Consider the following 113,028-nt stretch of genomic DNA (forward strand, 5'->3'; position numbering starts at 1 on the left):
GCCCGAACGGATTGGAGTCGATCCCCGTGCCCGCCACCCACTGCCAGTTGACCGCGTTGCTGCCATAATCGGCGTCGAGCAGCGTGTCCCAGAACCAGCGCTCGCCGCGCCGCCAGTCGAGCAGCAGATGCTTGATGAGGAAGGACGCCGTGATCATCCGCACCCGGTTGTGCATGAAACCGGTCGCCCACAGTTCTCGCATGCCTGCGTCGACGATCGGATAGCCAGTCAGCCCTCTCGTCCAGGCGCGGTAATCGCGATCGGCCGCCACGCCCGTTCTCCACGGAAAGTCGTCATAGGCAGCGCGGCCACTGGCGGCGCCATAATCCGGCAGAATATCGATCACATTGGCGCAGAAGTCGCGCCATCCGAGCTGCCGCAACCAGGGCTCGGCATTCGACCGTGCCTGCCGCGAGGCGCTGTACCAGAGCGTCGCGGGCGAAATTTCGCCGAAATGAAGATGGGGAGAGAGTCGGGAGCTACCCTCCACCGACGGACGATTCCTGTCTTCGTCATAGTCTTCGATGAGAGGAAGGAAGGCGTCCAAGGCGCCACGCGCGCCGTCCTCGCCCGGCGTCCAGCGCCGGAAGCCGGCCGCCCAGTCGGGCTCGGTCGCCAACAGGCCCCAGTCATCGAGCCGATCGCCTGCCACCCTGCCCCCCGCCGTCGAGATCATGTCCGGCGCCTCGACCGGCCGGCGGGGCGGCATCTGCTCCTTCAGCGCGCGCCAGTAAGGCGTGAAGATGCGGTAGCGGCCATGCGTGGCGGTGAGCACCGCGCCGGGCGGAACAAGCCGCCCGCCATCGTAGAGCCGCAGGTCCGCCAGCGCCGCGAGCTGCTGCTCGGCAGCCTGCCACCAGGGTTCATAATGCCGCAGCGCATGAATGCGCGTGGCGCCGATCGCCTTAGCCATCGCACGCAACTCGGCGATGCTGCCCCCGCGCCGAAGGACGAGGCGACCGCCTTTCGCAGCGATATCACGCTCCAGCGCCTTCAGGCTGTGATGCAGCCACCAGCGCTGCGCTCCGCCCATCGCCCAGTGGCCCGGCAGTGCATCGTCGAGAACATAGACACCGGTCCAGCCACCCTCGGCCGACGCCGCGGCAACGGCAGCCTGGTCGGCAAGCCGCAGATCCTGGCGAAACCAGACGATCGATGCGGCGGTCAACGCCCCGTTTCGGCCGGCTTCGAGCTCTGCAGGCGGGCTGGATTGGCGAGATTTTGCAGCAGCGCCACGCGATCGGCATCGGACAATGCCCTCAGCAGTTCGAGCAGGCGATCATTCTGCTTGGCCCGCAGCTCGGTCTGAAGGGCTTCCTCACGACGCATCAGCGGCTCGAGCTTGTCGACGTCGACGGTAGCGCCGCTGAGAAACTGCGCCTTCTCCTGACGGATCGCGGCGAGGTCCATCTGGATCTGTGCCACGCGCGGGTCCTTCTCGCCCATGATCCGGGCGGCGATGGCATTGCCTTCCGGCGACAGAGGGACGCGCCGCACCCCCGTGGACAGCGCCAGCGGCGCGGCGGCGTTTCCGGCAGGCTTGGCGGCCGGCTTGGGCGGTGCGGCAATAGCCGCACCGGACAACACCGCCGTGACGATCACCAGCTTCATGGTCCGCGTCATGACTTATTTCTCCAATGTTCAGCCAAGCCCCATCAACGACAGCACTTCCTTGCGGCTCCGATCGTCCTCGCGGAACACCCCCATCATGCGGCTGGTGGTCATGCCGACGCCGGGGGTTCGAACCCCACGCGCGGTCATGCAGCTATGGCTGGCCTGGATCACCACCGCGACCCCGGCCGGTTCAAGATGCGTCCAGATGCAGTCCGCCACCTCGGCGGTCAGCCGCTCCTGGATCTGCAGCCGACGAGCGAAGCCATGAAGCACGCGGGCAAGCTTCGAAATGCCGACGACGCGGTTGCGCGGCAGATAGGCGATATGGGCGTGACCGATAATGGGCGCCATATGATGCTCGCAATGCGACTGGAACGGAATGTCTTTCAGCAGGACGATCTCGTCATAGCCGCCGACCTCTTCGAAGGTCCGGCTCAGGAACAGCGACGGATCCTCTTCATATCCTACGCAATATTCCTTCCAGGCACGCCCCACGCGCGCCGGGGTATCGCGCAGTCCCTCGCGATCGGGATCGTCGCCCGACCAGCGGATAAGGGTGCGGATCGCATCCTGCACCTCCTGCGGCACAGGCAGCTTCCCGGCGGTGGCGCCATCCGGCGCGCCGTCTTCTTTGTCGTCGAGTATCGACATCCCTTGACCTTATCCCATTCTTTTGGCGTTCGCCTAACGCATGGCTCCGCCCAATGTAAGCATCAGCGCGGCCACATTCTCCGGAATTCGGGCTCGCCATCGATGAACTGGTGCTTGAGCGCTCCCGCCAGGTGAAGAATCACAAGCGCGATCAGCATATAGCCGCCCACTTCGTGCATCGTTCCCAGCACATCGTGCAGATATTCCTTGCGCTCCGCCGGCAGCGCCATGATGAAGCCGATCCGCGGCCATTCGAACACCCCAAACAGCTTCATCGGGATTTCCGGTGCAGCCTTCCAAGCGCTGTCATGGGCCCATCCGGTGAGCGGCATCCACAACATCAGGACATAGAGACCAAGATGCGTCGCATGCGCTAGGCCTCGCTCCCACGGTGCCATGCTCTGTGAGAACAGCGGGGGCTTGTGACCCAACCGCCACAGGGTCCGCATCGCCACCAGGCCGAGGACGATGATCCCGATGGATTTGTGGGTATCAATCGCCAGGCGAATCCGATCGTCGGGCAGCTTCTCCGCGACGAGCCCGAGGACGATGTTGCCGATCATGAGCAATGCGATCAGCCAATGGGCTATGATGGCGGGCCTGGTGTAGTGCGGCGTCAGCGAAGGTTCATCGGTCAAGGCTAGGCTCTCCGGAGGCGGATCGTTGCGGTGCGTCAATTTTCCGATCATAGAGCCCGGGGCTCGGCTTTCCAGCCGGTTCTCCTATGGAATGCCCCTTTGGGATCCTACTTCGCATGAGTCCGACCTCCTCGCTCGAAGCGCGCTTCAATATGACATCGCCGCGATTGAACCGGCCGCCGCTCACCCTGGCAACAGTCCTGCTCCACGGCGGTGCTCTGCTGATGCTGGCGGTCCTTACGGCCCAGGCATGGGCGCAGGCCGGCATCCTGGCCTGGTCGGTCGGGCTGGCCTATCTCGCTTACGACACCGTATTGCTGGTCTTCGTCGGCGCAAAATCGCTGCCGCTCCGTCATTTGGCGGTGATCGAGCCTGCCCGCTGTGATCCGCCCACGCTGGCGGTGCTGGTGGCGGCGCATAACGAAGCCGCTGTCCTGAAGGCGACGGTGGAGGCGTTGCTCGCCCAAAAGGACCCGCCCGACATCATCCTGATCGCCGACGACGGTTCTACCGACGGCACAGCACTGACGATGGGCAGCGCCTTTGGCATGGAGATGCCGCCGCTGGGCGGCATGGCGTCCTCGCCGGTCGTGGCATCGCTCCGCTGGCTCCGCCTGCCCCATGGCGGCAAGGCGCGCGCGCTGAATGCCGCGCTGGAGTGCACCGACTGCGACGTGGTGCTGACCGTCGATGCCGACACGTTGCTGGCCGAGGACGCGATCGCGGCAATGCGCAGCGCCTTCCACCGCGAGCCGGCGCTGGTGGCCGCCACCGGGCTACTCCGGCCGATCTGCGACCGGACGATTGCGGGGCGGTTATTCCAGTGGTTCCAGACCTATGAATATGTCCGCAATTTCATCTCGCGCTTTGCCTGGATGCGGGTCGATGGGCTGCTGCTGATCTCGGGCGCGTTCGCGGGGTTCCGGCGGGACGGCGTGATTGCGGTGGGCGGATTCGATCCTGAATGCCTGGTCGAGGATTATGAACTGATCCACCGGCTGCATCGCTGGTCGATCGATCATCGCCTGGGCTGGAAGGTCCGCGTGCTCGGCGAGGCGCGCGCCTATACCGATGCGCCCGGCCACCTGGTCCCGTTCCTGCGCCAGCGCCGGCGTTGGTTCGGCGGCTTCCTGCAGACGCAATATTGGAACCGCGACATGGTCGGCAATCCGCGCTTCGGGCGGCTCGGCACGATGATGCTGCCGGTCAAGGCATTCGACACGGTGCAGCCGCTCTTCGGCCTCGTCGCCTTTGCGCTGCTAGCGGGGTTCGTCATCAGCGGCCGCAGCTTGGTCGTCGGCCCGATCCTGCTGGCTATGCTGGCCAAGGCGGCGATAGACTTCGCCTTCCACTGCTGGTCGATCATGCTCTACCGGCGCTGGTCGGGCGGGATGCTTCCGGAAGGCTGGGGCCGGGTGCTCGCGACATCGCTGGCCGAACCTTTCAGTTTCCAGCTGCTGCGCCATCTTGGCGCCGCCTGGGGCTGGATAGCCTTCCTGACCGGTCGCTCGACCTGGACCAGGGCACGGCGCGGCGGAATCCTGGCGCGGCAGGGCTGAACCGAAAGGAAGGATGCCATGAGCAACGATGATTATGTCTACGACGAAGCGACAGGCGAGTGGATCAGCGCAGGTGATGTGGCGGTGCCGGCGGCCGGCGGCGTAGAGGTGCGTGATTCGGTCGGCAACCTGCTGGTCGACGGGGATGCCGTGACGCTCATCAAGGATTTGAAGGTCAAGGGGGCCAACCAGACCCTGAAGCGCGGAACGCTGATCAAGTCGATCCGGCTGACCGGCGACGATCAGGAGATCGACTGCCGCTATGAGGGTATCAAGGGGCTGGTGCTGCGCGCGGAGTTTGTCAGGAAACGCTGAGATCCGGATGCGCGGTATCGATGCAAAGGCCTTGCCGCGGCCCTTGAGGCCAGAGCCTCAGGCGGCCGCAGCGCCCCGCTCGACGGATTCATGCTCCTCGGCGAGCGCCTGGACCAGCGGCTGGAGATTGCGATCGTAGCGCGCGAGCACGTCGGGCGCGCCGACCTGGGCGTGATGGGTGACGAAGGATTCTCCGGTCCACAGATGAAGCGCGACGCCCGGCGCTTCGGCAACGATCATCGGGCGCTCGTCGGGGGTCTCCGGATCGAGCGGCGCCATTTCGAGCGCGACCTGTGGGGCGGTCGATGGAGCGACCGCGAGCATGCGGCCGCGCCACTGCGTCGTGATCGAGCGATGGATATGACCCGCGATCATCAGAACATTCGGCCGGTCGCCGATCGCCTTGTCCAGCGTTACAACCCATGGCTCGGTAGGATGCGCGGTCATCCAGGGAATACCGGTCTCGATCGGTGGATGGTGCAGGACGATCAGCACCGGCTTGTCGGGAGCTTCGGCCAGTCGCGCCCGCAACCAAGCGGCGCGGCGGCGGCAGAAGGCACCGCCATGGTGGCCGGGATCGAGGGTGTCGAGCACGATGATCCGCACTTCGGGCTCGTCGATCACATATTGAACGAAGCCGTCCTCTGCCGGCAGGTCGGGGAAGACCTGTTTCAGCAGTCCACGGTCGTCATGATTGCCCACGCATAGGTGAACCGGGAAATCGCAGCTGTCGATCAGGCCTTTGAGACGCCGGTAACTGGCGAGGTCACCATGGTCGGTGAGGTCGCCGGTCAGGAACATGCGATCCGGTGGAACCGCCAGCCCCTTCACATAATCGATAGCCGAAGCGACGCGCCGAAAGTTGAGCTCATCGACGTTATCGAGATCGAAGCCGATATGCAGGTCGGTCAATTGCGCGATCAGCATAGCGAAGTTCCCATTACGCCGCCGGTTTCGATACCCGGCCCAACTCCAACGCCCAACATCTGATCATGGCCCCTGCACTATCGCTGTGATCTTCTCCACAGTGGGCGAGAAATAGCGGTAATCAAAGGTCAAATCCCGCCGCCTGCCCTTTCCATCGCCTTTTCGTCGATATGCTCGACCGCCTTGCCGCGGGCGCGGTTGTCGCGAACCATCAGCGGCGCGAATCCGGTGCGGTGATAATCGTGACACATCGCGCAGGATGACGGCACCGCCTTGTGGGCGTCCTGACCGCCGTGACATTCCTGGCACGTGGCGATCTTCGGCAGGTTCACGTCGGCAGCCCAGCGCGATGTCTTCACCGCGTGGCAGCTGGTGCAATTCTCCGTGTCATGCGCTGCGTGGTCGAACCAGCCCTTGGTCATATAGCGGCGGGTCAGCGACACCGGCGTCACCGCGAAGGGCGTGGTCGGATTGCCGGTGGCGCGGACCATATGGCAGTCGAAGCAGGCGCCTCCCTTCGAGAAGACCGCGCGGATCGCCTGCTCGGCATTGCCGATGTGCATCGCGCTGGTCTGCGCAAAGGCGGTTCGTTGTCCGGAGGAAGCGAAGTCGCCCGGCCGCCGTCGTTCCATGCCCTGGAATGCGCCGTTGCGGGGCGCTCCGGCTCGGTAGAAGGCGCGGATATCGGCTATCACCTGGGCGGGTTCGCCGTGGCGCAGGGTACGGATCGTGCCGCCGACTTGATCGAAGGCGAGCGAATGGCAGGCACCGCACGAATTCTCCATCTTCACGGCGGCAAAGGTGGTGCCGGTGGCATCGCGGGTGTGGCAATTCGCACATTCGAGCGGCGCGCCGTAGCCTTCACCCTTGCCGAGCGTCTTCGCCATCTGCGCGACGCCGTTGGTAGTCGACAGGTGTAGATCGTGCGGGAATTTGAGGCCGCTGTCCTCCTTGGGGTTCGCATCGAGCGAGACACGGCGGAACATCGGCACGCCGTCCGCGCCGGCGAAGCGGATCGTCGGCTCGAACTGCGGGTGATTGTCGCCGAAATCGGCGGCATTCTTGAGCGGCGTATCGATCCGCTTGCTCATGTCGCCATGGCAATTGGTGCAGAAACGCTCGTCCGTCACCGGCATCGCGGTCGTACCCTGATGCTCGGTGTGGCACTCGACGCAGCGGCCGGGCTGGATGCCGAATACGCCGCCGACCAGCTGCTTGGTGGCTCCGACGATGCCCAGCGAACCCCGGGCGTCCGCCAGTTTCTTCGGATCGGCGTGATCATGAACCTTGGTGTGGCAGGCCGCGCAGGCGGTGTCGCGCACGGCTTCCCCGGCCTTCACATGACAGGCTTGGCAATTATTCTCGAGGGTCTTGTGGACCTGCGACAGCTTGCCCGACGTCCACAGTTCGTCGGCGTGGAAGGCGACCTTGCGGGTCTGGTCGATCGGCTGGGTGTGGATCGATACCAGCGGCCAGACGAGGAAGATGCCGAGCACCAGGATCGCCAGCGCCCAGGCCAGCGGACGCTTGCCCGGTAGCACCGTAGCGAGCGAGAAGACATGCGCCTCCTCCTTGTCCTCGGACGCGTTGGAGATCGCACCGACGCGAGAGACGGTGACGATGACCGACCCTTTTTCCTCGCCCTCGCCCGGCTCGATCTCGAGCGAGTGGCTGCCGATGCGGACATCGGCGCCCTGCGCCGCGGAAAAGCGCTGGTGCTCGGTCGACTTGCCGTTGACCACCAGCGGCAGCCCTGCCGTCGCGACGACCTCGACATAGCCGCCTGCAACGATGCGGATTGCCGCATGGTTCAGGGTCACTGCCAGGTCAGGCAGGTGGATATCGCTCGAAGGGCTGCGGCCGACGCTCAGCTCGGCCTTGTCGAAGCTCTTGGGGCGAACGATGTCCCGCCCATCGGCGGTGCGCGCTACCGTGCGAACAATGAAGCTCATCTGCGCGTTCTCACCAGTAATAGAAGACGGCGACGACATGCACGAACAGTGCGGCGATCAGCGCGAAGGTCAGCGGTATATGGATGTAGAGCCAGACCTCGAGCAGCGCCTTCAGCCGCAAGTGCTTGCGGATGCGGGATAGCGAGGAGCGCCGGCGTTCGAGCAGCACCTCGACGTGATCGAGCGGATCGGCCTCGGCCTCTCCGCGCGACGGATGCGCGCGGACAGCCGCCAGCGCCGCACGGGTGCCGCACTTGCTGTAGCGGCCGGTCAGCCGTGCCACGAGGCCGCCGCCGAAAGGATCGTCGGCGAGCGCCATCTGGACGATCGCCGCGCCGTCTGCATCGAGCGGCTGCGCCGACTCGTTGAGCTGCCGGTCGAGCGTTCGCAGATTGTCGAGCATCTGGATCTGGGTCGTCTCGCCACGATTGGCGGATAGTGCCTGCGGCAGCGACGCATAGGCCGCGATGCCGAATACGCCGGAACCAATCACCAGCATCATAAGGACATAGGCGAGGGTGTGGATATTCCATCCGAAGTCGAACCCGGTGTGCAACGTCGCGACCACGATCAGCGACAGGCCGAGATAGACATGGGCGGATGTCCAGCTCTTCAGCGACCAGCGTCCCGGCGTGATCGCCCGCTTCCTTACGCCGAGCATCGTCAGCCACAGGATCAGCAAGATGCCTATGGTTCCAGTGGTATAGCCGTAGATCGTCCCACCATTGGGCTTGGGCTGCACGTCGTTGAAGGCGTATATCAGCACTGCGACACCGCACAGCGTCAGCGCGATCTTGAGCCACTTATAGCTCTGATAGCGCAGGAACCCTTCATGCTCGGAGGCGCGTTCGCGACCGGTGGTCGCCTGTCGAAGCGATTTGGTGGCCATCAGGCGTCGTCCCGCTGCAGCCGGGCGACCGTCAGAAATTCCTCAGGAGCAACGCGGATGGCCGCGCCGGTCGGACAGGCGCGCACGCAGCTCGGACCGCCCTCGATACCCGAGCACATATCGCATTTCACCGCGCGCTTGGCCTTTTCGACACCCGGCTCGGCATTGGCATAGGCCCAGTCATGACTGGGTTCGCCTGGCCCCGGCCCCTGCCCGAACAGGAACCACTTCCAAAGGCTCGGCTTCTTCGGCGGCTCCTTCTCCATGCGGATCACGCCATAGGGGCAGTTGCGCTGGCAGTTACCGCAGCCGATGCAGGTGTTGTCGATATAGACCTCGCCATCCTGGCCGCGGTGGATCGCGGTCGGCGGACAATCGGCCATGCAATGCGGATGCTCGCAATGGCGGCAGCTGGTCGGCACGTGGAGGTTCGCGAAGGTACGACCCGCCTCCCGGTCCAGCCGCGATATGCCGTCATGACTGTCCGCGCAGGCCTTCTCGCAATTGTCACAGCCGACGCAGAGATTCTCGTCGATCAGCAGCACGTCGGTGGCTTCGCCGACGCCGTTGTCGACCAGGAAGTTGGCGACCGACGAATACATGTCGACCACAGTCGCGAAGCTGTCCTTCTTGGCCTCGATGAACGAGGCGAGATCCTCGCGCTCGCCGATCGAAACCTTGGCCTTTGCGAAAAATTGGGGCTTGGCCTCAAGCAGGCGGAGGAAGGCCGCGCCATCGAGCTTGATCACCTCGGACTTGACCGCGGCGCGCACGGTCTGCTTGCGGACGCCATTGTCGAACAGCTCCAGCTCGCCGACATAATTGCCGGCAGGGATATAGGAGAGGAACACCGGCTTGCCGCCGATCGACTTCTCGACAACGACCGAGCCCGAGCGGATCACGAAGACGTCATTGCCTTCCTCGCCCTCGCGGAAGATCACCTCGCCGGCGCGCACCGCCTTGATCTCGGCGGTTTCCAGGACCTCGGCGAGATCGGCGGACTGCAGGCCGGACTGCCACATCTGGAGCAGCTGGCGCTCAGTCGAGATGCGGGTCACGGCGCGTTTCACACCGGGCACCGAAGCCATCAGCTTGAGGATCGCGTTGCGCGGAATCTCGACCACGATCGTGTCGGCGATCGAGCGGATCGTCGAACCGCGGCGGCGGCCCGACACCAGGCCGACCTCGCCAAAGATCGAGCCTTCGGGAATTACGATGCCGGTCGAACGGCCATCGGGCAACGGGATATCGACCGAGCCCTCGACGATGCAGAACAGCGACGATCCCGGCGCGTTCTTTTCGAAGATCGTCTGGTTCTTGCCATAGGCCCGCACATCGGAGTCGAGCATGAACTCGCGCATCTGCAGCGGCGACAGATCGTTTAGGATGGTGACGTTGGTGCGGATCAGCTCGAGCCACTCGTCGACCGACTTCTTCTTCGGGAGATTGACGAACTTGCCTTCCAGGATCGGCTCGTCGGCCGGCTTCAGGTCGAGATTGCCGTTGATGAACTCGACGATGTCATAGCCCTGGTTCATGCAGTGCTTGATCAGCGGATAGCCGGCCAGCGCACCGATCACGAAGATGCCGGGGTTGGTCGTCTCGAACTGGGGCGACAGCTTTGGGAAGGCCTCGCGGTCGGCGCTGGTGAACTCGATCCCGCATTCCTCGATGAACTTGCGCGGCGCCGCGGAGCCCATGCGAGCGATGACCCGGTCGCAGCGGATGCGCGCCTCACCGTCGCGGGTGTCGAGAATGATGTGGCCCGGCTCGATGCGGTTGGGCGACGTATCGGTGACGATGTTCATCCGGCCTTCGTCACGCGCCTGCATCAGCAGCTTGACGTTGGCGCTCTTCGCCCGGCTGAAATCCGCCGTGCGGTTGATGATCGTGACGATATTGCCCTGCGCCACGTCCTGCGCGAGGCCGAGCGCATTTTCGATGCCGGCATCGCCCGCGCCGACCACCATGATATGCTCGTCGACATATTCGCCGGGGTCGTCGAGCTGATATTGGAGCTGAAGATAGTTCTGGTCCGCGCCGGGCACCCGCAAAAGGTTGGGGTTGCCCTGGGTGCCGATCGCCAGAATGATGTTCTCGGCCTTGATCTCGGTCTTGTCGGTCAGGGTGATCGTGAAATCACCCTTGGCGCCGGTGATCGTCTTCACCTCGCTCTTGAGGCGGACATTCACCTTGGCGGCGGCGATCTGCTCATCCCAGAGGCCGAGGATCTTCTCGCGCTTGCCGGCATCGAAATCCACGTCCGAGCGCAGCACGAGCTGGCTCGGCGTCGCCATGACGTGCTTGCCCTTTTGATATTTGTAGATGGTATCGGAAAGATGGTCGGTCTTCTCGAGAAGGATGTGCGGGATGCCGAGCTGCGCGGCATGGGCTGCCGCGCTAAGCCCCGCCGGCCCCGAGCCAACGATGGCAATCCGGTAGGTATCCGCCACTGGTTCCCCCTGCCCCGTCATCATCACCGCCACGCCCGCGGCCTGTTTGTAACGGCGAAAACGCCTCGCCGGCCCCTAAGACCAATGAGATTTCGCCGTCTACCCCGAACCCACTCTACCAGCTTCGACGCGTTCCGCTAGACTTTCGTTACATTTGGAGATCAAAGCCTATTACGCTCAATTCCGGAGAGAAATGTGACGAAGGACGGTGCCGTAGACAAGGGGTTTTCACTGCCATTTGCGCGCATCGCGCTCGTGCTGGCAGCGCTGATCGCCATCGCCGCCATAGCCATCGCGGTCCTCCGCTCGCGCGGTGACACCGGCGCATCCGCGCCGCCCGCGGCGACGCAGCCGGTCGGCGACATCGCCTCGATGATCGGCGGGCTCGAGAAGAAGCTGCGCGACAATCCCGGCGATCCCAAGGGCTGGAACCTGCTCGGCCTCGCTTATTACAATGTCGGCCGCTACGCCGACAGCGTGCAGGCCTATGCGAAAGCGGCCGCCCTCGATCCCGACAAAGCCCAGACATGGTCGGCGCTCGGCGAGGTTCAGCTGCTCTCCGGCCCGGGCGGAATCACCCCCGAAGCAGAAGCTTCATTCCGCAAGGCCCTCGCGATCGACCCCGGCGATTTCCGCGCCCGCTATTTCATGGCGGTGAAGAAGAACGAGGGCGGCGATCACAAGGGCGCCGTCGACGACCTGATCGGCATATTGCGCGACAGCCCGCCCGATGCGCCATGGGCCCAGCCGGTGCGCGAGTTGATCTCCAGCATATCCACCAAGCACAAGATCGACATCTCCGGCCGCGTCCCGGCACCCGCCGCCCCTGCCCCTGCCGAGGACAGCGTCGTCACCGGCGGCATCCCTGGCCCGACCGCCACCGACCTGAAGGCGGCGACTGCGATGACGCCGTCGCAGCAGGACGAGATGGCGCGCGGCATGGTTGCCCGGCTCGCCGCCCGACTGGAGGCCAACCCGCGCGACGCCGACCGCTGGATCATGTTGATGCGATCGCGGATGCAGCTCAAGGATCCGGCCGGTGCCCAATCGGCGCTGGCCGGAGCGAAGGCCGCCTTCAAGGACGATGCCGCACAGCGCGCGCGGTTTGACGCGGCGGCGAAGGTGCTGGGCCTGCCCGAGCGCTGAGCTGGCGCGCCCTATCGCTGACTTCATGAAAGGTTCGGCTCTCTCGCACCCCATGCTCGGCGACTGATCGAAAGAATATCCATTACGCCGAAACTGGAAAGGGCCGCCCGGTGCCCGGACGGCCCTTTCAGCTTATCTGGCGCGCGGGATCAGGCGGCGTCGCCGCCAGCCTTTTCCTTGCTCTTCTTCGCGAAGACACGAACCGGGTCCTTGCGGCCTTCGACCACGTCCTTGTCGACGATGATCTCGTCCACGCCGTCCATCGACGGCAGGTCGAACATGGTGTCGAGCAGCAGCCCCTCGAGGATCGAGCGCAGGCCGCGCGCACCGGTCTTGCGGGTGATCGCCTTGCGGGCGACCGCGATCAGCGCGTCGTCGGTGAAACCAAGCTTCACGCCCTCCATCTCGAACAGCTTCTGATATTGTTTGACCAGCGCGTTCTTCGGCGTCGAGAGGATCTCGACCAAGGCGGGCTCGTCCAGGTCCATCAGGGTCGCGATCACCGGGAGACGGCCGACGAATTCGGGGATCAGGCCGAACTTCAGCAGATCCTCGGGCTCGCACTGCTGAAGCGTCTCGCCGGTGCGGCGCTCGTCGGGCGCCGCGACATAGGCGCCGAAGCCGATCGACTTGCCCTGCAGGCGATCACCGATGATCTTCTCGAGCCCGGCGAACGCCCCGCCGCAAATGAACAGGATATTGGTCGTGTCGACCTGCAGGAACTCCTGCTGCGGATGCTTGCGGCCGCCCTGTGGCGGCACCGAGGCGGTGGTGCCCTCCATCAGCTTGAGCAGCGCCTGCTGGACGCCCTCGCCCGATACGTCGCGGGTGATCGAGGGATTGTCGGCCTTGCGGCTGATCTTGTCGATCTCGTCGATATAGACGATGCCGCGCTGCGCCCGCTCGACATTATAGTCGGAGGCCTGGAGCAGCTTCAGGATGATGTTCTCGACATCCTCGCCGACGTAGCCGGCTTCGGTGAGCGTCGTCGCGTCGGCCATCGTGAAGGGCACGTCGAGCAGCCGCGCCATCGTCTGGGCGAGCAGCGTCTTGCCCGAGCCGGTCGGCCCGACCAGCAGGATGTTCGACTTCGCCAGCTCGACATCGGCACCCTTGGCGCCATGGTTGAGCCGCTTGTAATGGTTGTGGACCGCCACGGAGAGCACGCGCTTGGCCTTGGACTGGCCAATCACATATTGGTCGAGATGCTCGCAGATCTCATGCGGCGTCGGAACGCCGCCGTCCTTCTTGCTGACGAGCGCACCCTTGGTCTCTTCCCGGATGATATCGTTGCAGAGTTCGACGCACTCGTCGCAGATGAACACCGTCGGGCCAGCGATCAGTTTGCGGACCTCGTGCTGCGACTTGCCGCAAAACGAGCAGTACAGGGTGCTCTTCGAGTCGCCGCCGGTCAACTTGGTCATAAACTAGATCCTGACTCCACTGGGGATCGCCCATATCCTAAACATGTCCCCCCCGATCCCACAACCTTCTTAAGAAGCCATGAGCGATATCGGGGTCCCCCGGAATATGGGGAGGGCTCTGCGGCGAACAAGCCGCCCGCGGCCATAACGGGCGGCTGACCGATCAGGCTGCCATCGCCTCGTCAGCGGGGCTTGGCCGCTTGTCGAACACCTCGTCGATCAGCCCGAACGCCTTGGCTTCGTCGGCCTCGAGGAACTTGTCGCGATCCATCGCATGCTCGATCGCCTCGATCGGCTGCTTGGTGTATTTCGCGTAGAGCGAGTTGAGCCGGTGCCGCATCCGCAGGATCTCGCGGGCCTGGATCTCGATATCGGCGGCCATGCCCTGGGCACCGCCCGATGGCTGGTGGATCATGATCCGGCTGTTGGTCAGCGCCACGCGCATGCCGGGTTCGCCGGCAGCCAGCAGGAAGCTGCCCATCGAGGCTGCCTGGCCGATGCACACGGTGCCAACCCGGGGGCGGATATATTGCATCGTATCGTGGATCGCGAGACCCGCCGTCACGACGCCGCCCGGCGAGTTGATGTACATGAACACGTCCTTCTTCGGATTTTCCGATTCGAGGAACAGCAGCTGGGCAGTAATCAGCGAGGCCATGTGGTCCTCGACCTGGCCGGTCACGAAGATGATTCGCTCGCGAAGCAGGCGCGAATAGATGTCGAAGCTGCGCTCGCCGCGGTTCGACTGCTCGATCACCATAGGCACGAGAGCGCCCGTCTCCGGATTGAGGAATTGGCCGGTTTCAAACGGATTGTGCATGGGAGGTCTCGGTCCTTCGTGCTTTGCCTTGAGATGCCAACATCGGCCTTTGCCGCGGGGGTTTCAAGGGCCCATCGCGCGCATGGCCATCAGCCAGCGCTGCTTCGAAATTGTCTGGCGCGCGCTCCGTCGATCGGCAAGATGGTCCGATGGGGGATATGCATCGATGCTCAAGACGGCCGACATCCGCTCGCTAGCCTGCCGCGGCGGGCTCGGCGCGATCATCGCGCTGCCGATCGCGGCGCTTCTGTTCGCGCTCTTCTGTCTCGCCAACCTTCATGGCCTCGGCCGCGATCTTCCGGCAGCGGAGGCAAATGTGCGGGCCGCCTATGCGTCCGGGGTCCTGCAGGATGTCGACTGGCTGCCCGGCAACACGGACATCGGCCGGCACCAGTATAACGACTGCCTGATTCTCTATATGGCGCTCGACCAGCAGGCAGCGGCTGCGCAGCTCATGGCCAGCCCGATCAAGCCGGTGCAACGCGGCACCGAGACGATGTGCGGGGCGCTGCGCGCCTTTGCCGCAGGCGACAAGGAGGCGGGCCGGACCGGCCTCTGGTATCACCAATATATCCACGGCCACACTATGCTCGCGCGCTATCTGCTGCCGCTCATGCCGGTCGAGGCGATCCGCAACCTCTATCACAGCATCGAAACCCTGCTGGTGCTGGCAGGGATCATGATCACCACGCTCGCACTCGCCGGCAGGCGCCGGCCGACCGAAAGCCTGTTCTGGCTGATCCTGTTCCTTGCTTTCTCGCGGTGGTTCGGGCTCGAATCCTATGGCCAGTCATTGTCACACGCGCCATCGGACGCGATCATCCTGGGCTATCTGCTGTTCCTGGCGATGGCGGCGGCGCGTGGCGGGCTCGGCCGGTGGAGCGCGACCATCAGCGCAGCTGTGTTCGGAAGCCTCGTCGCGATCTTTGAGTTCCTCACCGGCGGAATCCCGCTCGGCCTCGCCATTGTGGTAGGCGGCCTGCCCTTTGCGCTGCGCGACGGTGATCCGCGGAAAGTGCTCGACCAGATCGTCGAAGCCGCCGCAGCCTTCTGCACCGCGATCATAGCCTGCCTTGCGCTGAAGATCCTGCTCGCCCTCTGGGTGTTCGGGATCGAGTCTTTCCGCGAAAGTGCGGCGCAACTCGGCGTGCGGATGGGCATGGGAGGCGATCAGCCCGATCTCGGGCCAATGCACATGGCGAAGTCCCTGGCCAAAGGTCTCAATTCGCTCGCGGCGGGCATGCATCTGATGGCCGGGGCGATCCTGCTGATAGCCGTGGTGATCGGCGCCTGGGGTGCGCGAACCTTGCTGCGGACACAGGATTCGGTGCTGCGCGCGCGGGCCCTGCACCTGCTGGTCTCGAACGGCGTAATCGTCGGCATGCTGATGCTGCTATGGCAGCACACGATCATCCACGCCTGGTTCATGGATCGGATCTTCGTCTGGACAATCGGCACGGGCTTCGCGCTGTTCGCCCTCGGCGTGACGGCTCGGGGCTCGCCCGCGACCTGATCGCGCCGCACTACGCCCAGCCGTAATTTGCGCGGAAGCCGGATGGCACGCAGGGGAGCTGGCTCGAGCGGAAAACAAAAGGGCCAGGCATTACTGCCCGGCCCTCTATATCCCGATGCAAACCGGCAGGTTACTCGGCGGCGGTCGCCTTTTTCTTGGCAGGCGCCTTCTTGGCAGGTGCCGGCGCAGCCTCGCCTTGGGCCGCAGCGGCCGCAGCCTTCTTCGTCGGCGCTTTCTTGGGCGCGGGTGCCTCGACGGGCTTCTCGGCTACCGCCTCTTCAGCCGCAGGCTTGGAAGCCTTCTTGGCCGCCGGCTTCTTGGCAGGCTTGGCCGGCGCATGATCATGGTCGTGATCGTGGTGGTCATGGCCACAGTCAGGACCATGGACATGCCCCTTGCCGATCGTGTCGTCATCGGCTTCGATCGCGGCTTCCAGCTCCTCGCGGGTCACTTCGCGGTCGCTGATCTCGGCCTTGCCGAACAGGAAGTCGACGACCTTGTCCTCGTACAGCGGCGCGCGAAGCTGGGCGGCAGCCATCGGGTCCTGCTGGACATATTGGATGAACCGCTCGCGATCCTTGGGGCCATATTGCTGCGCAGCCTGCATGATCAGACGCTGCATTTCCTGCTGGCCGACCTCGACGCCATTCTGCTGGCCGATCTCGGAGAGGAGCAGGCCCAGGCGCACGCGGCGCTCGGCGATCGCCTGATAATCGGCGCGATCATTCTCCATCTCGGCGCGGGCGGCCTCGGGATCCTCCTCATGGCCCGCCTCATGCTCGAGCTGTGCCCAGATCTGCTGGAACTCGGCCTCGACCATCGAAGGCGGGACCGGGAAATCATGGCTGGCAGCGAGCTGGTCGAGCAGCTTGCGCTTCATATGGGTGCGGGTGAGGCCGTTGAGCTCCTGTTCGATCTGGCCCTTGAGAAGTTCACGCAGCTGGTCGAGCCCCTGCAGGCCCAGCGACTTGGCGAACTCGTCGTCGACCGTCGCTTCGCGCGGCACGCGAACGTCGGTGACGGTGACTTCGAACACGGCGTCCTTGCCGGCCAGCGACGCCTCGCCATAATCCTTCGGGAAGGTGACGTTGAGGCTGCGCGCCTCGCCCTTCTTGACGCCTTCGAGCTGCTCTTCGAAGCCCGGGATCAGCCGGCCCGAGCCGAGCTCGACCGACATGCCCTCGCCGGTGCCGCCCTCGAACGGAACACCATCGACCGAGCCGGCGAAATCCATGACGACCAGGTCGCCTTCGACCGCCGGATGGCCTTCCATCGCGTCGTCATATTGTTTTTGCTGGCCGGCGATGCGCTTCAGCTGCTCGTCGATCACATCTTCCGCAGCCGGAACAGTGAGCCGCTCGAGCTTCAGGCCTTCGATCGAAGGCGCCGGAACGTCGGGCAGCACTTCGAGCTCGACCTTGAGCGCAACGTCCTTGCCGGGCTCATAACCTTCGTCGAGCTCGACCGAGGGCTGCATCGCGGGACGGAGCTTCTGTTCGGCGAGCAGCTGCTGGATGCCATCCTGCACGGTCTTGTTGAGAACGTCCTGCTCGATCGCCGGGCCGTGCATCTTCTTGACGAGGTTGGTCGGCACCTTGCCGGGGCGGAAGCCAGGCATCTTGATCTGGGGCGCGATCGACTTGATCTCCGCCTCGACTCGCTTGGCGACGTCGTTCGCCGGAATCGTCACGGAATAGGCGCGCTTCAGGCCCTCATTGAGCGTTTCGACAGTCTGCATGGGTCGTCACAACCTCTATCTCGAGAAAGCTTTTTCGGGTCCCGCCTCGCGCACTGGGAGCGAAGCTGGTGCGGGCGAAGGGACTCGAACCCCCACATCTTGCGATACCAGAACCTAAATCTGGCGCGTCTACCAGTTCCGCCACGCCCGCAAATAAGGACCGCCGGTCGGCGGGCTCTATAACAGCATCGGGATCGAGTACAACCCGCGCGATTCGCGTGCCGCGTTTGGGGAAAGCCTAAGAGGCGTATGTCAGCCTTGAACGGCTTTAGCGGGATTGTTCGTCGCCTGAAGATAGACGAACCACCCGGTTCCGGCCGCATCGCCCTTTGCAAGTTCCCCGGCCTTTTTCTGCTCCCGCCAGTCGTTGGCCAGCGTCTGCGCAGCAACAAGATCGTCCCCGGTCTGGCCCAGCATGTAGCGCAACAACGAGGGCCCCGCGATAAGCTGGTCGAGCGCTTGCCCGTCTCGGCTGATCGTCCCACCATTGCCTTCATAGCTATCCCAGCCCCGGCTCCTGCCCCACAGCTCCACCAGCCCCGCATAGCTTCGCGGCAAACGCGTGACGTCTCCCGCAGCATGGGCGATATGCTCCGCGCTCCATATGCCCACGGTATAGTTGGAGCCGTCCATCGTCTGGAGGTTCGCGCCTTCCAGGATGCGGCCGACGATCCTTTTGCGGTGCATGGCGACGAGCCAGTCGAGCACGGCACCGGCCTTGGCCGATCCCCTGCGCACGGCCGCGTTGAACCCCATCTTTTCGGCCGCCGCCAGGGCGCTGAGCCAATAGCCGATGCTGAATTCATGCTGGAACAGACTGGAATCATTGCTGCTCACAACGCCGAAATATTGGGCCGCGGCATAGGTCGCCAGGCGCAGGTCGGGTCGACCGTCACGCAGCAGGTTGGCCGGCGGGTTCAGGAAACCCGGGCTGCTGGCATAATAGCGGTCGTGAAACAGTTCGAAATCGAACAGCGTGAATTCGAGCACTTCGGCTCGGCTATAGAGCCGGGGCGATCCCGCGCTTGCGGTCTTCCAGGCGAGCGCCGCGTGTAGGAAAGCCCAGGCGCCTTCGCGGCTAGACCATAGGCTGAGCCACTGATCGCCGATGATGTCGTTCGAATAGAGCCGGTTCTGATCCCAGAAGCGGTGGCCGAGAAAGGCGAATTCGGGCGTGCGGAAGATCAGGCTTCCCCAGCCCGGGAACTGGTGGCCGTGGAGCTTGTCGATCTGGAACGTACCGAAATAGGGCGTCGAGGGTGTGTCTCCGGCGTAAGGCACGGTGACTTCGAGCGGCGCCGTGCCGCGCAGCCAGTTCGGGACGCGGCCGCCTTGCTGATACCAGCCCTGCGTCTCCGGCAGCGCAGCATTCCCCGGTCCATAATAATGGTTGCGCGCAGCGATCGACCGCCGGGCGTTGCCCTTGAACAGCGGCACATTGCGCCCCTTTTCGAAGCCATGCACCGGATCGGAGGCATAGCCGGTCAGATAGTCCAGCGAGATCGTCCGCCACGGCAGACCGTCGTGCGGGCGGACGCTGTCTGGCAGGCTCATATACCAGGCGACCGGCTCAGGGATGATCTGCCGATCGTCGCGCATCCCGCCGGTCCCCGTGACCGGCGAGCGGCCCTGCACGTTGAACGGCGTATATTGCAGCCAAAGCGCCGCATTGGCCGCCATCGAACTTGCCGAATAGAGCAGCGCCCCGAAAGGATCGCGGGTCCGGCCGGCGCTGCCGACCATCGTCCGATAGTCGCTCTGCTTCCATGGAATGACCCGAACATTGCCGAAGCCGTTGGCCTGGCCTTCATTGCCCTGCGCGCCGCTGAAGATGCGCAGGTCATAACCATTGACCGAATAGTCGATGTGGCAGCCGAACGGGATGCTCAGGTCGAAGAGCGGCACGGTGCGTCGTATAGCCGCCTGTTCATGGCTGCCGGGATCGCGGCTGCGCCAGATCACCGCCGAGCGCACCGTGCCATGCGGATACCAGCCATCCTCCTTGCTGATAATCGCGCAGCCGCGCGGATCATGCTGGCCCGCGAACAGGAACGGCTTGTCTGCGCCGTTGAGCGGGCCGCCATCGGGCGTCTCAACGGTCGCGAGCAGCCGGTCCTGAGGATCGTAGATCAGCCATTTGTGCGGCACCATATAGCTGTGCTTGCCGGCCGGATCGCCGAACGGATTGGCGGGCATCGTTGCCGTGTCCCAGTCATAGCCGAACTGGAACTGAACATAATCGCCGCAACGGATCGCATCGCAGCGATAGTCGATGCCATTGATATTGGGGACCGGCCCCTGTGGCAGGCACTCGATCCACGCCAGCTGCGCGGTGCCGAGCCATTCATCCTCGAACCGGCAATTCTGCGCCACGATCCGGGTCATGACCAGCGCACGGGGGTGTGCCACCCCCTGCCCGCTCGACCAGTCGACCAACACCGCCTTATAGGCCTGCCCCGGCGCCACATCGAGCGGCCCGACGGTGATATCGAGCGTTGACACCGCGCCATCGGGTGCTCGCCAGGCGAGGGTTTTCGCCGGCTGCGGCGCCACGACGCCGCGCGTGTCGATCACAAGGTCGCGCAGCACCGCGGCGTCCACCGGTCCGCTCGCCACCGGTGGGTAGCTATAGTCGATCACCGGCCGATCGAAACCGATCCGCAACTCGCGCACGCGGAGTCCGTCGATGGCCTGCCGAGTGTTGCCGAGTGCCGCGTTGACGGAGAAATCCATCTCCGGCGTCACGCGCAGCTTCATCTTCGTCCGGAACGGCCCGCCCGCCGGCTTGCCATCGATGCTGAAGGCGATCGTTCCGCCCGTGGCACCCGGGCTGTCGCGCCACTCGACTTCCAGAAGCTGCTCGACGCCCGGTTTGCGCATCACCGTGCTGAAGAAACCGCCCTCGGTCCGGTCGCCGCGACCGATCGCGCATTCGAGCTGATCGCTGCCATAGCGGGTCGAGAGCATGATGCTGCCAGCGCCCCACCCGACCATCTCGACGAGCAGCGCGCCATCGACATGCGGGGGAACGATTCCCCTGAAAGAACAGCGCAGCCGATGCGGGGTCTGCGTCGTCGCTGGATCGGTAGTCGTGCCGAAATCGATACCGAGCGGCCCGGACTGGAGAAAGCTGGCACGATCGAGCGCGACCATCCCCGCCGCGATGCCGGCGAGCCCTTCCACGCGGATCGGCACGGAGGCGGCGAAAGCGTCGCCGCTGCTCAGCACGGGAGCCGGGGTGAAAAAGTGCCAGCTCGCGCTTGCGGCCCGAAAACCCGGCGTGGCGGCGCGGCGCGCGGCCGTCAGGCCGGGCGGGACCGATAGCTGATGCGTACCCGGCTCGGCGACGATGTTAAGCGGGATGATAGTACCGGGATCGCCGTAGATCATGGCGGCTTATAGCGTGTAGCGAGCCGGAGGCGGAAGCGATCAGTTATACGCGACGGCCGTCACTCCGGCAGAGGCCGGAGTCTGGCTGTGATCGCGCGCGCTGCTCTCCAGAGATTCCGGCCTCCGCCGGAATCACAGCGGAGGGGTGGGTTAGCCCAGCGCCTTCTTCAGCAGGTCGTTGACCACGCCGGGATTGGCCTTGCCCGCCATCGCCTTCATCGTCTGGCCGACGAAGAAGCCGAACAGCTTGTCCTTGCCGCCGCGATAGTCCGCGACCTTGTCGGCATTGGCGGCCATCACCTCGGCGATCACCGCCTCGATCGCGCCGGTATCGCTGGTCTGCTTGAGGCCGCGCTCCTCGACGATCCTGCCAGGGTCCTCGCCCGTTTCCAGCATGATCTCGAACACCTGCTTGGCCAGCGTGCCAGACAGCGTGCCGTCGGCCACCAGGCCGAGCAGTTCGGCGCCCTGCCTCGGGCTGACCGGGCTTTGCTCGATCGACTTGCCGAGCCGGTTGAGCGCCCCGAAAAGATCGGAAATCAGCCAGTTCGACGCCGCGCGGCCGACATCGCCGGCAGGCTTCCCGGTCGCCTCGACCAGCGCCTCGAACCAGCGCGCGGTCTCGACATCGGCGGTGATCACCGCGGCGTTATAGGCCGGCAGGCCGAGCACGCCCTCGTAGCGCGCGCGCTTGGCATCGGGGAGTTCGGGCAGCTCGGCGGCACAGGCCGCGACATAGTCCTCGGTCAGTTCGAGCGGCAGCAGATCGGGATCGGGGAAATAGCGATAGTCGTGCGCGTCCTCCTTGGAGCGCATCGACCGCGTCTCGTTGCGATCGGGATCGTACAGGCGGGTTTCCTGGACGATCCGGCCGCCGGCTTCGAGCACGTCGACCTGGCGATTGGCCTCGCCCTCGATCGCCGCCATAACGAAGCGGATCGAATTGACGTTCTTGGTCTCGGTGCGGGTACCCAGATCGTCGCCGACCTTGCGCACCGAGACGTTGACGTCGGCGCGCATCGAGCCTTCTTCCATATTGCCGTCGCAGCTGCCGACATAGCGGAGGATAGATCTGAGCTTACGCAGGTAAGCCCCTGCTTCCGCGGGAGAACGCATGTCCGGCTTCGACACGATTTCCATCAGTGCCACGCCCGAGCGGTTGAGATCGACATAGGAGCGGGTCGGATGCTGGTCGTGCATCAGCTTGCCGGCATCCTGCTCGACATGGAGGCGTTCGATGCCGATCCGCTTTGGTTCGGTGATGCCAGATTTCTCGTCGGCATCGATGGTGATCGCGCCTTCGCCGACCAGCGGATGGTAGAGCTGCGAGATCTGGTAGCCCTGCGGCAGATCGGCGTAGAAATAATTCTTGCGGTCGAAGCGCGACCAGCGGTTGATCTCGGCGCCCAGCGCCATGCCGGTCTTGACCGCCTGGCGGATGCATTCCTCGTTCGGCACCGGCAGCATGCCGGGCATCGCCGCGTCGATCAGCGAGACATTGGCGTTGGGCTCGGCACCGAAAGTCGCCGAGGCGCCCGAGAACAGCTTGGCCTTGGAAACGATCTGCGCATGGACTTCGAGGCCGATCACGACCTCCCATTCGCCGGTTGCGCCCTGGATACGATAGCTGCTCATTTTGCCCACCAGTTCTGCGGCTTGGCGGTGAAACCCGCGCGCGCCTCGATCGCGAGGCCGGCATTGAGCACGCCCTGCTCGTCGAGCGGGCGGCCGATGATCTGCAGGCCGAGCGGCAGGCCCTTGGCGTCGAGGCCGGCAGGCACCGACATCGCAGGCAGGCCGGCAAGGCTCGCGGGCACGGTGAAGACGTCGTTCAGGTACATTTCGAGCGGATCGGCGCTTTTCTCGCCGAGCGCGAATGCGGCCGATGGCGCGGTCGGGGTCAGCAGCACGTCGACCTTCTCGAACGCCTGCTCGAAGTCCCGCGCGATCAGCGCCCGGACCTTCTGCGCCTTGGTATAATAGGCATCGTAAAAGCCTGCCGACAGCACATAGGTGCCGATCAGGATGCGACGCTTGACCTCGGGGCCGAAGCCCTTGGAACGGGTCGCGGCATACATATCCTGGAGATTGGCGCCATCCGGCAGGTCGCGCAGGCCGTAGCGGACACCGTCATAGCGGGCGAGGTTCGATGAAGCCTCCGCAGGCGCGATGATATAATAGGTCGGCAAGGCGTAGCGGGTATTCGGTAGCGACACCTCGACGATCTCGGCGCCGGCATCGCGCAGCCACTCGATGCCCTTCTGCCAGAGCGCATCGACCTCCGCAGGCATGTTATCGACCCGATATTCCCTGGGAATACCGACCTTCTTACCCTTGAGATCACTCGTTAAAGACTCTTCCCACTTCGGAACGGCGACATCGAGCGAGGTCGAGTCCTTCGGATCGAAACCCGACATCGCCTCGAGCAGGATCGCGCTGTCACGAACGTCCTGCGCCATCGCACCAGCCTGGTCGAGCGAGGACGCGAAGGCTATGATCCCGAAGCGCGAGCAGCGGCCATAGGTGGGCTTGATCCCCACGATACCGGTGAACGCCGCCGGCTGGCGGATCGAGCCGCCAGTGTCGGTGCCGGTAGCAGCGGGCACCAGCCGTGCCGCGATGGCCGAAGAAGAACCGCCCGACGAGCCGCCCGGCGCCATTGGCGCATTGCCGCCGTCGTTGCGCCGCCATGGCGAGACGACATTTCCGAACGCGCTGGTCTCGTTCGACGAACCCATCGCGAACTGGTCCATGTTGAGCTTGCCGAGCATGCCCGCTCCGGCCGCGAACAGCTTGGTGGTGACCGTCGACTCATAGGTCGGCGTGAAACCGCCGAGAATATTGCTCGCCGCCGTGGTCTGATAACCGGCCGTGCAGAACAGGTCCTTTATGCCGAGCGGCACGCCCGACAGCGGCAGCAATTCTCCCGCCGCGCGCGCCTTGTCGGCGGCTTCGGCCGCCGCGATCGCATGATCGGGCGTCTCGATGATGAACGCGTTGAGCGCCTTGCCGCCCGCGACAGCGTCGTTGAAGGCATCGGCCACTTCGCGCGCCGAGAAGTCGCCGGCGCGGAAGCCGTCGCGCAGGCCCCTGATGCCCAGATCGGTAATCGCGCTCATTATTCTATCACCTTGGGCACGGCGAAGAAGCCGTGTTCGGCCTGCGGCGCGTTGGCCAGCACCTTGTCGCGGATATTGCCGTCGGTGACGACATCGCTGCGCAGGCGCTGATGGTTGGGAATCACGGCTGCCAGCGGTTCGACACCATCGGTGTCGACCTCGCCCAGCTGTTCGATCCAGCCAAGGATATTGTTGAGCTCGGGCACCATCGCGTCGACATCGCCATCGGTAACGGCAATCCGGGCGAGGCTCGCGATCTTGCGGACGGTAGCGGCATCGACTGACATGGCGGGGCGGCTAGCATCCGACGCCGCCCGCTTCAAGGTCGACGTCATCTACTCCTGGCCATTGCACGCAAGGTCGATTGCCCGCTACGCACTTGCCTGCACGCATGTTCATGCTGCACTGCACAATCGGAGTTCATCGTGCTGGCTCGCCGTTTCCTCTATGTGATCGCGGGGTTGATCGTGCTTACCTTGGCCGCCGGAATCGGCTGGAACCTGTTCCAGGACCAGCTCATGCGCCTGGCCTTCGTGCCGGGCGGCAGGTTCGATGCCGCCGCGGCCGGGCCGGCGCCCCATTATGGCCAGGCGTCATCCTGGTTGTCGCGCCCCGACCTTCCCGACGATCCCGCACGCTGGCGGCCGGCCGGCGAGGCCGGTGGCGGCCCGACCGATGTCGCTGTGTTCTACGTTCCTCCGACGACCTATTTCACCAAGGCCAGCTGGAACGCGCCGCTCGACAATGCCGATTCGCGCAGATGGCTTCGCGTCTTCGGATCGAGCGAGGCGAGCGCCTTCAACCGGATCGGCGCGATCTGGGCACCGCGCTATCGCTCGGCCACGCTCGGGGCATTCCTGACCGACACAGCCGACAGCCAGAAGGCGCTCGATCTGGCCTATGGCGACGTGCTGCGTGCTTTCGACGCTTTCATGGCGCAGCTGCCGGCCGCTCGGCCGATCATCCTGGCCGGGCACAGCCAGGGCACCCTCCATCTCATGCGACTGATGCAGGAACGGGTCGCCGGCAGGCCGATCGCGCGCCGGATCGTCGCCGCCTACCTGATCGGCTGGCCGATCTCCATCGAGGCCGACGTCCCGGCGCTCGGGCTGTCCGCCTGCGAGGGCCCGCGCCAGACCGGCTGCGTCCTGTCCTGGCAGAGTTTCGCCGAACCCGCGGATCCACGGCTGATCCACGAAATTTTCAACCACTCCGCCGGCCTGACCGGCAGGCCGCGGCGCGGCACGCATATGCTGTGCGTCAATCCGCTCAGCGGCGCACCGGCGACAGCGGCCCTGCCCTCGGCCAATCTTGGTTCGCTGGTGCCGCGCGCCGATTTCCAGGGCGCCGACCTGCGCGCCGGTGCCGTCCCCGCACGGTGCGATCCATCCGGGCTGCTGCTTATCGGCGGGCCTCCCAAGGATTTCGACCGCTATGTCATGCCGGGCAACAATTATCATGTGTTCGACTATGCCCTGTTTTGGGGCAATATCCGCGCCGATGCGGAAGCGCGCACCAAGGCCTGGCTGACCAAATGATCTTCGCCTCATCGCTGGATTTTCGGGCCGCCCTTCCCGATCGCGGCCGGCTGGCCGGGCTCGACGTCGGCACGAAGACGATCGGCGTGGCGATATGCGATGCGGGATGGGTCATCGCCAGCCCGGCGGAGACCATCGCCCGCGCCAAGTTCAGCGTGGACGCCGCCAAATTGCGGGCGCTGCTGACCGCGCAGTCGATCAGGGGCGTCGTGGTCGGCCTGCCGCTCAATCTCGACGGCAGCGATTCGCCGCGCACCCAATCGGTGCGCGCCTTCGCCCGCAACATCGAGGGCTTCGGCCTTCCGATCCTGCTGTGGGACGAACGCTGGTCGACCCAGGCGGTGACCCGCACGCTGATCGACGCCGACGCGAGCCGCGCCCGCCGCGCCGAGCTGGTCGACAAGCTGGCCGCCGCCTATATCCTGCAGGGCGCGATCGACGGGATGATCTGATCCGCTTGAGCTTCCCGTCACACCCGTCTATGGCGCGGCTTTAATGCCTTTGCCCTTCCCGCACCGCCACCTGACCGGCATCTATGGGCTTCAGCCGCACGAGATCATGTTCCTGCTCGACGAAGCCGAGCAGTGGATCACGCTCAACCGCGCAACGACCAAGCATGATGACCGGCTGTCAGGCCTGACCCTGATCAACGCCTTCTTCGAGAATTCGACGCGAACATTGCTGTCGTTCGAGATCGCCGGCAAGCGGCTCGGCGCCGACGTCGTCAACATGAACGCGGCGCAATCGAGCGTGAAGAAGGGGGAGACGCTGATCGACACGGCGGTGACGCTCAACGCCATGCGCGCCGACATGATCGTTATCCGTCACCAGTCATCCGGCGCGGTGCAGTTGATCGCGGACAAGGTCGATTGCCCGGTCCTCAACGCTGGCGACGGCCGCCATGAACACCCGACCCAGGCGCTGCTCGACGCGCTGACTATTCGCCGCCGCAAGGGCCGCATCGCCGGGCTGTGCGTGGCGATCTGCGGCGATGTCCTGCACAGCCGCGTGGCCCGATCCAATATCCTGGCGCTGACCGCCCTGGGAGCGGAGGTGCGTGTCATCGCGCCGCCGACCCTGATGCCGGCGGCGATCGAGCGGCTCGGTGCGATCCCGTTCACGGACTTCGATGCCGGACTGGAGGGCGCCGACGTGGTGATGATGCTGCGCCTCCAGAACGAGCGGATGGACGGCGCCTATCTGCCTTCGCCGCGTGAATATCACGCGCTCTACGGTCTCACCCCGAGCCGCCTCGAGCGCGCCGCTCCCGATGCGCTGGTGATGCATCCGGGGCCGATGAATCGGGGCGTGGAGATCACCAGCAGCGTTGCGGATCATCCGGCCCGCTCGGCGATTACCGAACAGGTGGAGATGGGCGTTGCGGTGCGGATGGCCTGCCTGGACGTGCTGACCCGCGGCCGGCGCGGCGTCGAGGGCTGGGCGTGATCGCGCCGCTCGCCATCATCAACGCCACGCTGGTCGATCCGGGCGCGGGAACGGTTGCCCCGGGCGGCTTGCTGATCCGCGACCGCCATATCGCGGCGGTCGGCAGCTTCGACATCCCCACCGATATCGAAACGATCGATGCCCGCGGAGCGCATGTCACTCCGGGCTTGATCGATGTCGGAACCTTCGCGATCGACATGCCCGCCTTCACCGCCGGCGGCATCACCCGGGCGGTGCTGATGCCCGATCAATCGCCACCGCTCGACCATGAAGCGCTGGTCCAGCGCGCCGCCGCCTCGGGCAAGCCCGATGTGTGGATCCATCCGCTCGCCGCGGCGACCAAGGGGCTTGGCGGCCGTGAGCTTGCCGAGATCGGGCTGATGAAGGCCGGCGGGGCATGCGCCGTCGCCACCGGGCGCAGCTGGATCCGCGATTCGGGCGTGATGCTCCGGCTGCTGGCTTATGCCCGGGCGCTCGACCTGCTGGTGATCAGCCATGCCGAGGATGATGGCCTGACAGCCGGCGCCGTAGCGACCGAGGGCGAATATGCCACGCGGATGGGCCTGCCCGCCGCGCCCGCCGCCGCCGAGGCGATGGCGGTGGCGCGCGACATCATGCTTGTCGAGCAGACCGGTGCACGGCTGCATTTCCGCCAGCTGTCCACGGCCCGCGCCTTCGATCTGGTCCGCGCCGCCAAGCAGCGCGGGCTGCCGGTCAGCTGCGGGATCAGCCCCGCGCATCTGCTCCTGTCGGACATCGCCATCGGCGGCTTTCGCACCTTTGCCCGCCTGTCGCCGCCACTGCGCAGCGAGGATGACCGCCGCGCCGCACTGGCGGCGATCGCCGACGGCACGATCGACCTGATCTGCTCGAGCCATGATCCACAGGGGCCGGAAGCCAAGCGGCTCCCCTTCGCGGATGCCGAGGCGGGCATGTCGGGCGCGGAGACGCTGCTGACCCTGTCATTGACGCTGGTTCGCGATGGCGTCGTCGATCTGCCGCGACTGATCGCGCTGCTGTCCACCGCCCCCGCCCGGCTGCTCGGCCTTCCCGGCGGCACGCTGGCGATCGGCGGTGAGGCAGACCTGGTGCTGTTCGATCCCGACCGGCCCTGGCGGATCGATTCGGATCGGATGGCTTCGCGCGCGGGCAACACGCCGTTCGATGGGCTGCCCGTTCAGGGCAAGGTGTTGCAGACGATCAAGGGCGGTGTCGCGCTAGGCTGAGCAAGGCGAGGCTGGCGGCGTCAAGCGCTACCGGCAGTGCCGTTGCGCTGCGCCCATCGGATGGGCCTCTCGCCGGCCGAAGCCCGCACGAAACATGCTCCGCCGACGGCCTTGATGCTCATGCAGAGCCGGATCGCGTCGCTCCGCCTGGCAAAGCCGCTGACCGAGAGCCGATACAGCATCGCCCTGCCCTGGCGGAAGCCGGAGCCGGTCGGCACATGTGTCTTGAGGAACTGCGCTCGCCGGCCAAGGCCTGTCCAGGCGGCCTCGATCCGGCCCGCCGAGGTGAACGCCCCGAGCTGCACGGCCCAGCTTCCCCGGGGTGCCTTTTCCGCCGCGAGGCGCGCCGGTGGCGCGACCGATGTGGAGAGCTTCGCCTGAACAGGCCGAGGACCAACAGAGTGCGTGACCGGTTGTAGAGAGGCGGCCTGAGCCACGGCTGGCGAAAGCGGCGATGGAGTCGATTCGGCGGCAGTCGCGGGCGCGGCCTGTATCGTCGGGATGGCGCTCGCCGGTTCGGCCATTGCCGTCGCCGGCACGTCCGGAGCGTTCGGCGGCGTCGAGAGCGCCAGAGCGAGCGGCTGTCCGCTGTCCTCGGCCGGCATGACGCCGAGCAGAGCGCCAACCTGCATGGCCGGATCGGCCTTCAACTGCGTCACCCTGGCCCAGCGGCGAAGGCGTTCCGCCAGCCTGTCGGCAGGCACATCCTGTGCGGCGATGGTCGTCGCGTCGTTCCAGCGGCCCTCGATCGCGCAGGCGAAGGCGAGGTTCTGGCGGGTGCGGGCATCGGCACCAGGCATCCGCGCCGCGGCCAGCAGCCGCTCGCGGGCTTCGTCGGCATGGCCGAGCAGCGCCAGCGCGAGCCCGATCTCCGCTTCCGGAGCCAGGCCGTTCGCGGTTTCGAGGGATGCGAGCGCTGCTTCATTTCGGCCCAGCGCGATCTGCGCAAGAGCCCGGTTGACGGCGATGCGACCCAGCGACGGATCGAGCGTCAATGCATCGCGAAGTGCGGTTTCGGCGGAAGCGAAACGGCCGGCGCCGAGGTAGGCGCGCCCCAGGAAAGCCCGTGTTGCCGCATCGCGCGGCAGCATCAATGCCGCCGCCTCGGCATCGCGCACTGCCATCGTGGCATTGCCCTGGGCGAGCGCATCGCGAGCCGACGCGACGAGCAACGCCGCGCGCTGCTCTGCTGATGCGGGGCTCGGCCGGGCCGCTACGGCGGCCGGCGCAGCGCCCGCCATCATGCCCGCAAGGCCCAGCCAGACACACCCCGCGGTCACAAATCCTGCCCAACTCTGTCGCACAGCAAGGTCCCCATGTCGCGCAGATCGCGCGCTATCCTGCCGGGTTTGCCATGGCCCCCGCTAAGCTTTGGTTAACGACATCTGTTAATATCCGCCGGGAATTCGCTATCGCCGTAGGAAAGCGAACGCGCTATCAACCGGCAAATTCATGCCGATGTCTCGGGGGCGGTAGAGTATGAGAAGCTTGTTCGTCGGTTGCGCCGTGATTGCTACCGTCATCGCCTTGCCGGCTGCAGCGGAAACCAAGGCCGGCGTCGATGCGTGGCTGGCCGGCGACTATCCCAAGGCGGTCGCCGAATGGCGCGGGCCGGCCGCGGCCGGCGAGCCCGATGCACAGTTCAACCTCGGCCAGGCCTACAAGCTCGGGCGCGGCGTGCCGGCGGATGCTGCCGCGGCGCTCGGCTGGTATCGCAAGGCCGCTGCGGCGGGACATGAGCAAGCCCAGGCGACGCTCGGCCTCCAGCTGTTCCAGAGCGGCCAGCGCGAGGAAGCCATGATCTGGCTCAAGAAAGCCGCTGACCAGGGCGAAGCGCGGGCGCAATATGTCGTCGGCACGGCCTATTTCAACGGGGATTCACTGCCCAGGGACTGGGCGCGTGCTTATGCCTTGATGACCCGTGCCAAGGCATCCGGCATCGGCGCGGCCACAACGAGCCTGGCCCAGATGGATCAGCTCATACCCGAGCAGCAGCGTCTCGCCGGGCTCGCGCTGGCGCGCGAAATGGAGAGGACTGCGGCCCTGCGCGCAAGCGATGCCTCTGAACCGGGTGCGCCGCTGACCTTGCGGACCGAGCGCACGCCGCAACCGGTTGGCCAGGCCAGCCTCCCGCCGTCGACGCCGCCGTCTGCCGCCAGCCCCGCCGCGACGGCCGCCGCGCAAGCGTCCAGCCCGCCCTCGAAAGCGCCCGCGGCTGCACCCGCCGCGAAGATCACCGCGGCGACGGCCAAGCCCACAGCCAGGCCCGCCGCACCGATCGTCGCGGCAGCCGGCGGTGGATGGAAGGTCCAGCTTGGAGCCTTCTCGAGCCCCGACGGGGCACAGGGCGCCTGGTCGACGCTGTCGGCCAAGACGCCTGCCATCAGGGCGCTCCGTCCCAGCTACGTCGCTGCAGGCAATTTCACACGGCTGCAGGCGGGGCCGCTCGGTTCGCGCTCGGCTGCCGACCAGGCATGCGCCGCGATCAAGTCGGCGGGTTCGGCCTGTTTCGCGGTGGCGCCCTGATCGGCGGTCGACCTTAACGCTATCTTGGTGTTTCCGGGCGATAAAGCTCGCCGGAACAGTTGCGGATGGCGTGGATGACGGTGTGGCGGCGTATAGATCGGCCCGAGGCTATGGCGAGCCGCTGGCGGCGCAGGCAAGTCTGTGAGTTATTGGCCGAAGGACAGGCTCAGGCGGTCGCACTGCGGGACATATCCGGCACCGGCGCGACGCTCGATACGAACCGTCCGCCCGTGCTCGGCTCCAAAGTAGAACTGCGCCACCCCCATGCAGGATCAATCTGCGCGCGGGTCAGCGAGATCGGCGAAAGCGGGATCAGGGTCAGCTTCGATGGCCGGGAAGCGGCCGTCGCCTTCGCGCTGGGCGCGATCGCGGCTGACATGACCCGCGACTGAGCGAGCGCCCCAGCCCCAGCTACGATCTTATGATAGTATATCCAGATAAGTCTCAGTTTATCCAGTCTTTTTTTGAATAGCCCTGGGCGTAGAGCAGCGCAGTAAGATCGCAATGATCGATCCGCGCCGCTGCCGCTGCCGCCGTCTTCGGCTTGGCGTGATAGGCGACCCCCAGCCCGGCGGCCTCGATCATCGGGATGTCATTGGCTCCATCACCGACGGCGAGGCACTGTTCCGGAGAGATGCCGTGCGCCTCTGCCTCGGCCAGCAGCGTCTCCCGTTTGGCCGCCGCCCCGATGATGGGCCTGGCTACCGTTCCGGCCAGCTTTCCACCGCTGAACTCGAGGATGTTCGACAGCGCGCGGGTAAAGCCGATGTCCGCCGCGACCCGATCGGCGAATAGGGTGAAGCCGCCCGAAACCAGATAGCAATCGGCTCCATTCGCCCGCATCGTCCGCACCAGTTCGCGCGCCCCGCCCATGATGACCACGCGTTCGGCGTGGCAGCGGTCTATCATCGACGCGTCGAGCCCCTTCAGCAGGCCGACGCGCGCGTCGAGAGCGCCCTCGAAATCCAGTTCGCCCCGCATCGCCCGCTCCGTGATCTCCGCGATCTGCGGCTTTATCCCGGCATAATCGGCGAGTTCATCGATGCATTCGATCGTGATCATGGTCGAATCCATATCCGCGACGAGCATCCTTCGACGCCGGTTCGCGGCACGCTGGACGATCACATCGACGCCAGGAAATGCCCCCTCAAGCGCCGCGCGTGCCGCCATCGGATCATTTTCGAAGTTCAAATCACAGGCAATATCCTGCTCTATCCAATTGTACCTATTGGATTTGATACCGGCATCGGCGAGAAGTTCGAGCGCCTTGGAAATATCCGCCGCTTGCAGGCGCTCCGATGCTATCAGCGTCGCGATGAACAAGACCGTCTCCCCGTCGAAAAAACCGATCGCGCTTATTGCGGGACCGACCGCCAGCGGCAAGTCCGCATTGGCGACGCGGTTGGCCGAGATCGCCGGCGGCGTCGTGATCAACGCCGATGCCAGCCAGGTCTACGCCGATCTGCGCATCCTTTCGGCGCGCCCCGACGAAGCCGAAATGGCGCGCGCGCCGCACCGGCTGTTCGGCTATCGCGACGCCGCATTTGCATGCTCTGCGGCCGAGTGGGCCGAAGACGCGCGCAAAGAAATCGCCTCGGCGCACGCCGCCGGCCTGCTGCCCATCATCGTCGGCGGTACCGGGCTTTACCTGCGCACCCTGCTCTATGGCATCGCCCCAATCCCCGACATCGATCCTGCAATCCGCGCAGAAGTGCGCGCGATGTCCGTCGGACGCGCCGCGGTGATGCTGCGGCGTGAAGACCCTCAGGCGGCGGCCCGGCTGAAGCCGCAGGACATCACCCGGATCAGTCGGGCGCTTGAGGTCATCCGCTCGACAGGAAGGTCATTATCCGTTTGGCAGCAGCAGCTTGAAGGTGGAATATCAGATCAGGTCTCGATTGCGCCAGCGATCCTCCTGCCGCCGCGCCCGTGGCTGTACGAACGCTGCAACGACCGCTTCGCGGCCATGCTCGAGCAGGGCGCGATCGACGAGGTCGAGGCCCTTCGCGCGCGACGGCTCGATCCCAGCCTGCCTGCCATGCGCGCGATCGGGGTGCGCGATATCATCGACTGGTGTGAAGGCCGTACCGATCATGATATGATGATCGAGCGCGCGCAGGCTGCCACCCGCCAATATGCGAAGCGGCAATATACCTGGTTCCGGCATCAGCTTCCCGAAATCTGGGAACGGCACGACGCGCAACTCGATGACAATAATATTGCCGATATAGCAATAAAATTACGTTATATGGCGTTGACAGAGTAGTTTGTTACATATAGGGCACGCCGCTTCATGAAAGGGCACGTCGCCCGCAACAAGGACATGACCATGACTGCCGAAATGACGGGAGCCGACATATTGATGCAGGCGCTGAGCGATCTCGGCGTCGAGGTCATCTTCGGCTATCCGGGCGGCGCCGTCCTCCCCATTTACGATGCTCTGTTCAAGCAGAAGCGGCTCCGCCATATTCTGGTGCGGCACGAAGCCGGCGCCGTTCACGCCGCGGAGGGCTATGCACGCTCGACGGGCAAGCCTGGCGTCGTTCTGGTGACATCGGGCCCGGGAGCCACCAATGCCGTGACGGGGATCGCCGACGCGCTGATGGACTCGATTCCGCTGGTGATCGTGACCGGCCAGGTCGGCACGCCGCTGATCGGCACAGACGCGTTCCAGGAGTGCGACACGGTCGGCATCACCCGCCACTGCACCAAGCATAATTATCTGGTGAAGGACCCGGCACAGCTTGGCGACGTCATTCATGAGGCTTTCCATATCGCGACGTCCGGCCGGCCCGGCCCGGTGGTCATCGACCTGCCCAAGGACGTGCAGGTCGCGACGGCGCCCTATCGCAAGCCCTCGATCCAGGCGCTGCCACACAAAGGCTATCGCCCGCAGGTGAAGGCGGACACCGCCCTTATCGAAGCGGCGGTGGAGATGATGGCCGCTGCCGAGCGTCCGATCCTCTACACCGGCGGCGGCATCATTAACGCGGGCCCGGCCGCAAGCCAGGTGCTGCGCGATCTCGCGCGGATCACCGGCGCGCCGGTGACGTCGACGCTGATGGGTCTCGGCGCCTTCCCGGCCTCCAGCCCGCAATGGCTGGGCATGCTCGGCATGCACGGCACCTATGAAGCCAATATGGCGATGAACCGAGCCGATCTGATCGTCTGCCTCGGCGCGCGCTTCGACGATCGGGTGACGGGCAGACTCGACGCTTTCTCGCCGCATTCCAAGAAGATCCACATCGATATTGATCGCTCTTCGATCAACAAGACGGTGCGGGTGGATCTCGGCATCGTCGGCGACGTGGGCCGCGCGATGGAAGACATGATCAAGCTATGGAAGGCGCGCCAGCACCAGCCGCAAAACCTGGCGCCGTGGTTCGGCCAGATCGGCGAGTGGCGGGCGCGCAACAGCCTCAAATTCCCGGCGTCGATCAAGGAGATCATGCCGCAGCATGCCATCCGGCGGCTGTGGGAGGCCACGCACGCCAAGAAGCCGATCATCACCACCGAGGTTGGCCAGCACCAGATGTGGGCGGCCCAGCATTTCGACTTCGATGGACCCAATCAGTGGCTCACCTCGGGCGGCCTCGGCACGATGGGCTATGGCCTGCCCGCCGCGATCGGCGCGCAGCTCGGCAACCCCAACGCACTCGTCATCGACATTGCGGGCGAGGCCTCGATCCAGATGAACATCCAGGAGCTCGGCACCGCCACGCAATTCCGCCTGCCGGTGAAGGTGTTCATCCTCAACAACGAATATATGGGGATGGTCCGCCAGTGGCAGGACTTGACCTACGCCGGCCGTTATTCATCGTCTTATAGCGATGCCTTGCCAGATTTCGTGAAGTTGGCGGAGGCTTATGGCTGGAAGGGCCTGCGGATAGAGGACCCTGCGGATCTCGACGACGGGATCGCGGCGATGATCGCGCATGACGGGCCGGTTATGGTCGACTGCCGTGTGGCGAAGCTCGCCAACTGTTTCCCGATGATCCCCAGCGGCGCGGCGCATACCGACATGATCCTCGAACCCGACGAGGTGGTCGGCGAGATGGATGACGAGGCCAAGGCGCTTGTCTGAACCCGCTGCCGCCCTGACCGTCCTTCGACCAGAGAAAAGACAGATGCATATCAAGCAGGAAGCCACCGATCGGCACACCTTGTCCGTGACCGTCGACAACGAGTCCGGGATCCTTGCCAGGATCGCCGGCCTGTTCTCGGCGCGCGGCTACAATATCGACAGCCTGACGGTGGCCGACGTCACCGAGGACGAGAAGATCAGCCGGATCACCATCGTCACCACCGGTACGCCGCAGGTAATCGACCAGGTCGTCGCCCAGCTTGATCGCATGGTGCCGGTGCACAAGGTCACCGACCTCACCGTGCTTGGGCCGCATGTCGAGCGCGAGCTGGCGCTGGTGAAAGTGGTCGGCACCGGCGATCATCGGATCGAAGCGCTTCGGCTCGCTGAGGTGTACCGCGCCCGCGTCGTCGACTCGACCATCTCGAGCTTCATCTTCGAGGTGACCGGCGGCACCGAGAAGATCGACAAGTTCCTCGAGCTGATGCGTGAAGTCGGCCTGGTCGAGGTCGCCCGCACCGGGGTGGCAGCGATCGTCCGGGGCAAAGAGGCGCTTTAGGGCCTTGCTATAAAGCAGGGGGTCGACGGACGGGCGCTTGCCCGTTACGGGGCCCCGACGAATTTCAACCAAACGGCCTTCATCGCAACCGAATGTCCGGCCGCGCCACAGGGAAGCAAGCTATGCGCGTCTATTATGATCGTGATGCCGACATCGGCCTCATCAAGACCAAGAAGGTCGCCATCCTCGGTTATGGCAGCCAGGGCCATGCCCATGCCCAGAACCTGCGCGATTCGGGCGTTGCCGACGTGGCGATCGCGCTGCGTCCGGGTTCGGCCACCGCCAAGAAGGCCGAAGGCGCCGGGTTCAAGGTGCTGTCGAACGCCGACGCCGCAAAATGGGCCGACATCATCATGGTGCTGGCCCCCGACGAGCATCAGGCGGCAATCTATGCCGACGATCTCGCGGCCAATCTCAAGCCCGGCGCGGCACTCGCCTTCGCCCACGGCCTCAACGTCCATTTCGGGCTGATCGAGCCGCGCGCCGACATCGACGTGTTCATGATCGCGCCGAAGGGCCCCGGCCACACCGTGCGCTCCGAATATCAGCGCGGCGGCGGCGTCCCCTGCCTGATCGCCATCGCCCAGGATGCCAGCGGCAACGCGCATGACATCGCCCTGTCCTATGCCTCGGCGATCGGCGGTGGCCGCTCGGGCGTGATCGAGACGACCTTCAAGGAAGAGTGCGAGACCGACCTGTTCGGCGAGCAGGCGGTGCTGTGCGGCGGCCTCAGCCACTTGATCATGGCGGGTTTCGAGACGCTGACCGAAGCCGGCTATGCTCCCGAGATGGCCTATTTCGAGTGCCTTCACGAGGTCAAGCTGATCGTCGACCTGATGTATGAAGGCGGCATCGCCAACATGCGCTACTCGATCTCGAACACCGCCGAATATGGCGACATCCACACCGGCCCGCGCATGATCACCGCGGACACCAAGGCCGAGATGAAGCGGGTGCTCGACGACATCCAGACCGGCAAGTTCGTCAAGCGCTTCGTGCTCGACAACCGCGCCGGCCAGCCCGAACTCAAGGCGAGCCGCAAGCTCACCGCCGAGCATCCGATCGAGAAGGTCGGCGCCGAGCTGCGCGCGATGATGCCCTGGATCGGCAAGAACCAGCTGGTCGACAAAGCCAAGAACTGAGGCTGGGCAACCGATCGGCGGATCCCGCCGAAACGGTGCGTTTCGCTATTGTGGCTTGTGGGAGGAGCGGCACACCCTAGTGTGCCGCTCCAGCCATATTAGGAGAATGTCGCATGAAACGCACCGCCGTCCTGCTGGCAGGCCTGTCCATCGGCACTGCCCTGCCCCTGTTCGCCCAGATGCCGACCACGCCTCCCGGCGCTCCGGACACTTCGCGCGTCGCAGCAGGGAGCTACACGGTGGATCCGGCGCACAGCCAGGTCGCCTTCACCGTCAATCATCTAGGCTTCAGCATGTACCGCGGGCTGTTCGGCGAGGTGACGGGCACGATGACGCTCGATCCCAAGGCGCCGGCTGCTGCTAAAGTGTCGATCGACATCCCGATCAGCGGCATCACCACGACTTCGGCCAAGCTCAACGAGCATCTCCAGGGCGCAGACTTCTTCGATGCGGCAAAATATCCCAGCGCGCACTTCGAATCGACGAAGGTCGAAGTGTCGGGCAAAAAGGCCAAGATCAGCGGCAACCTGACGATAAAGGGCGTCACCAAGCCCGTCGTCCTCGACGCCCATTTCATCGGTGCGGGCACGATGATGGGCAAGCAGACCATCGGCTTCGAGGCGAAGACCGCGGTCAAGCGAAGCGATTTCGGCGTCAGCTATGGCGTCCCGCTCGTGCCTGACGAGGTACCGCTCGACATCAGCGTAGCCTTCGAGCGGCCCGCCGCCAAGTAGAGGCTCGGCTCAGGCGGCGCGGCGCTTCGCGCACGCGAAGCTGCGGAACCGTTCGCGACTATTGGCGTCGGATATGCTGGCGATGGGCGCATCGTCAACTCGACCATCGATGCCCGACATTCCTTCATGTGTCGGATGCGGTGCGATTCCGGCCTATGGACAGCCGGAGCATCGCTGATCCATCATCGGACGATGAGCCAGCCAGAACCCGTCTCCGAAACCGGCCGTATCGAGGCGTTCTCGGACGGCGTCATCGCGATCATCATCACGATCATGGTGCTCGAGCTGCGGCCGCCGGAGCATCCGACGCTCGAGGGCCTGGTGCGGCTCTGGCCCGTCCTGCTCGCCTATGCGCTCAGCTTCGTCCAGGTCGGCGTCTACTGGGTCAACCATCATCAGTTGCTCGACCGCGCCGAGGTATCGAGCAACGCGCTGCGCTGGGCCAACATGCTGTGGCTGTTCTGCCTGTCGCTGATTCCGTTCGGAACCGCCTGGTGGGGCGAACATCCCCATGAACCGATCCCGACGGCGCTCTATCTGGTGACGCTGCTGCTTCCGGCGCTGGTCTATCCCTGGCTCGAGGCTGAAGCGCTCTGTAACGCGACCGCGGCCGATACGACCGCACAGCACCGGATACAGCAGCGCAAGGCCATCATGTCGCTGGGCATCTACGCCGCCGGTATCGCCCTTGCCTTCGTCAACAGCGCGCTGAGCATTGCCTGCACCTTCCTCGTGTCGATCTTGTGGATCCTGCCAGGAAGCCGCATCGACCGGCTGTTCGAAACGCGAATCTAGACCAGCGCATCCAGCAATCCGATCAGCGGGCGATCCGCCGGCGGCATGTCGAGGCGGTGCAGCTCGACCGGTCTCACCCACTGTATCGCCGGGGCCTCCAGCGCCCGCGGAATTCCCTGCCATTTCCGGCAGATGTAGAGCAGCAGGATCATGTGCCGGTCGCCGAGCGCCTCGCTGGCGAAGCAGGCTGGGGCGAGGCATGCGTGCTGGACGTCGATGCCCAGTTCCTCATGCAGTTCCCGGATCAGCGCGGCTTCGGGAAGCTCGCCAGCCTCGACCTTGCCCCCGGGGAACTCCCACAGACCGGCCATCGCCTTGCCCTGGGGACGCTGCTGGACCAGAATCCGCCCGTCGGAATCGATCAATGCCGCCGCGACGACGATCAGGAGCTGGGGCGTTTGCATGGTCGTCGAACTCTTCAGAGATTTTTAATCCGGCACGCCTACGGAATAAAACGCTTCAGATCAAAGCGATTGGCCGTTCCCGTTCGCTTGAGGAAGGACATATGAGAGGCACCAACAGATCAGGACCGCGCCGGCTTTGCCAAGATCATAGCGGCGCCAGCGCCGTCGAATATCGATTGATCCTGTCACTGGTCTTCCTCGCCCTGAGGCGCGCGGCCGCGACACCGGGCAATTTCTTCAGGGCGGACTGGGGCGGCATCGTCGTCGGGCTGCGGCCGCTTGGCAGAATCTCCGCGCGTTAACCTTTCGGCAGGGACTCGTCGGCTAGGATATGATTGTTGGCCCAACGCGAGTGAGGTCAGCCGGGCCGAGAAACCCCGTGGTCGGGTAGTGGGAGTTAGAGTTATGAAGTTCGTTGCCAAGCTGCTGAAGAACAACAAGGGTGCAACCGCGATCGAATATGGTCTGATCGCCGCCCTTATCGCCGTTGCCGCGATCACTGCGATGACCAGCCTCGGCAATCAGCTCCAGAAGACGTTCACGAACGTCTCGAACAACATGAAGGCTAGCTGAGCCTAGCTTTCGACACGGCTGAAGGCTGGCTTCCAAGGGTGGCGGATGAAGGTCCGCCGCCCTTTTTGGCGTCTACTGCCGCACAATCACCTTCACCCTGTCCCCCACTCGCAGCTTTGCGCCCTGGCTCAGACCATTGAGCACCAGGAAGCGGTCAACCGGACTGTCCGGAAATGCCATCTGGCGGGCGAAGCTGTCCACCGTGTCACCGGCTTTTACCCTCAGTACGCGCACCCGCAGCGGCTTGGCGGCGGCGGCTTCATTCGGCGCCATGCGGCGCATGCTTTCGACCAGAGGCTGGAACGGCCCGATCCCCTGTCCGGCACGCGTCAGGGTAACGAAGCTGAAGGCCTTGGTGCCTCCGTCCGGGCGATAGGCGAACACGCCGACATCAAGCTGGCCGGCATTGCTGCTCGCCTCACCGAACGCATAGCGGAAGTCCACGCCTTGGGCGCGTCCGCTCTGGATCTGGCCGTAGCGGATGTTGGCGCTCAGCTTCGAGAAGACCTGGCCGACATAATCATCCAGCCCGCCGAGTCCCACCCGCCCCCCGGTGAAGCTCGCCTGGCCGCCTGATCCGCTGATGGTCACGGCCTCGTCGCTGTTGACCAGGCCGTACCCGCTCGGCGCCGTGAAGGCGAGCCGCTCGGTTGGGAGCTTGAACTCCCGGCCCTCGACGAATCCCTTTGACGGATCGTCGCCATAGGGAAGGCCGTCAATGGCATCGAGCAGCGCATCGCGGTTGCGCGCACCATGACCGGCGGCACCGGTCTGCGCGGCCTTGTCGCGGGCTCGCTTGACCCGGTCGGCCGAATTGGGGTGCGTGCTCGCCCAGGTCGGCAACGAACTCTCCTTGCCGCTGACCCGCGCTTCCAGCGCACTCTGCGCGCCGAGGATCCCCAGCATGTCCGACGAGGCCAGCGGATCATAGCCCGCGCTGGCGAGATAGCGCACGCCCAGATCGTCGGCCTGATATTCCTGAGCGCGCGAAAAACCCTTGGTGATCAGGTCCGCGCCGACGCCGGCACCCTGCCCCACCAGATTGCCGACCCCCGAACTGCCTGCCACGGCGCCGACGATCCCCGCCAACACCTGGGTGATCGTCGCGGTCCGCTGGCGCTTGGCGGCGTGGCGCGCGGCGACATGGCCGACTTCGTGCCCGAGCACCGATGCGAGCTCGGCCTCGTCGTTCATCGACGCGAGCAGGCCGCGGGTCACATAGACATAGCCGCCGGGTATCGCGAAAGCGTTGTTGATCGGTGAATCGAGCAGCGTGACGGTGAAGTCACGCTCGGAATTGGACAGGCCCGACTGGACCGAGATCTTGCGGCCAACGCGCGCGACATATTCCGCCATGGCCCCCTTCATCGCGCCGCCGAACTGCTGAACCAACTGGGGATGCGCCTCTGCGCCGGCGCGCTTGTCGCTAGCCGAGATCGCCTGCGCCTGGGCAAGGGCCGGAGCCGGTGGCAGTGCGAGCAGCAGGCTGGCAAAAATCGCGACCTTCTTCATGCGGATCCTCTCGATGAAGGCTTAAAGCGAAGATTACCCGATCGGTTCCGTTACGGCACCGCGATCACCCGATGGCGAGGAACTTGTCACGCCGTGCGGCGCGGACCGTCGCGGGTTTCTTGCCGGCCAGCTTGTCGAGCTCCTCGCCGATCGCCGCGCCGAGCGAAGCTATCGCCGCGCCAGGGTCGCGATGCGCGCCGCCCATCGGCTCCGGGACGACCCGGTCGACCACGCCGAGCCGCTGGAGATCGGCGGCGGTCACCTTCATCGCTTCGGCGGCCTCAGCGGCCTTGTCGCCGGTACGCCACAGGATCGAGGCGCAGCCCTCGGGTGAAATCACCGAATAGACGGCATGCTCGAACATCAGCACCTTGTTCGCGGCGGCCACCGCGATCGCGCCGCCCGAGCCGCCTTCGCCGACGATCGCCGCAACCATCGGGACACCCAGCGCCAGGCACTGCTCGGTCGAACGGGCGATGGCCTCGGCCTGGCCGCGCTCCTCGGCCTGGACGCCGGGGAAGGCACCCGACGTGTCGACGAGGCTGACAACCGGCAGGCCGAAGCGATCGGCGAGCTGCATCAGCCGGATCGCCTTGCGATAGCCCTCGGGCTTGGCCATGCCGAAGTTATGGCGCAATCGCGAGGCGGTGTCGTCGCCCTTCTCATGGCCGATCACCACCACCCTGCGGTCGCCAAGCCGGCCAAATCCGCCGATGATCGCCTGGTCATCGGCAAAAGCGCGATCGCCGGCGAGCGGCATGAAATCGGTGATGAAACCGGCGACATAGTCCTTGAAGTGCGGCCGGTCCGGATGACGCGCGACCTGCGTCTTCTGCCAGGGGCTCAGCCTCGCATAGATGTCGCGCAGCAGCTTTTCGGACTTGGCCTCGAGCTTCGAGACCTCGCTGCCGATGTCGAACGACCCCGCATGCGCGGTCGAACGCAGTTCGGCGATGCGCGCTTCGAGCTCCGCGATCGGCTTTTCGAATTCGAGATAGGCAACCATCGGCCCCGGTTAGGCGGGCGCGCCGCGCCAGTCAACGAAGGCTTGGGCGACCTCTTGAAGGCAGTGGCGTCGTTACTATCTCGATCGCGTCAACCGTTGCCAGTTGGGACGGCGGACACGGCCCGGCGGCAACCCCGCGGGCCCTCATGGTCAACATCGCTTATATAAGGAAACAGATCCATGCGTAATCTGGACTTTGCTCCGCTTCTCCGGTCTTCGATCGGGTTCGAGAACCTCAACCGCCTCGTCGATTTCACCCGCGGCGAAAGCGACAGCTATCCGCCCTATAATATCGAGAAAACCGGTGACGGCGCCTATCGCATCCAGATGGCACTGGCCGGCTTCACTCGCGAAGAGATCGACGTCACCGTGCAGGACAACATGCTGATCATCATCGGCCGCGCGGGCGAGACCGAAGGCGAGCAGCGCGAATATCTGCACCGCGGCATCGCCAAACGCGCATTCGAGCGCCGCTTCCAGCTCGCCGACACCATCAAGGTGACGGGGGCGGGATTCGAGAACGGCCTGCTCAATGTCGAGCTGGTGCGCGAGATCCCCGAACATAAGAAGCCGCGCCGCATCGCCATCGACGGCGTCGAACCGCAACAGGTGATCGACGCCGAGCCGGCGAAGGCCGCGTAACCCATCACGGGAGCGATCCTTCCAGATCGCCGAGGAAAGCCGGGCCGCGAGGTCCGGCTTTCTGATTCCAGGCCGCGTTCCGGCCCGAAATCGGACGATGGAAGCCAAGCTTTATCGCGACACGCTATCTTTTGGCCCCTCCGCCTTGCATCCTCGGGGCACCCCTGCTAACCGGCCCGCGACCGATGCAGGGACGCCTTACAGCGCCCCCTTTTTCGCATGGGACGACATCCATTTGGGGGACGAGACGCGCGTGGAGAATTCCGGCGGTATTCAGGCTAGCCTCAGCGGACGTTATGCGACCGCGCTGTTCGGGCTCGCCCGTGACGAGAAGGCGATTGACGCGGTTTCGGCCAGCCTTGCGAGGCTGAAGGCCACCCTCGCCGAGTCGGACGATCTGCGCCAGCTGACGACCAGCCCGGTCGTCTCGCGCGCCCAGGCCGCGCAGGCCATCGCCGCCGCGGCGGGGGCGATGGGGCTCGATTCGCTCACCACCAAGTTCCTCGGCGTGCTCGCCCAGAACCGCCGGCTCGGCCAGCTGGGCGCAGTGATCCGGGCCTATGGCCAGCTTGCCGCCGCGCACCGCGGCGAGACGACTGCCGAAGTCACCTCGGCCCATCCGCTGTCCGACGATCAGGTCGCGGCGCTGAAGGCCAAGCTCAAGACCCAGCTCGCCCGCGATGTCGCGGTCGACCTCACCGTGGATCCCTCGATCCTTGGCGGACTGATCGTGAAGGTCGGCTCGCGCCAGGTCGATGGTTCCATCCGCTCCAAACTGAACACCCTCGCGATTGCGATGAAAGGCTGAACATGGACATCCGCGCCGCTGAAATCTCCAAGGTCATCCGCGACCAGATCGCCAGCTTCGGCTCCGAAGCGCAGGTCACCGAGGTCGGCCAGGTGCTGTCGGTCGGCGACGGCATCGCCCGCATCCACGGCCTCGACAACGTCCAGGCCGGCGAGATGATCGAGTTCTCGAACGGCATCAAGGGCATGGCCCTCAACCTGGAAGCCGACAATGTCGGCGCCGTGATCTTCGGCTCGGACGCCCAGATCAAGGAAGGCGATGTCGTCAAGCGCACCGGCACCATCGTCGACGTGCCGGTCGGCAAGGGCCTGCTCGGGCGCGTGGTGGACGGCCTCGGCAATCCGATCGACGGCAAGGGCCCGATAGTCAGCGACCAGCGCAGCCGCGTCGAGGTCAAGGCGCCCGGAATCATCCCCAGGAAGTCGGTCCATGAGCCGGTGCAGACCGGCCTCAAGGCGCTCGACGCGCTCGTGCCCGTCGGCCGCGGCCAGCGCGAGCTGATCATCGGCGATCGCCAGACCGGCAAGTCGGCCGTCGCGATCGACACCTTCATCAACCAGAAGACCGCCAATGCCGGCACGGACGAGAGCAAGAAGCTCTACTGCGTCTATGTCGCCATCGGCCAGAAGCGCTCGACCGTCGCACAGCTCGTCAAGACGCTCGAAGAGAATGGCGCAATGGAATATTCGATCGTGGTCGCTGCGACCGCGTCGGACCCCGCCCCGCTTCAGTATCTCGCGCCCTATACCGGCGTCGCGATGGGCGAGTATTTCCGGGACAACGGCATGCACGCGCTGATCGTCTATGACGATCTGTCGAAGCAGGCCGTCGCCTATCGCCAGATGTCGCTGCTGCTGCGCCGCCCGCCGGGCCGCGAAGCCTATCCGGGCGACGTCTTCTATCTGCACAGCCGCCTGCTCGAGCGCGCCGCCAAGCTGAACGACGCGAACGGCAACGGATCGCTGACGGCGCTGCCGATCATCGAGACCCAGGCGGGCGACGTGTCCGCCTACATCCCGACCAACGTGATCTCGATCACCGACGGCCAAATCTTCCTCGAGACCGACCTGTTCTACCAGGGCGTCCGCCCAGCCATCAACGTCGGCCTCTCGGTCAGCCGCGTCGGCTCGGCTGCGCAGACCAAGGCGATGAAGAAGGTCGCCGGCTCGATCAAGCTCGAGCTCGCCCAGTATCGCGAAATGGCTGCCTTCGCGCAGTTCGGCTCGGATCTCGACGCCTCGACCCAGCGCTTGCTGAACCGCGGCGCGCGACTGACCGAGCTGCTCAAGCAGCCGCAATTCCAGCCCCTGCCCTTCGAGGAGCAGGTCGCATCGATCTTCGCCGGCGTGAACGGCTATCTCGACACTGTCCCGACCCGCGACGTGACGCGCTTCGAAGCCGCCTTCCTGTCGGAAATGCGCTCCAAGCATGCCGACCTGCTGGCTTCGATCCGCGACACCAAGGACCTGTCGGCCGACACGACCGCGGCGCTCAAGTCGACGCTCGAAGCCTTTGTGAAGACCTTCGCATAAGTAACCGTCATCCCAGCGAAAGCTGGGATCTCACTGCCTTCCGCTACGAAGAAAACCGAGATCCCGGCTTTCGCTGGGATGACGATAAAGGAAAGACGGACAGTAAATGCCCAGTCTGAAGAGCCTCAAGGTCCGCATCACTTCGGTGAAGTCGACCCAGAAAATCACCAAGGCGATGAAGATGGTCGCCGCGGCCAAGCTGCGCCGCGCGCAGATGGCGGCGGAAGCCGGCCGTCCCTATGCCGAGCGTCTCGACGCGGTGATGGCCAGCCTCGCCTCGAAGGTGACGGTCGGGCCGCAGAGCCCAAGGCTCCTGGCCGGCACCGGCAGCGATCAGGTTCACCTGCTCGTCGTCGCCACGTCGGAGCGCGGCCTGGCGGGCGCGTTCAACACCAATATCGTCCGCGCCGCGCGCAAGACCGCCGACAACCTGATCGCACAGGGCAAGACGGTGAAGTTCTACCTGATCGGCAAGAAGGGCCGCGCGGTCATCTCGCGCCTGTTTCCGGGCAAGATCGTCCACCAAGTCGATCAGACCCACATCAAGAACGTCGCCTTCTCCGATGCCCATGAAGTATCCGAAGACCTGATCCACCGCTATGCGGCGGGTGAATTCGACGTGGCGCACCTGTTCTTCGCCAAGTTCCAGTCGGCACTGGTCCAGGATCCGACCGAGATCCAGATCATCCCCGTCCCGCTGGCGCCGCCCGGCGGAACCCAGGCGGCCGGCGCTTCGGCAGCGGTGGAATATGAACCGGACGAGGAGGAGATCCTCGCCGAGCTGCTGCCGCGCAACGTCGCGATCCAGCTGTTCCGCGCGATGCTGGAGAATGCCGCATCCGAGCAGGGAAGCCGGATGACCGCGATGGACAACGCAACCCGGAATGCGGGGGAGATGATCAACAAGCTGACGATCCAGTATAACCGGACCCGCCAGGCCGCGATCACCACCGAGCTCATCGAAATCATCGCTGGCGCTGAAGCGCTGTAGCATCACGTAAGCACTGGCGCGAAGCGCTCCAAAGAACCCGAGGCAGGAAACGAACCATGGCTACCACCACCAACAATGTAGGCCGCATTTCGCAGGTCATCGGCGCTGTCGTCGACGTGAGCTTCGACGGTGAGCTGCCGGCGATCCTCAACGCGCTCGAGACCCAGAACAACGGCAACCGCCTTGTCCTCGAAGTCGCCCAGCATCTCGGCGAAGGCACCGTCCGCACCATCGCGATGGACGCCACCGACGGCCTGACCCGCGGCCAGGAAGTCACCGACACCGGCTCGCAGATCCGCGTTCCGGTCGGGCCGCAGACGCTCGGCCGCATCCTCAACGTCATCGGCGAGCCGATCGACGAGCGCGGTCCGGTGAACGCGACCCAGACCGCCCCGATCCACGCCGAGGCCCCGCTGTTCGTCGACCAGTCGACCGATGCCAGCATCCTCGTCACCGGCATCAAGGTCATCGACCTGCTCGCGCCTTACGCCAAGGGCGGCAAGATCGGCCTGTTCGGCGGCGCCGGTGTCGGCAAGACCGTGCTGATCCAGGAACTGATCAACAATATCGCCAAGGGCCATGGCGGCACCTCGGTGTTCGCCGGCGTCGGTGAGCGTACCCGCGAGGGCAACGATCTCTATCACGAGTTCCTCGACGCAGGCGTCATCGCCAAGGATGCCGACGGCAACCCGACCCCGGAGGGTTCGAAGGTGGCGCTGGTATTCGGCCAGATGAACGAGCCGCCCGGCGCCCGTGCCCGCGTCGCGCTGTCGGGCCTGACGATTGCCGAATATTTCCGCGATGTCGAAGGCCAGGACGTGCTGTTCTTCGTCGACAACATCTTCCGCTTCACCCAGGCGGGTTCGGAAGTGTCGGCGCTGCTCGGCCGTATTCCTTCGGCGGTGGGCTATCAGCCGACCCTGTCGACCGACATGGGCGCGCTGCAGGAGCGGATCACCTCGACCAACAAGGGTTCGATCACCTCGGTGCAGGCGATCTACGTGCCTGCCGACGATCTTACCGATCCGGCGCCGGCCACGTCCTTCGCTCACTTGGACGCGACCACCAACCTCAACCGCGCCATCTCGGAGCTGGGCATCTACCCGGCGGTCGATCCGCTCGACTCGACCTCGCGCATGCTCGAGCCGCGCATCGTCGGCCAGGAGCATTACGAGACCGCCCGCGCCGTCCAGGAGACGCTGCAGAAGTACAAGTCGCTGCAGGACATCATCGCGATCCTCGGCATGGACGAGCTTTCCGAAGAGGATAAGCTCACCGTGCAGCGCGCCCGCAAGATCCAGCGTTTCCTGTCGCAGCCGTTCCATGTCGCCGAGGTGTTCACCGGCATCTCCGGCAAGTTCGTCTCGATCGAAGACACCGTGAAGTCGTTCAAGGCCGTGGTCGAAGGCGAATATGACCATCTGCCGGAAGCCGCCTTCTACATGGTCGGCGGCATCGACGAAGTCGTCGAGAAGGCCAAGAAGCTGGCTGCCGAAGCGGCTTGATGAGCATCGGCCTGCGCCTTGAGGACGCGGTCAACGAAAGCTGCCCCTGGTCGGGTGATCCGATCGCGGCAGATTCGCTGACCCTCTACAAGGGCGCGGTCGTCGGCTTCTGCAATAGCGGCTGCCGGGACAAGTTCGAAAAAGCCACCAAGGCGTTCGATCTTGCCCTCGCGGCGAACCAGGATTGATCATGGCAGACCTGCATTTCGAACTCGTCACCCCGGAAAAGCTCCTCCGCTCGGAGGAGGTCTATATGGTCGTGGTGCCCGGCACCGAGGGCGACTTCGGCGTGCTGGCGGGCCATGCACCCTTCATGTCGGTGGTCCGCTCGGGCGAATTGTCGATCTATTCCGGGCCGAACACGGTAGCCGCGCGGATCCATGTCGAAGGCGGCTTCGCCGAGGTCAACGAAAAGGGCCTGACGGTGCTGGCAGAGCAGGCCAGCGAAGCCTGATCCCCTGCCCCTCAACTGAAGAAGAAGGCCCGGATCGCACCAGCGGCCGGGCCTTTTCCTTGACCCTCACTCTTCGACGAACGCCTTCAGCCTCCCCAGCGCGTCGTCCCATTGCGCCGCCACCCGGTCCAGATAGGCACGGGCAGTCTCCAGCGTTTGGGGCCGGCAGGTGAAGCGGCTCTCGCGGCCGTCGCGCACGCTTTCGACCAGCCCGACCTGCTCCAGCACGCGCAGGTGCTTCGTCACCGCCTGACGGGTCAGCCGGCTATCGGCGGACAGCATGGTGATCGAGCGCCTGCGCCCATCGCTGAGCGTCATCAGCAGCGACAGCCGCGTCTGGTCTCCCAGGGCGGAGAACAGTGCGGCAGGATCCGCAATCGCCCGCGGCTCAGCCCTCGACATGCGCGCGGATATTTTCGGCCTGGGCCGTCCAGCCATTGCCGTTCATGCGCAAGGCCTCGTCCCGGCGGTCAGCCGGTATCCTGTCGAAACCCGACTCGGTGATCATCAGATGGGTTCGCGCGCCGTTCGGCTCGAGCCGGAATTCGACCAAAGTCGGCTCTTCGTTCGAATAATCGATGTCCGGATCGATCGCATAAGGATGCCAGCTAAAGGCAAAACGATGCTGTGGTTCGATCGCCACCGTCCGCACTGTCCAGCGGACATGTTCATATCCGGGGTGGGTGATGGTGCCGCTGCTAAGCTCGCCGGGCACGAAGGGCCCTTCGAGCGCGACCCGAAACCATCGGCCAAATTCCTCATGATCCGTAAGCGCACGCCATACCCTGTCGACCGGAGCGGCGATGTCGATCGTCCTGATGATCCTGTCCATATCGGCAACCTCCTTGTTGCAGGTTTAACAACATTCTCCTATTAAGGCAACCAGTTGGTTGCACGTTTATCCTGGGGCGACGGAAATCATCTGAACCGGATCAAATTAAGCTTGAGTCCAAGTGGAGATGGTAAAGTCTGATCTCCAAAGGGGTGAGCATGACGTCGATCAATTCCACTCAAGAGCAAGAGGTGACATACCTCTCGGGCATCACCGCTAGCGGCACGCTGGCGAGCCAGAGCTTCTGGACCTGGAATGAAGATGACCCCGCCACCTATGATTCCGGGGAGAATTTCACCGCAAAGTTCGGCGCGGGGATTGCAGGCACGGGTGCAACCATCACCTACAGCTTCGATACGGCATCCAATTGGACGGCCGTCGAACGCGCTGCCTTTTCGGCAACGGCGGCGCTTTGGTCGGCTGTGGCGAATGTTACCTTCACGGAAGCTCCCGGGTCAGCCCGAGTGCTGTTGACCCGCGGGACCGACGGCAACGCGTCGGGAGGGCAAACGAGCCTGCAGCGCCTTGGCATCACCGGCACGACCAGTGTTGGCGTAGCCCTCAAGGGCGACATCGAAATCGATAGCTCGGTTTCGGGCTTCGGCCCGATCGGGAGTACTTTAAATGACTATGGAGGCTATCCTTACACGACGCTGATCCATGAATGGGGTCATGTCCTCGGTCTGGGCCATAGCGGTCCCTATGACGAGGGGCTGGTCGATGCTTCGCTCTATACCAGCTTCGACCTCGATGCATGGACGGTGATGTCGTACAATGACGGCGAGTTGTACGGTGATTTCAGTTGGGGCACGTCAGTTGCCGGCAACGGTCTTCGCTATGGCAACACGCCGACGACGCCGATGCCGCTCGACATTGTCGCTATCCAGAGAATGTATGGCGTTGCCGTCACCACGCCGCTTTCCGGCGGCCAGATCTTCGGCTTCCACAGCAACATCGGCGGCGAGATCGGGAAGTTCTTCGACTTCACCCTAGATCCAAAGCCGGTCGTCACTCTTTGGGACAAGGGTTTGAACAACACGCTCGACCTGTCGGGCTTCAACGCCGGATCGACCGTCGACCTCCACGACGGCGCGTTCAGCAGCGCAGCCAGCATGCGCAACAATATTGCAATCGCCTACGGCACCCGCATCGATACGGCCATCACCGGCCCCGGCAACGACACCATCACCGCCAACGATAACAGCGACTTCGCGATGGGCGGCGCAGGCGCCGACTCGATCATCGGCGGCAGCGGCAACGATCACCTCTATGGCGCCGCCGCGGTCGCGGTGAGCGGGGATGGGGCGGATTCCATCAATGGCGGCAGCGGCGGCGATTATCTGCAGGGCAATGCCGGAGATGACATGCTCGACGGCGGCGCGGGATCGGACCGGATCCAGGGTGGCCAGGGCAATGACAGGATAGTCGGTGGGACCGACAATGACAGCGCCAACGGCAACCTCGGCAACGACACGATCGACGGCAACGACGGCAACGACTCGCTTCGCGGCGGCCAGGGCTCCGACAGCATCTCAGGCGGGACCGGCAACGACCAGCTGCTCGGCGATCTCGGCGCGGACAGCCTGGCCGGCGGCACCGGCATCGACACATTGACCGGTGGCGGCGATGGCGACCTCTTCAGCTTCGCGGTCGGCGAGGCGCTGTTCGCCTCGGGCGGCCCGACCGACGTCGTCACCGACTTCACCGCTGGGACCGATCACATCCACATCAGCTTCGGCATACCGGTGCAGGTGCTGCACGGTGCCGTTTACGCCACGCTCGGAGAAGCGGCCAGCACGGCGCAACTGCTGTTCAACGCGCAGGGCGGAGGCAGCAAGGTGGCGGCGCTACAGGTCGGCGGCGACAGCTATATCTTCTACGATGCCGGACCGTCCGATCCGCTCGAGGCTTTCAAGCTGCTCGGTTTCGCGAACGCCGCAGCGATCACCTCGGCGGATTTCGCCTAGGCGGGCACCAGCCCTGCTTCGACTGGCGTTGTATGAGATGACCGGCGGCGACAGCCGTGCCGCCGACGCCGGGGCAACCGGATCATATGATGAAAACTTGGAAGCTAGACAGCGCGCCCTGCGCCATATCGCGAAAGGACGGTTAACTGTTTTTGAGGGCTTTAGCGTTACTGGATCATGGTTGGGCCGGAGTTTGGCCCGCGGGGATGAGTTTGCGATGAGTGCATTCGGCAAGCGTGGAGCGATGACGCATGGTGCGAAGCCCGCCTTTGGCGTGGCGCGGCCAATGCAGGGCGATGCGCCCCCCGGCCTGTTGACCGGCGGCCTCCAGTTCCCGCCGATCGAGCTCTCGCCGCTCTCCAGCGGTGCGGACCCGTTCGCGGGCATGCCCAGCTTCGACGATCCGATCGCGGTCGACGAGGATCAGGTCGAATTGCCCAAGCATGCCGACGCGATGGCGCGCCTAGCGGTCCGCGAAGCCGCGTCGGGCGATGCCGGCAATTCCAGGGTCGAAGGCTTCGAAGCCTCGATCCACAAGATCAAGGAACAGGTGCTGCCGCGCCTGCTCGAACGCGTCGATCCCGAAGCCGCCGCCTCGTTGAGCAAAGACGAACTGGCCGAGGAGTTCCGGCCGATCATCGGCGAGGTGCTCGCCGAATTGCGGATCACCCTGAACCGACGCGAGCAGTTCGCGCTGGAAAAAGTGCTGGTCGACGAACTGCTCGGGCTCGGTCCGCTCGAGGAACTGCTCGGCGATCCGCTGATCACCGATATCATGGTCAACGGACCCAACCAGACCTATGTCGAGCGCAAGGGCAAGCTCGAGCTCGCCAAGATCAATTTCCGCGACGAGGAACATCTGTTCCAGATCGCCCAGCGCATCGTTTCGAAGGTGGGTCGGCGCGTCGACCAGACCACCCCGCTCGCCGATGCCCGGCTGCTGGACGGCAGCCGCGTCAACGTCATCGTGCCGCCGCTGTCGCTGCGCGGCACGGCGATCTCGATCCGCAAATTTTCGTCCAAGCCGATCACCCTCGACATCATGGCGCGCGGCGGGTCGATGAGCGAGAAAATGGCTACCCTGCTCAAGATCGCCGGCGCGAGCCGCTTCAACGTGGTCATCTCCGGTGGCACCGGCTCGGGCAAGACGACAATGCTCAACGCGCTGTCGAAGATGATCGACCCCGGCGAACGCGTGATCACCATCGAGGATGCCGCCGAGTTGCGACTGCAGCAGCCGCACTGGCTGCCGCTCGAAACCCGCCCCGCCAATCTCGAGGGGCAGGGCCAGATCTCGATCCGCGACCTCGTCGTCAACGCGCTGCGCATGCGCCCGGATCGCATCATCCTGGGCGAGATTCGCGGATCGGAGTGTTTCGACATGCTCGCGGCGATGAATACCGGCCATGACGGATCGATGTGCACGCTCCACTCCAACAGCCCGCGCGAAGCGCTGGCGCGTATGGAGAACATGGTCATGATGTCGGACATCAAGGTCCCCAAAGAAGCGATTTCCAAGCAGATCGCCGACTCGGTGGACATGATCGTGCAGGTAAAGCGCCTGCGGGACGGCTCGCGTCGCGTTACCAGCATCACCGAAGTGCTCGGCATGGAAGGGCCGGTGATCATCACGCAGGAACTCTTCAAGTTCGAATATCATGCCGAGGATACCGATGGGAAAATCATCGGCGAGTATATCTCCTCGGGACTCCGTCCCTATTCGATCGAGAAAGCACGCCAGTTCGGTTTCGACCAGCCGCTGCTGGAGGCCTGCCTGTAATCAGGTCCTTCTGGTCAAGAGCCCGATCAGCCTCCGCGCAGCCACATAGCAGCACATATGGCGACCGCTATCAGCGCAAGCACGGCGATCAGCGGCCAGGGAACCCAAGCCGCGCGCGCGGCAGCGCGACGAGCGTCGCGGCGATTGTGCCGCCACCAATCCGCCGCCAGCGAGAGAATTGCCAGCAGGGCGAAAAAGATCGTCGGCCAAGCGTAATCCGATTGCACCTCGCCTCCACTTCGTCATCATCCCGGCATAGCTCAATATCCGGAGATGCACGTTGCGCCACCTGCTTATCGCCGCCGCCCTCGTCATGGTGGCGCCCGCCGCCGTGAGCCACGCGGCCAAGGTCGATCCCGCCATCGCCAAGGCCATTGCGGATAGTCGCAGGCCGGAAGCGCAGCGCGCGCGCGACGTCTACCGCCATCCGGCCGAGACGCTCGCCTTCTTCGACGTCCATAACGGCCAGACGGTGGTCGAATTCTATCCCGGCGGCGGATGGTATACACAGATCCTGGCCCCTGCGCTCAAGGGAAAAGGCCGCTATATCGCGATGCCCTCCGCCTCGGAAAAAGCGCTGGCCGCGACCAGGGCGATGCTCGAGAAGAACAAGCCGTGGTTCGGCAGCGTCCAGGTCGTGCCGTTCAGCCCGACCGAGCCATCGACGATTCCGCCCGGCACGGTGGATCGGGTGCTGACCTTCCGCAATGTCCACAACCTGATCATGGCCGGCGATGCCGTTGCGGCGAAGGCGTTCGGCGACTTCTATGCGGCGCTGAAGCCGGGCGGCATATTGGGTGTGGTCGACCACCGGCTGCCCGAGGATATGGACAGCGGCCGGGAGAAATCGAGCGGTTATCTGAAACGATCGACGATCATCCGCCTGGCGACAGCGGCCGGCTTCAGGCTTGCTGCGGAATCACCGATAAACGCCAATCCGAAAGATACACATGACTGGCCCGAAGGCGTCTGGACCCTGCCACCCACCTATCAGCGCGGGGAAGCAGACAGGACCGTCTATCAGGCGATCGGCGAAAGCGATCGAATGACCCTCAAGTTCGTGAAGCCTTGAGGCTGGAAGATGCGTCATGCCGGATGGGTTCCGGCTGACGCTCAGGCTGCGGCAATCTCCGCCATCAACCATTCCCTGAACGCCTTCACCTTGCCCGCATTGTAACGATGTTCGGGACAGACGAGCCAGAAGCTGCTGCCACCGCCGATATGCGGAAAGAGTTGCACGAGGCGGCCGGTGGCGAGCTCGAAGGGCCAGAAGCGCGGCGTCAGCATGGCGACGCCCTCGCCGGCAATCGCCGCCATCCCCTCGATCACCTGCGAATCGACATGGATCGAATTGCGGGAGAAATCCTGGGGAATCTCGACGCCGACCTGTGAGAACCAGGCGCGCCACCAGATGTCGTCGGAATTGAGCCGCAGTACATTCAGTAACGCCGCGGGCTGCTCGAACGGCCCCATGCGCTCGATATAGGCCGGGCTGCACATCGGCGTGAATTCGGCAGGAAACATCTCGACCGCACGCAATCCCGGCCAAGTGCTGGTGGTGAGGCCAAGGCGGATGCCGACGTCGACCTCATCGCGGGTGAAGTCGACGAGTTCATGCGCCGCAAGCAGCCGGATGGCGATCTCGGGTCTCGCAAGCTGGAAGCGGGCCAGGCGCGGTCCGAGCCAACTCGCCGCGATCCCGGGCGCGGCACTGATCGTCAGCACGCCGCTCTCGATCTCGCGGACCTTGCCGAAAGCCTCGTCCATCATATCGAATGCCGCGGATATCTGGGGCGCGAGCCGCTGCCCTGCGGGGCTGAGCGCCACCCGCCGCCCCGAGCGCACGAACATGGCCGTACCCAGGCGATCCTCGATCATCTTGATCTGGTAGCTGACGGCCGCCTGGGTCATCGCAAGCTCTTCCGCAGCGCGCGTAAAATTCAGGTGACGCGCAGCGGCCTCGAACACGCGCACTGCACTAAGAGGAGGAATCTGTCGCGCCATATCGATAAACCCACCTTATTTATAGGGACGGATAACCGATTGGTGCATTCAAGGAAACATCCATATTTATGTTGTCGTCCTGACGATGGAGGCGACGATGCAATCGATAAAGACATATGATGGCTCACCCTTGCCTGAAAGCCGCCTGTCCACTCTGCGTCGGCACATTGGTGCCGGCCTCAAATGGTGGGCGGAGCATCAGGCATGGCCGGCGACCGACGAAATCCGCGTCGATCGTCACCGCTCGACCTGCGGGTGAAGCCGGTGCTGCAGGGGTGACGAACCGGTCGGCAGGCGGCATGGTCGGGTCATAAACAGATCCGGATATCCTCCTCGATGCGTTCGCACCCTCTGCTCTTCCTCGCAACGCTTGCACTGGCCGCATCCTCTCCGGCCGCAGCGATGGATTTGAGTCGCCCGCAGCCATTGGCGATCGAGCGGCATGTGCCGGTCGCGCAAGACATCGCCTACCCCGGCACGATCGTCTTGACCGTCGATGCAACCGATGTCGCCCGCGGGATCTTTCGCGTCAGGGAGAGCATTCCCGTCTCCGCCCCTGGCCGCATGACCCTGCTCTACCCGCAATGGCTGCCCGGAAATCACGCACCGCGCGGACCGATCGACGATGTCGCAGGCCTCACCATCTCCGCCGACAACAAGCCGCTCGCCTGGAAGCGCGATCCGGTCGATGTCTATGCAATCCAGATCGACGTTCCGGACGGCGCGCGCGCGATCGACCTGGCCTTCGATTATGTATCGCCGGTCAATCCCGCGCAGGGGCGGGTCGTCATGACGCGAGAGATGTTGAGCCTGCAGTGGAACCTGACGGCCTTCTATCCCGCCGGCTACTTCACCCGCCGGATCATCGTTTCGCCCAGCGCGATTCTGCCGAACGGGTGGGGCTATGGCACTGCGCTCGAGCCGCTGGGTTCGCGCGCTGGCGCCGCAGTCGCCTTCCGCTCCGTCGATTTCGAGACTTTGGTCGACAGCCCGATGCTTGCGGGCAGCTATTTCCGGCAGATCCAGCTCAGCCCGAAGGTCCGGCTCAACATCGCTGCGGACCGCCCGGAGGAGCTTGCCGCCAGCGACGCGCAGATCGCTGCGCATCGCCGCCTCGTCGAGCAGGCGGTCAAGCTGTTCGGTGCCGAACATTATGACCATTACGACTTCCTGTTTTCGATCAGCGACCGGCTCGGCGGCATCGGTCTGGAGCATCAAAGGTCGAGCGAAAACGGGGTCGCTGCCGGTTACTTCACGCATTGGGACGAGCAGACCGCGCGGCGCAACCTCCTGCCGCACGAATATACCCATAGCTGGAACGGCAAATATCGGCGCGGCGCCGATCTCTATACGCCCGACTACAGCGTGCCGATGCGCAATTCGCTGCTTTGGGTGTACGAAGGACAGACCCAGTTCTGGGGTTATGTCCTGCAGGCGCGGTCGGGACTGGTCTCCGCAGAGGACACCCTGTCGGGGATTGCGATGATCGCCGCGGCGCTCGATACCCGGCCCGGACGGCAATGGCGGCCGCTGATCGACACCACCAACGATCCGATCATCGCCGCACGCCGGCCGCAGCCATGGACCAGCCTCCAGCGGTCCGAAGACTATTACAACGAGGGCTTGCTGGTCTGGCTGGATGTCGACATGCAGTTGCGCGAATTGAGCCGGGGCAAGCGTTCGCTGGACGATTTCGCTCGGGCCTTCTTCGGCATGCGCGATGGCGATTGGGGCACCCTCACCTATCGGTTCGACGATGTCGTAAGCACCCTGGACGAGATCGCACCCTATGACTGGGCGAGCTTCCTGCGCAGCCGGGTCGAGCAGCCGCAGCCACACGCGCCGCTCGGCTGGCTAGCCAAGAGCGGCTACCGGCTTGCCTATAATGCCAAGCCAACGAGCTACTGGGCGACCGACGAGCGCCGGCGCAAGGTCGCGGACTTCAGCTATTCGCTCGGGCTGGTAATCGACGCAGGAGACCGCAGCGTCGATCAGGTGATCTGGGACAGCCCCGCATTCGAGGCCGGCCTCACCAATGGCGATGTCCTCATTGCGCTGGACGGCGAGGCTTTCGACAGCGCACGGCTTGGCCAACGCCTCGACAGCGCCCCGGCGACGCGGCAGCCCATCGAACTTCTGGTGCGCCGCGGCGAACAGTTTCGATCGGTGACGATCCCCTATTTCGGCGGTAACCGCTATCCGCGCCTGGAGCGGACGAACAACGCTCCAAGCTGGCTCGACCAGCTGCTGCAGCCGAGGAATTAGCGCCGCCGCCGATTGGGCAAGGCGATTTTCCAACCACGAATAATCGTCGGCCTCACCGGTCCCCAAGCGAGCGTCCGCCGTCGGAGCTGCCAGTCGCCTGCCCGGCGCCTGCCGGTCCCGAAGTCCCTGTTCCGGGCGCCGAGGCTCCGACTGGCTGCGGGTCGACGGCTGTCGCACCCGAACCAGCATCCGCTGCCGCGCCATTGCCGGCAGGCTCCGCATCGACAAGCCGAGTGCTCGGTATCGCCCTGCTCGGATTTTCCTCGATGCTTGCCGGGTTGCTGTTCGCGCCATCGCACGCGCCAGTCAGGCAAAAGACCGACAGCAGCGCCGCCTGCTTGTATCTCATCGAGTTTGTCCGCGATATGCGAGCGGCGCCCGTCACGAGCTACCAGACGACTTGCCGCCGCCGCTCTTGCTGCCGCCGGAGCGACCGCCGCCGCCTTTGCCGCCGGTCGCCTTGCTCTTCGCAGTCGAGCCGGGATCGCCGCCCTTGGCCGCCGTTGCCCCGGTGTTACCACCTGCACCTTTCTGAGCCACCTCAACCTCCATCATCGCGAGGCTCAGCCAACGTTGCCGTCGAGCCGCAGTTCCAAAGGATGATCTATGTAAACGCATAGAAATGGCGCGGGATTGCTGCTTTCCGTACAGGTTGTTCGGCCGCGCTCATCCGATCAGCATCCCAGCGTTCAGCTAGCGTGGAGGCCATTCATCTCCAGCATCGCCACGGGCATGCTCTGGCGTGGGGGCAGCGAATAATCCGCAAGCAGGGCGAGCTCCTCGATATCGCACACACGGACCACGCCCGACTTCATCTCGATCAGCGCGGCTCGTTTCAGCTGCGACAGCACCCTGTTCACATGAACGAGGCTCAGACCGAGCAGATCGCCCAATACCTCCTGCGTCAGGGGCATGGGAAAGCATCCGCCCTGCACGAATCCGATGGCCCGGGACCTTTGGTAGAGTTCGAGCAGACAGTGGCCGACACGCTGAACCGCAGTCTGGCGGCCGAGGCGAACGACATGGTCGATCAGCTGTGCTTCCGCCATGCGGCTAAGCTGCCCGACTGCGTCGGCCAGCGCGCCGTACTGGATCGGATCGCGCGCTATCGCCGCGAAGATCGGGCGCGCGCTTATCGTTCGGACATTCGTGAGCGCCACGACCGGCGACATCTCGAGCGGCCGCCGGTCGCCGCCGTCGCCGATGATGTCGCCTGGCAGCTGGATCGAAAGCATCTGACAGCGGCCATCCGGCAATATTCGCGGCCGGCAAGCCCAGCCTGTAACGATGATGCGCGGGCAGGCAATACCATCGACGTCAGGCGTGACATGCGAACCTGGGCCGTGGTTCTTGGCTTTCTGCAGGGATAAGACCAGCTCAACTTCTGCGGAGCTCAGAGGCGTGACCCTCTGAAGCCTCCTCAGCAGCAGCTCGCCACTGAAATTGCCGCTCAAGCCCTGCCTGCTCATACCAGCCTCTATGGCGTCGAAATGCGGATGGTTTCGTGAGAAACCGGACCTCCGGATCATCGAGAATGGACCGAGAAATGAGATCCTGCGCATGACGTCATGACCCGGCGTGTGACGTGTGTCGCATGTCATCCTCCCCGGTTGATGCGATCGTGCAGCCAAAGACATTGCCTCGGCATGGCAGTTCATATCTAAAAAATAACGACAATCAGGATGACGAAAACCACTTAAACTCTATACAACATTTGTTATGTTTGTGATGATATTAAAGTATTAACTTAGGTTTATTTCGATAACTTGGCCGTACTACCGAATAACTAATGCAGTAATTTTCGAACATAGCAAATCTTTCGCGCGCGCAGGCTTTAATATCTTGTGGCCATTGGTGTCCGCCAGGGCGATATCGCCGCGGATAGCGGGCCTGCGAGTCAATGCGAGTTCGGGCGCCGGAACGGAGCAGACAGGCGCAGGACCAGTTGCCCCTCCTTGCGGGCGGCCATCTGTTACGGACCCAGCGCGCAATAATCGCCGTTCGAAAGGAAGCAGACCCGCAGTGGATTGGCGAGGGGGGAAGGTGACGATCGGGGGATGTGGCCGGGGGAGCCATCATCGTCACGTTCATCCTCTCCACTGCGGGGCTGCCAGATCCCGATAGGTTGCGCGATCACGCCCGACTTTCGCATTTGTTGAAGGACGGCAAATTTTTGTCCCTGCTCCTCAATATCCACCTGCCGCCTGAGACTTGGGAACTGAACAGAAGTGCCAAGACTTAGCGGCTACGCGACGGAAATCGGCTGTCTGCTAACCTGAAATAATATCCCACAGTGGTGAAACGGCTAGGCCACCTGCGATGCAACTGGCAAAGAGGGAAACTGTGCGCGACGGAAAGCGAACTGTGCCGGATTTCATCGATCGAGCAAAACTGTTCGAATTAATCATTGAGAGCGCGACGGATTTTGCGATCTTCACGAAGGACGTGGATGGCGCCATAACCAGTTGGAGCGAGCAGGCTGGACTCGGGGTATTGGAGTGGCGGAAAAGCGGTGTAGTCACACCCCAAGGCGAGCATGCCCGGCATAGGGGATATGGTGCGGAACTCTTGACACGCGCGCTGCCCTACCAGCTAAAGGCGCCGGCGGAGCTCATCTTCGGTGCTGATGACGGCGTCAGTTGCACGATCGCCATACCGGTCAAGACTCGAGGCAGATCGCATGACTGACGAGCACAGCAGCCCCATTTCCGGCTGCCGCCTTCTCCTCGTCGAAGACGATTATTTCATCGCGTCCGATGTCGCGCTATGGCTCGAAATCAACGGGGCCAAGGTGCTCGGCCCGGTCGGGACCGTCGGGGAAGCGCTGGATACTCTTGCCGGAAACCCGGGCGGCGTCGACATGGCCGTGCTCGACATCAACCTCGGCAGGGAGCGGGTCTTTCCCGTCGCGGACGTCCTGACGACGGCGAAGCTCCCATTCCTGTTCCTGACAGGTTATGACAAGGAGGCGATTCCCGAAACCTATCGCCATGTTGCACGCTGCCCCAAGCCGCTCGACCGGGATCTCTTGATCCGGATGATTGCTGCCGCCCTGGAGATGTGATCTGCGGTTTAGCAATCATGCCGAAACAGTCGGCAGGTCATGGAAACAAAACCCGTCCGTGAAACAATTGGCACAGCGACGCTTTTCCGGCGTTGTTCTGTTCTGGTTAGTTGCCAGGAAGAACACATGCATGAACGCCCGAAGATAGTTGCCGTTGGTCTCCTGACCCAGAAGGATTTGAACGTTCTCGGCAGCGGGTTTCGGAATGCGTTTCCTATCGTCGAGGGCCCCGACTTCGACGATCTGCTTCGGTCCATCGACGAAGCAGTCCGCCTCAGCGCTGCGCGGGAGCATGAGCAGCCAGGCCGCGACCGACGGGATCATTAATTCGGCCGCGATCGCAAGCGCATCACGCGCCGCCGATCCCTGCGATCACCGTCCCGGACCCTCCGCACATCGGGCAGGTTTTGCGGTCAATCCGCCCGTCTCTTGTCCCATCATCTTTTAAGATGAAGGCTATTCCTGATCAATATAATCGATCATTTCTTCAAACTATCTTGATGGTATTTCATCAATCGGCGGCGAGCCGCTCGGCTAACATATAGGCGTCAGCGGTCAGGCGCAGCGGCTCCACGTCGATATGGCTTTCCTGCGTCCGCACAAGTTCCTCGAAACGCGCGTAGAGCGCCGGATATTCGCTGCCCGCGCCGCGCCGGGGGTGGCCGTCGCCGATGCGAAGCACCGCACCCCCTTCCGAAAGCACCAGCCGGGTGCCCGCGCGGGTGGTGACCTCGATGGTCCAGCGCTCTTCTCCCTTATGGCGCCAGTCCAGCATTGCTTCGATCGGCCCGGTGGCGCCGGAGCTTTCCATCGTCAACCTCGCGGCGATCGGCTGTTGCCCGCCCTGGTGGAGGTGCATCCGCGCCTTGCGCAGCAAGAGCACCGACGGGCTGAGCAGCGTCGCGATCGATAGGGCATTGATGCCGGCGTCGAAGACGCCAAATCCGCCCGGTTGCCAGATCCATTGCTGTCCGGGATGCCATTTCTCGACATTCTCGAACCAGTCGATCCGCAGCGAGTGAAGCCCCTCCTCCGCGACGCGCCGTGCCGCTTCGCCCACGCCTTCGTTATACTGGGCGTGCCAGGTGGTGAAGAGGCTGACGCGCCGCGGCTCGCACAGCTTTGCGAGATCCATTACCTCGCCCAGCGTGACGCCGGGTGGCTTTTCGAGCAGGACATGAACGCCGAGATCGAGACAATCGCGCGCGATCGCGTGGCGCGGCCCCGGCGGCGTGCAGATTGCCACCGCATCGGGGCGTATCTGGCGCAGCATCTCGCCATGGTCCTGGAAGACCGGGACGTCGACGCTCGGCGCCGCACGTGGCGAGACCGCTGCCACAAGCTTGAATGCAGCGTTTGCTGCAATAGCCGGGACGTGCTGGTCGTGCGCGATCTTGCCGAAGCCGATGATGGCGATCCGGATCTCAGCCATGGAACGATCCCAGCCCAGCGACATAGGCGCGAGCCCGCACGGCGACAGCCTCTACCGTGCTGCCGGGCTTGTACAGGCCGGAACCGAGTCCGAAACCAGAGGCGCCCGCAGCGATATAATCGGCCATGGATTCAGGCGTGACGCCGCCTACGACGACCAGCGGCACGGTCGGAGGCAATATGGCGCGCTGGGCTTGCACCACCTTGGGAGAAGCCGCCTCGGCAGGGAATAACTTCAGCATGTGTGCGCCCGCCTTGAGCGCCGCGAACGCCTCGGTCGGCGTGAAATAGCCGGGCGCCGAAATCAGCCCGGCCTCGACTGTCGCCGCTATCACCTCGGCATCGGTCGAGGGCGACACGATGATCCGTCCGCCGGCCCCCTTCACATCCGCGACCTGCCGGGGTTCCAGCACCGTGCCGGCTCCGACCAGGGCATGGTCGCCGAACCGCGCGGCGAGCAATTCGATGCTGCGCAGCGGATCCGGTGAGTTCAACGGCACCTCGATGATCCGGATACCGGCTTCGATCAGCGCGTCTCCTATCGCATGAGCCTCGGCCGAGGTGATGCCGCGAAGGATCGCAACGAGGGGGCAATGCGCGAGATGCCGTTCGAGAATTTGCTCCGCTCTCATCTCATGATCTCCGTCAAGGCCTTGATGCCGGCCAGAAAAGCGGCCTCGCCATCGACTTCAAAGCAGGGCCGCCGGGTTTCGCGCAGGGCCGCGGCATAAAGCGCCGTCAGCGCCGGATCGCCGATCAGCGCTACGGCGCCCCCCCTGCCGACGAAGGACAGGCCGGTTCTGATGTCGGCTCCGATAAGCAGGCCGCTCGCATAGGCGCTGGCCTCTTCGTCCGAAAGGCCGCCGATCAGACCTCTGGCGCGGATCTGGAACAGCTCGGCGGTCAACTCGCAGCGCTCGAGCGATCGGCGAACGCCCGCCGCGAAGGAAGGGCCGGGAGCAATCTCGGCCTGAAGCTGGCTTCCGATGATGCTGTGCTTCTTCAGCAGCGCGAACATCTCCCCCGTCATGACCGTTCGGAATGCCACGATCCTGCCGCCCTCAAGCTTCACCCATTTCGCATGGGTGCCTGGGTGGCAGGCCGGAGCATTGGGCGACACCAGACCGGCGGCCACCGCACCGAGCAGCTGGATCTCCTCGCCGCGCATCACGTCGACGCTGTCGTCGCCAGCGAAGCTGAGGCCGGGAACGATCGCGGCATCGGACTCAGCTATGCGCTTCAGGCCGCCCACCAGCTCGTCGAGCCCGGCGGGACAGGATCGGTAGGGCGCCTCCACCCAGCCCCGATTCGAGCCGATCATCCCCGCGAGCAGCATCGCCCCGCTGCCGAGCCGGGCTCGCAGGTCGGCAACGGCGGCGGGAAATCCGCCGGATTCCACGGCCAGGACTCCTTGCCCATCGCTGACCTGATCGATCACCGTCCCGTCGCGCGCGACGGCATAAGCCCGCCTGTTCGTCGTCCCCCAGTCCACGGCGATTATTTCGGCTCCGCTCGCCATCCAACCTCCATCTCAACAGCGCGATAACGCGCAAGACGCGCGAATGTCGCGACGGCCACGGCAACTTTGCGCATCAGCCGGCGTTGGCCTTTCCGTCATGGGATCGAGCTACGATATTTCCGCGCCTGAAGTTGTCGTGCGCTGCGACGCACTGCTGGGCGAGGGCCCGATATGGGTGGCGCGTGAGCAGGCGCTCTATTGGGTGGACATCAAAGCGCCATCGGTCTGGCGGTTGGACTGGGAAACGAGGAGCACGCGAAGTTGGACGCCGCCATGGCGCATCGGGGCCATCGCGCCGCGCCTTGAAGGCGGCTTCATCGCCGCCACCGAAGCGGGATTTGCGCTCGCCGACTTCGAGGAGAATATCTTCGAACCGATCGGCAATCCCGACAAGGATATCCCCGGCAACCGCTTCAACGACGGCAAGGTCGATCCCGCCGGCTGCTTCTGGGCCGGAACTATGGACGATGCCGAACAGGCGACCACTGGCTCGCTTTTCCGCCTCGATGCCGCGCTCGAGTGGCAATGCGTCGATCGCGGCTACCATGTCACCAATGGTCCGGCCTTCAGCCCCGATGGCAGGATCCTCTACCATAGCGATTCCGCGATACGCACCGTGTACCGTTTCCCCATCGCCGCGGATGGGTCGATCGGCGCGCGCGAGACATTCCTGCGCTTCGGCCAGGACGACGGCTATCCCGACGGCATGACCAGCGACATCGAGGGATGCCTGTGGATCGCCTTCTGGGATGGCGGCTGCGTGCGGCGCTTTTCGCCGGAGGGCGTGCTGCTCGACCATGTGGACTTGCCGACCCGGCGTCCGACCAGTTGCGCTTTCGGCGGACCCGATCTCGACCGGTTGTTCATCACCTCGGCACGGATCGGCCTGGAGGACGTGCTGGCCGATCAGCCGCTGGCGGGTTCGCTGTTCATGGTGCGGCCCGGCGTCGTCGGCGTCGAGCAACCGTCCTTCGCCGGTTGAAGCGGGAGCACGCAATGGCCAATTTCATGTTCTGCACCGGCATCGAAAACAGCATACCGACGATCGACAATGGCCGCACCCGCATCGACGAGATGGAGCTGTGCGGCCACTATAAACGGTGGCGCGAGGACTTCGATCTGGTCGAGGATCTCGGCATCCATTATCTGCGCTTCGGGCCGCCGCTGCACCGGACCTGGCTGGGTCCCAACCATTATGACTGGTCATTTGCCGACCATGCCCTGGATGACCTGCACCGCCGGGACATCACCCCCATCGTCGATCTTTGTCATTTCGGCGTGCCGGACTGGATCGGCAATTTTCAAAATCCGGACTTTCCGCATCTTTTTGGGGGCTACGCAGCGGCGTTCGCGCAGCGTTATCACTGGGTGCAGCTCTATACGCCGGTCAACGAGATGTTCATCTGCGCGGTCTTTTCCGCCAAATATGGCTGGTGGAACGAGCAACTGACCAGCGACACCGCCTTCGTCACCGCGCTCAAGAATATCGTCAAAGCCAATGTCGTTGCGATGCAGGAGATATTGAAACTCCGCCCCGATGCGATCTTCATCCAGAGCGAGTCCTCGGAATATTTCCACGCCGACAGCCCGGCAGCCATCGGCCCCGCCGAGATCATGAACTCGAAGCGTTTCCTGAGCCTCGACCTGAATTACGGGCGCCGGGTGAACAGCGAGATGTACGAGTTCCTGATGGATTGCGGCATGACCCGGGAAGAATATCACTTCTTCCTGGGCAACCGCCTCAAACAGCACTGTATCCTCGGCAACGACTATTATTGCACCAACGAGCATCGCGTGCACCAGGACGGCCGAACCTGGGCAGCGGGCGAAGTGTTCGGCTATAGCGAGATCACCCGCCAATATTACGGCCGCTACGGCCTGCCGGTGATGCACACCGAAACCAATCTCTCCGAAGGCCCCAATGGCGACGAGGCGGTAAACTGGCTGTGGAAGGAATGGGCCAATGTCCTGCGGCTGCGCAACATCGGCATCCCAACGGTCGGGTTCACCTGGTATTCGCTGACCGATCAGGTCGACTGGGACAGTGCGCTGCGGGAACGCAATGGCCATGTGAACCCGCTCGGCCTCTACGATCTCGATCGCAATATCCGCGCCGTCGGCAAGGCCTATAAGCAGCTTATCGCGGATTGGCGCGATGTCCTGCCCGCGCAGAGCGTCTGCCTCGTGGTGCCGGTGGTGCCCCCTTCCCACTCCGGCCGGGTCGATGCCGTCGAACAGGAAGATCGCGCCGGAGACATGCTGCGCCGGCCCGACGCCCAGCCCCTGACCAGCGAGGAGATCAACCGGTGAACATCGAGCGGATCGAAACCTTCTATGTGCCGCCACGCTGGCTGTTCGTGCGGATCGAGGCGCAAGGCGGCCTGGTCGGCTGGGGCGAAGCCAGCCTCGAAGGCCATGCCGAAGCCGTCGACGGCGCTTTCGAAGCGTTGCGCGACCGTTTCGTCGATCATGATGCGCGGCGGATCGAGGACATCTGGCAGATAGCCTATCGCGGCGGCTTCTACCGCGGCGGGGCGGTGATGATGAGCGCCTTGTCCGGGCTGGACCAAGCGCTTTGGGACCTTAACGGCAAGGCGTCGAACCTGCCGGCCTGGCAGATGCTGGGCGGCCGGGTGCGTGACAAGGTGCGGGCCTATGCCTGGATCGGCGGAGACCGACCCCATGAAGCCGCCGAAGCTGCAGCTGCGCGGCGGGAGCAGGGGTTTTCCGCGGTGAAGATGAACGCCACCGCGGAGCTCGACTTCCTCGGCACGCCGAAGTTGCTGGACGAGGTGGTCGAGCGGGTCCGTGCGGTCCAGGCCGAAGGGCTCGACGTCGGGCTCGACTTCCACGGGCGCATCCACAAGCCGATGGCGAAGCAGCTGGCAAAGCTGCTCGAGCCGCTGGGGCTGATGTTCATCGAGGAACCGCTGCTCTCCGAAAATCCCGAAGGCATCGCGCAGATCAGCCAGCTGGTCAGCACGCCGATCGCGCTCGGCGAACGCCTCTACTCCCGCTGGGACTTCAAGCCCTTCCTCGCTTCCGGCGTAGTGGACATCATCCAGCCGGACCTGAGCCATGCCGGCGGATTGAGCGAGTGCCGCCGCATTGCCGCCATGGCGGAGGCGTTCGACGTGGCCGTCGCCCCGCACTGCCCACTCGGCCCGCTGGCGCTGGCATCCTGCCTTCAGCTGGCGGGCTGCACGCCCAATGTCGTGTTGCAGGAGATGTCGCTCGGCATCCACTATAATGTCGGGCACGACCTGCTGAATTTCGTCACCAATCCCGATATATTCAAGCCGATCGACGGCTTTCTGGCGATCCCCACTGGGGCCGGGCTTGGCGTGGAGATCGACGAAGCGGGCGTGCGCCGTGCGCATGAGCAGCGGCACCGCTGGCGGAACCCGATCTGGCGCTATGCCGACGGCAGCTTTGCCGAGTGGTAGGATGAGCGACGTACAGCTCTCGGCCGGCCCGCTGCGACTGGCCCTGCTGCCGTCGCTCGGCGGCAGCATAGGCCGCTTCGACTGGGTCGAGGGCAATGCGGTTTCTCCGATCCTGCGCAGCGAGGCCGCGCCTGCTTCTCCGCTGGAGGCCGGGTGCTTCCCGCTCGTTCCCTATTGCAACCGCATTCGCGGTGGCGCCTTCCGCTTCCGCGGCCGCGAGGTCGTGCTGGCACCGAACATGGCCGGCGATCCGAGCCCGCTGCACGGCCAGGGCTGGCTTGGCCGCTGGCGCGTGGAGGAGCAGACTGCCGCCAGCGCCCAGCTTCTGTTCGAACATGACGGCGGCGAGTGGCCATGGCCCTATGCCGCCCGGCAGCGGCTGAGCCTCGATCCGCACGGCCTTACGGTCGAACTCGGCTGCACCAACAGCGGGGACGCCGCGATGCCCTGCGGGCTGGGGCTTCACCCTTATTTTCCCTGCGCTGCCGGGACGCGCCTGGTCACCCGGGTCGAAAATGTCTGGACCGTGGACCAGCGGGTCCTGCCAGTGGAGCGCATCGCTGCGCGCGGACGGTACGACCTGACCGATGGTCCTATATGCGGTCGCGAACTGGATAATGGCTATGATGGCTGGAGCGGAGCGGCTGCCATCACGACGCCGGGCGCGCCGTTCAGCATCACCCTGTCTTCGCCGGGGACGCGCTTCTTCCAGCTCTACTCGCCACGGCAAGGCAGCCTTTTCGTCGCAGAACCGGTCACGCACGCCAACGCAGCGCTGAACGCGCCGGAAGAGCGCTGGGAAGCGCTCGGGCTGAAGGTCATGGAGCCCGGCGAAACCATGACGCTGCGGATGCGGCTGGACATCGACCCCGTGTGAATGCCCGTCAGGCGGCCACGCGGCGATCCAGTACGCCCCGGAGGCGCAGCTCATGCGCGAAACGGTCCATTGCGCAGGATAGGGGCGGCAGCAGCGCTCCTTTCGTGCTGCCGAGCGGCACCGCGCCGGGCCGAATGGCGCGCCAGCCGAGCCGTTCGCYCGGCACCGCGTGGATCAATGCCGCATCGAGGCCACAACGCCCGGCGAGCTGGCGACCGAAATCCGACCAGGACAGCGCCTCGCCATTGGTGAGATGCCATATTCCCTCGACACCATCGATCATCAGGTCGAGCACGGCGCTGCACAGGTCCGGAACATAGCTTGGCGTGACCACCTGATCATGAGCGGCGCGGAAAGGCCGCCCCTGACCCAACGCTCCGACCATGTGCATGGCGAAATTATAGGTGTCGAAGGGCGAGAAGAAGGCGGCGGTCCGAATGATCAGGTGACTCCCGTGGAGCGACCGTATCGATTGTTCCGCGAGAGCCTTGCTCCAGCCATAGACGTTCAGCGGCGCAGGATCGTCATCTTCCCGATAGGTCCTGCCGATCCCGCCATCGAACACCAAATCGCTTGAGAAGCTCGCTGTCGGGATGTTCCGTTCGGCGCAGGCGGCGGCAAGCCGCTCCGCCCCCTCGGCGTTGGCGGCGATGCAGGCCGCCGCGTCGGTTTCGGCATCGTCGACCCTCACCCAGCCGGCGGCGTTGATCACCGCCCAGGGCCTGTACGCATCGAGCGCCGCAGCGATGCTTTGCTCATCGGACAGGTCGAGCTGCTGCCGGCATGTCGCGACATGAGCGATGTCGCGATGCCGGCAGGCGGCCGCGAGCGCGCCTCCCAACGTTCCGGTCGCCCCGACCACGAGCAGCGGCGGCGCGGTCTGGCCCGCCATCCGACGCCAGCAGCGCGAATGATCGGGCAGCGGAGCTGGTCGCGGAACTGCCGGGTGGTGGACGCGGATGTCGCGCCTCCACCAGCCTGAGCCGGCGAGCACCGGGTGCGAAGGCTCCTCCCCCCGGCTTAGGGACTTCAGCAGCGGCACGACGGCCGTTGGCCGCGGCACCGCGCCGCGCACGTCGAACGCACCGGCTTCATAGACACCGGCGGTGGTAAGCAGAGTGTTCCAGCCGCAGCCGCCGAGCAGCGCCCAACTGGTCACGGCGCGGATGTCGACGCCCTCGCCGCGGAGTGCGAACGCCGTCTGCCACGCATCATAGGTCCAGCGCATCTGCTCCTCGCGGGTGCAGCCATTGTGAACCTCGGTGACCGCGAGCGGGATATGGTAGCGGTCCCAGGCCTCGCGCAATGAGCCGGYGAGTCCCGGGGGGGGCGGCTGCAGGACGCGGACTGCCTCGACATCGACGAACGCGCGCCGGCTGTTCCCCCCGCGCACTCGCGCCGGATAGCGTTGCACCCTGTGGTCGAGAAACCGGTCGCTGGTAAGATAGTGGTTGATGCCGATGATGTTGGGCGGACAGGGATCGTCGGCAATCCGGCGGAGGCGGTCCTCGAAGCCATAGCGCAGGAGGCGCGTCCACAGATCGTGCCCAGGCACCACTTTCCCGCAAAGCAGATCCCAGCCCATCCATCGGCGCACATTGTCGAAGGCGGCCTGTTCGCGAACGGAAACCGTTGCGTAGGTACGCCCCAGATCGTCGGTCTGGACGAGCCGCGCCTCGGGCTGCACGCGCCGCACTTCGCGCATGGCGAGCCGGGTAGCGTCGATCTGGTTCAGTAGCGCGAGCCAGAAGCTCGGTTCGTCGCGCAGATGAGGATACCAATGACCATAGAGCGTCGCGAAACGGGCCGTGGTCAGCGGCTCGTTTACGGGCGTCCAGTCAGTGATCCACGGATAACGCTCCGCGACGGTGCGGGCATGGCTTGCCAGGCCGGAAGCGAAATCGTCTGCCAGCAGATTGGTGGAACGCGGCCCGCTGCCATGGTGCACCAACCCTGCAATTGGGCGAATGCCGTGAGAACGGAGTTTCGCCAGCCCCATGTCAGACCAGTTCCAGTCGTGGTTCGCGCTCGTTTCGGCTGTCATACGCTCCCAAAGGATCGGGTAGCGCAAGGCGCGAAGCCCAAGTTCGGCGAACAGGTCAAGATCGGAGATGCGGTCATGATGCCCCGTCTCCTTAAGCTGATCCCGAAAGCTGTCCCCGACGCGGTTGACCGTGCACTCTGCACCGCCCCAAAGTTCCAGCATGTCCACCCGCTACTCCCCGGTCTCGCCAACAAAGATCAATCGGGAGAAACGAAGTCGATCTATACTTGTTGCATGATGAGGATAATAACTCATCCGAAATAACATATATCATACAATAGCTTACATATATTCTGATGGAACTCCCGAGCCGGTTGCACCGTTCTTCATACACATTTGTCAGCAAGGCTATGTCATGCAGCAGCTCCCTTCCCTTCCCCGTGCCGTCTCTTCCATGGAGGGAGGGGGCCATGCCGAACGGCTGCTTATGTGCTTCAGCCATCTTAGATGGGACTTCGTATTCCAGCGACCGCAGCATCTGATGAGCCGCTTCGCGGCAGAATATGATGTGGTCTTCTGGGAGGAACCACTGACCTCCGACGAAGCTCTGGCGCCGTATCTGCAGGTCCGCAGCTGTGAACGAACCGGTGTGATCGTCGCCACGCCGATCCTGCCGGTCGACTTCAACGAAGGCGACGAACGGGCCATGCTCAAGAGGCTGCTCGGCGAATTTCTCCAGGATCGCCCGCAGCCCGCCGTCAGATGGTATTACACGCCGATGATGCTGCCGTTCTCGGAACATGTCCCTGCGGATTGCATCGTCTATGACTGCATGGACGAACTCGCGAATTTCAAGAACGCGCCGCCGGAATTGATGCCGCTCGAGATGCGGCTGATGGAGCAGGCCGATCTGATGTTCACCGGCGGCCACAGCCTCTTCGAGGCGAAGCGCGGCCGTCACCCTCATATATATCCCTTCCCGTCCAGCGTGGACGTGAAGCATTTCAAGGCTGCACGTGCGCCGGGCCGCGATCCGGAGGATCAGGCGGCGATCCCAGGCCCGAGACTCGGCTTCTACGGAGTCGTGGATGAACGTATGGACCTCGAACTGCTGGCACGGCTTTCCGAGGCCCGGCCGCAATGGTCGATCGTGGTGGTCGGCCMCGTCGTCAAGATCAGCGAAGACGATCTGCCGCGAGCACCCAACCTCCATTATCTCGGCGGGAAGTCCTATGCCGAGCTGCCCGATTATCTGCGCGGCTGGGACGTCGCGCTGATGCCGTTCGCCATCAACGAGGCGACACGGTTCATTAGTCCGACCAAAACGCCCGAATATCTCGCCGCCGGCTGTCCGGTGGTGTCGAGTCCGATCTGCGACGTGGTTCGGCATTATGGCGCGATCGAAGCGGTGAAGATCGCCGATACGCCGGAAAGCTTCGTGCTCGCCTGCGACGAAGCACTAGCCCTGGCCAATACCCCGGGCGCCTGGCAGGACGAAGTCGACTCGACATTATCAAGCCTCTCATGGGATCRCACATTCCGGCAGATGCTCGACCTGATCGACGATGCGGCGGCCCGCGCCGAGCATGTCCAGCCGATCGTTTCTCCAACCATTTGGCCCGCTGAACGCCCGCAACATTATGATGTGATGGTGGTCGGCGCGGGTTTTGCCGGGGCGGTCATGGCGGAGCGGCTTGCCGCCGGCTCGAACAGAAGGGTGCTGGTCGTCGATCGACGCCCGCATATCGCCGGCAATGCCTTCGATCATCTCGATGACGCCGGCGTGCTGATCCACCAATATGGTCCGCACATATTCCACACGAACAGCCAGGAAATCGTGGACTATCTGTCCCGATTCACGGATTGGCGGCCCTACGAGCACCGGGTGCTCGCGGAAGTGAACGGCCAGCGCGTACCGATGCCGATCAATCGCACCACGCTGAATCTGCTCTACGGACTGGACCTGCGCACCGAGGAGGACGCGGCCGCTTTCCTGGCATCGCGCGCTGAACCGGTCGAGACGATCAAGACGTCGGCCGATGTGGTCGTCTCCGCGATCGGCCGCGATCTGTATGAGACCTTCTTCCAGGGTTACACCCGCAAACAATGGGGAATGGATCCGTCCGAGCTCGACAAGTCGGTAACCGCACGGGTTCCGACGCGAACCAATGTCGACGATCGTTATTTTACCGACAGCTTCCAGGCCATGCCGGCGCAGGGTTTCACGACAATGTTCGAGCGCATGCTCGACCACCCGAACATCGATCTGCTGCTGGGCGTCGATTTCGCCGAAGTGCGCGACGCCTATCCACACACGCATCTCGTCTTCACCGGCCCGATCGACGAATATTTCGGCTATCGCTTCGGAAAGCTGCCTTATCGATCGCTGCGGTTCGTCCATGAGACCGTCGACCAGGAGTGGCACCAGCCGGTCGCGGTCGTGAATTATCCGTCGGAGGCGGTGCCCTATACGCGCGTGACCGAATATAAGCACCTAACCGGCCAGCAGGCGGAGCGCACCAGCATCACCTACGAATATCCAAGCGCCGAGGGCGATCCTTATTATCCGATCCCGCGTGAAGAGAATCAGGCGTTGTTTAAGCGCTATGAGGCGTTGGCTATCGCACAGACCGACGTAACTTTCGTCGGCCGCCTCGCGACCTATCGCTATTATAATATGGACCAGGTGGTCGGTCAGGCGCTCGCCACCTATCGCAAGATCTTCGCCAAAGCCGATGCAAAAATCGACAGCAAGAATAGCGTAACAATCCAGCTAGGCAGCGGCCCCGAGCTGAAGGCCGCCGCCGCCTGATACGCACCGCTGAGATCGCTAAGCATCCGTAATGATTACTATTCTTTTCGCTAACATCGATTAATTCATCTTGTCTCAATCTACCCGCGCCTATAGCAGAGCGCGCGGAGCCGGGGCTCCGATCAGATGGGTTGGTGCTTGGAGTGGGGACATGGGTGAGCGGTGGACGCCGGAGGCCGCGCGAGAATGGTTCGCAGCGCTGCCATGGCTGGTAGGGTGTAATTTCACGCCCTCCAATGCGATTAACCAGCTTGAGATGTGGCAGGCCGATTCCTTCGACCTCGCGACCATGGATCGTGAACTAGGCCTTGCCGCCTCGGTCGGCATGAATGCGATTCGCGTCTATCTGCACGATCTTCTCTGGGTGGAGGATGCTGACGCCTTTCTCGACCGGATCGATGCCTTCCTCAGCCTGGCGGAGCGTCATGGTATTCGCGTGATGCTGGTGCTGTTCGACTCCTGCTGGCATCCCGAGCCCGAGTTGGGTACCCAGCCGCAACCTCGCGAAGGCGTGCACAATTCGGGCTGGGTTCAGTCCCCTGGTGTGCCTGCGCTGAGCAATGCGGAAGAGCACAGGCGGCTCGAATCCTATGTGAAGGGCGTGGTCGCCCGCTTTGCGGATGACCCGCGCGTTCTGGCCTGGGACATCTGGAACGAGCCTGACAATGGGCCCGAAGTCGCGCTCTGCGATCCCGTTGCTTTGAAGGCCAAGGCCGATCTGGTGGTGCCGCTGCTCGTGGAAGCGTTCGGCTGGGCGCGCGCGATGAACCCCATTCAGCCGCTGACCAGTGGGATCTGGCTGGGCGACTGGTCGGCGCCAGATCTGCTCAGCCCCATCCAGCGCGCGCAGACAGGCAACTCGGATGTGATCTCCTTCCACAATTACGGCGTGGCGGAAGACTTCATCCAGCGCGTGAAATGGCTGAAGACGATGGGCCGGCCGCTGATGTGCACCGAGTTCATGGCGCGTCCGGCGGGGAGTACCTTCCAGGCCATCCTGCCGGCTGCTAAGGAACTCGAGGTCGGCGCCTTCTGCTGGGGTCTGGTCCGCGGCAAGACGCAGACGCATCTGCCTTGGGACAGCTGGGAAAATCCCAATATCGAAGGTCTGAAGGACGCCTGGTTTCACGACATCTTCGACGAGAGCGGCGAACCGCACGACCCGAGCGAAGTGGAGTTCCTGCGCTTGCTGAACCGGCTCGATCAGGTGGCTGCCTGAGCCGGTGGGCCCCGGGGCTTCAACCTAGCTTGTCCGCCAGCTTGCGCCACGGCATAGTCGATGCCGCGCGGCCTGCATTGATGTTCATCATGTCTCCATAGGTGGCGACCATGGTGGATCGCCTCGTTCGTCAGCCGCGCCGCGTTACCCTAGTGTAAGGTACGAATTTGCGGAGCGACACCGCGCCGTGGGTGAAACGGGTGCTGCTGTCGAGCAGCCGAACAAGGTCGAGGCTGCAGAGCCGGGAACCCCAGGGCTCGCTGACCAGAATATCGTCACGATCGAGAGTATGGGGATCGTCGGTCTGGTTCACGTAGATCGTATCGCCGATTTCACGATAGACTATGGCAGTGCCATCGACGACCTCGGTGGACTGGATTGAACGGAGACTGATGCAGTCCACCGGCTTCCCGGCGACCCGGCCTTCGAGGAGCCTGGCCATCCGGGCGTCGGCGCGCTGCTGTGCTGTCGACGTTGCGGCCGAAGCACCCGATGCGAGCGCCACCGCCGCGATGAGCGATGTGATGAGACGCATTGCCTTGGTCCGAAGATAACAACGCGCCCCGTTATCACGTCTCGCATGAACGGGAGATTAGCATCCGCCGAACGATGGAGGCACCGGAGACCGATAAGAAAACCCCGGCCGTACAGGCCGGGGTCAAGAGATAGGTCGGCCCAGGCTCTAGTAGCTGCCTTGCCCCTGCAGGCTGTGCTTGAGCTGGCTGGCGCGATCATGGCCTCGCCGGATCGACTGATAGGCCTGCTCGATCACCTGGCGAACTTCCGGCGATAGGTCGGTGTCGCTCAGGGCCGCCTGGTATTTCTCCTTGATATAGTCCTCTCCCCGCTCGACCTCCTCGACGATCGCCTTGTCGTCGCGACCGGTGACTGCGTCCTTCAGGTTCATGAACGTCCGGTGCGCGGCGGCGAGAAAGCTGCTGTCGTCCTCGGGATTTCCGCCAAGCCGGCGTACTTCGGTCTGCAAGGTGGTAACGACTTGTCGGCGCTCCTGGGCGAACTCGCGGAATTGCGATGAGAAGCGCGTTGCATCGACGTTTTCCGCCGCCTCCTCAAAGCCCTTGACGCTGTCGAGGGTCGTCTTGATCAGGCTGTTCAATGTCGAGACATCGGTATCGGTGCTCATGGGTAGCCTCCTTCGGGTGTTCCGGATCAACGACTTAGACGGGTTTTGGCTGCGAGGTCGGCGGTCTTGAAAACAGGCGCTGGCGGGTTTTCGGTTTAACCGAGGCTTCGCCGAGATGGATGGAGCGATTGACAGCGGGAAGCCAGCCACGCACTGCTCGAATTCGATGCGGTCATGCACGCAGATCACGTTCAGATCCGATCGCGTTTCCCAAGGCTCGAGCACTATTGCCGGCAAGTGGCGGCGATGAAGGGACCCGAAACGGAATTGGACAGTTGGTCTCGATGAGATGGCGCGGTATATCGCTGTGTCGATAGCAGGGAGGGCTGACATGCCGGTATCCGAAGGCAATGCGTTGGAGCGGGTTGCCCGCGTGCTGTGCGGTCAGCACCTGAGCGCCAATGCCAATGGCACATATTCATCGGCCTGCGATGCGGTCGACGCCGCGTGGCGCGACTATGTCGACGATGCGATCGCGGTGCTCAAGACCCTGCGAGAACCCGACGCAGCCATGGCCGCTGTCGGCGATGCTGCGATATGGGAAGCGATGGTGCATGCGGCCCTGGGGGACGAGCCATTGAAAAAGCGCGCGTCTTAGCGGCCCCCTCCACCCGCGTCATTCGCGCTGGTGGGATATCCACCGCAGCAGCATGCCGATTACAGATGTCAGCATGCCTGCAATCAGGCAGCCGGACATTAGCGGGTCCTTCGATGCCATTTTCCACGAGACCAGCCCAAGCAGAGCGACGCTTACCGAGGAAATGAGGTAACCGAGCGTCTTGATCGCGGAGGGGCTCAGCGCCCCGCCCGCCTCGGTCTTGGATTGATCGCCACTACGCAAGCTTGAGCCCCTCCTTATTGGCCTGCGCGGTCAGGGCGGCATTCTCGTCATCGCTCAATGAAGAGCGCAACGCAGGGAATATCCGGCTTTCCTCCAGCTTGATATGCGCATCGAGATCGCCGCGAAAGGCCGCGACCTTGCCGAGAAACTCAGGCGCCACCTTCGGCATCCTGCCCAGATCGTAGAGATATTGCTTCACATAGCCATGATCATGGTTGAGCTTGTCCGCATCCGCCTTCTTCGCGCGATCGCGTATCGCAGGATAAATCACATTTTCCTCTGTGAAGGCATGCTTGCTCAGCGCATGCTTGAGCTGCGCCAAAAGGGTGCTCCGCCTGCTCGATTGGGTGTCTTTGGTAGCCTGAAGCTTGTCGAAGATACCGAGCACCAGCGCGTGCTCGGCTTTCAAGGCTTCCAGCCAGTCCCCGGCAAGCAGGCCCGACGCCTGCACCACCGCCTTGCGGCTCAGGGTGATTGCAAGGCCGGCCGCCAGGCCGGCTGCCGCTGCGCCTACGACGGCCGCTGTTCTGGGCTTGACCGACCCTTTGACGCGTCGCGTTGCGGTGGCGGCCGTGTTGCGAGCGGTTCGCGGCGCCGCGGCAACCTTCCGGCCGGCGGATACAGCGCCGCGCTTTACGGTCTCGGTCGCCTTACCCGCAATCTCAACGAATTGCCCCTGCGCTTTGGCTGCCGTTTCGGCCAGCTGCTCCGGCAGCTTGCCTACACGCGTTGCGAGCGCGGATGCTTGCTCCGGGGCAGCACGCTGGCCCCGCCGCGCCTCGGCCCTGGGTCGTCTGTCCGTACCTGCGGGCTTGCGGGGGGTCGCCCTCCGAGCCTTGGGAGCGCTGCGCGGAGCGGGCGAACCGCTCTCTCGACTATTGCCCCGTGCAGCGACGGCAGCGTCGAGCTTCTCGCGATCGTTGCCGATCTCATCGACCAGTGCCCGGGCGTCGGCACGGCTGAGCCCATGCTTCTGCGCCAGATAATCGAGCTCATAACCCTCGCCCTCGGCGACCTGCGAGCGGTCGCCCTCCCCCTGCTTGTTCTTGTCGTCCGCCATGTCGATTGCTCCTGCCTGGGCATGTGGTCTCGTAACGCCAGGCGTGGCGACGGGTTGCGAGCGGCAAGCGATTAATCGGACACCGATAATCCAAATCAATGTTCACACGACGCGCTGGATCATGCCGAGGGCCTCGGCCTCATTGGCTTCCATGTAGATCCGGCCTTTCCCAGAAAGACGAAGCGCCGCTCACGCGACAGATCGCGATGGAAACGGATATCCTCTCCATCGTCCGCGCGACCTCCGGATCGCCGCCCAGGGTGGACAGCTCCACCACCACCAGCCCCTCCGCAGGCGCTCCGCTCAGTTGGTCACGGAAGCTCCTGTACATCGCATAGTCGACGGTGCCCGACAGCAATATCGCTGGCGAGCGGAAGTCGGCCGGGTTCAGCGCCAGCTCATGCCCGCCGCGACAGCGGCATGGTCAGGCAGTGGACGCCGCCGCCGCATTGGGTGAACTGATCGATGTGCAGCGCTTCGATGGTGAAACCACGATCGCGCAGTTCGGCGTTGATGCGTTCGTTGGCGGCCGAAGATATCACGACGCCGTCGCCCAATGCGAGCACGTTGCAGCCCAGCTGCCGCGCCTCCTTATACTTCACCGGGATCAGCTCGATGCCATAGACGCCGAGCCGGTGAACGAAGCGATCGTCGAGAACATCGGTGCAGGCGAGTGCCCGGTTCCGCCCCACCATACTGAACTGCGTGTCGAGATGAAGGAAGTGAGGATCGAAAGGATAGATCAGCACATCCCAGCCCTGCGCCCGGAAGATTTCAGCGACCGCTTCCGCTCCCACCTCGTCGGTGCGCTCTCCCGAACAGCCGACGATCACCAGCCCCGGGCGAACCACCGCAATATCGCCGCCCTCGACCGTCCCTCGCCGAACCTTCGCGGCCAGCGGCGCACCGAGACTGCGTGCGAAGCGCAGCGCATGACCCGCCTCCCCCTGCCGGTGCGCGGCCGCCGGTCGCAGCGTGATCAGTCCCCAGGGCGTGGTGACGACCGCGTCGCGGGTGAAGCACATGTCCGGAAGCTGCTCGTCAGGCGGGAGCAGATGGCAACGCACCCCATGCCGCTCCAGCACCGCCTGCAGCGCCGCGTGCTGGGCGAGCGCTTCGTCGATCGAAACCCTGAAGCCATTGCGGAGGCTCTCCTGGGTGACCGAACAGCATGGAATGGGTGCGAGATGGGAAGGTCTGCAAAGAAGGACGTCGGTCAGCCGATGAACTTCGCTCTCGACGCTGCACCGCGAAAGAGCCGGCCGCCACCAACCGCCGAGATTGATTGGAATTTCGAGCTTCATTGGCAACTCCATGGAAGCTCGCAAAATCACCTGGGCAGGCGAGTTGTTCCCTCTAACCTGGATCATACAAGCCATTGTGAAGAAACCACTTCATGGGCGCCGCGTTGTTCCGGCATGGCCTCATTCGTACAATCGGGCACCGCGACTTCTTCCTGCCGGGAGTCAGACCAAGCGCTCCTTGCAGTGCTCAGGTTCCTCGACGAACAAGGCTACCGCTTCATAACGCCCACGCCGGCGACGCATGCACGGGTGTTGCGACGGCCGGAGCGGCAGCAAGCCCGCAACCTCGCCGATGCGCTGGGCTGGAGCCTCCCATTCGCACCGGCGCTGCTCGACGCAAGATTGTTCGATATGCTCGTCGCCGCCGACGCTCTGCAGCCATCGCCGGACGGTCAGCTGAAGAGCCGCTACCGCATATCGTGGCTGCGCGGTGTGCTTTTCCTCCACTCCGCCTATCCCACCGATGCAAACGACGCGGTCTTCTTCGGCCCGGACAGCTATCGCTTTGCGGATCTGATCACGAGCGAACTCGACGGCTGTCTACATCCTGCGGGAGCGATGCTGGTGGACATCGGCGCCGGCGCCGGCGTCGGCGCGATCACCGCCGCCCGCCTCTGCCCCGACCTCCGCGTGACGATGACGGACATCAACCCCGATGCGCTGCGACTGGCGCGGATCAACGCACGCGCCGCAGGCATCCACGCCGGTACCGTCCTCGCCGCGAATCTCGACGGCGTCTCGGGTTCGCCGGATATCGTGCTCGCCAACCCGCCCTACATCGTCGACTCCGCGGGCCGCGATTATCGTCACGGCGGCAGGATGCACGGCGCCGAGGTGGCGCTCGACATGGCGGCGGCGACAGTTGGCAGGCTCTCGCGAGGCGGTCGCCTCATCCTCTATACCGGCAGCGCGATCGTCGACGGCGGCGATCGCTTGCGTGCGGCGCTTGGCGAATTGGCCGCCGACCATGACTGCTCGATGCGGTACCGAGAGATTGATCCGGACATGTTCGGCGAGGAACTGGACAATCCGGCCTATCGCAACGTGGACCGCATAGCGATCGTCGCGGCGATCCTGACCAGGAATGGGTAGCGGAATGGCCGTTACCGACCAGAAAGGCCCCACCGCGCCCCATCGTGACAGCGAGCGCGGCAGCGTGGGGCTGCTGATCATCGACATGATCACGACATTCGACTTCCAGGGCGCTGACGCACTGCGCTCGAAGGCCCATGATACGGCAAAGGCCATCGTCGAGCTGAAGCGGGAGGTCGAGTCGCTGGGCCAGCCTTCGATCTATGTGAACGACAATTTCGGCGAGTGGCATTCGGAGCGCTCGAAGCTGGTCGAACGCTCGCTCGAGCAGGCCAATCCGGTCTCGGAGATAATCAAGCCCGACGAGCAAGATTATTTCATTATAAAGCCGCAATTCTCGGGCTTCTACGCCACCAATCTGCAGGTCCTGCTGCCCAAGCTAGGCGTGAGCCGGCTGATCCTGAGCGGGATCGCCACCGATATCTGCATCCTGTTCACCGCGGCTGACGCACATATGCGCGACTACGCGATATGGGTGCCAGAAAATGCCGTCGCGGCAGTCTCGGACGATCGGCATCGATGGGCCCTCGAGATCATGCGCCAGAGCATGGGGGCGGAGACGGCACCCACGACCGCGCTCTCGGTGAAGGACTGGACCGGCCGACTTGATCGATCGGCCCGGCGCTAGATCAACTAAGTCTCGTACCCTACGAAATCTATCTCCTCGATGCCCATATCGGAACCATTCGAGGAGATCGAATGCTTAGAGCACGCCGCGCGCCTTCATGACAGTCGCCAAATCGTCGATCGCCGATGCATTGAGATAGGTTCGCGCCGTTTCCCAATGGTCGAGCCGGATCGGCGCCGAGACGTTAAGCGAGCAGCGCTGCCGATACTGGACATCCAGCGACAGGAAGCGCTGGATCTGGGTCACGAGCGGGCCGACCGTCATCGTCGGGGTAACGAAAGGCGAAGTCAGTGTCGCCGATTTATCGACCGAGATGCTTTCCATGGCTCACCCTTCATCGGCATCGTTGATGAAGTTGAGATTTAGTACAGCTTTTCAGAAGGATGCTGACATGAATTAAGATAGGCTATCCGTTCATCGCTGGCGATGAAGGAGATACCGCACCTGAAGACAGCGGGTTTGTGCCGGCCGCTGTCGAAAGGTTGGCGTCCAGCGGCAGCATGATATGACGGGTAAGCGCGCGGAGCGTCAGACCAGGGCGGCAACCACCTTGAAGATGCCGGTCCACAGCAGCAGCGGAGCCACCACGTAGAGAGAGATTCGCGTTGCCGAAAGCCTGAGGTCATAGCCCGGCACCAGCACCACATTCCGTTCGACGCGCTGCTGGAGCGCGTGAACGGGCGAAGCGATCGGGCCATCGCCGTCCTGTGTCGGACGCGGCCCTGCGCGGAGTGCCGCCTCTACGATATCGGTCGTCTTGAACTTGGGAAGGGCCATGTCTCACCTCTGACAATGGCCTACGGTCCAACCCGTAAACAAAAGATTAATTTTCTGCGGTCAAAAGCGCGCAATGTTCGGCGGGCTGCGCTCGTGCGCCGAATATGCTGCTATGCGGCAAATGAGCGATCGGGTATGATCGTTACCGCGTGAGCGCTGAATTTCAGGCGAGCATAAATGTCATACCTTCTGCTTATGAACGCCCCTTCGACTGCTACGTCAACGGAGAAAAGGAGCATGTTTTTGGGAACTTCGCCGGGGCCGGAGCGGATCCGACATCCGCGTTGGGCGACGGACGGTTGAAGGTGTCGAGGCCCAAGGCCCGGCGGTGGTGCAGGCTAGGCTATCACCGCCGCACCGCGGTCAACTGGCACCAGGATCGCGCCTTTTCGGAGTGCGGCTATTGCGGCCAGGATCTTGTGCGTTCGCGGCGCGGCTGGCGCGGAGCACGTCAGGACGAACTTCCGGAAGAGTGGCGAACCCATCGGCATGTCGCGGAGCCTTCAGGCGAAGGGCGGCTGCGCTGGATGYCGATCCTGGCCGCCAGCATGCTCGTCGTGGTCGGCCTGGCCCTGTTTGCAACGCTGCAATTCGCTTGATTTCGCCGTCCAGGATGCCGAGCGCCGCGGACGCAATCCGCAGGCAAACGCCCCCTTTGCACGCCGAATGTCGTCGAGTGGAACTTTAGCCGCCCTGACGCCGTTTTGTAACGACCTGAAAATGGCCGCCACAGGCCGTCGGGGGTGAGGATAGCATGGGACGGGATCGACCTGCCGAACTACCGCGAGCGGACAAGGCACTGGCCGGCTTGCTGGCCGGGCTGCCGCTCAGCCTGCTTCTGTGGGTGGGCATCGCCACAATTGCCGTCAAAGTGACGTAACCCTCACGGCCGCCACGCCTCGTTAGTTCATGACTGGATGGCTACCCAGGTCGGACCGCGCGACGCCTGGCGTATGTGAAAGCGATAGCCGATCTGCTCCAGGCGCTGCCAGGACATCACCGTAGGAAAGCGGCTATCGAGGACGAGCGTGGTCTGGGCACCGCCGCGGGCGACATCGATCGTCAGCACGGTGTGATAGGCACGCTGCTCGGTCCATGCCGTAGCCAGGCGGACAGCCGAAGCAGGCCAGCCCATGGCCATCAGCTTTTCACGGGCGGCCAAAGCGATGTCCTCGCAATCGCCGGCCTTCGAAGCGACCTGCCAATATTCGGCGCGGCCGAACTCCTTGCGATCGTCTACCGCGTGGATCTGCCGCACGCTGGCCTGAACCGCCTGGAGTTGCTTCAGATGGCCTTCATCGAGCTGGACCACCTTGCAGGATGGATCATCGGCATTGCGGCCGCAGAAGTCCATCCATCCGGCAGGTGGCATGACGAGGCCGCCGTCGCGCATGGCCGACGCGCCCTGCGTCGTAGTGGTGCATGCCGAGAGTGTGAGTGCGGCGCCGAGCGCCAGCGCGACATTGCGAGTTGCCTTGCCGATAGCGCGCCGGGCCGTGTCGTCGATTTTCACTGCCATGATCCTGATCCGCCTGTTTGGTGTGCGGATCCTGATCTACCGATGACGGGTCAAAGCATGGCTACCAGGGCTGGTTATCAGCGCGTTAGTTACGATATAGTTGCGGGAGCGGATTATCCGATAGCCGGGCGTCGCGGGCTGGCTCCGCGCGACGCCGTCCGCTCGAGGCTAGAAGAAGCGTTCGGGAACGCGGATGATGTCGCCCGGGCCGACATGGTCGCCAGGCGCGGCCACGGCTTCCTTCTTCGCAGGATCGCTGGCGCGGACGATCAGGACCTTGTCCTTCTTCGCCCGGTAGGTGTAGCCCCCGGCGAGCGCAACCGCATTGAGCACGGTCATATCGCTCACATACGCATATTTGCCCGGATCCTTGACCTCTCCGATCACGTAGAAAGGCCGGTAGTTCAGCACCTCCATCGCGACCGAGGGGTTCAGCATGAAGCCGCCTTCCTTGAGCCGCTCGGTGATCAACCTGATCACCTCGGGCACGCTGCGGCCCGCGGCGGCGATCGTCCCGATCAGCTGGATCGAGAGATTGCCCGATCCGTCGACCTCATATTGACCGGATAGCGTGTCCTCATTGTAAACGGTCAGGCGAACCTTGTCGCCGGCCCCGAGGATATAACCGGTCGTGTCAGGCGAGCCGGCACTCGGCAGCGCAGACTGAACGACCGCCTGTGGGGCAGTCGATTGCGCAGATGCCGGGCTCAAACCGCCCGCCAAGAATATCGCTACACAAAGCAAGGCTGACACAAATCTCTTCACGGCCGATTCCCGCCCTAGAAAATGAACAGCGCTCTCTATACTGTAAGTTTATCGTCATGTCCCGCTTGCCATTTGCATTTTTCCGACGTCGCGCGCTGCAACCGCCGCGGCTTCCGTTGCCTGACGGTCTTCGCGTCTACGCCATCGGCGATATTCATGGACGGCTTGATTGCCTGCTGATGATCGAGAGCGCCATCCGCCGCGATCTTCAGCTTCGGGGCAATTCCGGGGGGCAGGCGATCGTGATCTTCCTGGGCGATTACATCGATCGAGGTCCCGATTCGCGTGCGGTGATCAACGTTCTTCTCAAGGGCAGGTTCGCAACGCTGCCCGCGCGCTTCCTGCTCGGTAATCATGAAGATGCGATGCTCCAGTTCCTCGATGATGCCAAGATCGGCCCGGCCTGGCTGACCCATGGTGGCGTCGCCACCTTGGCGAGCTATGGCGTGAAGCCGGTCGGCCGCGAAGGCGAGGACCGCATGGAACAGCTCCGCAAAGGCCTGATCGAGGTGCTGCCGACCGAACATGTGACCTTCCTCAAGTCGCTCGAGCTAACGATCGAACTGGGCGGCTTCCTGTTCGTCCATGCCGGCGTCCGCCCCGGCCGGCCGCTGGTCGAGCAGCGCCGCGAAGACCTGCTGACCATCCGCGAGCCCTTTTTCGCCGCGAAAAACCTTCCGTGGCGCGTCGTGCACGGCCACACGGTATTCGATCGCCCGATCGTCGGGCCCGACCGCGTGTCGCTGGACACCGGCGCCTATGCGAGCGGAAAGCTGGCCTGCGCGGTCATCGAAGGCGACACGGTGGATATCCTCAACAGCTGACGGGTACGGCCGCAGGCCGGGCTCAGGGTTGACTGGTTTCGCCCGGTCCGCGAGCCGACCGTTGCTCCGCTGCGGGCTTGGGCGGGTCCGACCAGATGCAGATCAACATCGTCAGCGCGATGAACGGGCTCATCAGCAGGTTGCCGCCGCCAAACAGGAAGATCATGATCAGCAGCAACGGCGCGATACCCAGGTCACGCCTCCAGATCGCCCCTATGAACAGCGCGAAAAAGGCGAGAAAGCCGATGACGCCATAGTCGATCAGCAATTTCTGGATCACGCCACCGCTGCCGAAGACGTAGAAATCCGCTCGATCGGTCGCACCCGGCCCATAGCCCACGATCGCCCGGAACTCGTCGATCACGACGTCGACGACCTCGAACTGCGATACATAGCGCGCATAGCCGCTGGTTCCGGGCGTGGTGAACTCACTGAGCCTGTTGATCAGCGCGTTGAACTCGCTGGGAAATGCCAAGCCCACGCCCAGGGCCAGAACGATACCGACGGCACCGAACAGAAACAGCCGCCCTGCCTGCTGCGCGAAGAAGATCATGTAGAAAGGGATCGCCAGCGCAAGGCAAAGCGCGCCTGTTCCGGATCTGCTGACCAGATAGGCCAGCGCGTAGACCGGGATATATTTTACCCTCTGCAGAACGAAGAATTCGAGACAGACCGCCAGGACGATGATCTGCGAGAACATCGACGGCTCCAACAGGAAAAGCCCGTTCGCCCGCCGAACCGAACTGCCGTAGCGCAGGATGGGATCATAGTTGAAGCGGCTCTCCACCAATATCGGCTTCAGGAAGCCGAGCGTGTTGGTGAAGGAGAAGAAGCGGATGCCGCCGAACTGGAGTATATATTGCGCGATTCCACCGATCGCGCAGATCCAGGCGTAAAACAGAAAGATTTCGATCGAGCGGGATGTGTCGAACCGCTTGGTGGGTTCGAGCGTCAGGAACATATAGTTCGCGATCAGCCCGACCGGGGACAGCAGGCTCAGCGACGTCCGATTGTCCGGATATGAAAAGGCGATCGCCGAACTGAGCGCCACCGATCCGAGAAAGGCCATGAAGTGCACGGTGGCCGATGTGCGGAATCGCGCCAGGCCGGTCATCAATAGCCAGAACAGCGCGATCGCCATGATCGGCAGCGACACGAACAGGATGCTGTGTCCGAATACATGGCCGAACCGCTGCAGGACGAGGCAGCCGATGAAGCCGATGTGCAGGAACATCCTGCTGGCCTGGCGATCCCACTCCGAGATCGAAGAGACCCGAAGCTCTTCCGGCGGAGCCGCCGCCTGTCCAGGCGCCATCGTCGCGAATTTGCTACTCATAACGACCCTACGCCCACCGAGGGGAAAACGAGTAACAGCGCCCCTACGCAGGCGCAACCGGCCAAACGCCGCCGTTTTGCCCCGGAACGACCCATTTACGATCTTTTTTGCTGCAAGCGCGAAGATATCGTTTTACATGCGGTGTCTGGGGGCAATCGCTGCATGATCGAACGGAAGTCCAACATAAACCTGACGATTCACGGGGCGCGTGGATTGTTCTCCCTGATGGTGTTCTTCTTTCACGTCGGCAATTCGGGTGTTCACGGCTTTAGTGGCCCGCTCGGCAGATGGGCGCTCGACTGGCTGCTTCTGCCGCTGACTTTCGGCGTTGAAATGTTCTTCGGTATCAGTGGGATAGTTATACTCGGCGCACTTCCGCGCGCGCGCTCGATGGGCGCTTTCGCGTGGGATCGCATGACACGAATCTATCCCGTCCTGTGGATAACCACCCTCGCGATCTCGCTGGTTCTCTTCTCCGGAAGCGTGCAGCGCCGCCACGGCTTGCCGCCCCTCGGCGACTGGCTGCTCAATTTCCTGGCGCCACCGCCCTTCTTCAATATTCCGCTGGTGCACATGGCCGCCTGGTCGCTCGGCTATGAGTTCACCTTCTATGCGCTGATGGGCACCGGCTGGTATCTGCAGCGGCACAGGCAATATTGGGCGGCGGCGCTGGTGACTTTGGTCGGGCTTGCCCTCCTGCCCTATTATCCGCGCGGCATGCTGATGGTCGCAGGCGTGCTGATAGCGCTCGGCCATGGACGGTCCGGCCTTATCGCGCGCTGGTCGCGCTTTCCTGCCCTCAACATGATCGTCGCGATGACGCTGTGGCGATATGCCGCGATCAAGATGGGCGGACACAACACCGATCTCAGCCTGCTTTACATGTCCTTTACCGAGTGGGTCGCATGGGTGCCGCTTCTCCTGCTGACATTCGCTTTCGGCAGCGTGTCGCTGCTGGGGCTGGCGGAAGGCAAAGGTCTCATGAGCCGTCTCATGGAGACCAGGTTCATGCAGTGGATGGGCACGATCAGCTACAGCTTCTATCTCTGGCATCCGGTGGCGCTCGCCGGGATGAAGCAGTTGTTCCGCTGGTCGGGCGGCTTGTCGCAATGGGGCGGCGAGTGGACCCCGCTGCTGTTCGGCCTGTCGGCAATCGGACCGGCGCTGCTGATGTCCCATGTCAGCCAGCGGCTGCTCGAGGTACGGCTTACCAAATGGCTTCGCAAGCTGGGCCCCGACGGCCGCGCCGCGCACGCGCCGGTCGCTGCCACCGTGACCGGCGGCTAGGAAATGACCGAACTTCGCGGCCTGCTCGTGGTAATTCCCACGCTGAACGAACTGCATCATATCGCGCAGGTGCTCGGCCAACTGTCGGCCGGCTTGCCGGATATGCCGATCCGTTTCGTGGTGGCCGACGGCGGTAGCACCGACGGCACCCAAGCAGTCGTAAAGGAGATCGCGGCCCGTCGCGACGATGTCACCCTGATCCATAATCCGTTGCGTCTTCAGTCGGCGGCCGTGAATCTCGCCGTGGAGATGTTTGGAGGCGAGGCCGATCTGCTGGTCCGCTGCGATGCCCATGCCGATTATCCACCCGGCTTCCTCGCCGATCTGGTCCGCTCGCATGCGGCGAACGAAGCCGACGCCGTGGTGGTGCCGATGGATTCGGTCGGGACATCCTGCCTGCAGCGGGCGATCGCCTGGGTGTCCGACAGCAGGGCGGGATCCGGCGGATCTGCACATCGCGGGGGCCGGAACAGCGGCTTCGTCGACCATGGCCATCACGCCCTGTTCACGATGGACAGTTTCCGGCGCGCGGGCGGCTATGATCCCAGCTTCAGTCATAATGAAGATGCGGAGCTGGATTGCCGCCAGCGGGCGCTGGGATCGCGCATCTTCCTCGATGCGGGAATTCGCCTGCGCTACGCACCGCGTACGACACTGCGCAAACTGGCCCGGCAATATTTCAACTATGGCAAGGGCCGATCCCGGACCGTGCGGCGCCACCCGGAATCGCTGCGTGCCCGGCAGTTGGCGATACCGGCCCATGTCGGCGTGTCGGTCACGAGCCTGGCGCTATCACCCGCCGATCCCCGCTTCCTGGCCTGGCCGCTGCTCTATGCGACGATATTGGTGGCGGTATCGCTGTCGATCGCCATGCAGCGGCGATCGACATGCGGACTTCTTGCCGGCATTGCCGCCGCGACCATGCACTTTGCCTGGGGCTTCGGCTTCGTAGCGGGGATGCTACTGGTCCGCGAGCGGAGATGGCAAGCTGCTGCCGCGCGACGGGATGCGGTTTCGTGAAGGTCGCGCTGATCGACCCATCACTGTTCACCTGGCCCTACGATATCGCGCTGACGCGCGGATTGGTGGAGAACGGGCACCGGGTAACCGTCTATGCGCGCAAGCCGCCGGCCCCCCTCCCCGCCGACGAAGCTCTTCATCTGGATCCGCACTTCTACAAGAGCCTCGACGGTGCCTGGGCGACGCGCATTCCCGCAAAGCTGTTCCTGGCGCTCAAGGGCTTCAGCCATATCGCCTCGATGCTCAGCCTGGCCGCGCGGCTGCGCAAGGACCGGCCGGACATCATCCATTTCCAGTGGACCCCCCTGGCGATCGTCGACGAGCGGATGCTGGCGCTGTTCCGCAATATCGCGCCGATCGTCTTCACGGTCCACGATTCAGCGCCGTTCAACGACAATCCGAAATCGAAGCTCCAGCGCATCGGCGCGACCGCCATCATGACCCGCTTCGATGGCGTCATCGTCCACACCGAGAAGGCCGAGCAGCGCGTGCTCGGCTACGGCGTCCCTGCGGACCGCATTCGCCGCATCGCGCATGGCTTGCTGGACCAGGTCTTCCCGTCGGCTGCCGCGGCTGCCCCCAAGCCCGCCGACGCCCCGGTCGAGCTGCTGCTGTTCGGCCAGATCAAGCCGTACAAGGGCACCGAACAGCTGATCAGGGCAATCGCGGGGTTGCCCGCCGAAATCCGTGCCCGATGCCGCCTTCGGATCGTCGGGCGGCCACAAATGCCGATGGAGCCGATCTTCGATCTGGTCGAGACGTTCGGCCTTGGCGACCGGGTGCTGTTCGATCTGCGCTTCGTCGAAGACAAGGAGATCGGAGACATATTGCAGGCCGCCGATATCCAGATGTTCCCCTACACCGAGATCGATGCCTCGGGCGTCCTGATGCTGGCATTGGGCGTCGGCAAGCCGATCATCGCGTCCGACATCGGCTATTTCCGAGAGCTTCTCGAACATGGCGTGCACGGTGCACTGGTGCCGCCCAACGATGTCGATGCGCTCAGCTCCGCAATCCACAACCTGGTCGACGACGCCGCGCTGCGCCAGGCCATGGCCGCCAATGTCGCGAAGCTGTGCGACGATATCCCTGGCTGGGCGGCGATAGGGCGTAGTACCAGCGAGCTCTACCGGCATGTGATCGCCCGCCGCGGGCCATCGCAAGCCAGCGCCCCTCAACCGTAATCGCCGCATTGCAGCATAGGCGTAAAAAAACCAATCGGCGCGTGGACCTGTGACGCGGATCACCACGCCCGCCCGAGTCGCAGCCCATAGACTGTCCAGCGTGTAGCGATTCGGGACATTCGCGGGGGAAAATCTACCATCAGGAAAACGCTGGCGATCGGGGTGATCGGCCTGTTTTACATTGGCGGGCCGACAGCGTTGTCAGCCGAACGCTCTGTATTCCCAACAAATGTTATCGATTCGGGCAGAGCACATCGGCTCATCGTTTCTGGAGCGCGCCGAAGGCTTGGCGCCTGTTGTGATTTCGCGATTGCAGCATCGGGAGACTTCAGGCAGTTTATAGTGGGGGCATTGTAGTGCCGGACGGGGGAGTATCGGTTGTGTACAGGCAATTCCATCTCGAGATGGAGGGCGATGGCGTTCGGGCGGGGTCCAGCTTCACGAGGCCGGCCGCGCCGGCACCGATTGGCCGCCAGGACATCGCCGTTCGTGTTCTCGATATCGCCATCAGTCTGACCGCTTTGATCTGGCTTGCACCGTTGCTTCTCATGGTGGCGCTGTTCGTCAAGATGAGCGACGGTGGCAGCATATTTTTCGCGCAGTCCCGGGTGGGCCGCGGCGGCAGGATGTTCCAATGCCTCAAGTTCCGCACGATGGTTGTCGACGCAGAGGCGCGGCTGGGTGAACTTCTCTCGACCAATATCGCGGCACGCGCCGAATGGAGTCGGGACCACAAGCTTCGCAATGATCCAAGGATCATCCCGTTCGGTACGTTTCTGCGGAAGTGGAGCATCGACGAACTTCCGCAATTCATCAACGTACTGCGCGGCGACATGAGCATCGTGGGGCCCCGTCCCATCGTCCCGGGCGAGGTCTATCGCTACGGACGATATATCCATGCCTATCAGCAGATGCGTCCGGGTATCACCGGGCTCTGGCAGATAAGTGGACGAAACGACGTTTCCTATCGGCGGCGGGTCGCCTGCGACGTGGTCTATTCGCGCAGGAGGACGATATTCCAGGACGTGCGAATCATTGCGATGACAGCCGTGGTCGTGCTGACGGCGCGCGGATCTTACTGACAATTTTCCAGCCATCCTGGTTGCACTGCAACATGGTCAAGCCGAGGCAATGGCAACAAGCGTGTCCGATCATCAATCGCGAGTTGCTGTAAATAAAGACTTATTTCGGCCGAGTTCCGACGTCGAACTCACCGGCTGCAAATGACGCAACCGCAAAAAAACGCTGGATTTCGGCCAATACTCATCTTATTAACAAAACCGTAACGTTTAGTGTCTGTGTAGCGGGTAAGGGGAAGCATCATGATCAGCAACAAAGTGCAGGTTACTGGTATCTTGGCCTCCGTGCTCGCCATGGCCGGCATGGCCCTTCCCGCGATCGCACAGGATGCCGCTGTTCCGGACATGTCTGCGCTCGCCACCGCAGCGCCTGCAGCCGTGACGACGATCGTCGCCGCCGCCGTCACGGCCAATCCGGGCGCCGCCTCGGCGATCGTCGGCGCCGCCGTCGTTGCCGCGCCAGGTGCGGCCCTGCTGATCGTATCGGCCGCTGCCGGCGTTCCGGGCGTCAACGTGGCCGGCCTCGTCGCCGCCGCACTGAACAACATGACTCCCGCGGCACGCGCCGCATCGGCGGCAGTACTGCTCGCCGCCGCCGCTGCCGCCTCCGGGCAGTCAATCGCCCTGCTAGCCGCTTCGGTGGCAAGCGCGGTGACGGGCATCGGCAGTGCCGCTGCCCTGGCGTCGGCTGCAGCCAGCGTCGATCTGACCGCAGCCCTGGCCGCCGCCGGAGCCACCGGCAGTATCGCAGCGCCCGACACGGCAGATGCCGCTGGCGACACGCCGCCGCCGGAACCGGCTGCGCTGAACGACGGCAGCCAAACGGCTCTGACTGCCGCCTAAGCGGCGCCAGCTACCGATGCTGGCCGGGGGGCAAGCCCGGTCTGCTCAACTCTTTTGGGGGAAAACTCGTGGGCGCCTATCGCTTGGGTTCCGCATTGCTTGCGGCTACATCGCTCTGGACATCTGGTGCCTGGGCGCAGTCGGCGTCGGTAATCCCGCCGGTCACCCCCGCGAACTCGTCGATCGGCGCCCCTGTCGAGCGTGACCGCGCCGTCGAGCCGACATCGCTGGATCCCGTCGGTGCGCATTTCGGCGCCTTTACCTTCTACCCCAAGTTCGATGCCGCAGCGACCTATGACGACAACATCTATGCGCTGCAGAACAAGACCAGCGACACGATCTTCCGTCTGTCGCCCAGCTTCAAGCTCGAAGGCGACGCCGATCCGTACAAGCTCAACTTCTACGGCGGAGTCGATCGGCTGATCTACGCCAAGAACGGCGGAGAGAACCACACCGACTGGCGCGGCGGCGGCCGCGGCACCCTGGAGTTCATGCCGGAAACCAAGGTCACGGTGAACGCAGGCTACGCCAAGAACCACGAAGATCGCGGCGATCCCAACTCCAACTCGACCAATGTTTCGCCCACTGTCTATTACCGCACCGATGCCGGCATCGCTTTCGATCGCTCGGCCGGGCAGCTGAAGGCGGGACTGCGCGGCACCTATTCGCACAGTAATTATAACGATGCGCGCCAGATCGGCGGCGGCCTGACCAATAACGATGACCGCGATCGCTCGGATTATTTCGTCGAGGGCAAGGCCGGTTACGAGTTCTCGACCGGCTATTCTGTCGTCGCCCGCGTAGCCTATGACAGCATCGTCTATAATGACCGGATCGACGACACCGGTTTCGACCGCCATTCGACCGGCCTGCGCGGCAGCGTGGGCGTCGCGTTCGAGCTGACCCAGGTGCTGACGGGTGAGGCGACCGTCGGCTATCTGAGGCGGCAATATCGCGATCCGCGCTTCAACGACCTGAAGCGGTTCGCCTATAATGTGGCGGTCGAGTGGTTCCCGACCGAACTGACTTCGCTGCGCTTCACGATCAACAACGCGCCCCAGGAAACCGTGTCGCGCGGCTATCGTGGCTACATCGCGGATACATATTCGGTGCGGGTCGAGCACGAATTGCTGCGCACCCTCAAGATAACCGGGACCGTGCGGTACATCGTTAACGACTATCTGCGCAACACCACGATCGTCGTGCCGGCCAAGACGGAAAAATATTATGGCGCCTCGGCCGGCGTGAAATATACATTGAATCGCAACATCTCGGCTATAGCGGGCTACGACTACAACAAGAAGAAGTCGACCTCCACTGGAGCGGGATCGGAATTCGTTCGCAATAAGGCCTCGCTGACGGTAGTGCTGCAACTCTGAATTCCCCGTTTTTCAGTCTAGTAAGGCGTCAATGGCCCAGTCCCCCAATTATCTTGCGCAGCCCGCCACGGTCTCGCAAATCGCCGAGCAGAGCATTGCCGACGTTCTAAGGTTCCTGCGGAGGCGGTGGATCTATATCGTCGGCACCACGCTCGCGGTGGGGCTGATCGGGACATTGGTCGTGCTTCAGGCGACTCCGCTATACACATCGGAGTCGTCGGTCGCCGTGGACGCGCAGAAAGCGCAGGTCGTCAACGTCCGCGACGTCACGGGTGACCTCGCCCCGAACCAGCAGGAGATGGAGACCCAGGCGGCCATCATCCGCTCGCCCAAGCTGTTCAATCAGCTCATCGACCGGATGAAGCTGGAACAGGATCCCGAGTTCAATCCGCGTGCCATCCGCACGGGCAAGCCAAGCTTCACGATCTTCAATCCGCTGACATGGTTTGGCAGCAGCTCCGAGCCCGAAGGCAAGCTCTCGCCGCGCAAGGTCGCCGAGCGCCGTGCAGCGCTGATCTCCAAGGTCAGCAAGGCCTTCTCGATCCAGCCCGAGGACAAATCCTACATCATCACCATCGCCGCCACGTCGGAAGATCCGATGAAGGCCACTGCGATGGCGAACGCTCTCGCCGATCTTTACATCCGCGACGGGATCGAGACGAAGTTCGAAGCGACCCGCCGCGCCTCCGCTTACCTGCAGGAGCGCGTCGAGCAGCTCCGCAGCGAAGCGCTGCAGTCCGATCGCGCAGCTGAAATCTACCGCGGCGCCAGCGGGCTGACCGGCGCGCGCGAAGGCGCCACCATCGACACGCAGCAATTGGCCGAGCTCAATTCGCAGCTGATCGTCGCCCGTAGCGAACGCGCAGCCAAGGAAGCCCAGCTCGGCCAGATCCGGGCCCTGACCTCGAATGGCGATACCAACGATATCGAATCGTCGGGGCTGGTCCTCGGCTCGACCCTGATCATGCGCCTGCGCGAGCAGGAGAGCGAGGTCATGCGCAATCTCGCCCAGCTGCAGTCCACCTATGGCGCGAACCATCCGCGCATCATCAACGCCAATGCCGAACTCCGCGACCTGCGCGCCAAGATCAAGGACGAAGTCCGCAAGCTGGCGGCATCGACGGCAAATGACGTCGCCGTGGCGCGTGCCCGTGAAAACGCCTTGGCCGGCAGCTTGGCGGGCCTGGAAGGCCGGGTGAACCGCGGTGGCGAGGCCGAGGTGCGGCTGCGCGATCTGCAGCGCCAGTCGGATGCCAATAAGGGCGTCTATGAGGTCTTCCTCAATCGCCTCAAGGAAACCCAGCAGAATGTCGACGTCCAGACCGCCGACGCAAGGCTGGTCGCGCCGGCCGTAATTCCGCTGGTCGCCAGTTCGCCCAAGGTGAACGCGACGATCGGCGCCTCGCTGCTGGCCGGGCTGCTGCTCGGCACGCTCATCGCGCTGCTTCTCGAGAAGCTCGACAACACGGTGCGCGGTTCGGAAATGCTCGAGGCGATGGGCGGCGGCGCGACACTGGCTCACCTGCCGGTTGTCAGCGGCGAATTCGACCGTCCCGAGGAGGTCGTGGTCGAGCGTCCGCAGTCGATGGTCGCGGAGGCGTTGCGCACATTGCGCAGCGGGATCGCGCTTTCCGATGTCGACAATCCGCCCAAGGTCATCATGCTGTCCTCGTCCGTGCCCGCCGAAGGCAAGACCTTCGTCAGCGTCGGGCTCGCGCGAGTATCGGCGCAGTCGGGCGATCGCACGATCATCATCGATGCCGACATGCGGCATCCGCGCGTCCATTCAGCCCTCGGCATCGAGAATGAGGACGGCCTGATCAAGGTGCTGAGCGGCGAGACCACCTTGGAAATGGCGATCCGCAAGGATCCGCTCACCAATCTCGACGTACTCACGGCCGGCCGCGGCGTCGTCAATCCGCCGGATCTGCTCCGCTCGGACAATATGCAGCGCCTCATCGCCTCGCTGCGCGCGAATTACGACATGATCGTCCTCGACACGCCGCCATTCGTGCCCATGACCGACAGTCAGATCGTCGCATCGCTGGTCGACAAGATGATCCTGGTCGTCCGCTGGGGCAGTACGCCGGTGCCGGTCATCCAGAATGTCATCAAGCAGATTCGCCGGGTCGATGCGCCGCTGGTCGGCTCGATCCTGAGCCGCGTCCACTTCTCGCAGCAGGCAGGATATGGCTATGGCGACTATGGCTACCATTATTCGCGCTATGCCGCCTATTATGGCACCAAGGAGTAGCCTCGCGGCTGTCGCCATCGCGGCAGTCCTGGCTGTCCTGCTGGCCGGTCTTGCAATCCCCTCGCTGATCGCCAGCACGATGACGCTGTCGCATAACGACACGCTCGAGGCGGTCCGCCTGCTTCGCAAGAAGCGCCCGGCGACCGCCGCGCTGACCGCCGCCGCCGCCGCCAACAAACGGGCCGCCGCCTTGTTCGACTCTGGCCGGTATCGGGCCAATGTCGCCGCGGCCTTGTTCGCCATGCCCGCGCCGGAACGGGCCGGAACGGGCTTTGACCTCGAAAAGGAGGTTCGCCTCTCGCTCGCTGCGGCGCCCGCCTCCGCCTATAACTGGAACCGGCTCGCTGTTCTTCGTTTTGGCCGCGGAGACCGCGCAGGTGCGCTGAAAGCCTGGGAAATGTCGGTGCTGACCGGCCGCTATGCGCCCAATCTCGTCAACAGCCGCATATTCCTGGCGGTACGGCTATTCCCCATCAAGGATCCGGTGCTGGTCGAAATGCTGGTCGACCAGGTGCACCTGTCCGCCGATGCCAGCACCGACGAGCTGGCGCGGATCGCTCATAAATCCGGAGGTGCGCCCTTCATCCAGGCGGTGCTGTGGCGCGATACGGAACATGGGCCGGCGTTCAACAAGGCCTATCGGATGATGCTGCGGAAGGATCGCTGGAAATATCGCCGCAAGATGGGGCTGCCATGATGGGCCGCTTCATTTGGCCGATCTTCGTCGGGCTCATCGTCCTTCTCCCGCTTCCGCTGGGCAGCTATAATCCATGGACCTGGAGCGCCGCCGGCGTCGTCATCGCCGCGCTTGTGATCGGCTGGTCGGCAAGCGTGCTCAAGAGCGGAGCGACCGTCGAGTGGCGCAATGCGCTTTGGCCGCCCGTCGCGATGTTCGTCGCGGTGGTGCTGTGGATCATCTTCCAGATCAGCCCGCTCAGCCCCGCCCATCCGGTCTGGGAACTCGCCGCCTCGGCGCTTGGCGAGCCGCTGTCCGGATCGATGAGCGTCGCGCCCCAGTTGAGCGAGATCGCGCTCATCCGGCTGCTGAGCTTTGGCGGCGCATTCTGGCTGGCATTTCAATATGGCCGCGACCGGGACCGCGCCTATCTGCTGTTGCGCGCCTTCGTTTATGCAGCCAGCGCTTACGCGGTCTATGGCCTGGTGAACCTCATCGCCGGCAACAAATATCTGCTCTGGTACAAGCGGACCGCCTATCTCGAAGATGTCACAGGCACCTTCGTCAACCATAACAGCTATGCCACCTATGCCGGCCTCGCCATGGTGGTGGCCGCCGGCCTGCTGATACAGACCGTTCGCCGCGCCTGGCAATTGTCCGATCCCACCCTCGCCTGGCCGGCGCGGGCGATCGAGGCGGCCAAAGGCAAGGGTACCGTGCTGATCACCCTGCTGCTGCTCAACGGCATGGCCTGGCTGCAGAGCCATTCGCGGATGGGCTTCATCGCGACGCTGGCTGGCCTGATGACGCTGGTGGTTACCGGCAAGGCGATGGGCACGCGGCGCAGCCGGCTGATCGGCTCGGGAGTCGGCCTGGCAATCCTGATTGTGCTTCTGAACTGGTCGGGGGATCGGGTGATGGCGCGCATCGACCATACCGAGTCCAACGACCGCATGCCGATCTTCACGCTCGCTGCCCAAGCCGTGCAGGGAGCGCCGCTTACAGGTCATGGCTATGGCTCCTTCGCCGCGGTGCTGCCGATGTACCGCGACGGCAGCCTGCCCTCGGACAAGGTGTTTGCGATGGCGCACGACACCTATCTGGAGCTTGCCGTCGAGATTGGCATGCCCGCCACCTTCCTGCTAACACTCAGTGTCGCATGGCTGTCGGCGCTGTGCCTGATCGGCGCCTATAAAAGGAACCGGGATGGCGTGATCCCGGCGGTCGGCTTTGCCGGAGCCGTGCTGGTGGCGACGCACGCCACCCTCGACTTCAGCGTGCAAATGCCGGCGATCGGCTGCTTGTTCGCCGCGCTGCTTGGGCTGGGCAATGCCCAGGCCTGGAGCCCGTCGCGCCGCGCGCGCTCGTCGACAGCGGACGCTGCCGCAAGCGCATGAGCACGCGCCCGCCGCGCCTGCTGATCGTCGTCCGGGGCGAGGAGAATTATGGCGTCGCCACCAAATTGCTGAGCCTCGCCGAGAGCTTCGGGCGGCGCGGCTGGCAGATCACCACCTATTTGCTCGGCGAAGGTGAATATGGTGATCGAGCGGCGCGACTGCCGGGCATGCGGATCGAGCTCGACCCTGCTCGCCCGCACCGCTTCGTCGCAGAGGGGCTCGCCAAGTTCGGCGCCTATGCGAAGCTGCTGAAGGGAAGCGCCGGCTTTGTCGGCCGGCTACGGCGCTTTATGCGGCGCGAACGCTTCGACGCGATGATTTTCTGCGAACATGGGCTCGTGCTGCCGATCGCCGCCGCGGTGCGCGGCACGAAGACGCCGGTCTTCTGGCTGATGCCCAATATCGTCAGCGGCCACTATCCCGCCGATCTCAATCGACGGCTCTATCAGGCTGCGTTCGCCTGGAGCGGGATGACCCCCGTAGCCAACAGCAGCTATACCCGCATGACGCTGGGGCGGGCCGCCGCGCGCGCGACCCAGTTCGATCTCGGCGTCGACCCCGCGCCGTTCGATCGCGACGACGGCGTCGATCCGCTCGACGGTATCGTGCCCGCCGGCGCCATCCGGCTATCGGTGATCGCACGCCTCACCGAAGAGAAGGGCCAGCTGGAACTGCTGCGCGGCCTCCTCGCCGCGAGAGGCCTGGAAGATGTCCACCTTGTCCTATGCGGCGGCCCCCTCGGATCGCCCTATGACGCGCTGCTCCGCGCAACCGCGGAGGCAGCCGGCGCGGCGCACCGGCTGCACATGATCGGGCCGGTTGCCAGCCCTGCCCCTTATTTCAAGGCTTCGCATGTCGTCGCCAACGCGCGGATCGATCCGGAGCCGTTCGGCCTGTCGGTCGTCGAGGCGATGTTGGCTCGCCGCCCTGTCATCGCGCACCGCCTGGGCGGTCCGGCGGATATCGTGGTCGATGGCAAGACGGGCTGGCTGCTCGACGCGATGGATGAGGCAAGCGTCGCGCGCGGGCTTGAGCGGATGATGGCTGACCGTGCGTGCTGGAGCGAGATGGGCGAAGCCGGCCGTGTGCGCGCACTCGCACGCTACACGGTCGACACGATGACCGACCAGTTGATCGCGATTTTTGCAGAATATGGTGTCACGGCTGCGATGGATCAGGCCGCCGCGACCAACTCCTCGTAAAGTCCCGCAAGCTTCGCGGTCTGCACCGGCGCCGAGTAGACGAGATTGGCCTCGCGCGGCGGCAGATCGACGCGCTTCAGCGTCGCGGCAAGCAGCGGAGCGATATCGACATGCGGGTGATAGCGCTCGTCGGACAGCGCGAACATCGATTGCTCCCCGAACAACGCCACGTTGCGTTGCGCGCCGATTGCGAGTTCGGTGAAGCCGGTTCGCGGAGCGACCAGGAACAATCCGGTCGCCATCGCTTCCCAGTAGGACAAGGTGAAGGTGGTGAAGATCACGATATCGGCGGCATTATACAGCCGCCGCAGCCCGTCGGTGTCGACATTGCCGAGCAGTATCTCGTTTCCTGCCGGCATGGCGTCGATCTCCCGGCGCACATCATCCGGCATCGATCCCACCAGGATCAGCCGCAGGCCTGCTTCGCGGCACGCCTTCACCACGCTGGGAATCCGCTTCTCGCCATGCAGCTTGCCCGAGACGATCGCGGTTCGCTCACCTTCGGCCAGCCCGAGCTCGCGGCGCGTTGCCGCCCGTTCGCCGGCAGCCATGTAGAATATCGCGGGGTCCGCCCCCAGCGGCGCGAATATCTCGCGGACGCCGCGCTTCCAGCTGGTTGCGCGCCAATGGTCGCGATTGGCCAGGACGGTATGTCTCACCGCCTTTACCGTCACCGAACCGATGCCGATCAACAACCGGCGAAACCGGCTGTCGACTCGGCTGTACCAGCGGGCATCGCGATCGCCGCGCTGCTCATGGTCGTACACCACCGGCTTGCCCATCAGCCAGGCGAGCAGCGCGACGATCATCGTGATGCCCTGGCGGAACTCGATGCAATGGACCACGTCGGCGGCGCGGATCGCGCGGATCGACGGCAGGAACAGCACGAGGTCGCTGACCCGCAGGAACACATGACGCCGGATCAGCGTCACCCCGGTCTTGCGAACGAAAGCGTCGTCCATCAGTGCAGGGTCGGTCACCGGCAGCTTCACGCGGCTATGGCGCCAGATCTGGCTCTGGTCCCCGCATAGCAGGGTGACGTCATGGCCCATGCCGGCGAGATTGGCCGAATAGCTATATTCGCGCCAGGTCGGCAGCTGGCTTTCGAAGAAGCCGCAACAGATCAGTATCTTCATCAGCTTTCCGCCCGCTTGCAGGGGCCGCTGGACGGCGCCGCGCCCGTGATAGCCATCGTGCCAATGCGATAGCGCAAATGGCCGCTGCGGATGCCGAAGCTGTCGGCGGCCGTCAGCGGTATGTTGCGCCAGTCGCCTTTTCCGTCCGGCGACCCGATGCCGAGCCAGAGATCATAGTCGCCCTGCTTCAGGCTCGGCGGCGGACAGAAGCGTCCTACCATGTCGATCGGCCCGCTCCATCGCGACGAGGGCTGCGATGGCCGGAAACCGGCGATCAGGGTAGATTTTCCACGCTTGTCCATCGCGACGAGATTGACGAATTGGTCGCGGATCGTCGGGGCCGCCTGCAGGCCCATGCGCAGGCTGAAGCGGCCGCCGCGCGACGGCGTGACCTTGGCGAAGATCAGATAGGATCGCGGCATGTCGCCCGGAGCCTTGTAGCGCCCTTCCGCGAGGCTCGGCGTGAACGGACTGCCGCCGCAGGTCGGCCCCGCATCGCGGCCCGAGCCGAACTGGCACACCCGGACATAATCGATCTTGAACTGCTGCGGGAAACTGGCGGTATCGACGCCGCCTTCCCCCGCCCAGCCGCCGCCGACCGCGAAGTTCAGCAGGACATGGGCCGGCGGCGCGAGCTCGCCGAACTTGTCGACCCAGCGGAAGCGGCGCGTCCACAGCTTCTCGCCATTGAGATAGGATGTCACGCTGTCCGGTTTCCACAGCAGCCCTATCGTCTGCCAGCCTTTGTTGAGCGGCGCGGCGGCGCGATAGACGCCGTGCTTCTCGGCGAAGCGGGGATTGCGGTACAGATATTCGCCGCCCTGCGGGGCACCCTTGGACGTTCGCACGGCCGAGTGGATCATGTTCGGATTTTCGTTCTTGTTCTGCACATATTCGAAGCCGTCTATCTCCGGCGGCCAGCGCGTCTCGCCATCGGCATTATAGTCGGGATTGAGCCAGAAGGCCGGGAAGACTCCCTTCGCCGCGGGCAGGAAGACCCGCGCTTCGAAATAGCCGTAATAGAAGGCTCGCCGCGAACGGATCATGCCGGACTCGAACTTGGCGCCGCCCGGCATCTTCGCCTTGGGCCGCGCGATCAGGCTCAATATGCCGTCCTTCACCACGTGATTGCCATTGTCCACGAAGCGCTGGACTTCGGTGTCGAGATAGGCCGTGGTCTCGAAACTATAGATATAGCGCGTCGCCCAGGTGGAGCGATCCAACGTGTCGCCGGAGAACTCGTCCGCGAATACCAGTCGCCAGCCATCCGCCTGCGCCGCAGCCGGCAACAGCAGGGCGAGCAGCACCAGCAGCGTCGCATGAAGCTCAAGCCGACGCAGCATCGGCCTTCCGGACGGCGCCGCCGACGCGGTCGAGGATTTCCCGTACCAGTGGCCGATCGATCAACGAGAGCGCCAGCGGATAGCTGAGGCCACCGAGCAGGATGAACAGGCATAGCCGAGCGGCAGGCGGCAGCGAATCCGCTATCAGGTGGCGAACGGCAACGATGGCCGCGGCCATGACCAGCACCGAGGCCAGCGGCGTCACGATGCCCTTGGCCTGGTCCAGCAGGGTCAGCCCGGTGCGCCGCCAGAGCATCGCTCCGGCGAACGGCGTCTGCACGATCTCGCAGAGCATCCATATGCCGATCGCCCAGCCGGGATGAGGCACGCCAAGACCGATGAACAGCGCGAACATGAGCGCGATCTCGGCCGCTATGGCCGGCATCACGTCATAGGGCCGCCCGCGAGCGACGAGCATCGGCGTCACGAACATCCGCGGCACCTGCAATATCGTCAGGCATGCCAGCGCCGAGAGATAGGGCGCGGCCGGAGCCCATTTCGCCCCGAACAGCAACTGGACCACTTCGCCGGCGACCAGCGCGAGGCCGATGAAGCAGGGATAAAGGATCGCGCAGGACAGGCGCACGGCAGCGAAATAGGCTCGGCGCAAGCGTGCTTCATCATCCTGCAGCCGCGACAGCATTGGCAGCGCAACCTGCTGGACGGCTCCGACCGAAAGCGACCAGAATGTGTCGATGGTTCGGAAGGCGACGTTGACATAGCCGGCAGCGGTCGCGCCGAGGAAGGTGCCGACGACCACGACGAACAGCCGCTTGAGCGAGAAATTGAGCATCTGCGCGCCGAGCGAGCCGATGCCGAAGCGGATCAGCACCCCAATCCGGTCCAGCCGCAGGCGCAGGCGCGGCCGATGCTCGGCGAGGATCCACAGCACCGCGGTCGCCATGCCGGTCATGATCAGCTGCTGGAGGACGAGGCTCCACACGCCCATGCCGGCCAGCGCCGCCCCAACGCCCACCACTGCGCCGGTCAGGCGTCCGGCGAGCGAGCGCATCGCCAGGCTGCGGAACGCCAGCTCGCGCCGCTGACGCGCGATGATCGTGGCCGACAGGCCGGCGAGCGGGAAGGACATGGCCAGCCAGGCCATTACCGGGCCTGCATCCGGGTTCGCCAGCTGCCGGCTGATCCATGGACCGGCGGCGACCGCTGACAGGCTCAGCAGCACGCTCACGATCATCGTCACCGAGAAGGCGCTGTCATAATCCGCATCGTCGGTGCTGGGCCGCTGGACCAGCGCATCGTGAAAGGTCTGGGTAACGACCAGCGCGATGATTTCCGTCGCGGCGAGCGCCACCGCGAACAGGCCCATCTGCGCCGGCGACAGCAAATGGGTATAGGCGATCAGGGTGATGAACGAGACCAGGGCCAGCCCGCCCGCCTCGAGCGACGTCCAGAATGCAGATCGCATAGCTCGCCGGCCGTCGACCATTGCCGTCATGACTCCCGGCCGCCATCGCCCGTGCGGATTACGACGGTTGCTACCATATCGGACATTTTGTGCAACGCATCATCCACGGCCGGCAGGGCGGCGACGAAAACGATAGTCGTTATGATCGCTCCGCGCAGCGCTGCCGGGCTCATGCTCAAATGGCGCTCGCCGCTTCCTGCAATGGCGCTTCCTGGCGGCGTAGGCGCGCCATTAGACGCGAGAAGGTCGCCAGCACCCAGCGCCAGAAGAAAAAGAACAGCAATCCGAGCGCGATGCCGCCCGCGACCTTGAGCGGGACGCTTTCGATGCCGAGCCGCTTGCCGACGAGATGGCGGGCGATGCCGTGGACCAGATAGATATAGTAGGTCGCCTGGGCGAGCAGCGCCATGAACTCGGCGATCGGCGACCAGACCGTCACTCGCGGAACGAACATCAGCACCACCGCACCGGCCAGCACATAGAAGGTGGCTGTGTTCACGCCCCTGTCGAACGCCGTGAAGACGAACGCCAGAGCGACCAGCAACAGCTTCTTGCGCGCGGTGTCGGCCGATGCGAGCGCCCAGCCGATCGGGAATGTATAGGCCCACAGATCGAGGCGATGGCCATGCTGGTCGAGTATGTCGGCGGGGAAGATCGCCGTGGTACCGAAACGCGCCACGCCCGCGACACCGATCAGCACAAGAGCGAAGTTCCATGGTTGCTCGACCGCGAACTTCCGAATGGGCTTGATGGCGAACAGGGTGATCATGATCAGGATCAGGTGGAGCAATGCCTGGATAAACCAGGCGTGACCGAAATTTTTGAAGGCGTCGTCCTTGAAGTAGGTATTCACCAGCAGCAACGTCGGCAGCCCGGCATGGGTGTTCGCCGCGAACAGCTCATAAACGAGCATGACGATGTAATAAGGCACGAGGAAGCGGATGAAGAAGTTCACCAGCAAGCCCCAACGCTTGTCCGAGATCATCTGATCGCGCTGGAAGCGGGCAGCGTTGTATCCCGCAGCCATCAGCAGGGTAAGCGCCCCGCCCTTCCACATGATCATGTCGCTGTGCTCGACGGTGTGGCCGAGGATGATCGTGGTCATCGCAATCGGACGGATGAGCATTTCGCTCGCGACGGAGCGAAACTGGCGCTTGCCCGAAACCGGCGGCGCGCTGGCGGCCATCATCTCGATCTGCTCGATCGTGAGCGATTCCCAATGGTCCGGCAGATGGCCGAGGGTGCGCTCGATGGCCATTGAGACTTCGATATAGGCCAGCGAGTCACCGGCCAGCGATCGGAAGCTGTCGTTGGGGCTCACCGCGGCACGATTGAGGGCGCGCGCGAAAACCGCCGCGAGGGCGCTGGCATTGCCGACGGAGCCGCCGAGTTGAACCTGCTCACCCGCTTCGAACGCGGCGCGGCCCGCGGCGCGCACCGCCGGATAATCGACCTTGCCGGAGAGCAGGCGCGGTGTGTCGCCGAGTGCGAAAACGATGCGCGAGCGCAGCGGGATCGTGGTGCGGATGTCGACCACCCGTTCGGCCGCCTCGAGATGCTCTTCGTCGATCACGCCGATCGAAACGAGCGTGTCATCACCGGCGACGACGGCCTCTATGCCGTTTTCCTTCAGCATATGCTCGATCTCGTCGAGACCGACGCGCAGGCCCGCGATCTTGCTGAAGCGCGATGAACGGCCGACCACCTTGAACAGGCCCCCGTCAACCTGCTTCGCGAGATCGCCGGTCTTGAGCTCGGTCAGCTCGGCGCCCTTGGCCAGATCGGCACGCTCGGTCGCATAGCCCATCATGACATTGTCGCCAGTGTAGATCATCTCGCCGGTTTCGCCGGGACCGACCGGCGAGCCATCTTCATTGGCGAGGCGCAAGGTGCCGCCGGGGATTGGAACCCCGATGCAGTCGAAATGACCTTCCATCATCTCGGGCGGCAGATAGGCCATGCGCGCCGTCGCCTCGGTCTGGCCGTACATGGTGTAGAAGCGCGAGCCGCTGTCGCGCGACCATTGGAAATAGGTTTCAATGATCTCGGGGGCGAGCCGCCCGCCGGCCTGGGTCATCGTCCGCAAGCTCTTGTGCGTGCGGTCCCGGAAGCCCGTCGCCTCGAGCAGCTCATAGGTATAGGGCACCCCGGCGATGCTGGTGGAACCGGTCGAATCGAACAGCGCCCAAAGCTCGTTATCGACCACCGAACGATCGGTGAGAACCACGGAGGCGCCGGCCGACAGGTGCGAATTGAGCACCGAGAGGCCATAGGAATAGCTGATAGGGAGCGTCGTAAGCGCGCGATCGTCCGAAGCGATGCGGAGATATTCGACAATCGAAGCCGCATTGGCGTCGATAGCCTTGTGCGAGAGCCGCACCAGCTTGGTGGCGCCAGTGGAGCCCGAAGTGGAAAGCATGATGGCCAGATCGGGGTGAAGCTCGGACGCGCTGCCCTCATGCTCGATGCGCACGCCCCAGCTGTCAATGACGAGATCTGGCTCGAACGCTGCGACGATTCGCTCGCGCGCTGCCTCCGAGCCGATGATCAACGGATGACCGCCACGCAGGCATGCCATGATCGTGACGACCGAAGAAACATTGTTCTTCGCTTCGAGCAGGATCAGCTTGCGCGTCGTGCCGATCTCGGCGGCCAGGGCATCGGCCTGCCGTGCCAAGGAGGCATAGCTGGTGACCGCACCGTCCTCGTCGACGAGCGCAGGCGCGTCACCAAAACGCTCCAGCCGCGTTGCGTAACTTTCCATCTTGATCTCCCCCGACAGACTCGAAACACGGTTCGACCCTGCTGCCTATGTAAAACTAACAAGGAGATAATAATGGTGCAACGCACCATTTGCCTCGAACGACAGGATCCGCCGCAAAAACCGACCGGCAGGCCCCGCCTTCCAGGCTAATCGCCGTGAGAACGCGCTGTCGAACCACGATTCAGCTGCACGCGCTTTTCTGGGGGCTCAGGAAAGACGCTGTTCTCTGGGCTCTCCACTCTATTCACTAGTCATTAACAGGCTGAAATGCCATTTCCGCCCCATGTCTCATCCCATCTCCCGCAGAACCCTTATTGGAGGCGCAGCCATGATCGGCGCGGGCGTCGCACTCCCATCGACATTGGAGGCATTTTCCAAGCGCGAGCCTCTGACGAAGAGCGCGCGCATATTATGGGCCGGCACCAGCAGCGAAGCCGCGCGCTGGTGCGGAACTGGCCCCAAAGGCATGAACGGAGCGCGCGACCGGGGCTATGTCATGATCGCCGGCAAACGGCTCGAGTCGCATGGCCTGACCGTCAACACACAGGGCTATTTCGGCGAGCAGAACAACGATCTCAGCATCGATGCGCTGGTCGGTTATGACAGGCGCCTCCACGGATTGAAGGGTCTGACCGTGAACGGCGCCTATAGCCAGATGGGCGGCTATCCGCTGCGTTTCGCCCCGGATGTCGATGGCGAATATGGCATCCATTTCGAACAGGCCGGAGACACCGTCGTCTTCTATATTTCCCGGCCCTGGCGGGAGCCCTCGCCGAAAAGCCCCGACGGTCGCGAGGCGGCCGATCCGGCGGATCATATCGAATATTCCATCGACGACGGCGAAAGCAAAAGCTTCGCCTTCTCCAACGACAAGGTCCAGCGCGTCGTCGTCTCGGGCCTGCCGCCCGGCCGCCACCGGCTGCGCCTGTCGACACGCGCCGGTGAAAACCGCGGCAGCGTCAACTTTCACGGTGCCGAGTGCTTCCTGTCGACCAATACCGAGATCCGGTTCATGCCGGTGGGTGCGCGTGCCTGGAATACCGGCGACAAATATTGGACCCGGCTCGGCGGCTATAGCGCGATCGCGATGCTGCCGATCATCCAGCCCGATATCGTCATCGCGACGTTCGGCGGTGGTGACGAGGATGAATATGGCCGCTTCGTGCAGCGCTGCGAGACATGGGGCGACGCGGTCGTGGATGCCGGCGCCAGGCCGGTCTTCATCGGCAAGCCCTATCGCAACGCGGCCTATTACGAAGCGATTGCCGCGCTGTCGGAAAAATATCGCACGCCGACCCGCAACATGGGCGTCATCACCGAGGCACAGGCCAAGAAGCGCGGCGAGAAGGCCGCCGACCACGTCCACTTCTACGAACCATGGCATCGCCGCGAGGGTGAAGCGCTGGGCGACTGGCTGTTCGAGACTGCCTTGCCGCAACTCGGCCTGCTCCGCACAGCCTGAGCGCGGCCGCTACCAGCCAAGCGCCTTGATCTTTTCGGCGATGGCCGCGGCGACGACCGCCCGACCCTTGTCGCCCAGATGAACCGGGTCGGTTCGTGTGTAGGGGCTGTAGCCAGCGTGAGCGCTGGCCTCGCCGCCCTTGCCATAACCACGCTGGGTCGCATCGATCCGGGAGCTCGTGGCGGATTGCACCAACAAATACTCCTGGCCGATCCGCATGACAAAATCCGGCCGCACCACCGAGGAGGTTTCGAACGCCGATTGCGACGCATCGATCGGGGACGGCAGGTAAAAGCGTCCACCACCATCGTTCAGTGCGCGCAACGAATAAGGCACGCGATCCTGATCCCGATCGAGCACGTCCACCGGGTTGAGCGGATCAAAGCGACGCAGCAAGGCAGCTTGGACATTCAGGAAGTTCGCACCGTAGCTCTTGGACAGACTTCGGTTCAGGGCAACGCGCGGGCCATAGTTGCTTCCGCCGGATTGCTCACCCGCGAGCTGGCCGTTGATCACCGACAGCACCAGCACCTTGCCCGAACTGTTGCGACCGACCATCTCGGCGATGTCGGCCTTCACCTGCTCGCCCTCGATGTAATTGTTGCGCCCTGCCCATATCACCAGCGGCAGCGACCAGAGTTCCGGGCTGTTGGCATAGCGCTTGGCGATCTGGCTGCTGCTGTCGCCACCGACCCCGCCGTTTAACACGGTCTTGCCGAGCAGCGCCCCCAGCCGGGCCGGGATCGACAAGCCTTCCGGTCCTCCCTCGTTACGGGAGGTCAGGCTGTCGCCCATCATCACGATCTGCGGCGTGGCCGCGGCTGTCATGACCCTCAATTGCGCGTCGGGGGGGACTTCGCGGAACGCGTCTATCCGCTGGATATAGCCGTTCCAGCCATCCTTGCCGTTCACCCCGATCGACATGGCCGTCGCGTTGCTCACCTTGAGCGGAGCGCCGCGCGTGACGACCCCGCCTCCCGCGACGAGTCTGCGACCCGTCGGTTTCCAGGCCAGCAGTGCCTTTGCGCCTTCGCGGAAACGGCCGACGCCTAGCGCGGCGGTCTTGACATGATCCGAATTGTCGTCGGTGCCCGATATTCCGCCGTCGTAGAAATCCATGCCGAGCGCGTTCGCGCCGATCCGCACCAGGCTGGCATAGGGATCTGTCGCCTCGGTCGATTTCGCGGCGACGAGCACGGCGCCGGTGTCGCCGCCAAGGATCGCCGCGAGTGGCCCCGCCGGGACGACCTTGTCCGCGGCACGGCGGCCTTTTGCTGGTATGAACGAGGTTCCCGCCGCGCCCTTCTCAAGCTGGAAAGCTTGTAGCGCGCCGACGACGATGACCCGGACGGTGCCGGCGGCGATCACCCGGAACACCAGCGGCGCGCCCTGCGTGGCGCTGCCCGCCCCGCCCAGCACGGCGGTGCCCGGCGCCACGGTCGCCCGACCGCTGCCATTGACCCACAGTACGTAGAGACCGCCCGCCGTCAGCGTCACCGATTGCGACGCCGGCTTGTCCGGATTCCCGAGGAACTGCTCGCGAGACTCCTCGATCAGCAGGCCCTTGCCCGGCACGATCGCGGGAACGTCCGTTTCGTAAACATGGTAGCCGGCATTGGGTGGTGACGACGGCAGCAGATCGGTCTTGGTCGAAGAACGGCTGAAGCCGAGACCTTCGGCAAAGCCGCCGCTTCCGTAGCTGCCACTCGCAAAGTCGGCGAAGAAGCTGCCCGGACCTTCCGACATGTCCGGCCGGTCCGCAAGCTGCGCCGCAATGGACGGAGCGATCAGCGCCGTGCCGGCGAGGGCGCTCATCCTGATGAACTGTCGGCGATTCATCGCGCAACGCTAGACGGCAGGGTAGTAAATGGCCAGCCCCGAGGCTGCGATCCTCAGCGCCCCACGAGCCCAGGTGCCGGGGCCAAGCATTTGTCCATGAATTTGCCGGGCGCGGTCATCCGGCGCAGCAATGCCTTGCTGGCGAGTGCATGACCTTCGGCGTTGATATGGCCGTTGACCGGATAGAAGATCGTCGCACTAGGCGTCTGCGGCGGGATCTCGGGCAGCATATCGGCGAAGGCGACGCCGTTCCTGGCGGCGATGGCGCGGAGCATCCGCGGCAGCTGCTGGGGATCGAAGCCGGCCTGATGCATGTGCGAGCTGGCCATTGCCGCCTCGGCCCGCTGCGGCACGAACAACAGCGTCACCGGGACCCCGTGCTCCCGCGCCTGGCGCGCCACCTTGGCCATGGCCACGTCAAACGCGTGCAGCGCATCCTGCCAGCGCGGCGGCATCGGCACGCGCATGAAATCGGGGTTGCTGCCCGATCGAAGATAGATCGGAAGATAGGAGCCGTCGTCGCGGAGCAGGAAATAGGACCCCATGTACAGCATCCGCGAGGAGGATATGGCGGCCTTCATGCGCCGTACCGGACTCTTCTTCGCGGTGCGCTCAGCCGGATCGTCGGCGCGAAGATCGGCGGTAAGCTCGAAATCGAAGGGTGAAATCACCACTAGCAGCGCGTCCGGGACCAGCGACAGCGCCTCGGTAGACCGGCGCGCCAGCTTGCGGCTCTGCTCACCGGGCACACCCAGATTCTGGAACTCGACCGGACGGCCGCACCGCTTGCTCAGCGCGCGTGCCGCGCGCGCCGACATGGTATCCTCATAGCGGACGGCGTAGCCCGCGCCGGTGGAGCTGCCGACGACCGCCACGCGCAGGCTGCCGACGGGCTTGAGCCCGCAGCCCTCCGGCGTGCGATAGCCGCAGGCGTTATAGCGATTGGCCGCCCATGGCCCTTCGGATGCCTTCAGATAGGATGTGCAGTTCGCCAGGCCGTGCGCATAGGGATGCAGCGGCGTCTTGGCGATGCAGGCATCCGCGAGCACTGCCGGATAAGCCGTCCGGAACGCCCATTCGGCCGGGACGATCAGGATCAGCATCGTCCCGATGGCAATCAACGGCAGCAACAGGAAATCGCGCTTCAGCACCCTAGAAGTCCTTGTAGACGATACCGGGCGGGCCGGCGTCCATGACGCCCTGCACGACCAGTACGCAGAGCAGCATCACCGACATCCAGGCGGTCCGCACATAGCGCGAGTTGAGGACCGGCCGGTCGCGCCATTCGGGGGCGAGGCTGCGGTCGCGAATCCGCATCAGCACATGCAGTGCGATCGCCGCGACGATCACCAGCGATCCCCATCCGGCGGCGATCGCGACCGGCCCCAGCATGGCGGCGAACCGGCCCAGCTCGGTCCAGTCTGACCAGAACCACAGCAGTGTGAAAGCGACCCAGGTAAAGGTCAGGCCGCGGCAGATGAAGCTGTACCAGCCGCTGTTGCCGAGCGCCGCATAGCCTTTGCGACCGAGGCGCTTCATCATGACGATCCGGTAACCCTGATTCAGCGCGACACCGGCGCCGTTAAGCAGCCCGAAGAATAGGAAATTGGCGGTGCGGCCGTGCCAGGCGCCAATCAGGAAGAAGGTCGCGAACAGGCCGACCGCGCTCATATAGGGCAGAAGATCGGGGTTGCGGACGTGCCGCGCCAGGCTGGTGACCAGCGGCGTATAGACATAGCTTTTCAGCCAGTTCGACAGCGACATGTGCCAGCGATTCCAATAATCGATGAAGCTGGTCGCCGTGAACGGCCGATCGAAATTCTCGGGAAGCTTGATGCGGAAGAAGCGTCCCGCGCCGATCACGAAATCGGTGTACCCGGAAAAGTTGAAATAGAGATAGATCGGGTAGAGCGCCGTCAGGCCCATCACCGTCCCAACGCGATCGAGCATCCCGCTGTCCGGCGTCAGATGATAGGCAAGCCGCTGTTGCACGATGCCGACGAACACCGCGAGCACCATGATCTTGCAGAGCCCGATCAGGATGCGCTCGAGCCCGACGCCGATATCGAGCGGCCCTAGCCCCCAGGCCTCGCTGGTCGTCATGCGGAAATATTCCTCATAACGCTGGATCGGACCCGATGTGACGCTGGTGAAATTGAGCGTGTAGTTCACATAATCCACGATCGTCAGGCGATAGGCGTCCTCCGGATAGCGCGCGTCGATCAACAGGTGCATCACCCGGAAGAAGACATAGGACATGCCCACCAGCAAATAGGGTGAGCCGATGAAGATCGCCGACGGCAGAAAAGTATATTTCTTCAGCCAGAAAAAGCTGAACAGCAGCACCGCGATCGACGCGGCATAGGCGATTGTCGGCACACCCCGGCGCACCATATGGACCAACGCAAATCCGAGACCGAGAAAGCCGACATAGGGGATGAGCTCGGCCGGAGCATGCACGAAGGTCGACAGGAAATAGACGTTCGTCACCAGCAGCACGAACTGCCGCCAGCGCGGCGCGCTCGACAGGTTGAACAGGATGGCCGCGACGAAGACGAGGATCAGAAAGCTGATCGATGGCACGGCCATGGCGGTGCTACGCCGCTGCTACGGCATCGGGGGAAGCAGCGATCCGCATCGGCGGCACTGTGATTTCGGCGGTGGTGGCGAGCGTCCAGCGCGTCACCTCCCCCTCTCCATCCGCCGGCGAGAAGCCGAGCTCCGGATAGTGGTCCCGGACCAGCGCGTTGCGCGGCGTGGGGATATAGTCGCCGATCAGCGTCGCGATGCGGCGCGACCGCGCCTGTTCGATCAGGTGGCGAAGCACCATGCGCTCGACGCCGCGGCCGAGCACGCGGCAGCTCATCAGCCAGCTGTCGATGATCCAGCTACGTTCGACCTGCCGGCAGATGACGACGCTGATCATGCCATTGTCGCCGAACCGGTCCGACAGCCGGACCTGCAGGGTGAAGACCCCGTCCTGCTGTTCGAGCGCCTCGACCTCGCTTTCGGTATAGCGGCGGGTCGTCAGGTTGAACTGGTTCGACTTGTTGATGAGCTGGTAGATTCGTGCGCGATTGATCCGGTCGAACGGTCGGAAATCGATCTCCATGTCGAGCGCGGCGAGATAGTCGCCGACATCGCCTACCGCCTTGCCGAGTGCGGCGCGGCGGGCATTGCCCTGGTAAAAATCGGCGCGGGCGCGATCCTCCTCGGAGACGACGACCGCCTCGAAATAGCCGGCCGCGGCCAATGTGCGGGCGTAAAGCGCTGGATCCTCGGGCAACTCCGGCACCGCGACCTGGGGCAGGAAACGCCGCACCAAGGCCCGTTCGACGGGATTGTCGTCGAGAAACACCATGGCGTCGAGACCCAGCGACAGCTCGTCGGCTATCGCCTTTATGTTCGTTGCCTTGTCGTTCCAGTTCGCCTGGAACACCGCGATATGGTCCTCGCGCAGCAGCATGTCGGGGTGCTCGCGGAACACCTGCCGCGCGACCGCATCGTCGTTCTTCGACGACACCGCAAGCACGACGCCGCGCGCGCGCAGCGACAGGGCAAGCTGCTGGACGCTCAGATAGGCTTCGCCGGTGCCGTCGCCCTGCCCCACCACGATGCCATCGAGACCATCGTCGCCGATCACGCCACCCCACAGCGTATTGTCGAGATCGAGGATCAGCGCCCGGCGGCTCCGGCCGCGAAGCGAGCCCAGCAGGCGGCAGACATGATCGGCGTAGAGCGGCAGATAGGCCGCCGCAAACGGCAGCTTCGCGATGTTCCACTGCGTCGGGCTATGCCATTCGGCGAGACCCACGGTTTCGGCGAGCGCCGCGACGTCGAGCACGGACGAGCTGGCATCGCGCAGCGCGTCCCACAAGCCTTGATTATAGGCGTCCACCGCATGACGCAGCGATCCAGGCGTCGCCCTGTCGATGCTGCCGAACAGCGGCTCCGGGACCGTGGCGAGCGTCTGGAGGATGACATGGGCGCCGCCATGGTCGCGCAGGCCCGCCTGCATCCGGCGGATGATGTCGAGGGACTCGGCGACAAGATCCTGCGCCAGCGCCGGATCGCCAGACGATGCACCCAACGGCAAGCCGCGATGATCGATCGCAACCAGCACCGCATCGCATCGGGCACGGTTGATCCCGGAGCCGGGCGAAAGCGCATCCTGGGCGGCCTGTCCGAACTCCGAGGTCACGCATTCGAGCAGAAAGCCATGGCGGGCTGCCGTGGCGACCAGCGCCGGCACGACAAGATCGAGGGTGCCGTTGCCGATAACACCCAGGCGAAAGGGAATGAGCGGCCTGGTCGAGCGCCCGTCGGCTTGCATTCGGGCAATCAGCTTCGCCAGCCGGTTGAGCTGGACATCATCCAGGGCGTGCGCGGCGAGTGCCTTGATCGCGTCGCCGCAATCCCCCTCCGCGGTCCGCAGCGCTTCGCACTCAGCCCGGAAATCCGCAGGCCGGGGAAGCCACTGCAAATCGCGGAACAGGCCTCTGCTCATGCGGCGGCCTGGTTGAGCTTTCTCTCGATGACGCTGACAAGATCGCCCAACTGCGCGAGCGCAGATACCTGCGCAGCGGAAAGTCGAATGCCGAACGCGGTCTCGACTGCCAGGATCAGCCTTATGTTGGTCAGGCTGTCCCAGCCCTCCACATCTGCTGCTGTGGTGTCGTCTCCGATAACGATGTCGTCATCGTCGAAGATGTCCCGGAAAAGCTCGGTGAGCTTCTCGTAGATTGCACTGCGATCCATTCAAAGGCCCCCTTCGCCTCGATATCTTCAACGACCCCGAATGTCGACTTTGTCACACTGAAAATTCTCGCCAAAGCGCCGACCATGTGGGATGGTCCATCGGAGCTTCTTCAAGAAATCGCAATCAGTGCCAATTAGGCATAGACCGCAATTGGTTACTATATGGTCTGCGACAGGCACGCAGAGCCGCGGGGGCGCAGCATGTTCGACCATCTCATCAAGGGCGGCACTATTGTCGACGGTAGCGGCCGGGCCGGGTTCACCGCAGATATTGCGATCACCGATGGCAAGATCGTGGAGATCGGCCGCATTTCGGGGCCTGCGCGCAGGACGACCAACGCCGATGGGGCCCTCGTCACGCCCGGTTGGGTCGATGTCCACGCCCATTATGACGGCCAGGTCACCTGGGACGATCAGGTGGCGCCGTCCTTCTGGCATGGTGTCTCCACCGTCATCATGGGGAATTGCGGCGTCGGCTTCGCACCGGTGCGTGCCGACAAGCGCGACTGGCTGATCGGACTGATGGAGGGCGTGGAGGATATTCCCGGCACCGCCCTGTCGGATGGCATCCAGTGGGAATGGGAGACATTTCCCGAATATCTCCAGGCGCTGGCGCGACGGTCCTTCGCCATCGATATCGGCGCGCAGATGACACACGGCCCCCTTCGAGCCTATGCGATGGGCGAGCGCGGCGCCCTGAACGAAGCCGCGACCGAAGAGGACATCGCCGCCATGGCGCACATGGTCCGCGAAGGCATGGCGGCCGGCGCGCTCGGCTTTTCGACCTCGCGCACCGTCGTCCACCGCGCGATGGACGGCGAACCCGTGCCGGGCACCTTCGCTGCGGTCGAGGAACTCCGCGCCCTGGCCGCGGCGACCGTCGCGGGTGGGCGCGGGGTCATGGAAGTGGCACCGGCCGGCCTGCTCGGCGAGGATCTGGTCAATCCGGCCAGGGAACTCGCCTGGATGAACGCGATCTCGGCCGAGACCGGCTGTCCGATCACCTTCCTGACAGGTCAGAACCATGTCCAGCCCGACTGGTGGCGCGAGCAGCTCAAGGCCTGCGGCGACGAACGCCGCAACCGGGCGATGGTCGTGCCGCAGATGTTCTGCCGCGCGATCGGCATCATGGTCTGCCTGGAGAGCAAGCTCCATCCCTTCATCAATTCCGCCACATGGCAGGCCCTGCTCGACCGCCCCTTCGCCGACAGGGTGCGCGCGCTGCAGGCCGACACCGGCCTCCGCCAGCAGATGGCCAGCGAGGGTGTCGACGACATCCTCGGCGGCGTCACCGGCTTCAGCCAGTGGAAGGGCATCTACCCGTTCGGCGACGGCGATCACGAACCCGAAAAGACCAACAGCATCCTCGCCATCGCCAAGCGCGAAGGCCGCCCCCCGCGCGAGATCGCCCTCGAGACGATGCTCGCCGGCGGCGGAACCGGATTCCTCCATCGCCCGGTGATGGGCTATGCGAATGGCAATCTCGATCCGACCTATGAGATGCTGAAGAGCCCGCTCACCGTCCCCGGCGGCGGCGACGGCGGTGCCCATGTCGCGACGATCTGCGACGCCGGCGCGCCGACATTCATGCTGTCCTACTGGGCCCGCGACCGCGTCCGTGGCCCGCGCCTGCCGCTCGAACATATTGTCCGCAAACAAACCCACGACGCCGCCCTGCTCTACGGCCTCGAAGACCGCGGCCGCCTCGCCCCCGGCCTGCGCGCCGACATCAACATCATCGACTTCGAAGCTTTGACCCCCGGCCGCCTCCATATGGTCCACGACCTCCCGACCGGCGCGCCGCGGCTGATGCAGAAGGCGGTGGGCTATGTGGCGACGATGGTTGCGGGCGAGGTGGTGACAA

General features: G+C 64.1%; 106 protein-coding genes and 1 tRNA gene (1 of these 107 only partly in view). 55 read left to right on the forward strand and 52 right to left on the reverse strand.

From position 1 onward, the window contains the following. The 4 genes from AC1DPF_RS08310 to AC1DPF_RS08325 all read right to left on the reverse strand — a co-directional run. Positions 1-1,168: cryptochrome/photolyase family protein (locus AC1DPF_RS08310; RefSeq protein ID WP_477960663.1), on the reverse strand; the 1,168-nt coding region annotated here is incomplete at its 3' end. After that, a complete protein-coding gene (locus AC1DPF_RS08315) occupies positions 1,165-1,623 on the reverse strand; it encodes a hypothetical protein (protein WP_477866666.1) in 459 nt (152 codons plus the stop codon). The genes AC1DPF_RS08310 and AC1DPF_RS08315, both read right to left, overlap by 4 nt. An 18-nt stretch (positions 1,624-1,641) precedes the next feature. After that, entirely contained in the window at positions 1,642-2,265 is a 624-nt protein-coding gene (gene folE / locus AC1DPF_RS08320) for a GTP cyclohydrolase I FolE (RefSeq protein ID WP_477866668.1), read from the reverse strand. Between the two features lie 62 nt (positions 2,266-2,327). After that, positions 2,328-2,903, reverse strand: a complete 576-nt coding sequence (locus AC1DPF_RS08325; RefSeq protein ID WP_477960665.1) for a cytochrome b — start codon at positions 2,901-2,903, stop codon at positions 2,328-2,330. A 116-nt stretch (positions 2,904-3,019) separates the two neighbouring features. Between AC1DPF_RS08325 and AC1DPF_RS08330 the strand changes: the two genes are divergently transcribed. Beyond that, positions 3,020-4,462, forward strand: a complete 1,443-nt coding sequence (locus tag AC1DPF_RS08330) for a glycosyltransferase family 2 protein (RefSeq protein WP_477960667.1) — start codon at positions 3,020-3,022, stop codon at positions 4,460-4,462. 18 nt (positions 4,463-4,480) lie between these two features. Beyond that, a complete protein-coding gene (locus AC1DPF_RS08335; RefSeq protein ID WP_477866674.1) occupies positions 4,481-4,777 on the forward strand; it encodes an alkylphosphonate utilization protein in 297 nt (98 codons plus the stop codon). A gap of 57 nt (positions 4,778-4,834) precedes the next feature. Here AC1DPF_RS08335 and AC1DPF_RS08340 read toward each other — a convergent pair whose 3' ends face one another. The 4 genes from AC1DPF_RS08340 to AC1DPF_RS08355 form a co-directional block, all read right to left on the reverse strand. Further along, positions 4,835-5,704: a metallophosphoesterase gene (locus tag AC1DPF_RS08340; RefSeq protein ID WP_477866676.1), complete on the reverse strand. Its 870-nt coding sequence runs from the start codon at positions 5,702-5,704 to the stop codon at positions 4,835-4,837. A 128-nt stretch (positions 5,705-5,832) separates the two neighbouring features. After that, positions 5,833-7,656 carry a cytochrome c3 family protein gene (locus tag AC1DPF_RS08345; RefSeq protein WP_477960669.1) on the reverse strand — a complete coding sequence of 608 codons (1,824 nt, stop codon included), beginning with the start codon at positions 7,654-7,656 and terminating at the stop codon, positions 5,833-5,835. 10 nt (positions 7,657-7,666) lie between these two features. Next, a complete protein-coding gene (locus AC1DPF_RS08350) occupies positions 7,667-8,545 on the reverse strand; it encodes a hypothetical protein (protein WP_477866680.1) in 879 nt (292 codons plus the stop codon). Further along, the gene (locus tag AC1DPF_RS08355; RefSeq protein WP_477960671.1) at positions 8,545-11,022 is read right to left on the reverse strand and encodes a cyclic nucleotide-binding domain-containing protein; all 2,478 of its coding nucleotides are present in this window, start codon (positions 11,020-11,022) and stop codon (positions 8,545-8,547) included. Before AC1DPF_RS08355 ends, AC1DPF_RS08350 begins: the two co-directional genes overlap by 1 nt. Before the next feature lie 171 nt (positions 11,023-11,193). Here AC1DPF_RS08355 and AC1DPF_RS08360 point away from each other — a divergent pair, with 171 nt between their 5' ends. Beyond that, entirely contained in the window at positions 11,194-12,144 is a 951-nt protein-coding gene (locus AC1DPF_RS08360) for a tetratricopeptide repeat protein (protein WP_477960673.1), read from the forward strand. A gap of 149 nt (positions 12,145-12,293) precedes the next feature. On the opposite strand, the gene clpX is transcribed toward AC1DPF_RS08360, so the two are convergent. Together clpX and AC1DPF_RS08370 are read right to left on the reverse strand one after the other, a co-directional pair. Beyond that, positions 12,294-13,568 carry an ATP-dependent Clp protease ATP-binding subunit ClpX gene (gene clpX, locus AC1DPF_RS08365; RefSeq protein ID WP_477866684.1) on the reverse strand — a complete coding sequence of 425 codons (1,275 nt, stop codon included), beginning with the start codon at positions 13,566-13,568 and terminating at the stop codon, positions 12,294-12,296. 163 nt (positions 13,569-13,731) lie between these two features. Next, complete coding sequence (locus AC1DPF_RS08370; protein ID WP_340315544.1) at positions 13,732-14,388, reverse strand: ATP-dependent Clp protease proteolytic subunit; 657 nt, start codon at positions 14,386-14,388, stop codon at positions 13,732-13,734. Between the two features lie 166 nt (positions 14,389-14,554). Here AC1DPF_RS08370 and AC1DPF_RS08375 point away from each other — a divergent pair, with 166 nt between their 5' ends. Next, on the forward strand, positions 14,555-15,901 hold the full coding sequence (locus AC1DPF_RS08375) for a hypothetical protein (protein ID WP_477960675.1): 1,347 nt from the start codon (positions 14,555-14,557) through the stop codon (positions 15,899-15,901). A 130-nt stretch (positions 15,902-16,031) separates the two neighbouring features. Here the strand turns inward: AC1DPF_RS08375 and tig are convergent, their stop codons facing one another. The 6 genes from tig to gatC all read right to left on the reverse strand — a co-directional run bounded on the left by tig (position 16,032) and on the right by gatC (position 24,435). Next, the gene (gene tig / locus AC1DPF_RS08380) at positions 16,032-17,639 is read right to left on the reverse strand and encodes a trigger factor (RefSeq protein ID WP_477866688.1); all 1,608 of its coding nucleotides are present in this window, start codon (positions 17,637-17,639) and stop codon (positions 16,032-16,034) included. 66 nt (positions 17,640-17,705) lie between these two features. Further along, a tRNA-Leu gene (locus AC1DPF_RS08385) sits at positions 17,706-17,790 on the reverse strand. A gap of 101 nt (positions 17,791-17,891) precedes the next feature. Continuing rightward, positions 17,892-21,029, reverse strand: a complete 3,138-nt coding sequence (locus tag AC1DPF_RS08390; RefSeq protein WP_477960677.1) for a hypothetical protein — start codon at positions 21,027-21,029, stop codon at positions 17,892-17,894. Between the two features lie 150 nt (positions 21,030-21,179). Beyond that, a complete protein-coding gene (gene gatB, locus AC1DPF_RS08395) occupies positions 21,180-22,664 on the reverse strand; it encodes an Asp-tRNA(Asn)/Glu-tRNA(Gln) amidotransferase subunit GatB (RefSeq protein ID WP_477960679.1) in 1,485 nt (494 codons plus the stop codon). After that, positions 22,661-24,148 (reverse strand): Asp-tRNA(Asn)/Glu-tRNA(Gln) amidotransferase subunit GatA, encoded by a 1,488-nt coding sequence (gene gatA / locus AC1DPF_RS08400; RefSeq protein WP_477960681.1) that lies wholly within the window; start codon positions 24,146-24,148, stop codon positions 22,661-22,663. Before gatA ends, gatB begins: the two co-directional genes overlap by 4 nt. Then, entirely contained in the window at positions 24,148-24,435 is a 288-nt protein-coding gene (gatC, locus tag AC1DPF_RS08405) for an Asp-tRNA(Asn)/Glu-tRNA(Gln) amidotransferase subunit GatC (RefSeq protein ID WP_477866987.1), read from the reverse strand. Before gatC ends, gatA begins: the two co-directional genes overlap by 1 nt. Before the next feature lie 138 nt (positions 24,436-24,573). Between gatC and AC1DPF_RS08410 the strand changes: the two genes are divergently transcribed. From AC1DPF_RS08410 to AC1DPF_RS08425, 4 genes are read left to right on the forward strand one after another with little or no spacing between them, the layout of a single operon-like run. Next, positions 24,574-25,686 carry a DUF3089 domain-containing protein gene (locus tag AC1DPF_RS08410; RefSeq protein ID WP_477866696.1) on the forward strand — a complete coding sequence of 371 codons (1,113 nt, stop codon included), beginning with the start codon at positions 24,574-24,576 and terminating at the stop codon, positions 25,684-25,686. Further along, positions 25,683-26,138 (forward strand): Holliday junction resolvase RuvX, encoded by a 456-nt coding sequence (gene ruvX, locus AC1DPF_RS08415; protein WP_477866698.1) that lies wholly within the window; start codon positions 25,683-25,685, stop codon positions 26,136-26,138. The genes AC1DPF_RS08410 and ruvX overlap by 4 nt, the downstream gene beginning before the upstream one ends. A gap of 43 nt (positions 26,139-26,181) precedes the next feature. Then, complete coding sequence (locus AC1DPF_RS08420; RefSeq protein WP_477960683.1) at positions 26,182-27,132, forward strand: aspartate carbamoyltransferase catalytic subunit; 951 nt, start codon at positions 26,182-26,184, stop codon at positions 27,130-27,132. Continuing rightward, positions 27,129-28,358 (forward strand): dihydroorotase, encoded by a 1,230-nt coding sequence (locus AC1DPF_RS08425; RefSeq protein ID WP_477960685.1) that lies wholly within the window; start codon positions 27,129-27,131, stop codon positions 28,356-28,358. Before AC1DPF_RS08420 ends, AC1DPF_RS08425 begins: the two co-directional genes overlap by 4 nt. Positions 28,359-28,378: 20 nt before the next feature. Here the strand turns inward: AC1DPF_RS08425 and AC1DPF_RS08430 are convergent, their stop codons facing one another. After that, the gene (locus tag AC1DPF_RS08430) at positions 28,379-29,638 is read right to left on the reverse strand and encodes an SPOR domain-containing protein (protein WP_477866704.1); all 1,260 of its coding nucleotides are present in this window, start codon (positions 29,636-29,638) and stop codon (positions 28,379-28,381) included. A 199-nt stretch (positions 29,639-29,837) separates the two neighbouring features. Between AC1DPF_RS08430 and AC1DPF_RS08435 the strand changes: the two genes are divergently transcribed. After that, on the forward strand, positions 29,838-30,884 hold the full coding sequence (locus AC1DPF_RS08435; protein ID WP_477960687.1) for an SPOR domain-containing protein: 1,047 nt from the start codon (positions 29,838-29,840) through the stop codon (positions 30,882-30,884). Positions 30,885-30,949: 65 nt separating this feature from the next. Further along, the gene (locus tag AC1DPF_RS08440) at positions 30,950-31,276 is read left to right on the forward strand and encodes a PilZ domain-containing protein (RefSeq protein WP_477866708.1); all 327 of its coding nucleotides are present in this window, start codon (positions 30,950-30,952) and stop codon (positions 31,274-31,276) included. Between the two features lie 52 nt (positions 31,277-31,328). On the opposite strand, the gene serB is transcribed toward AC1DPF_RS08440, so the two are convergent. After that, a complete protein-coding gene (serB, locus tag AC1DPF_RS08445) occupies positions 31,329-32,207 on the reverse strand; it encodes a phosphoserine phosphatase SerB (protein WP_477960689.1) in 879 nt (292 codons plus the stop codon). On the opposite strand from serB, the gene miaA reads away from it, so the two are divergent. From miaA to AC1DPF_RS08475, 6 genes are all read left to right on the forward strand, one after another. After that, positions 32,200-33,150 carry a tRNA (adenosine(37)-N6)-dimethylallyltransferase MiaA gene (gene miaA / locus AC1DPF_RS08450; protein ID WP_477960691.1) on the forward strand — a complete coding sequence of 317 codons (951 nt, stop codon included), beginning with the start codon at positions 32,200-32,202 and terminating at the stop codon, positions 33,148-33,150. The two genes, serB and miaA, sit on opposite strands and share 8 nt — an antisense overlap. Positions 33,151-33,213: 63 nt before the next feature. After that, positions 33,214-34,968, forward strand: coding sequence for an acetolactate synthase 3 large subunit (locus AC1DPF_RS08455; protein ID WP_477960692.1), 1,755 nt, complete (start codon positions 33,214-33,216; stop codon positions 34,966-34,968). Between the two features lie 43 nt (positions 34,969-35,011). After that, the gene (gene ilvN / locus AC1DPF_RS08460; protein ID WP_477866716.1) at positions 35,012-35,527 is read left to right on the forward strand and encodes an acetolactate synthase small subunit; all 516 of its coding nucleotides are present in this window, start codon (positions 35,012-35,014) and stop codon (positions 35,525-35,527) included. Positions 35,528-35,649: 122 nt separating this feature from the next. Continuing rightward, entirely contained in the window at positions 35,650-36,669 is a 1,020-nt protein-coding gene (ilvC, locus tag AC1DPF_RS08465) for a ketol-acid reductoisomerase (protein ID WP_477866718.1), read from the forward strand. A 113-nt stretch (positions 36,670-36,782) separates the two neighbouring features. Beyond that, the gene (locus AC1DPF_RS08470; RefSeq protein WP_477866720.1) at positions 36,783-37,403 is read left to right on the forward strand and encodes a YceI family protein; all 621 of its coding nucleotides are present in this window, start codon (positions 36,783-36,785) and stop codon (positions 37,401-37,403) included. A 192-nt stretch (positions 37,404-37,595) separates the two neighbouring features. After that, a complete protein-coding gene (locus tag AC1DPF_RS08475) occupies positions 37,596-38,198 on the forward strand; it encodes a TMEM175 family protein (protein ID WP_477960694.1) in 603 nt (200 codons plus the stop codon). Here the strand turns inward: AC1DPF_RS08475 and AC1DPF_RS08480 are convergent. Next, the gene (locus AC1DPF_RS08480) at positions 38,195-38,602 is read right to left on the reverse strand and encodes a (deoxy)nucleoside triphosphate pyrophosphohydrolase (protein ID WP_477866724.1); all 408 of its coding nucleotides are present in this window, start codon (positions 38,600-38,602) and stop codon (positions 38,195-38,197) included. The two genes, AC1DPF_RS08475 and AC1DPF_RS08480, sit on opposite strands and share 4 nt — an antisense overlap. A gap of 101 nt (positions 38,603-38,703) precedes the next feature. On the opposite strand from AC1DPF_RS08480, the gene AC1DPF_RS08485 reads away from it, so the two are divergent. Both AC1DPF_RS08485 and AC1DPF_RS08490 read left to right on the forward strand, forming a co-directional pair. Beyond that, on the forward strand, positions 38,704-38,904 hold the full coding sequence (locus tag AC1DPF_RS08485) for a Flp family type IVb pilin (RefSeq protein WP_477960696.1): 201 nt from the start codon (positions 38,704-38,706) through the stop codon (positions 38,902-38,904). 103 nt (positions 38,905-39,007) lie between these two features. Then, entirely contained in the window at positions 39,008-39,175 is a 168-nt protein-coding gene (locus tag AC1DPF_RS08490) for a Flp family type IVb pilin (protein WP_340315579.1), read from the forward strand. Between the two features lie 72 nt (positions 39,176-39,247). On the opposite strand, the gene AC1DPF_RS08495 is transcribed toward AC1DPF_RS08490, so the two are convergent. Together AC1DPF_RS08495 and AC1DPF_RS08500 are read right to left on the reverse strand one after the other, a co-directional pair. Then, positions 39,248-40,687, reverse strand: a complete 1,440-nt coding sequence (locus AC1DPF_RS08495) for a M48 family metalloprotease (RefSeq protein WP_477866726.1) — start codon at positions 40,685-40,687, stop codon at positions 39,248-39,250. Positions 40,688-40,751: 64 nt separating this feature from the next. Continuing rightward, complete coding sequence (locus AC1DPF_RS08500; RefSeq protein WP_477866728.1) at positions 40,752-41,693, reverse strand: acetyl-CoA carboxylase carboxyltransferase subunit alpha; 942 nt, start codon at positions 41,691-41,693, stop codon at positions 40,752-40,754. Positions 41,694-41,873: 180 nt separating this feature from the next. On the opposite strand from AC1DPF_RS08500, the gene AC1DPF_RS08505 reads away from it, so the two are divergent. The 7 genes from AC1DPF_RS08505 (at position 41,874) to AC1DPF_RS08535 (ending at position 47,625) form a co-directional block, all read left to right on the forward strand. Next, entirely contained in the window at positions 41,874-42,335 is a 462-nt protein-coding gene (locus AC1DPF_RS08505) for an Hsp20 family protein (protein WP_477866730.1), read from the forward strand. A gap of 253 nt (positions 42,336-42,588) precedes the next feature. After that, a complete protein-coding gene (locus AC1DPF_RS08510; RefSeq protein WP_477866732.1) occupies positions 42,589-43,143 on the forward strand; it encodes a F0F1 ATP synthase subunit delta in 555 nt (184 codons plus the stop codon). Between the two features lie 2 nt (positions 43,144-43,145). Further along, the gene (atpA, locus tag AC1DPF_RS08515; RefSeq protein WP_340315587.1) at positions 43,146-44,675 is read left to right on the forward strand and encodes a F0F1 ATP synthase subunit alpha; all 1,530 of its coding nucleotides are present in this window, start codon (positions 43,146-43,148) and stop codon (positions 44,673-44,675) included. 106 nt (positions 44,676-44,781) lie between these two features. Further along, complete coding sequence (locus tag AC1DPF_RS08520; protein ID WP_477960698.1) at positions 44,782-45,666, forward strand: F0F1 ATP synthase subunit gamma; 885 nt, start codon at positions 44,782-44,784, stop codon at positions 45,664-45,666. A 56-nt stretch (positions 45,667-45,722) separates the two neighbouring features. After that, complete coding sequence (gene atpD / locus AC1DPF_RS08525; protein ID WP_477866736.1) at positions 45,723-47,171, forward strand: F0F1 ATP synthase subunit beta; 1,449 nt, start codon at positions 45,723-45,725, stop codon at positions 47,169-47,171. Further along, positions 47,171-47,359, forward strand: a complete 189-nt coding sequence (locus tag AC1DPF_RS08530) for a glutathione S-transferase (protein WP_477960700.1) — start codon at positions 47,171-47,173, stop codon at positions 47,357-47,359. Before atpD ends, AC1DPF_RS08530 begins: the two co-directional genes overlap by 1 nt. A gap of 2 nt (positions 47,360-47,361) precedes the next feature. Next, positions 47,362-47,625 carry an ATP synthase F1 subunit epsilon gene (locus AC1DPF_RS08535; RefSeq protein WP_477866740.1) on the forward strand — a complete coding sequence of 88 codons (264 nt, stop codon included), beginning with the start codon at positions 47,362-47,364 and terminating at the stop codon, positions 47,623-47,625. A 66-nt stretch (positions 47,626-47,691) separates the two neighbouring features. On the opposite strand, the gene AC1DPF_RS08540 is transcribed toward AC1DPF_RS08535, so the two are convergent. Then, a complete protein-coding gene (locus tag AC1DPF_RS08540) occupies positions 47,692-48,027 on the reverse strand; it encodes an ArsR/SmtB family transcription factor (RefSeq protein WP_477960703.1) in 336 nt (111 codons plus the stop codon). Further along, on the reverse strand, positions 48,014-48,457 hold the full coding sequence (locus AC1DPF_RS08545; RefSeq protein WP_477866744.1) for an SRPBCC family protein: 444 nt from the start codon (positions 48,455-48,457) through the stop codon (positions 48,014-48,016). Before AC1DPF_RS08545 ends, AC1DPF_RS08540 begins: the two co-directional genes overlap by 14 nt. Before the next feature lie 191 nt (positions 48,458-48,648). Between AC1DPF_RS08545 and AC1DPF_RS08550 the strand changes: the two genes are divergently transcribed. Next, positions 48,649-50,424 carry a M10 family metallopeptidase C-terminal domain-containing protein gene (locus AC1DPF_RS08550; protein WP_477960705.1) on the forward strand — a complete coding sequence of 592 codons (1,776 nt, stop codon included), beginning with the start codon at positions 48,649-48,651 and terminating at the stop codon, positions 50,422-50,424. Between the two features lie 217 nt (positions 50,425-50,641). Then, on the forward strand, positions 50,642-52,204 hold the full coding sequence (locus AC1DPF_RS08555; protein WP_477960707.1) for a CpaF family protein: 1,563 nt from the start codon (positions 50,642-50,644) through the stop codon (positions 52,202-52,204). A 26-nt stretch (positions 52,205-52,230) separates the two neighbouring features. On the opposite strand, the gene AC1DPF_RS08560 is transcribed toward AC1DPF_RS08555, so the two are convergent. Continuing rightward, positions 52,231-52,431 (reverse strand): hypothetical protein, encoded by a 201-nt coding sequence (locus AC1DPF_RS08560; RefSeq protein WP_477866750.1) that lies wholly within the window; start codon positions 52,429-52,431, stop codon positions 52,231-52,233. Between the two features lie 53 nt (positions 52,432-52,484). Here AC1DPF_RS08560 and AC1DPF_RS08565 point away from each other — a divergent pair, with 53 nt between their 5' ends. After that, positions 52,485-53,276: a class I SAM-dependent methyltransferase gene (locus tag AC1DPF_RS08565; protein WP_477866752.1), complete on the forward strand. Its 792-nt coding sequence runs from the start codon at positions 52,485-52,487 to the stop codon at positions 53,274-53,276. Between the two features lie 41 nt (positions 53,277-53,317). Here AC1DPF_RS08565 and AC1DPF_RS08570 read toward each other — a convergent pair whose 3' ends face one another. After that, complete coding sequence (locus tag AC1DPF_RS08570; protein WP_477866754.1) at positions 53,318-54,178, reverse strand: LysR substrate-binding domain-containing protein; 861 nt, start codon at positions 54,176-54,178, stop codon at positions 53,318-53,320. 366 nt (positions 54,179-54,544) lie between these two features. On the opposite strand from AC1DPF_RS08570, the gene AC1DPF_RS08575 reads away from it, so the two are divergent. After that, positions 54,545-56,473: a M61 family metallopeptidase gene (locus AC1DPF_RS08575; protein ID WP_477960709.1), complete on the forward strand. Its 1,929-nt coding sequence runs from the start codon at positions 54,545-54,547 to the stop codon at positions 56,471-56,473. Positions 56,474-56,854: 381 nt separating this feature from the next. Here the strand turns inward: AC1DPF_RS08575 and AC1DPF_RS08580 are convergent, their stop codons facing one another. After that, positions 56,855-57,013 (reverse strand): hypothetical protein, encoded by a 159-nt coding sequence (locus AC1DPF_RS08580; protein ID WP_477866760.1) that lies wholly within the window; start codon positions 57,011-57,013, stop codon positions 56,855-56,857. 149 nt (positions 57,014-57,162) lie between these two features. Next, positions 57,163-58,131, reverse strand: a complete 969-nt coding sequence (locus tag AC1DPF_RS08585) for a Crp/Fnr family transcriptional regulator (protein ID WP_477960712.1) — start codon at positions 58,129-58,131, stop codon at positions 57,163-57,165. Positions 58,132-58,792: 661 nt separating this feature from the next. On the opposite strand from AC1DPF_RS08585, the gene AC1DPF_RS08590 reads away from it, so the two are divergent. Both AC1DPF_RS08590 and AC1DPF_RS08595 read left to right on the forward strand, forming a co-directional pair. Further along, positions 58,793-59,161, forward strand: coding sequence for a hypothetical protein (locus AC1DPF_RS08590; RefSeq protein WP_477866764.1), 369 nt, complete (start codon positions 58,793-58,795; stop codon positions 59,159-59,161). Then, positions 59,154-59,537: a response regulator gene (locus AC1DPF_RS08595; RefSeq protein WP_477866766.1), complete on the forward strand. Its 384-nt coding sequence runs from the start codon at positions 59,154-59,156 to the stop codon at positions 59,535-59,537. Before AC1DPF_RS08590 ends, AC1DPF_RS08595 begins: the two co-directional genes overlap by 8 nt. 15 nt (positions 59,538-59,552) lie before the next feature. Here the strand turns inward: AC1DPF_RS08595 and AC1DPF_RS08600 are convergent, their stop codons facing one another. From AC1DPF_RS08600 to AC1DPF_RS08615, 4 genes are all read right to left on the reverse strand, one after another. Then, the gene (locus AC1DPF_RS08600) at positions 59,553-59,861 is read right to left on the reverse strand and encodes a hypothetical protein (RefSeq protein WP_477960714.1); all 309 of its coding nucleotides are present in this window, start codon (positions 59,859-59,861) and stop codon (positions 59,553-59,555) included. 187 nt (positions 59,862-60,048) lie between these two features. Further along, on the reverse strand, positions 60,049-60,969 hold the full coding sequence (locus AC1DPF_RS08605) for a Gfo/Idh/MocA family protein (protein WP_477866770.1): 921 nt from the start codon (positions 60,967-60,969) through the stop codon (positions 60,049-60,051). Next, entirely contained in the window at positions 60,962-61,600 is a 639-nt protein-coding gene (locus AC1DPF_RS08610) for a 2-dehydro-3-deoxy-6-phosphogalactonate aldolase (RefSeq protein WP_477866772.1), read from the reverse strand. Before AC1DPF_RS08610 ends, AC1DPF_RS08605 begins: the two co-directional genes overlap by 8 nt. Next, entirely contained in the window at positions 61,597-62,487 is an 891-nt protein-coding gene (locus tag AC1DPF_RS08615; protein WP_477866774.1) for a 2-dehydro-3-deoxygalactonokinase, read from the reverse strand. The genes AC1DPF_RS08610 and AC1DPF_RS08615 overlap by 4 nt, the downstream gene beginning before the upstream one ends. Positions 62,488-62,584: 97 nt before the next feature. Here AC1DPF_RS08615 and AC1DPF_RS08620 point away from each other — a divergent pair, with 97 nt between their 5' ends. From AC1DPF_RS08620 to AC1DPF_RS08635, 4 genes are read left to right on the forward strand one after another with little or no spacing between them, the layout of a single operon-like run. Continuing rightward, positions 62,585-63,469 (forward strand): SMP-30/gluconolactonase/LRE family protein, encoded by an 885-nt coding sequence (locus AC1DPF_RS08620; protein WP_477866776.1) that lies wholly within the window; start codon positions 62,585-62,587, stop codon positions 63,467-63,469. Positions 63,470-63,483: 14 nt separating this feature from the next. Then, complete coding sequence (locus AC1DPF_RS08625) at positions 63,484-64,797, forward strand: family 1 glycosylhydrolase (protein WP_477866778.1); 1,314 nt, start codon at positions 63,484-63,486, stop codon at positions 64,795-64,797. Continuing rightward, a complete protein-coding gene (gene dgoD / locus AC1DPF_RS08630; RefSeq protein ID WP_477866780.1) occupies positions 64,794-65,933 on the forward strand; it encodes a galactonate dehydratase in 1,140 nt (379 codons plus the stop codon). The genes AC1DPF_RS08625 and dgoD overlap by 4 nt, the downstream gene beginning before the upstream one ends. A 1-nt stretch (position 65,934) precedes the next feature. After that, a complete protein-coding gene (locus AC1DPF_RS08635; RefSeq protein ID WP_477960716.1) occupies positions 65,935-66,810 on the forward strand; it encodes an aldose 1-epimerase in 876 nt (291 codons plus the stop codon). A 7-nt stretch (positions 66,811-66,817) separates the two neighbouring features. Here AC1DPF_RS08635 and AC1DPF_RS08640 read toward each other — a convergent pair whose 3' ends face one another. Then, positions 66,818-69,016 (reverse strand): sugar nucleotide-binding protein, encoded by a 2,199-nt coding sequence (locus AC1DPF_RS08640; protein ID WP_477960872.1) that lies wholly within the window; start codon positions 69,014-69,016, stop codon positions 66,818-66,820. A gap of 319 nt (positions 69,017-69,335) precedes the next feature. Here AC1DPF_RS08640 and glf point away from each other — a divergent pair, with 319 nt between their 5' ends. Next, on the forward strand, positions 69,336-71,606 hold the full coding sequence (glf, locus tag AC1DPF_RS08645; protein WP_477960718.1) for a UDP-galactopyranose mutase: 2,271 nt from the start codon (positions 69,336-69,338) through the stop codon (positions 71,604-71,606). Positions 71,607-71,757: 151 nt separating this feature from the next. Next, positions 71,758-72,825 carry a cellulase family glycosylhydrolase gene (locus AC1DPF_RS08650; RefSeq protein WP_477866788.1) on the forward strand — a complete coding sequence of 356 codons (1,068 nt, stop codon included), beginning with the start codon at positions 71,758-71,760 and terminating at the stop codon, positions 72,823-72,825. Positions 72,826-72,955: 130 nt separating this feature from the next. Here the strand turns inward: AC1DPF_RS08650 and AC1DPF_RS08655 are convergent, their stop codons facing one another. Both AC1DPF_RS08655 and AC1DPF_RS08660 read right to left on the reverse strand, forming a co-directional pair. Continuing rightward, positions 72,956-73,360 carry a hypothetical protein gene (locus tag AC1DPF_RS08655; RefSeq protein WP_477866790.1) on the reverse strand — a complete coding sequence of 135 codons (405 nt, stop codon included), beginning with the start codon at positions 73,358-73,360 and terminating at the stop codon, positions 72,956-72,958. A gap of 147 nt (positions 73,361-73,507) precedes the next feature. Beyond that, positions 73,508-73,969: a ferritin-like domain-containing protein gene (locus AC1DPF_RS08660; RefSeq protein WP_477866792.1), complete on the reverse strand. Its 462-nt coding sequence runs from the start codon at positions 73,967-73,969 to the stop codon at positions 73,508-73,510. 331 nt (positions 73,970-74,300) lie between these two features. Here AC1DPF_RS08660 and AC1DPF_RS08665 point away from each other — a divergent pair, with 331 nt between their 5' ends. After that, the gene (locus AC1DPF_RS08665) at positions 74,301-74,567 is read left to right on the forward strand and encodes a hypothetical protein (RefSeq protein ID WP_477960720.1); all 267 of its coding nucleotides are present in this window, start codon (positions 74,301-74,303) and stop codon (positions 74,565-74,567) included. A gap of 18 nt (positions 74,568-74,585) precedes the next feature. On the opposite strand, the gene AC1DPF_RS08670 is transcribed toward AC1DPF_RS08665, so the two are convergent. From AC1DPF_RS08670 to AC1DPF_RS08680, 3 genes are all read right to left on the reverse strand, one after another. Next, on the reverse strand, positions 74,586-74,810 hold the full coding sequence (locus AC1DPF_RS08670) for a hypothetical protein (RefSeq protein ID WP_477866796.1): 225 nt from the start codon (positions 74,808-74,810) through the stop codon (positions 74,586-74,588). Next, positions 74,803-75,870: a hemerythrin domain-containing protein gene (locus AC1DPF_RS08675; protein WP_477960722.1), complete on the reverse strand. Its 1,068-nt coding sequence runs from the start codon at positions 75,868-75,870 to the stop codon at positions 74,803-74,805. Before AC1DPF_RS08675 ends, AC1DPF_RS08670 begins: the two co-directional genes overlap by 8 nt. Before the next feature lie 398 nt (positions 75,871-76,268). Beyond that, entirely contained in the window at positions 76,269-77,174 is a 906-nt protein-coding gene (locus tag AC1DPF_RS08680) for a dimethylarginine dimethylaminohydrolase family protein (protein ID WP_477960724.1), read from the reverse strand. Between the two features lie 183 nt (positions 77,175-77,357). Between AC1DPF_RS08680 and AC1DPF_RS08685 the strand changes: the two genes are divergently transcribed. Both AC1DPF_RS08685 and AC1DPF_RS08690 read left to right on the forward strand, forming a co-directional pair. After that, the gene (locus tag AC1DPF_RS08685; protein ID WP_477960726.1) at positions 77,358-78,266 is read left to right on the forward strand and encodes a methyltransferase; all 909 of its coding nucleotides are present in this window, start codon (positions 77,358-77,360) and stop codon (positions 78,264-78,266) included. Between the two features lie 4 nt (positions 78,267-78,270). Then, complete coding sequence (locus AC1DPF_RS08690; RefSeq protein WP_477866804.1) at positions 78,271-78,894, forward strand: cysteine hydrolase family protein; 624 nt, start codon at positions 78,271-78,273, stop codon at positions 78,892-78,894. A gap of 75 nt (positions 78,895-78,969) precedes the next feature. Here the strand turns inward: AC1DPF_RS08690 and AC1DPF_RS08695 are convergent, their stop codons facing one another. Next, positions 78,970-79,218 carry a hypothetical protein gene (locus AC1DPF_RS08695; RefSeq protein WP_477866806.1) on the reverse strand — a complete coding sequence of 83 codons (249 nt, stop codon included), beginning with the start codon at positions 79,216-79,218 and terminating at the stop codon, positions 78,970-78,972. 204 nt (positions 79,219-79,422) lie between these two features. Then, entirely contained in the window at positions 79,423-79,671 is a 249-nt protein-coding gene (locus tag AC1DPF_RS08700; RefSeq protein WP_477866808.1) for a hypothetical protein, read from the reverse strand. Between the two features lie 305 nt (positions 79,672-79,976). Here AC1DPF_RS08700 and AC1DPF_RS08705 point away from each other — a divergent pair, with 305 nt between their 5' ends. Both AC1DPF_RS08705 and AC1DPF_RS08710 read left to right on the forward strand, forming a co-directional pair. Beyond that, complete coding sequence (locus tag AC1DPF_RS08705) at positions 79,977-80,270, forward strand: hypothetical protein (RefSeq protein ID WP_477960728.1); 294 nt, start codon at positions 79,977-79,979, stop codon at positions 80,268-80,270. Positions 80,271-80,425: 155 nt separating this feature from the next. After that, positions 80,426-80,551: a hypothetical protein gene (locus tag AC1DPF_RS08710; RefSeq protein ID WP_477960731.1), complete on the forward strand. Its 126-nt coding sequence runs from the start codon at positions 80,426-80,428 to the stop codon at positions 80,549-80,551. A gap of 27 nt (positions 80,552-80,578) precedes the next feature. Here AC1DPF_RS08710 and AC1DPF_RS08715 read toward each other — a convergent pair whose 3' ends face one another. Both AC1DPF_RS08715 and AC1DPF_RS08720 read right to left on the reverse strand, forming a co-directional pair. Further along, positions 80,579-81,190 carry a transglutaminase-like cysteine peptidase gene (locus tag AC1DPF_RS08715; RefSeq protein WP_477866812.1) on the reverse strand — a complete coding sequence of 204 codons (612 nt, stop codon included), beginning with the start codon at positions 81,188-81,190 and terminating at the stop codon, positions 80,579-80,581. A 168-nt stretch (positions 81,191-81,358) separates the two neighbouring features. Beyond that, positions 81,359-81,901, reverse strand: a complete 543-nt coding sequence (locus AC1DPF_RS08720) for a polysaccharide biosynthesis/export family protein (RefSeq protein ID WP_477960732.1) — start codon at positions 81,899-81,901, stop codon at positions 81,359-81,361. Positions 81,902-82,011: 110 nt separating this feature from the next. Between AC1DPF_RS08720 and AC1DPF_RS08725 the strand changes: the two genes are divergently transcribed. Then, positions 82,012-82,779, forward strand: coding sequence for a metallophosphoesterase family protein (locus AC1DPF_RS08725; protein ID WP_477960736.1), 768 nt, complete (start codon positions 82,012-82,014; stop codon positions 82,777-82,779). Positions 82,780-82,801: 22 nt separating this feature from the next. Here the strand turns inward: AC1DPF_RS08725 and AC1DPF_RS08730 are convergent, their stop codons facing one another. Continuing rightward, positions 82,802-84,115, reverse strand: coding sequence for a hypothetical protein (locus AC1DPF_RS08730; RefSeq protein ID WP_477960738.1), 1,314 nt, complete (start codon positions 84,113-84,115; stop codon positions 82,802-82,804). Positions 84,116-84,277: 162 nt separating this feature from the next. Between AC1DPF_RS08730 and AC1DPF_RS08735 the strand changes: the two genes are divergently transcribed. From AC1DPF_RS08735 to AC1DPF_RS08780, 10 genes are all read left to right on the forward strand, one after another. Further along, positions 84,278-85,402 (forward strand): acyltransferase family protein, encoded by a 1,125-nt coding sequence (locus AC1DPF_RS08735; protein WP_477960751.1) that lies wholly within the window; start codon positions 84,278-84,280, stop codon positions 85,400-85,402. 3 nt (positions 85,403-85,405) lie between these two features. After that, positions 85,406-86,422: a glycosyltransferase family 2 protein gene (locus AC1DPF_RS08740; protein WP_477960753.1), complete on the forward strand. Its 1,017-nt coding sequence runs from the start codon at positions 85,406-85,408 to the stop codon at positions 86,420-86,422. Further along, on the forward strand, positions 86,419-87,606 hold the full coding sequence (locus AC1DPF_RS08745; RefSeq protein ID WP_477960755.1) for a glycosyltransferase family 4 protein: 1,188 nt from the start codon (positions 86,419-86,421) through the stop codon (positions 87,604-87,606). The genes AC1DPF_RS08740 and AC1DPF_RS08745 overlap by 4 nt, the downstream gene beginning before the upstream one ends. Before the next feature lie 380 nt (positions 87,607-87,986). Continuing rightward, positions 87,987-88,688, forward strand: coding sequence for a sugar transferase (locus AC1DPF_RS08750; RefSeq protein WP_477960757.1), 702 nt, complete (start codon positions 87,987-87,989; stop codon positions 88,686-88,688). A 240-nt stretch (positions 88,689-88,928) separates the two neighbouring features. Beyond that, positions 88,929-89,528, forward strand: a complete 600-nt coding sequence (locus AC1DPF_RS08755; RefSeq protein ID WP_477960759.1) for a hypothetical protein — start codon at positions 88,929-88,931, stop codon at positions 89,526-89,528. A 68-nt stretch (positions 89,529-89,596) separates the two neighbouring features. Beyond that, a complete protein-coding gene (locus tag AC1DPF_RS08760; RefSeq protein WP_477960761.1) occupies positions 89,597-90,907 on the forward strand; it encodes an outer membrane beta-barrel protein in 1,311 nt (436 codons plus the stop codon). 31 nt (positions 90,908-90,938) lie between these two features. Continuing rightward, positions 90,939-93,161 carry a GumC family protein gene (locus AC1DPF_RS08765; RefSeq protein ID WP_477960763.1) on the forward strand — a complete coding sequence of 741 codons (2,223 nt, stop codon included), beginning with the start codon at positions 90,939-90,941 and terminating at the stop codon, positions 93,159-93,161. Next, positions 93,145-93,858 carry a hypothetical protein gene (locus tag AC1DPF_RS08770; protein WP_477960765.1) on the forward strand — a complete coding sequence of 238 codons (714 nt, stop codon included), beginning with the start codon at positions 93,145-93,147 and terminating at the stop codon, positions 93,856-93,858. The genes AC1DPF_RS08765 and AC1DPF_RS08770 overlap by 17 nt, the downstream gene beginning before the upstream one ends. Continuing rightward, positions 93,855-95,234 carry an O-antigen ligase family protein gene (locus AC1DPF_RS08775; protein WP_477960767.1) on the forward strand — a complete coding sequence of 460 codons (1,380 nt, stop codon included), beginning with the start codon at positions 93,855-93,857 and terminating at the stop codon, positions 95,232-95,234. Before AC1DPF_RS08770 ends, AC1DPF_RS08775 begins: the two co-directional genes overlap by 4 nt. After that, positions 95,231-96,436, forward strand: coding sequence for a glycosyltransferase family 4 protein (locus AC1DPF_RS08780; RefSeq protein ID WP_477960769.1), 1,206 nt, complete (start codon positions 95,231-95,233; stop codon positions 96,434-96,436). Before AC1DPF_RS08775 ends, AC1DPF_RS08780 begins: the two co-directional genes overlap by 4 nt. Here AC1DPF_RS08780 and AC1DPF_RS08785 read toward each other — a convergent pair. The 5 genes from AC1DPF_RS08785 to AC1DPF_RS08805 are packed head-to-tail and all read right to left on the reverse strand — an operon-like array spanning position 96,409 to position 103,105. Continuing rightward, positions 96,409-97,572, reverse strand: a complete 1,164-nt coding sequence (locus AC1DPF_RS08785; RefSeq protein WP_477960771.1) for a glycosyltransferase — start codon at positions 97,570-97,572, stop codon at positions 96,409-96,411. The two genes, AC1DPF_RS08780 and AC1DPF_RS08785, sit on opposite strands and share 28 nt — an antisense overlap. Continuing rightward, on the reverse strand, positions 97,572-98,915 hold the full coding sequence (locus AC1DPF_RS08790; RefSeq protein ID WP_477960773.1) for a glycoside hydrolase family 16 protein: 1,344 nt from the start codon (positions 98,913-98,915) through the stop codon (positions 97,572-97,574). The genes AC1DPF_RS08785 and AC1DPF_RS08790 overlap by 1 nt, the downstream gene beginning before the upstream one ends. Continuing rightward, positions 98,899-100,341, reverse strand: a complete 1,443-nt coding sequence (locus AC1DPF_RS08795) for a lipopolysaccharide biosynthesis protein (RefSeq protein ID WP_477960775.1) — start codon at positions 100,339-100,341, stop codon at positions 98,899-98,901. Before AC1DPF_RS08795 ends, AC1DPF_RS08790 begins: the two co-directional genes overlap by 17 nt. A 26-nt stretch (positions 100,342-100,367) precedes the next feature. Next, on the reverse strand, positions 100,368-100,514 hold the full coding sequence (locus AC1DPF_RS08800) for a hypothetical protein (RefSeq protein WP_477960777.1): 147 nt from the start codon (positions 100,512-100,514) through the stop codon (positions 100,368-100,370). A 2-nt stretch (positions 100,515-100,516) separates the two neighbouring features. Beyond that, the gene (locus tag AC1DPF_RS08805; protein WP_477960779.1) at positions 100,517-103,105 is read right to left on the reverse strand and encodes an AMP-binding protein; all 2,589 of its coding nucleotides are present in this window, start codon (positions 103,103-103,105) and stop codon (positions 100,517-100,519) included. Positions 103,106-103,433: 328 nt separating this feature from the next. On the opposite strand from AC1DPF_RS08805, the gene AC1DPF_RS08810 reads away from it, so the two are divergent. Further along, positions 103,434-104,567, forward strand: coding sequence for a hypothetical protein (locus AC1DPF_RS08810; RefSeq protein WP_477960781.1), 1,134 nt, complete (start codon positions 103,434-103,436; stop codon positions 104,565-104,567). A gap of 9 nt (positions 104,568-104,576) precedes the next feature. Here the strand turns inward: AC1DPF_RS08810 and AC1DPF_RS08815 are convergent, their stop codons facing one another. Genes AC1DPF_RS08815 through AC1DPF_RS08835 form a run of 5 tightly spaced genes read right to left on the reverse strand, consistent with a single transcriptional unit; the run spans position 104,577 to position 111,164 of the window. After that, positions 104,577-106,406, reverse strand: a complete 1,830-nt coding sequence (locus tag AC1DPF_RS08815) for an SGNH/GDSL hydrolase family protein (protein ID WP_477960783.1) — start codon at positions 106,404-106,406, stop codon at positions 104,577-104,579. Between the two features lie 53 nt (positions 106,407-106,459). Further along, positions 106,460-107,557 (reverse strand): SGNH/GDSL hydrolase family protein, encoded by a 1,098-nt coding sequence (locus AC1DPF_RS08820; protein ID WP_477960785.1) that lies wholly within the window; start codon positions 107,555-107,557, stop codon positions 106,460-106,462. Position 107,558: 1 nt separating this feature from the next. After that, complete coding sequence (locus tag AC1DPF_RS08825; RefSeq protein ID WP_477960787.1) at positions 107,559-108,995, reverse strand: MBOAT family O-acyltransferase; 1,437 nt, start codon at positions 108,993-108,995, stop codon at positions 107,559-107,561. A gap of 7 nt (positions 108,996-109,002) precedes the next feature. Further along, complete coding sequence (locus tag AC1DPF_RS08830) at positions 109,003-110,913, reverse strand: HAD-IIIC family phosphatase (protein ID WP_477960789.1); 1,911 nt, start codon at positions 110,911-110,913, stop codon at positions 109,003-109,005. Further along, positions 110,910-111,164 (reverse strand): acyl carrier protein, encoded by a 255-nt coding sequence (locus tag AC1DPF_RS08835; RefSeq protein ID WP_477866818.1) that lies wholly within the window; start codon positions 111,162-111,164, stop codon positions 110,910-110,912. Before AC1DPF_RS08835 ends, AC1DPF_RS08830 begins: the two co-directional genes overlap by 4 nt. A 201-nt stretch (positions 111,165-111,365) precedes the next feature. Between AC1DPF_RS08835 and AC1DPF_RS08840 the strand changes: the two genes are divergently transcribed. Next, on the forward strand, positions 111,366-113,028 hold the 5' portion of the coding sequence (locus AC1DPF_RS08840) for an N-acyl-D-amino-acid deacylase family protein (protein WP_477960791.1). Its footprint extends 59 nt past the window's final position; the window shows 1,663 of its 1,722 coding nt (coding positions 1-1,663); the start codon lies at positions 111,366-111,368; its stop codon lies off the right edge, out of view.

The organism is Rhizorhabdus sp. P4_G6 (genome assembly GCF_056401045.1).

Bases quoted from the DNA above. Each gene is read 5' to 3' on its own strand.
- AC1DPF_RS08315 (WP_477866666.1), bottom strand. From the start codon at position 1,623: ATGACGCGGACCATGAAGCTGGTGATCGTCACGGCGGTGTTGTCCGGT.
- folE (WP_477866668.1), bottom strand. From the start codon at position 2,265: ATGTCGATACTCGACGACAAAGAAGACGGCGCGCCGGATGGCGCCACC.
- AC1DPF_RS08330 (WP_477960667.1), top strand. From the start codon at position 3,020: ATGAGTCCGACCTCCTCGCTCGAAGCGCGCTTCAATATGACATCGCCG.
- AC1DPF_RS08335 (WP_477866674.1), top strand. From the start codon at position 4,481: ATGAGCAACGATGATTATGTCTACGACGAAGCGACAGGCGAGTGGATC.
- AC1DPF_RS08340 (WP_477866676.1), bottom strand. From the start codon at position 5,704: ATGCTGATCGCGCAATTGACCGACCTGCATATCGGCTTCGATCTCGAT.
- AC1DPF_RS08345 (WP_477960669.1), bottom strand. From the start codon at position 7,656: ATGAGCTTCATTGTTCGCACGGTAGCGCGCACCGCCGATGGGCGGGAC.
- AC1DPF_RS08350 (WP_477866680.1), bottom strand. From the start codon at position 8,545: ATGGCCACCAAATCGCTTCGACAGGCGACCACCGGTCGCGAACGCGCC.
- AC1DPF_RS08355 (WP_477960671.1), bottom strand. From the start codon at position 11,022: ATGATGACGGGGCAGGGGGAACCAGTGGCGGATACCTACCGGATTGCC.
- clpX (WP_477866684.1), bottom strand. From the start codon at position 13,568: ATGACCAAGTTGACCGGCGGCGACTCGAAGAGCACCCTGTACTGCTCG.
- AC1DPF_RS08370 (WP_340315544.1), bottom strand. From the start codon at position 14,388: ATGCACAATCCGTTTGAAACCGGCCAATTCCTCAATCCGGAGACGGGC.
- AC1DPF_RS08375 (WP_477960675.1), top strand. From the start codon at position 14,555: ATGCTCAAGACGGCCGACATCCGCTCGCTAGCCTGCCGCGGCGGGCTC.
- tig (WP_477866688.1), bottom strand. From the start codon at position 17,639: ATGCAGACTGTCGAAACGCTCAATGAGGGCCTGAAGCGCGCCTATTCC.
- AC1DPF_RS08390 (WP_477960677.1), bottom strand. From the start codon at position 21,029: ATGATCTACGGCGATCCCGGTACTATCATCCCGCTTAACATCGTCGCC.
- gatB (WP_477960679.1), bottom strand. From the start codon at position 22,664: ATGAGCAGCTATCGTATCCAGGGCGCAACCGGCGAATGGGAGGTCGTG.
- gatA (WP_477960681.1), bottom strand. From the start codon at position 24,148: ATGAGCGCGATTACCGATCTGGGCATCAGGGGCCTGCGCGACGGCTTC.
- gatC (WP_477866987.1), bottom strand. From the start codon at position 24,435: ATGTCAGTCGATGCCGCTACCGTCCGCAAGATCGCGAGCCTCGCCCGG.
- ruvX (WP_477866698.1), top strand. From the start codon at position 25,683: ATGATCTTCGCCTCATCGCTGGATTTTCGGGCCGCCCTTCCCGATCGC.
- AC1DPF_RS08420 (WP_477960683.1), top strand. From the start codon at position 26,182: ATGCCTTTGCCCTTCCCGCACCGCCACCTGACCGGCATCTATGGGCTT.
- AC1DPF_RS08435 (WP_477960687.1), top strand. From the start codon at position 29,838: ATGAGAAGCTTGTTCGTCGGTTGCGCCGTGATTGCTACCGTCATCGCC.
- AC1DPF_RS08440 (WP_477866708.1), top strand. From the start codon at position 30,950: ATGGCGTGGATGACGGTGTGGCGGCGTATAGATCGGCCCGAGGCTATG.
- miaA (WP_477960691.1), top strand. From the start codon at position 32,200: ATGAACAAGACCGTCTCCCCGTCGAAAAAACCGATCGCGCTTATTGCG.
- AC1DPF_RS08455 (WP_477960692.1), top strand. From the start codon at position 33,214: ATGACTGCCGAAATGACGGGAGCCGACATATTGATGCAGGCGCTGAGC.
- ilvN (WP_477866716.1), top strand. From the start codon at position 35,012: ATGCATATCAAGCAGGAAGCCACCGATCGGCACACCTTGTCCGTGACC.
- ilvC (WP_477866718.1), top strand. From the start codon at position 35,650: ATGCGCGTCTATTATGATCGTGATGCCGACATCGGCCTCATCAAGACC.
- AC1DPF_RS08470 (WP_477866720.1), top strand. From the start codon at position 36,783: ATGAAACGCACCGCCGTCCTGCTGGCAGGCCTGTCCATCGGCACTGCC.
- AC1DPF_RS08475 (WP_477960694.1), top strand. From the start codon at position 37,596: ATGAGCCAGCCAGAACCCGTCTCCGAAACCGGCCGTATCGAGGCGTTC.
- AC1DPF_RS08480 (WP_477866724.1), bottom strand. From the start codon at position 38,602: ATGCAAACGCCCCAGCTCCTGATCGTCGTCGCGGCGGCATTGATCGAT.
- AC1DPF_RS08485 (WP_477960696.1), top strand. From the start codon at position 38,704: ATGAGAGGCACCAACAGATCAGGACCGCGCCGGCTTTGCCAAGATCAT.
- AC1DPF_RS08490 (WP_340315579.1), top strand. From the start codon at position 39,008: ATGAAGTTCGTTGCCAAGCTGCTGAAGAACAACAAGGGTGCAACCGCG.
- AC1DPF_RS08495 (WP_477866726.1), bottom strand. From the start codon at position 40,687: ATGAAGAAGGTCGCGATTTTTGCCAGCCTGCTGCTCGCACTGCCACCG.
- AC1DPF_RS08500 (WP_477866728.1), bottom strand. From the start codon at position 41,693: ATGGTTGCCTATCTCGAATTCGAAAAGCCGATCGCGGAGCTCGAAGCG.
- AC1DPF_RS08505 (WP_477866730.1), top strand. From the start codon at position 41,874: ATGCGTAATCTGGACTTTGCTCCGCTTCTCCGGTCTTCGATCGGGTTC.
- atpA (WP_340315587.1), top strand. From the start codon at position 43,146: ATGGACATCCGCGCCGCTGAAATCTCCAAGGTCATCCGCGACCAGATC.
- AC1DPF_RS08520 (WP_477960698.1), top strand. From the start codon at position 44,782: ATGCCCAGTCTGAAGAGCCTCAAGGTCCGCATCACTTCGGTGAAGTCG.
- atpD (WP_477866736.1), top strand. From the start codon at position 45,723: ATGGCTACCACCACCAACAATGTAGGCCGCATTTCGCAGGTCATCGGC.
- AC1DPF_RS08530 (WP_477960700.1), top strand. From the start codon at position 47,171: ATGAGCATCGGCCTGCGCCTTGAGGACGCGGTCAACGAAAGCTGCCCC.
- AC1DPF_RS08535 (WP_477866740.1), top strand. From the start codon at position 47,362: ATGGCAGACCTGCATTTCGAACTCGTCACCCCGGAAAAGCTCCTCCGC.
- AC1DPF_RS08540 (WP_477960703.1), bottom strand. From the start codon at position 48,027: ATGTCGAGGGCTGAGCCGCGGGCGATTGCGGATCCTGCCGCACTGTTC.
- AC1DPF_RS08545 (WP_477866744.1), bottom strand. From the start codon at position 48,457: ATGGACAGGATCATCAGGACGATCGACATCGCCGCTCCGGTCGACAGG.
- AC1DPF_RS08555 (WP_477960707.1), top strand. From the start codon at position 50,642: ATGAGTGCATTCGGCAAGCGTGGAGCGATGACGCATGGTGCGAAGCCC.
- AC1DPF_RS08575 (WP_477960709.1), top strand. From the start codon at position 54,545: ATGCGTTCGCACCCTCTGCTCTTCCTCGCAACGCTTGCACTGGCCGCA.
- AC1DPF_RS08585 (WP_477960712.1), bottom strand. From the start codon at position 58,131: ATGAACTGCCATGCCGAGGCAATGTCTTTGGCTGCACGATCGCATCAA.
- AC1DPF_RS08590 (WP_477866764.1), top strand. From the start codon at position 58,793: ATGCAACTGGCAAAGAGGGAAACTGTGCGCGACGGAAAGCGAACTGTG.
- AC1DPF_RS08595 (WP_477866766.1), top strand. From the start codon at position 59,154: ATGACTGACGAGCACAGCAGCCCCATTTCCGGCTGCCGCCTTCTCCTC.
- AC1DPF_RS08600 (WP_477960714.1), bottom strand. From the start codon at position 59,861: ATGATCCCGTCGGTCGCGGCCTGGCTGCTCATGCTCCCGCGCAGCGCT.
- AC1DPF_RS08605 (WP_477866770.1), bottom strand. From the start codon at position 60,969: ATGGCTGAGATCCGGATCGCCATCATCGGCTTCGGCAAGATCGCGCAC.
- AC1DPF_RS08610 (WP_477866772.1), bottom strand. From the start codon at position 61,600: ATGAGAGCGGAGCAAATTCTCGAACGGCATCTCGCGCATTGCCCCCTC.
- AC1DPF_RS08615 (WP_477866774.1), bottom strand. From the start codon at position 62,487: ATGGCGAGCGGAGCCGAAATAATCGCCGTGGACTGGGGGACGACGAAC.
- AC1DPF_RS08620 (WP_477866776.1), top strand. From the start codon at position 62,585: ATGGGATCGAGCTACGATATTTCCGCGCCTGAAGTTGTCGTGCGCTGC.
- AC1DPF_RS08625 (WP_477866778.1), top strand. From the start codon at position 63,484: ATGGCCAATTTCATGTTCTGCACCGGCATCGAAAACAGCATACCGACG.
- AC1DPF_RS08635 (WP_477960716.1), top strand. From the start codon at position 65,935: ATGAGCGACGTACAGCTCTCGGCCGGCCCGCTGCGACTGGCCCTGCTG.
- AC1DPF_RS08650 (WP_477866788.1), top strand. From the start codon at position 71,758: ATGGGTGAGCGGTGGACGCCGGAGGCCGCGCGAGAATGGTTCGCAGCG.
- AC1DPF_RS08655 (WP_477866790.1), bottom strand. From the start codon at position 73,360: ATGCGTCTCATCACATCGCTCATCGCGGCGGTGGCGCTCGCATCGGGT.
- AC1DPF_RS08660 (WP_477866792.1), bottom strand. From the start codon at position 73,969: ATGAGCACCGATACCGATGTCTCGACATTGAACAGCCTGATCAAGACG.
- AC1DPF_RS08665 (WP_477960720.1), top strand. From the start codon at position 74,301: ATGCCGGTATCCGAAGGCAATGCGTTGGAGCGGGTTGCCCGCGTGCTG.
- AC1DPF_RS08675 (WP_477960722.1), bottom strand. From the start codon at position 75,870: ATGGCGGACGACAAGAACAAGCAGGGGGAGGGCGACCGCTCGCAGGTC.
- AC1DPF_RS08680 (WP_477960724.1), bottom strand. From the start codon at position 77,174: ATGAAGCTCGAAATTCCAATCAATCTCGGCGGTTGGTGGCGGCCGGCT.
- AC1DPF_RS08690 (WP_477866804.1), top strand. From the start codon at position 78,271: ATGGCCGTTACCGACCAGAAAGGCCCCACCGCGCCCCATCGTGACAGC.
- AC1DPF_RS08695 (WP_477866806.1), bottom strand. From the start codon at position 79,218: ATGGAAAGCATCTCGGTCGATAAATCGGCGACACTGACTTCGCCTTTC.
- AC1DPF_RS08700 (WP_477866808.1), bottom strand. From the start codon at position 79,671: ATGGCCCTTCCCAAGTTCAAGACGACCGATATCGTAGAGGCGGCACTC.
- AC1DPF_RS08710 (WP_477960731.1), top strand. From the start codon at position 80,426: ATGGGACGGGATCGACCTGCCGAACTACCGCGAGCGGACAAGGCACTG.
- AC1DPF_RS08715 (WP_477866812.1), bottom strand. From the start codon at position 81,190: ATGGCAGTGAAAATCGACGACACGGCCCGGCGCGCTATCGGCAAGGCA.
- AC1DPF_RS08725 (WP_477960736.1), top strand. From the start codon at position 82,012: ATGTCCCGCTTGCCATTTGCATTTTTCCGACGTCGCGCGCTGCAACCG.
- AC1DPF_RS08730 (WP_477960738.1), bottom strand. From the start codon at position 84,115: ATGAGTAGCAAATTCGCGACGATGGCGCCTGGACAGGCGGCGGCTCCG.
- AC1DPF_RS08735 (WP_477960751.1), top strand. From the start codon at position 84,278: ATGATCGAACGGAAGTCCAACATAAACCTGACGATTCACGGGGCGCGT.
- AC1DPF_RS08740 (WP_477960753.1), top strand. From the start codon at position 85,406: ATGACCGAACTTCGCGGCCTGCTCGTGGTAATTCCCACGCTGAACGAA.
- AC1DPF_RS08755 (WP_477960759.1), top strand. From the start codon at position 88,929: ATGATCAGCAACAAAGTGCAGGTTACTGGTATCTTGGCCTCCGTGCTC.
- AC1DPF_RS08765 (WP_477960763.1), top strand. From the start codon at position 90,939: ATGGCCCAGTCCCCCAATTATCTTGCGCAGCCCGCCACGGTCTCGCAA.
- AC1DPF_RS08770 (WP_477960765.1), top strand. From the start codon at position 93,145: ATGGCACCAAGGAGTAGCCTCGCGGCTGTCGCCATCGCGGCAGTCCTG.
- AC1DPF_RS08775 (WP_477960767.1), top strand. From the start codon at position 93,855: ATGATGGGCCGCTTCATTTGGCCGATCTTCGTCGGGCTCATCGTCCTT.
- AC1DPF_RS08780 (WP_477960769.1), top strand. From the start codon at position 95,231: ATGAGCACGCGCCCGCCGCGCCTGCTGATCGTCGTCCGGGGCGAGGAG.
- AC1DPF_RS08785 (WP_477960771.1), bottom strand. From the start codon at position 97,572: ATGAAGATACTGATCTGTTGCGGCTTCTTCGAAAGCCAGCTGCCGACC.
- AC1DPF_RS08790 (WP_477960773.1), bottom strand. From the start codon at position 98,915: ATGCTGCGTCGGCTTGAGCTTCATGCGACGCTGCTGGTGCTGCTCGCC.
- AC1DPF_RS08795 (WP_477960775.1), bottom strand. From the start codon at position 100,341: ATGCGATCTGCATTCTGGACGTCGCTCGAGGCGGGCGGGCTGGCCCTG.
- AC1DPF_RS08800 (WP_477960777.1), bottom strand. From the start codon at position 100,514: ATGAGCCCGGCAGCGCTGCGCGGAGCGATCATAACGACTATCGTTTTC.
- AC1DPF_RS08805 (WP_477960779.1), bottom strand. From the start codon at position 103,105: ATGGAAAGTTACGCAACGCGGCTGGAGCGTTTTGGTGACGCGCCTGCG.
- AC1DPF_RS08810 (WP_477960781.1), top strand. From the start codon at position 103,434: ATGATCGGCGCGGGCGTCGCACTCCCATCGACATTGGAGGCATTTTCC.
- AC1DPF_RS08815 (WP_477960783.1), bottom strand. From the start codon at position 106,406: ATGAATCGCCGACAGTTCATCAGGATGAGCGCCCTCGCCGGCACGGCG.
- AC1DPF_RS08825 (WP_477960787.1), bottom strand. From the start codon at position 108,995: ATGGCCGTGCCATCGATCAGCTTTCTGATCCTCGTCTTCGTCGCGGCC.
- AC1DPF_RS08830 (WP_477960789.1), bottom strand. From the start codon at position 110,913: ATGAGCAGAGGCCTGTTCCGCGATTTGCAGTGGCTTCCCCGGCCTGCG.
- AC1DPF_RS08835 (WP_477866818.1), bottom strand. From the start codon at position 111,164: ATGGATCGCAGTGCAATCTACGAGAAGCTCACCGAGCTTTTCCGGGAC.